Genomic DNA, 104,186 nt, shown 5'->3' on the forward strand with positions numbered 1-104,186 from the left:
GCTGGCCGCCGGCAATGCCGTGGTCTTCAAGCCCAGCGAGGTCACCCCGCTCACCGCCATGGCGCTGGCCGAGATCCTCACCGAGGCCGGCCTGCCCGACGGCGTGTTCAACGTGGTCCACGGCGACGCCCGGGTCGGCCAGCTAATCACCGGTCACGGCGACATCGACAAGGTGTCCTTCACCGGCGAGGTGGGTACCGGCAAGAAGGTGATGTCCGCCTCCGCCGCCTCCAGCCTCAAGGACGTGACCATGGAGCTGGGCGGCAAGTCGCCGCTGATCGTCTTCGCCGACGCCGACCTGGATCGCGCCGCCGACGCCGCCATGATGGCCAACTTCTATTCCAGCGGGCAGATCTGCACCAACGGCACCCGGGTATTCGTGGCCAGCTCGGTCAAGGAGGCCTTCGAGGGCAAGATCAAAGAGCGGGTGGCACGCATCCAGGCCGGCGACCCGCTGGACCCGGCGGTCAACTTCGGCCCGCTGGTGAGCTTCGAGCACCAGGAGAAGGTGCTGTCCTACATCGCCATCGGCAAGCAGGAAGGCGCCCGGGTACTGGCCGGCGGCGAGGCCTGGGACCAGGGCGACTGGGCCAACGGCGCCTGGGCCGCCCCCACGGTGTTCACCGATTGCACCGACGAGATGCGCATCGTCCGCGAGGAGATCTTCGGTCCGGTGATGTCGATCCTGGCCTTCGACGACGAGGAGGAGGTCATCCGCCGCGCCAACGACACCGCCTACGGCCTGGCCGCCGGCGTCTTCACCGAGGGCCTCAACCGCGCCCACCGGGTCATCCACCGCCTGGAAGCCGGTATCTGCTGGGTCAACACCTGGGGCGAGTCCCCGGCCGAGATGCCGGTGGGCGGCTACAAGCAGTCCGGTGTCGGCCGCGAGAACGGCGTCGAGACCCTGGCCCACTACACCCAGACCAAGTCGGTGCAGGTCGAGATGGGGCCCTTCGAGTCGGTGTTCTAATCGATTATTTGCGAACAGCCGCAAGATGAGCGCCGGGGATGGGGCAGAGCGAGGGTCTTTTGCCATGGGCGAGGCGGAAGGAGAAAGACATCCAGTGGATGTTTTTCCCGCCGAGCGGGTTGGCCACGGATGGTCAACCCAGGCCCTGCAAGCGGCGCAGGATGCGAGAGCGCCGCAGGGCAAAAGTAGCGCCCATGGAAGGGTTCACAGCGCCCTCGCGCAGGCCCGTCGCCGGGAAAGCTCATCGTGTTAGCCGTGGTGTGAAAGAAGCTTACAGCACCCCTCAAAACCATCGCACGGGCGCGGGCTCCCTTCCCGCGCCCCCGATCGGCGAGCGCCCCGTCCGGTATCTCGCCGTCGAGACCCCTTTGACTCTTTCAGGGAGGCTCCATGTCGCAGTCCCGTGAATTCGATTACGTCATCATCGGCGCCGGCTCCGCCGGCAACGTCCTGGCCACCCGCCTGACCGAGGACCCGGACGTCAGCGTGCTGCTGCTCGAGGCCGGCGGCCCCGACCACCGCTTCGACTTCCGCACCCAGATGCCGGCCGCCCTGGCCTATCCGCTGCAGGGCAAGCGCTACAACTGGGCCTTCGAGACCGACCCCGAGCCGCACATGGACGGCCGGCGCATGGAATGCGGGCGCGGCAAGGGCCTGGGCGGCTCCTCGCTGATCAACGGCATGTGCTACATCCGCGGCAACGCTCTGGACTACGACGGCTGGGCCAAGCGCGCCGGCCTCGAGGACTGGACCTACGCCGACTGCCTGCCCTACTTCCGCAAGGCCGAGACCCGCGATATCGGCCCCGACGACTACCACGGCGGCGACGGCCCGGTCAGCGTCACCACGCCGAAGGCGGGGAACAACCCTCTGTATCATGCCTTCATCGAGGCGGGCCAGCAGGCCGGCTACCCGGCCACCGAGGACGTCAACGGCTACCAGCAGGAGGGCTTCGGCCCCATGGACCGCTTCGTCACGCCCAACGGCCGCCGGGCCTCCACCGCGCGGGGCTATCTGGACCAGGCCAAGCCGCGCCCCAACCTGACCATCGAGACCCGCGCCACCACCGACGTCATCACCTTCGAGGGCCAGCGCGCCACCGGCGTGCGCTACGCCCGTCGCGGCCAGACCCAGGAGGTCAAGGCGCGTCGCGAGGTGCTGCTGTGCGCCGGTGCCATCGCCTCGCCGCAGATCCTGCAGCGCTCCGGCATCGGCCCGAAGGACGTGCTCGACGAGTTCGGCATCGCCCCGGTGCGGGTCAACGAGAACGTCGGTCACCACCTCCAGGATCACCTGGAGATGTACATCCAGTACGAGTGCAAGCAGCCGATCTCGCTGTATCCGGCGCTGAAGTGGTGGAACCAGCCGAAGATCGGCGCCGAATGGCTGTTCCTCGGCAGCGGGGTGGGCGCCAGCAACCAGTTCGAGGCCGCCGGCTTCATTCGCTCCCGCGACGAGGAGGAGTGGCCCAACCTGCAGTACCACTTCCTGCCCATCGCCATCAGCTACAACGGCAAGAGCGCGGTGCAGGCCCACGGCTTCCAGGCCCACGTCGGCTCGATGCGCTCCGAGAGCGAGGGCCGGGTGCGCCTGACGTCCCTCGACCCCAAGGCCGCGCCCTCGATCCTGTTCAACTACATGTCCACCGAGAAGGACTGGCAGGAATTCCGCGACGCCATCCGCCTGACCCGCGAGATCATCAATCAGCCGGCCATGGACGAATACCGCGGCCGCGAGATCTCCCCGGGGCCGGACGTGCAGAGCGACGCCGAGCTGGACGCCTTCGTCCGCCAGCACGCCGAAACCGCCTACCACCCCTGCGGCAGCTGCCGCATGGGCGACGGCGACGACGCCGTGGTCGACGGCGCCGGCCGGGTCCACGGGGTCGAGGCCCTGCGGGTCGTCGACGCCTCGCTGTTCCCGGTGATCCCCACCGGCAACCTCAACGCACCGACCATCATGCTGGCCGAGAAGATGGCCGACAAGATCCGCGGTCGCGCGCCCCTGCCGCAGAGCAACGCGCCCTACTATGTGGCCAAGGGCGCGCCCGCCCAGCGGGAGCCCCGGCGCCGCACGGCCTGATCGCCCCGCCGCCGGATGTCAGCACGCCCCGCCCTCGCGCGGGGCGTGCTGCGTCTGGCCCCGGGCGCAGAGGGATTGGCCTCGAGGCCGGGAATGGGCTAGGCTGAGGGCATTCAAACAAGTGTTCGAATGCCACGGAGGCCTCACATGCTGACCCTGACCCTCATCGTGCTCGCCGTCGTCGGCCTGCTCGTCGTGATGCGCCGCGAGGCGGGCGCCCTGGCCGCCCTGGCGGTAACCGGCCTGCTCGGCCTCGTCGGCCTGGCCGCCGGCGCCATCGTGATCGGCGTGCTGCTGCTGGTCGCCGCCGCGGCCATCGCCGCCTGCGGCCTGCCCGCCCTGCGCCGCCGCTGGCTCTCCCCGCGGCTGTTCGCGATGTTCAAGCGCGTCGCCCCCAAGGTCTCGGAGACCGAGCGCACCGCCCTGGAGGCCGGCAGCGTGGCCTGGGACGGCGAGCTGTTCACCGGCCGCCCCGACTGGCGCAAGCTGTTCGCCTACACCGATGACGGCCTGACCGACGACGAGCGCGCCTTCCTCGACCACCAGTGCAACGTCGCCTCGGGCATGTGCAACGCCTGGGACATCGCCCGGGAACGCGCCGACCTGCCCCAGGAGCTGTGGGACTACCTCAAGCGCGAGCGCTTCTTCGGCATGATCATCCCCAGGGAGTACGGCGGCCTGGGCTTCTCGGCCAAGGCCCAGTCGCTGGTGCTGCAGAAGCTCGCGGTCAACGAGACCCTGATGGTCACCGTGGGCGTGCCCAACTCCCTGGGGCCCGGGGAGCTGCTGCTCAAGTACGGCACCCAGGCGCAGAAGGACCACTACCTGCCGCGGCTGGCCGACGGTCGCGAGATCCCCTGCTTCGGCCTGACCGGGCCGCGCGCCGGGTCCGATGCCACCTCGCTGCCCGACGTCGGCAAGGTGGTCCGGCGCGAGATCGACGGCGAGACGGTGCTGGGCCTCGAGCTGACCTTCGAGAAGCGCTGGATCACCCTGGCCCCCATCGCCAGCGTGGTCGGCCTGGCCTTCCGGCTGTTCGACCCCGACCACCTGCTGGGCGACGAGGCCGATCGCGGCATCACCCTGGCGCTGGTGCCTCGCGACACCGAAGGCCTGGAGATCGGTCGCCGCCACCACCCCATCGGCAGCCCCTTCCTCAACGGGCCGATCAAGGGCGACGGCATCTTCGTGCCCCTGGACACCATCATCGGCGGCGAGGAAATGATCGGCCAGGGCTGGCGCATGCTGGTCGAGTGCCTGTCGGTGGGCCGCTGCATCACCCTGCCCTCCGGCGCCACCGGCACGGCACGCTACGCCATCGGCTGGACCGGCGGCTTCGCCCGCATCCGCCGCCAGTTCAACCTGCCGGTGGCCGAGATGGAGGGCGTCCAGGAACCCCTGGCGCGCATGGCGGCGCTGGGCTACATCGCCCAGGCGGCGGTCTACCAGACCGCCAATACCATCGACCATGGCGAGAAGCCGGCGGTGCCCTCGGCGATCCTCAAGAGCCAGCTCACCGAGTTCCAGCGCGACATCCTCGCCGACGCCATGGACATCCATGGCGGCAAGGCGGTGACCCTGGGGCCGCGCAACTACCTCGGCATCGGCTACAGCGCCAACCCGGTGGCGATCACCGTGGAAGGCGCCAACATCATGACCCGCAACCTGATGATCTTCGGTCAGGGGGCGATCCGCTGCCACCCCTACGTGCTGGAGGAGCTGGCCGCCAAGGACGCCGACGACGTCGGCGCCTTCGACCGGGCCTTCTTCGGCCACGCCGGACTGATCCTCGGTAACGCCGCCCGGGCCCTGACCCAAGGCCTGGGGCTGGGCCGGCCCGCCGTGCCCTTCGACGACGTCGCCGCCCCCTACGCCCGGGAGATCGCCCGGCTCTCCGCCGGCTTCGCCCTGACCGCCGACGCCGCCATGGCCAGCCTCGGCTCGAAGCTCAAGCAGCGCGAGATGCTCTCGGCGCGGCTCGGCGACGTGCTCTCCAACCTCTACCTGGCCAGCCTGCTGCTCAAGCAGTGGCAGGAGGGCGACCGGGTGGAGCACGAGGAGGCGCTGCTGCACTACGCCGCCGCCCTGCTGCTGGAACGCGCCGAGCAGGCCTTCGCCGAGCTGTTCGACAACCTGCCCAGCCGCGCCCTGGGCCGGACCCTGCGGCGGGTGGTGATGCCCCGCGGCCGTCGCTGGGCCCGCCCCCACGACGACCTGACGCGCACCATCGCCCAGGCGGTGTCCCGCGACAGCGCCCTGCGCCATCGGCTGCTGACCAACACCTGGGACGCCGACGACGGGCCCCAGGACAACCCCCTGGCCCGCTACAACGGCCTGCTGGCCACCCAGGAGCGCGCCGAGGCGCTGTATCGCAGCATCGACAAGGCCCACGCCAAGGGCGAGCTGCCCGCCGAGGCCCTGCATCCCGAGCAGCGTCTGCAGGCCGCCGTCGAGCGGGGCCTGGTCACGGAGGACGACGCCGCCTTCATGCGCCAGCGCGAGGCCGAGGTGCTGGATATGCTCACCGTCGATGACTTCGAGTACGACGCCTTCGTCGCCGACAAGTCCAAGGTGCTGCGCCACCACCCGGCATAAGCCGTGAAGGAGTAAGGCGTGAGGGGAACCCTTCGCCTTACTCCTCTCCCCTCACTCCTCGCCCCTCGCCCCTCGCTACAGCGGCCAGACGATCAGGATCAGCGGAATCGCCACCGCCATTACCGCCAGCGACAGCGGCAGGCCCAGCTTCCAGTAGTCGCCGAAGCGATAGCCCCCCGGCCCCATCACCAGGGTGTTGGACTGGTGGCCGATGGGCGTCAGGAAGGCGCTGGAGGCGCTGACCGCCACCGCCATCAGGAAGGGGTCCGGCGAGACCCCGAAGCCCTCGGCCAGGCTGGCCGCGATGGGCGCCATCAGCAGCGCGGCGGCGGCGTTGTTGACCACGTTGGAGAGCAGCATGCCGATCGCGAAGAGGCCCGCCAGGGTGGCCACCACCGGCCAATCGCGGCCCAGCGCCAACAGGGCGTCGGCGATCAGGGCCGCCCCGCCGCTGGTCTCCAGGGCCTGCCCCACCGGAATCATCGCCCCGAGCAGCACGATCACCGGGCCGTCGATGGCCTGGTAGGCCTCGCGCAGGGTCAGGACCCCGGCCAGCAGCGACGCCAGGGCGGCACCGGTCAGGGCCACCGCCGCGGGCAACCAGTCGAGCACCATGGCGATCACCGCCACGGCGAAGATGGCCACCGAGACCAGCAGCATGCGCGGCTGGCCCAGCGACAGGTTGCGGCTGGCCAGCGGCAGGCAACCCAGGGTGGCCAGGCTCTCGCCGATCTCGCCCTCGCCGCCCTGCAGCAGCAGCACGTCGCCGGGGCGGAAGCGAATGTCGCGCAGCCGCTGGTTGAGGCGTCCGCCGTCCCGGGCCACGGCCACCAGGTGCAGGCCGAACTGGTTGTGCAGGCGCAGCTGGCCGACCGTGCGGTGCAGCATCATCGAGTCGTTGCGCACCACCGCCTCCACCAGCTGGAGCCCCTCGGTGTCCACCGTGCCGGCTTCGTCACCGCCCCCGTCGCCGTCCTCGGCGGGCGGCTCGGGGCCGACCTCGAGTCCGGCCTTGTCCTCGAGCAGCGCCATCTCCTCGGGACCGGCCTCGACCAGCAGGATATCGTCGACCCGCAGGTGGCCATGGAAGGTATGACCCGGGTGACGGGCCTCGCCCCTCACCACCGCCAGCACCGGCACCGGCTCCTCGATGGCCTGGTGCAGGTCGCGCAGCGACCAGCCCACCGCCCGGGCACCCTCGGGCACGCGCAGCTCCACCAGGTAGTGGGCGGTGTCGAACATGGCGTCCAGGGAGGCCTGGCCCGCCCGCTGGGGCACCAGGTAGCGGCCGGCCAGCACGATCAGCAGCAGCCCGGCCAGCGCCACGCAGGCGCCGACCGGGAAGAAGGCGAACATGCCGAAGCCCTCGCCGACCAGGTCCTGACGATAGGCCGAGATGATGATGTTGGGCGGGGTGCCGATCAGGGTGGTCAGGCCGCCGAGCAGCGAGCCGAAGGCCAGCGGCATCAGCAGCAGCGAGGGCGGGCTGTCGTGCTCGCGGGCCAGGCGAATCGCCACCGGCAGCATCAGCGCCAGGGCGCCGACGTTGTTCATCACCCCGGAGAGCACCAGCACGGTGCCGGACAGCACCAGGGTCTGGAGGATCAGGCGATCGCCGACCCTCAGGGCCTGCTCGGCGATCAGGTCGACCAGCCCCGAGCGCTCGAAGCCGCGGCTGAGCACCAGCACCGCGACCACGGTGATCACCGCCGGGTGGCCGAACCCCAGGAAGGCCGCGTCGGCGGGCACCAGGCCCAGCAGCACCGAGGCCAGCAGCGCCGCCAGGGCCACCAAGTCATAGCGAAAGCGCCCCCAGACGAAGGCCGCGAGGGTCACCGCAAGGATCGCGAACACCTGGGTGCTGTCGGCCATCCGCTGCCCTCCCTGTCCGGCACGATGTCTCAAGCACAACAGGCAAGCGGTGGAAAATCCAGTTCTTCCGTATCCGTCTGCCCCGGCGTCCGCCAGGCGCCGGGGCACGGGAGTTCAGGCGGCGCTCACTTCCTGGCCATCTTCTCCAGCATGGCCTGGACGGCCTCCAGGTGCTCGGGCTCATTGTGGCTCATGCCCTGGAAGACCGCGCAGAGGTCGAGGAAGTCGGGCAGCTCCATGCGGCTGCCCATCTTCATCAGCCGCTTGGTGAGGCGCGTGGCCCTGGGCGGCTGGGCGGCGATGCGCGCGGCGAGCTCGCCAGCCCGGTCGGCAAGCGCCTCGGGCTCGACCACCTCCAGGACGATGCCCAGCTCACGAGCCTCCTCGGCGTCGACCACCCGGCCGGTGAAGGCCAGCTCGCAGGCCCGCTGGTGGCCCACCAGCCGCGGCAGGAACCAGGCCCCGCCATCCCCCGGGATGATGCCCAGGTTGAGGAAGGTCTCGCCGAACCTCGCCTTGCGCGAGGCCAGGCGGATGTCGGCCATGTTGGCCAGGTCGAAGCCGGCGCCGATGGCCGGTCCGTTGACCGCGGCGATCACCGGCACCTCGACGCCCTGGAGGGCCAACGGCATGCGCTGGATGCCCCGCCGGTAGCGGTCGGCCACCTCGGCCGCGTCGCCGGCGAAATCGCCCTCCCGCCGGGCCATGTCCTTGATGTTGCCCCCGGCGCTGAAGGCGCTGCCGGCGCCGGTGATCACCAGCACCGACACCGCCTCGCAGCGGTTGACCCAGTCGCAGGTGGCGAGCAGGTCGTCGACCAGCGCCGTGCCGGTCAGGGCATTGCGCACGTCGTGGCGGTCCAGGGTCAGGGTCGCCACCCCTGCCTCCAGGTCGAGGCGGGAGTCGGTCAGGCGTGGCTGGGCATCCGTCATGCGGTCGTCTCCTTGTGGTGGGGGTCGCGCTCGACGATAACCCGGGCATCGACCACCGAATAGCCGTCGTCGCGGGCGATCACCGGGTTGAGGTCCAGCGCCTCGAGGCCCGGATAGGCCTCGACCAGGCGCGACACCGACAGCAGCAGCTCCACCAGGGCCGCCTGGTCCACCCCCGGGGCGCCGCGGGCGCCCTCGAGGATGCGCCGCGCCCGGACCTGGTCGACCATCGCCCGGGCGTCGTGACGCGACAAAGGAATGGCGCGGAAGGCCACGTCCTCGAGGATCTCGACGAAGATGCCGCCCAGGCCGAACATCAGCACCGGGCCGAAGATGGGATCGCGGATCACCCCGACGATCACCTCCACGCCCTTCCTCGCCATGGGGGTGACCAGCACGCCCTCGATGTCGGCGCCGGGGGCATGGTCGCGGCAGGCCGCCAGGATCTCCGCCCGGGCCGCGCGCAGCGCGGGCTCGCCGACCAGGTCGAGGCGCACGCCGCCGGCATCCGACTTGTGGAGGATGTCCCGGGACACCACCTTCATGGCCAGCGGCGTCTCGCCGAAGGCCGACGCGACCTCGGCGAGCTCGTCGGCATCGCGCACCAGGCGCTCCTCGGGCACCGCCACGCCGTGATCGCGCAGCAGCTGGCGGGCCTCGACCTCGAGCAGGTCGCGGCCCTCGGCCCGGGCCCGGGCGATGTCGGCCGCCCGGGCCGGCAGGGGCGCGAACGCCGCCTCACGGGCCTGGCCATGGGCCCGGGCCAGGTAGTCGCCGCGCTCGCCGAGGGCCGCCAGGACCCGCACGGCGTGCTCGATCGAGGCATAGACCGGCAGCCCGGCCTCGTGCAGGCGACGCAGCGCCGGCGGCTTGATGGGCGCATAGAGGCTGTAGATCACCAGCGGCTTGTGGGTGGCATTGGCCAGGTCCACCATGGCCTCGGCGCCGCGCATCTCGTCGCCCAGCAGCGACTCGGCGAAGCGGGTGCTGTAGCCGCCGAACATGCCCACCAGGAAGACGCTGTCGACGCCCGGGTCGGCGGCGACGATCTCCATGCAGGTGGCCAGCAGCGACGGGTGGGCGTCGGTGGAGCCCGCCACGTCCACCGGGTTGGCCGTGGAGGCCTGCGGCAGCAGCGCCTCTCGCAGCCGGGCCCGGGTGACCTCGGACAGGGTGGCGAGGCTCAGGCCGGCCTCCGCCAGCCGGTCGGCGGCGATGGTGGCCTGACCGCCGCCGTCGGCGATCACCGCCACGCGCCTGCCGTCGGCCTTCTGCAGCAGGCCCAGGCCCTCGGCCACCGGCAGGATCTCGTCGGAGTGCTGCACCACGCTGACCCCGGACTGCCGGAGCAGGTCCACGGTCATCGCGTAGCTGCCCGCCAGCGCCCCGGTGTGGGAACTGGCGGAGCGCTGCCCCTGCGCGGTGGACCCCGACTTGTAGACCACCACCGGCTTCATGGCGGCGACCTCGCGGGCGACCTCGAGGAACTTGCGGCCGTCGCGGAAGCCCTCGACGTAGAGGGTGGCGACCCGGGTGTGGCGGTCCTCGCCCAGGTAGCGCAGGTAGTCGTTGAACCCCAGGTCGGTCTGGTTGCCGGGACCGACATAGGTGGAGAAGCCCACCTGGCCGTTGTGCTGGGCCTCCAGGGCCAGCGACAGCAACATGTTGCCCGACTGGGAAACGATCCCCACGTCGCCGGGCTTGACGTTGTCCAGCGCCAGCAGGTTGAGGCGATGATGCAGGTTGAAGACCCCCGAGGTGTTGGGGCCGATCAGGCGCACCCCGTGGGCCCGGGCGGCCGCCATCATCTCGTCCTGCAGGGAGGCCCCGGCGGCATCCATCTCGGCGAAGCCGCTGGCCAGGATCACCGCGCCCTGGATGCCGCGGCGCCCGCACTCGCGAATCAGCCCGGGCACGCTGGGCGCGGGCGTGCAGATCAGCGCCAGCTCGGGCGTGCCCGGCAGGTCGGCCACGCTGGGCCAGGCGCGCACGCCGAGGATCATGTCGGCCCCGGGGTTCACGGGGTAGATGTTCCCCCGGAAACCGTCCTTGATCAGCCCCACCATGGCCTTGTAGCCGCGCTTGGTGGGGTCCGTGGAGGCGCCGATCACGGCGATGCCGCGGGGCGCCAGGATGTCGTGCAGGGGGCTGCGGGTGGCCAGGTGTCCGGCAACGGGATTCATGGAGGCGTCCTGAGCGATGGCGAAGGGGAAGCGGGTCGCGGGCTCACTGCCCGCGAAACACCGGGGCACGCTTCTCGGCGAAGGCATCGACGCCTTCCTGCCAGTCGGCGGTGGTGGAACAGGTGAAGACGGCGTCCAGCTCCTGTTGCAGCTGGCTCTCCAGGTCGGTGTGCACGCCCTGGTTGACCAGCCGCTTGAGCATGGCCAGCGACACCGGCGCCTGGCCGGCCAGCTCGCCGGCCAGGGCCAGGGCCTCGTCGCGCAGGCGCTCCACGGGCAGGCAGTCGCCGGCCAGGCCGATCCGCGCCGCCTCGGCGCCGTCGATGCGCCTGCCGGTATAGAGCAGACGACGGGCCCGGGCCAGGCCCACGAGCTGCGGCAGCAGCTTGGAGACGCCGCCCCCCACGCTGGTGCCGATGCTGGTCTCGGGGAAGCCGATCCGGGCCTCCTCGGCCATCAGCAGGAAATCACAGGCCACCGCCATCTCGGCGCCGGCCCCCAGGGCATAGCCATTGACCGCGGCGATCACCGGCAGCGGCGAGCGCTGGATCGCCTCGCAGACATCGTTGCCCAGCCGCAGGTACTGGCGACGCTGGAAGAGGGTGCGCTGGGCCGCGCCGTGCTCCTTCATGTCGGCGCCCACGCAGAAGGCTCGCCCCTCGCCGGTCAGGACCACCGCCCGGATCTCGGGATCGGCCTCGGCGGCGGCCAGGGCCTGGAGAAGTTCGGTGTACAGGGCCTCCACGACGGCGTTGAGGCGGTGGGGACGATTGAAGCGGATCTCCAGGATCGGGCCGTGACGCTCGACGATCAGGGTCGCATGGCTCGTGGAGGGGCTGACGGAATGGTGCATGGGGCGCTCGCTGGACAGGGATCGAATCGCAACATCCGTGTCGCCTTGATCCGGCGGCGACACGTTCGTGTTGGATCGCATCCTACGGGGGCTCGACGGCGCCCGTCAACACGATCGTTTCCCCTTGACTCTCAATGAGACACGATCGTGTCATACGCCTGCCGCCCCATCGGGTACAATGCTCCGGCATTCGCCCGACAACGACGACCGTGGAGGAAACCGCGTGCAGGATCAGGAGTCCCGACGCCGTCTGGCGTCCCCGGCGCCCCCCGCGGGGCTGGATGCGGTGAATCAGCAGCTGGCCGAGATCTACCCGGAGCTGAGCCCCCAGCTCAAGGTGGCCGCCGGCTACGTGCTGGAGCACTCCGTGGAGATCGCCCTGCAGTCGATCCGCAAGACCGCCGCCGCGGCCGAGGTCACGCCCTCGACGCTGATGCGCCTGGCCAAGCGGCTGGGCTTCGAGAGCTACGAGCAGTTCCGGGAGATCTTCCAGGCCGCCGTCCAGGCCGGCCCCGTGGAGCTCTCCGGTCGCGCCAGCCAGCTGCGCAGCCTGGCCAGCCAGACCGACGACCAGGTGTTTCTGGACGTCGGCGATGCCGCCTTCGACAACATCGGCCGGCTGTTCACCGCCGACAACCAGGCCCGGGTGCGCGAGGCCGCCCGGCGCATCCTGGCGGCCGATAAGGTGGCGGTGGTCGGCTTCCGGGACACCTTCGCCTGCGCCTACCACTTCGCCTACGTGGGGCGCATCGCCATGCCCAACATCCAGCTGGTGCGTGGCCTGGAGGGCGGGCTGCTCACCGAGCTGGCGCCCTTCGGCGAGCGGGACCTGGTGGTGCTGTTCGGCTTCGAGCCCTACTGCGCCGAGACCATGCGCGCCCTGGAGATCGCCCGGGCCGCCGGGGTCTCGCCCATCGTCATCACCGATACCATGCGCTCGCCGCTGGTGCCCGGCGCCGACATCACCTTCACCGTGGCCAACGCCACGCCCCACTTCTTCCCGTCGATCCTCTCGGCGATCACCCTGATCGAGGCGATCCTCGCCGAATGCGTGGCCTTCGGCCCGGACGACCTGGTCGACAACGTGGCCCGCTTCGAGTCGCTGATGCGCAACATGGGCGCCTACGTCGATCAGGAGTGAGGGGCGAGGGGCGAGGGGCGAGGGGCGAGGGGCGAGGGGCGAGGGGCGAGGGGCGAGGGGCGAGGGGCGACCAGAATATAAGGCGTGAGCCCGCCTCCCCTCACGCCTTACTCCTTTCTCCTCACCTCTGTCTTGCTAGGGAATCAGGATGGTCGAGCCGGTGGTGCGGCGCCCGGCCAGGGCCTCCTGGGCCTCGTCCGCCTCGGCGAGCGGGTAGCGCTGGGCGATGTCGACGCTCACGTCGCCGCGCTCCAGCACGGCGAAGAGGTCGGCGGCCATGGCCTCCAGCCGCTCCCGGGTGTCGGCGTAGCCGTTGAGGCTCGGCCGGGTCACGAACAGCGACCCCTTCTGGTTGAGGATGCCCAGGTTCACGCCCTCCACGGGGCCCGAGGCATTGCCGAAGCTGACCATCAGGCCGCGCTTCTTCAGGCAGTCCAGCGAGGTCTCCCAGGTATCCTTGCCCACCGAGTCGTAGACCACGTCGCACATGGCGCCGCCGGTCAGCTCGCGCACCCGCTCGACCACGTCCTCCCGGGTGTAGTCGATGGTCGCCCAGGCGCCGTTGCGCTCGGCGCGGGCCGCCTTCTCAGGGGAGCTCACGGTACCGATCACCCGCACGCCCAGCGCCCGAGCCCACTGGCAGGCGATGGACCCGACCCCGCCGGCGGCGGCGTGCCAGAGGATGATCTCGCCGCCCTGCAGCGGATAGGTCTGGCGCAGCAGGTACTGGACCGTCAGGCCCTTGAGCATCGCCGCCGCCGCGGTCTCGGTGTCGATGGCCTCGGGCAGGCGGACCACCTTGTCCGCCGGCAGGACATGGCACTCGGCGTAGGCGCCCAGCGGGCCCTGGGCGTAGGCGACGCGATCGCCCACCGCCAGGTGGGAGACGCCCTCGCCCAGGGCCTCCACGACCCCCGCACCCTCGGTGCCCAGGCCGGACGGCAGGCCCGGCGCCGGGTAGAGGCCGGTGCGGAAGTAGATATCGATGAAGTTCAGGCCCACCGCCCGGTTGCGGACCCGTACCTCGCCGGGGGCGGGGTCGGTGGTGGCGACATCGACGAGCTCCAGGACCTCGGGCCCGCCGGTACGGGCGAACTGGATGCGCTTGACCATCGGAAATTCCTTGTGCCGCGGAAGAAGGAGGCACCAGTCAAGCGCCCTCGCCTCGCCGGGTCAAGGCACGCGTCGGCGCGGCCGGACGGCTTGACAGCCCGGCCGGGGCGACCAAGAATGACAAATGTATACAATAAAGCCACTAAAATGACGACATAGGATGCCGCCATGAGATCCCTCTGGATGCTGATTCCCGCCGCCCTGGCCGCCGGCCTCGCCGCCTCGCCCGCTATGGCCGAGGACGATGCCTGTCGCCTGACCCTCGAGGGCAACGACCGGATGCAGTTCAGCGCGGAGGCCCTGAGCGTGCCGGCCAGCTGCGAGCGGGTCACCCTGACCCTCGAGCATACCGGCCAGATGCAGGCCAACGTCATGGGCCACAACTGGGTGCTGGCCGCGACCGCGGACTACGAGGCGCTGGCTCAGGCCGGCATGAACGCCGGCCTCGACAACGACTACCTGCCGGCGGACGACGACCGCGTCCTCGCCGCCACCGAGATCGTCGGCGGCGGCGAGCGCACCAGCGTCACCTTCGAGACCCAGGGCCTGGCCGGTCGCGAGCTGACCTTCTTCTGCTCCTTCCCCGGCCACTATGCGGCCATGAACGGTACCTTCCGCGTGGGCGACGCCGACAGCTGACGCGCCCCCCGCCTCACAGGGTGGCCGGGAAGCGCTCCAGGCCGCGCACGAAGCGCTGCTTGTAGTCCTCGAAGGCCGCCCGATCCCGCTTGAAGGACTGGACGATGCTGCGCTCGTCCAGCGTCAGGGTCCGCGGCAGGTCCTGGACGCCGGTCGCCGGATGCCGCTTCGACAGGCCGATCCGCACGCCGTCCCGGCCGCTGAACCAGCGGTCGATGCCGGCCTCGCGGAAACGGGCTTCCTCGTCGGCGCTCGCGGCATCGACCCGCAGCGGCGCCCGCAGGGCCAGCTCGCCGACCAGGCGCAGCCCCGGCGCGGCGACGGCCTCCCGGGACAGGTCCGCCAGCTGCATCACGGTCATGCCCTGCCCCGCCTCGTCCAGCGCCAGCAAGGCCAGGGCCAGGGGGCGCGACTCGTCGTCGACCAGCGCCAGCAGCCGAGCCGCCTCCTGTTCGAACAGCACGCCCAGCACGCCGGCGAAGGTGGCCAGGGGAGCGAGTCCCGCCTCCTGACCGTAGGCCTCGGCGCACAGCCGGGCCAGGCAGGCTTCGCGCTGCTCCGGGTTCTTGATGTGGACGACTCTCATGGGTGTCAGCTCTCCCTTCACGGCTGATGCCCGCCCGCGGCGGGCCGGGAACGAAATCGCGCAGCCTAGCACACTCGCGCGGGCGCGTCCGGGGCGGACAGCCCACCGCGAGCCCGGTTATGCTGGACGCGCCCCGACCCGGAGTCCGCCATGCCCGTCGTCCCGTCGCTGCCCCGCCTGATCGCCCACCGCGGCCTGTCCGCCCGGGCCCCGGAAAACACCCTGGCCGCGGTCAGGGCGGCCCACGAGGCCGGGCTCGGCTGGGTGGAGCTCGACGTCCAGCTGCTGGGCGACGGCACCCCGGTGATCTGGCACGACCGGGACCTGAAGCGCTGCTCCGACGGCCGCGGCCGGCTGGCCGCGCTCGACCTCGCCGCGGCCCGGCAACTGGATGCGGGCCGCTGGTTCGCTCCGGCCTTCGCCGGCGCACCGATGGCGACCCTCGAGGAGATGCTCGCGCTGCTCGCCGAGCGAGGCATGGGGGTGAACCTCGAGCTCAAGGTCAATCGCGGCCACGATCCCGAGGCCCTGGCCGAGGCGGTGGTGCCGGCGCTGCTGGCCGCCCTGCCCGCCGACCGCTGCCTGCTGTCGTCCTTCGATGTCCGGGCACTGACCCGAAGCCGGGCGCTGGCCGGCCCCGACCGCCTGGCCCTCGGCATCCTGCACAAGCGCCTGCCCGACGATTGGGAGGCCCGCTGCCGCGAGCTCGCGGCCTTCAGCGTGCATACCGACTGGCGGCGCCTGAGTGCGCCGCGAGCCCGAGCCGTCAAGGCCGCCGGCTACGCCCTGGTGTGCTACACGGTCAACGACCCGGACGCCTTCGCGCCTCGCTGGGCCTGGGGGGTGGATGCGGTGATCAGCGACGATCCCACGCGCTTTCGCTGAGTCTCGCTCGGCGGCCAAACCGCGCGTCGAGGGCCTGAAAACGGGCGAGAACGCTTACCGGCGTCATCACCCTCTTGTCATGTCTCCCTGATAAAACGGCAACTCCACGACAAGCACCGTTACGCGGGAGATACGTGATGCGACACTCTTTCATGCTGGCTGGCATTACCTGCCTATCCCTCTTCTCGGCCAATGCGCAGGCCGATTCGCAGGGCAACCTCGCCTTTGCGGAGACGACGCCCTTCACCGCCGACATGACCCAACAGGATGCCTACACCATCGTGGGCGATCGCGATCTGATGGCAATGGATGCGTACGACGCCGACGGACATGCCAATGCCATCATCGAAATTCCGGCTGGAACGTCTGCCAAATGGGAAGTGAGCAAGGACGATCCGAAGGCGGTTTACTGGGAATACGAAGACGGTGAGCCGCGCGTCGTGAACTACCTGGGCTATCCCGGCAATTACGGCGCCATTCCCGGTACCGCGCTGCCGGAAGAGCTGGGCGGTGACGGGGACCCTCTGGATGTCATCGTGCTCGGCCAAGCCGCCCCACGCGGAGAGGTGGTGGATGTACGCGTCATCGGCGTTCTCAAGATGCTGGACGACGGCGAGCAGGACGACAAGCTCATTGCGGTACTGGCACAGGACTCGCCTCTTTCACACCTGGAGACGCTCGAGCAACTGGATCGCGAGTTCCCCGGCGTGAGTCAGATCATCGACCTGTGGTTCGCCAATTACAAAGGCCCGGACGGCGGCATGGAAAGCCTGGGCTACGAGGGCGCCGACGTCGCCCTGGAGGTGCTGGAAACGGCCGCTGAGAACTTCCAGCGGACGCGATGACCCAGCGCAAGGCTCGATCGGTTCCTAGACCGACCGCCGCTGGATTGACGATGCCGGATCGGGCGGCTGGAGACCGCCTATCCGGCATCGGCAACCTGCCCACGGGCATCCCGGCGCCGATGCCCGATAGCCGAGCCGCTTTCGGGGTGATCCTTTGCTTCCTGACGCCCGGGTCGATGCGCGACGCGTCGCGCTGTCGAAAATTGATGATGGCCAGCGCGGACAAGCCCTGGGCCCGTCGTCACAAGCGACTGCCCCATGAACACCGCGGCGAAGCGCTTCCTGGCCCGCTCGTTCGGCCCTCATGAGACAACCGCTTCAGCGGGCGCCCAGCGCCGCCAGGACGGCGGGATCCAGGCAGGCTTCCAGGGCATCGGCCAGTCGATCGAGCTGCCGCTCGCGATGGGCGGCCAGGTTCACGGCGGATTCCTCTTCGCCCTCCAGCCCCAACTTGGCCAGCAACGCGGCCGCCGCCGGCGCCTCGTCGAACAGGCCGTGCAGGTAGGTGCCCATCACCTGGCCGTCCTCGCTCACCGCCCCGTCCGGCCGGCCCTCGAGGTCGAGCAACGGCCGGGCCAGCGCCGGCCCCTCGGAGATCCCGTTGTGGATCTCGTAGCCGCTGACCGCCACGCCTTCGCCGGACGAGGTATCCAGGAGTGTGCCGCGCACGTTGCGCAGCCGCTTGCCGGCCACCATCCGGGTGCGCATGGCCAGCAGCCCCAGGCCCGGCACGCTGCCGGCCTCACCCTCCAGGCCGTCCGGGTCGTCGATGGCCTCGCCGAGCATCTGGAAGCCGCCGCAGATGCCGAGCACCCGACCGCCGTAGCGCAGGTGGCGATAGATCGCCGCCTCCCAGCCCTGGCGGCGCAGCCAGGCCAGATCGCTGGCCGTCGCCTTGCTGCCGGGCAGCAGGATGACGTCGGCGGCCGGCATGGCCTCGCCCGGCCCGACCAGCGTCAGCGCGACCCGCGGATGCAGGCGCAGGGCGTCCAGATCGGTATGGTTGCTGATCCGCGGCAGCGCCGGCACCACCACGCGCAGCCCCGGCGCCTCGGCGGCGCTCTCGGCGAGGCCCAGGCCGTCCTCGGCGTCCAGCAGCAGGCCGCTGAGATGCGGCAATACGCCGTGTACCGGCTTGCCGGTGTGGTCGGCGAGCCAGCCGAGGCCCGGCTCGAGCAGGGCGAGATCGCCGCGGAAGCGATTGATCACAAGCCCCGTGGTGCGTGCGCGCTCGGACTCGCTCAGCAGCGCGAGGGTGCCCACCAGCTGGGCGAAGACGCCGCCGCGGTCGATGTCGGCGACCAGCCACACCGGGCAGTCGACGGCCTCGGCGAAGCCCATGTTGGCGATGTCGTTGGCCCGCAGGTTGATCTCGGCGGGACTCCCCGCCCCCTCGGCGATGATGAGCTCGTGGCGCGACGACAGCCGCGCCCAGGCCGCCAGCACGGTCTCGCGGGCCTGGCGCTTGAAGGCGTGGTAATCCAGCGCGTCCATGTGCCCGTGGACCCGGCCATCGAGGATCACCTGGGCGCCGCGGTCGGTCTCGGGCTTGAGCAGCACCGGGTTCATGTCGGCGTGGGGGGCGAGGCCGCAGGCCGCCGCCTGAAGGGCCGTGGAGCGGCCGATCTCGCCGCCCTGCGGGGTCACGGCGCTGTTCAGCGCCATGTTCTGGGGCTTGAAGGGCGCCACCGACACGCCGCGCCGCGCCAGCAGCCGGCACAGCCCCGCCACCACCGTGCTCTTGCCGGCATCCGAGGTGGTGCCCTGGATCATCAGGGTCCTCATCGGCGCGCCTCCAGGGCCGCGAGCGCCTCGAACAGCGCCGAGGCGTCGGCCGCCTCGCCCCAGCCGTTGCCGTGCACCCGCTCGGCCAGCGGCAGGCGCTGGCGCCAGCCGGCCCGGGCCAGCTCCGGCCGGTCGAGGAAGTCGTCGACGTAGCCCAGGCACAGGTAGGCGAGCGGGTAGACGTGCGCCGGCAGGCCCAACACCTCGGCCAGGTCCCCCTGATCGAGGATGCTGACCCAGCCCACACCGATGCCCTCGGCGCGGGCCGCCAGCCACAGGTTCTGCACCGCCAGGCAGGTGCTGAACAGGTCCGTCTCGAGGATGCTTTGGCGGCCCAGGACATGCTCACCGCCTCGGCGGCGATCGCAGGTGATGCACAGGTTGAGCGGACTCTCGAGGATGCCCTCCAGCTTGAGGCGGCGATACAGCGCGCCGCGCTCACCGGTATGGGCCTCGGCCGCCTTCGCGTTCTCGCGCTCGAAGATGGCGTGGACGCGCTCGCGTACCGCGCGGTCGTCGATCAGCAGGAAGTCCCAGGGCTGCATGAAGCCCACCGAGGGCGCGTGGTGGGCGGCCTGGAGCAGGCGCGCCAGCACCTCGGGCGGGATCGGGTCCGGGCGAAACTGGGCGCGCACGTCGCGACGCTCGAAGATGGCCCGGTAGAGGCCCTCGCGCTGCGCCTCGGGGAAGGCGTGGTCGGGTCGCCCGGTCGAGTCTGCCATGCGGCGGTCTCCTGGAAGTCGTGATGGTGGGATGGCGCTAGCCTCACGGGATGATGAGCTTACCCGGCGCCAAGCCGCTGGTGGACCAGCCCCGCACGAGGGCGCTGTGCCCCCCTCTCTGGGCGCTACCGACGCCCTGCGGCGCTCTCGCATCCTGCTTCGCTTGCAGGGCCGGTGCTGGCCATCCATGGCCAGCCCGTTCGAAGCAATGCTCCTCACCCCTGGCGTAGGCCCCTCGCGCCGTCTTGCCCCCGGCGCTCATCCGGTAACTTCAGAGCCGAGGCTGCTACAGTTCTATTCCCTTCTGCGCCTTTACCCCTTGGTCTTTAAAGGCATGCTTGACCACCTTCATCTCGGTCACGGTGTCGGCCAGCTCGATCAGCGCCTCCGGGGCATGGCGGCCGGTGACCACCACGTGCTGCATGGCCGGGCGCGCCTGGAGGTCGTCGAGCACCCGATCCAGGTCCAGGTAGCCGTGGCGCAGGGCGATATTGAGCTCGTCGAGCAGCACCAGGGCATAGTCGGGATCGCCGAGCATGCGCCGGGCCTCGGCCCAGGCGGCCTCGGCGGCGCGGATGTCGCGCTCCCGGTCCTGGGTGTCCCAGGTGTAGCCCTCACCCATCACGCGGTAGTCCACGCCGGGCAGCCGGCGGAAGAAGGCGTCCTCGCCGGTGCTGAAGGCGCCCTTGATGAACTGCACCACGCCGACCTTCATGCCGTGGCCCAGCGCCCGGGCGGCCATGCCGAAGCCGGAACTGCTCTTGCCCTTGCCGGGGCCGGTGAGCACCAGCAGCAGGCCCTGCTCCTTGTCGGCGGCTTCGATCCGCTCGTTCATGATCTTCTGCTTGGCCGCCATGCGTGCGGCATGGCGCTCGGGATCAACGTGTCTCATCCGGGTCTCCTGCGGAAGGGGTGGGCGTCAGGGGCTCGCCGCGGAACAGCGCGGCGACCAGCTCGGGGGCGGAGGGGAAGTAGCCGTGGAAGTAACTGGCCACCAGGCTCCCCTGCCGGAAGATGGCCTCGGCCTCGCTGCCCGACTGGCGACGGGCATGGGCCCAGGGCGCGGCAGGCGTGTCGAGCCGTGAATGATGGAAGGTATGGCCACGCAGCTCGCCCCGATCGGTCGCCAGGACCTGCAGGCCGATGCCCTGGAGCCGTCCGGCCATGCGGGCCTCGCCGGGCAGCAGACCGAGCATGGCGTGGCGGTCGCCCTCGCCGTCCGCCAGGCACTCCATGCAGGCCATCAGTCCGCCACACTCGGCCAGGATCGGCTTGCCGGCGGCGTGATGGGCGCGGATCGCCTCGCGCATGGCGACGTTGTCGGCGAGGCGGGCGGCATGCAGCTCCGGATAGCCGCCGGGCAGCCAGAGGGCGTCGCACTCGGGCAGGGCGGCATCGGCGAGGGGCGAGAAGAACGCCAGTTCGGCCCCCATGGCCTCGAGCAGCGCCAGGTTGCCGCGATAGAGGAAGGCGAAGGCGGCGTCACGGGCCACGGCGATGCGCCGGCCGGCCAGCCGCCGGAGCGGCGGCGCGGGACGCGCGGCCTCGAGGCTGACCCGGGCGGGCAGGCGGTCGAGGCCGGCCTCCGCCAGCACCGCGGCGGCGGCATCCAGCTGGGCGTCCAGGCCCTCGAGCTCGGTGGCCTGCACCAGCCCCAGGTGACGATCGGGGATGGCCATCGCCGCATGGCGCGGAATGGCACCCAGCAGCGACAGGCCGTCCGGCATGCTGTCGTCGAGCAGGCGGCCATGGCCGGGACTGCCCACCCGGTTGGCGATCACCTCGTGGATGGCCAGGTCGGGGTGGAAGTCGGCCAGCCCCCGGGCCACGGCGCCGAAGGTCTGGGCCATGCCGGCGGCATCGATCACCGGCAGCGCCGGCAGGCCGGCCAGGATCGCCAGGTCGGCGCTGGAGGGGCTGCCGTCGAACAGCCCCATGGAGCCCTCCACCAGTACCAGGTCGGCCTCGCCGGCGGCCTCGGCCAGCCGCCAGCGGCATTCGGCCTCGCCGGTCATCCAGGGATGCAGCTGGTAGACCGGCGCCCCGGAGGCCACCTCCTGGAGCATCGGGTCCAGGTAGTCGGGGCCATGCTTGAAGACCCGCACCCGGCGCCCGGCATTGCGGTGCAGCCGCGCCAGGGCGGCGGTGACCATGGACTTGCCCTGGCCGGAGCCGGGGGCGGTGATCAGGGCGGCGTGGGCGGTGCCGCGAACCGTGGAAGAATCGCTCATGTCACCTCGCGGGTACGAAGACGGGGGCGCCGTCGATCCGGGCGGTGGCGAGTCGCTGGCCGTAGAGGCGTTCCAGCGCCTCGGGCACCAGCATGACCTCCGCCGGGCCCCAGCAGGCCTCGCCGTCCGGATACAGCAGCAGCAGGTGGTCGCACCAGCGGGCGGCCAGGTTGAGGTCGTGCAGGCACATCAGCACGGCATGGCCGGCGCCGGCCTGCTCGGCCAGCAGCTCCATGACCGCCGCCTGGTGGTGCAGGTCGAGATGGTTGGTGGGCTCGTCGGCGAGCCAGATCGCCGGCGCCTGGGTCAGCACCGTGGCGATGGCCAGGCGCTGGCGCTCGCCGCCGGACAGGGTGTCGACCCGCCGCTCGGCCAGGTGGGCGATGTCGAGCCGGGCCAGGGCGGCCTCGGCCAGGCGCAGGTCCTCCACGCCCTCGAGCCGCCAGGGCGAGAGGTAGGGGTGGCGGCCGATCAGCGCGGTCTCGCGCACCGTGGCCGGAAAGTCGTCGTGACGCTCCTGGAACACCAGCCCGAGGCGTCGCGCCGCCTCGCGCCGGCGCAGGCTCGCCAGCGGCCGGCCGTCGAGGCGCACCTCGCCGCGGCGCGGCGCGCGCAGTCCCGCCAGGGTGTGCAGCAGGGTGGTCTTGCCGACGCCGTTGGGACCCAGCACCCCCCAGCGCTGGCCCGCCGCCAGGCGCAGGTCGAGGGCTCGGCCGTCGGGGCGCCCGGGGACCTCGATCACCAGGTCCCGGGCCTCCAGGCAGGCGGACGCCGGCCCGGGCCTCATCCCTGCCCCCGATACAGCAGGTAGAGGAAGGTGGGCACCCCGAGCAGCGCGGTGATCACGCCCACCGGCAACTGTTCCGGGGCGATCACCGTGCGCGCCAGGGTGTCCGCCAGCAGCAGCAGGGTGCCCCCCGCCAGGGCGCAGGCGGGCAGCAGCAGGCGCTGATCGTTGCCCAGGGTCAGGCGCAGCATGTGCGGGACCACCAGGCCGACGAAGCCGATGCTGCCGGCGGCGGTCACCGCCACCGCGGTCATCAGGCTGGCGACCAGGTAGAGGGCCCACTCCAGGCGACGCACCGCCACGCCCAGCGCCGCGGCCTGCAGCGGCCCCCGCGCCAGGACGTTGAGGCTGCGCCCCAGGGGCAGCGCCAGCAGGCAGGCCGCCAGCAGCAGCGCCAGCGGCGGCCAGGGCGAGCCCGCATAGGCGAGGTCGCCCATCAGCCAGTAGAGCATGCCGGGCAGCCGCTCGGCGGGGCTCACCACCAGCATCAGGGTCACCACCGCCCCCCAGCCGGCGGCCACGACCACGCCGGTGAGCAGCAGCCGAGCCGGCGTCCAGCCGCCGCGGCCATGGGCCAGGCCGAACACCAGCAGCGTGGACACCAGGGCCCCGGCGAAGGCGCTGCCGGAGACCAGCATCCCCCCGAGGCCGGCCAGCATGGCCCCCAAGGCCCCCACCGAGGCGCCGCCGGACAGCCCCAGCACGTAGGGGTCGGCGAGGGGGTTGCGCAGCAGTACCTGCATCAGCGCCCCGGCCAGCGCCAGCAGCCCGCCCACCGCGAAGGCGGCCAGCGCCCGGGGCAGGCGCAGCTCCATCACCAGGGTGCGCGACAGCGCCTCCCCCTGGCCGCCCAGGACGGCCAGGATCTGCTCCGGGGCGAGGGCCACGCTGCCCAGCGCCAGGGACAGCCCCAGGGCCGCCAGGGCTGCCAGGGCCAGCCCGCCGAGGGAACGAAGCCAGGCGTCCGTCATGCCCTAGCCTCCCCGCCGCTCGCGTGCCTGCTCGAGCTTCTCGCAGAACAGCCGGCTGCCTTCCAGCATCCGCGGCGTGGGCCGCTGGATCAGCGAAGGCGGCACGAAGAAGAGGTTGTCCCGGGCCACCGCGGTGAGCTCGGGATAGCGCTCCCAATGGGTCAGCCAGTCGCGGTTCTCCTCGCCCATGCCGCCGGCGAGGATCGCCTCGGGGTCGGCGGCGAGCACCGCCTCCTCGTCGAGGCGCGGCACCAGCCGGTCCAGCTCGCCGAAGACGTTGGTGCCGCCGCACAGGGTCAGCACCTTGCCGATCAGGTGCTCGTCGTTGACGGTCATCAGCGGCTCGTCCCACACCTGATAGAAGACCGGCACCGGCTCGACCCCGGCGTAGCGCTCGGCCAGCGCCGCCATGCCCTCGCGGAAGCGCGCCGCCTCGCGGTCGCCGGCCGCCTCGGTCCCGGCCAGCCGCGCCAGCCGCTCGATGGCGCTGGCCACGCCCTCGAAACTGCGCGGCTCGATGTAGAACACCGGCAGCCCCATGTCCTCCAGGGTGGCCAGCTGCTCCGGCGGGTTGCCGGTGATCCAGCCCACCACCAGCTCGGGCCGCAACGCCAGCAGGCGTTCCAGGTCGAGCCGGGTGTGGCTGCCCACCGAGGGCACCTGCCGGGCCTCGGGGGGATAGTCGCTGTAGTCGACCACCGCCACGACCCGCTCGCCGGCGCCCGCCGCATAGGTGAGCTCGGTGGCCCCCGGCGAGAGCGCGGCGATGCGCGCGGCCGGCGCCGGGAGGCAGAGCTCGCGGCCGGCGTCGTCCCGGGCGCAGACCTCGCCGAGAGCCGCCCCCGGGCCGAGACCCGCGAGGGCCAGGACCACCGCCAGGGAGAGACGCCGCAGGCGCATCATCCGCCGAACTGGACGCTGAGGAAGGCCGCGCGACCGGCGTTGACGTAATCCCTGGCGGTCTCGTAGTCCTTGTCCAGGGCATTTTCCAGGGTCAGGCGGGTCGACCAGCCGGGGGCGAAGGCCCAGCCGGCGCGCAGGTTGAGCAGGCCGAAGCCACCGAGGCGATCCTGGTTGTCCGCATCGTCGTAGCGATGGTTCTGGACGATCCAGGAACCGCCCAGGGACCAGTCGCCCAGTTCGCGATCGATATCCAGGCGCAGGCTTTGGGTCGCCCGGCGCCGCAGGTCCTTGCCGGACTCGCGATTCTCCGGGTCGAGATAGGTCAACGCTCCTGCCAGGGTCCAGTCGTCGAGCTCGACGCCGGTGGCCAGCTCGACGCCACGGATGCGAGCCTCGTCGACGTTCTGGGGCGTCCAGAGGCCGCTGCCTGTCGGCGCCCAGGCGATCATGTCCTCCAGTTCCGTCTGGTAGGCGGCCAGGTCCCAGTACCAGGTACGATACTGGCCGCGCACGCCGAGCTCGAGGGTCTGGGAGGATTCGGGATCGAGATCGGGGTTGCCGCTGCCGGGCCAGTAGAGGTCGTTGAAGCTGGGCGCCTTGAAGGCGGTACCGTAGCTGGCCCGCAGGGTATGGCGGGCGTCCAGGTCATAGCCCAGCGCGACGCTGCCGGTGGTTTCCTCGCCGTAGGCCTCGTTGTCGTCATGGCGCAGGCTGGCCTGGAGGGTGACGGGAGCGAAGTCGAGCAGCCCCTGGGCGAAGGCGGCGCTGTTGTGGCGGCTGTCCACCGCATGGCCGCTGGTGCCCGAGACCCGGTCCTCGACATGCTCGGCACCGACCACCAGCTCGTGGGCCCCGAAGGCCAGGGTGTTGTCCCAGCGCGCCGTGCGCGTCCGCGTCTCGATGACCGAGGTGCTCGCCGCACTCCAGGACGAGGCATCCTGGTGATCGTCCACCTCGTCGCGCGCCTCGCTCAGCGTCAGTCGGCTGGACCAGGCCTCGGTCAGCGGCACTACGCCATAAATCCCGGCGACCTGCTGCACGAAGTCCATGTCGCCACCATCGTATTCGGTGTTGCCCCGCGCCCGCAGGCCCAGCAGACCGAGTTCGGCGCCGCCGGCGAAGGTGTGCGAGAGGCGCACCAGGCCGGTGGTGTTGTCGAAGCCCTTGTCCTCGCCGTCCTCGCGCACCGGCGTGCCGTCGGTGTCGAGGTGGCTGGCGGCGAGGTGGTAGCGGGTGCCGCCCTCGCCGCCGGAGAGCGAGGCGCTGGCGCGCCGGGTATCGAAGCTGCCGCCCCCCAGCGAGATGCGCGGCGTAGGCTCGCCCTCGCCTTCCGGGGTGAACAGCTGCACCACGCCGCCCACGGCCCCGGCGCCGTAGAGGCTGCCCCGGGGGCCGCGCACGATCTCGGCGCGCTGGAACATGCGCGGATCCAGATACTGCCAGGCCGGGCCGCCGGTGGTCGCGGAGCGCAGCCGGATGCCGTCGATCATCAGCAGGCTCTGGTCGTTGCCGGTGCCACGGATATAGACGCTGCTGGTCTTGCCGAAGCTGCCGTTGGTCTGGACATCCACGCCGGGCTGGCCGCGGAGCAGGTCCGGCAGGCTCACCGGATCCTGGCGGCGCAGGTCGGCCTCGTCGATCACGGTGACCGAGGCAAGGCTCTCGTCGGCGGTCCGCGGCGCCAGGGCGGCGGTCACCACCAGGGGGTTGAGGCGTGGCTCGGTGGTGTCGGCGCCGTCCTCGGTATCGTCGGCGATGGCCAGGGGGGCCAGGCCCAGGCAGAGCGAGGCCAGCGCCCAGCGGCGAGAGAAAGGTGTTGTCATGATCGTTATCCCGGGGCCGCACTCACCCGTGCGGCGATGAACCCTCGAAAGGCCGGGACGCGGAACGGACGGGACATCGGCGCGGCGCCCTGCCCTCGGATCGCCCGCCGCGTCCTGGCATGCGCTCACAGGCCGGTCTCCGGGCTGACGAGCGAGGCGCGGGCTGGCGCCTCGGGACCACCGCCTTCCCGTGCCGTGTCGGCACAGTGGCATACCGTCGAAGGTAGTGGCGGCCCTTGACTCGATCACCGTTGCGGGGGCAGCGTCGGGCTGGCTGGACAGCGTCACCGACTTCCCGTTTAACCGGCGGCGTGGGCTCCGCCGGCACCTGAGAGTGCGCGTAAGCTAGCAACCGGGATCGGGGGCGTCAACGCGCATCCCCTCTCGGGTTGACCTGACGCAGGCAGCGGGCCAGACCGTGGCGCACGTACCAGACCGCCTCGGCGCGAGCGGCGACGTCCTGGGCCAGCCAGCCGGCCAGGTCGCGCAGGCGCCGGTCCGCCGCCTCCATCGGCACGATGCCGCGGCCGATCTCGGGCAGGATCAGCACCACCTCGCCGTCGCACGCCGCCTCCGCCCCGACCAGCGCCTCGAGGGCCGCGTCCAGCCGCCCGCGCAACCGATCGTCGTCGGGCTCTTCGGCGAGCGCCCTTTCCAGCCAGCCCGTCCAACCGGTCAGCACCAGCGCCGCCCCCGGGCGAAGATCATGCTCGCGGCCCTCGAGCCCGGCCTCGTCGACCCGATACCAGGCGGCACCGGGGAAGCGCGCGGCTACCAGGTCGCGCTTTCCCGCGCAGGCACCGCCGATGAAGAGCTGCATGACCAGCCGTCCTCCTCGAGTGTGAACGTGAAGCGCCGCCCCTGGGCCTGGCCGACCACGCCGTCCCAGAAGTCCGCCGCCTCCAGGCGCCGGCGCAGCTCGCGGATCGCCCCGCCGTGGCTGACCGCCAGCACGCGGCGGTGGCCCGCCTCGCGCGCCTCGGTCATCACCTCCTCGAGCCAGGCCGAGAGCCGTGCCCAGAGGTCGTCGGCGGACTCGCCGCCCGGCGTGGGCAGGCGGCCCTGGCTGTCGACCCAGGCCCGATAGCCGGGATCGTCCTTCAGCGCGGCCCAAGTCTGCCCTTCGTAGTCGCCGAAGGCCAGCTCGCGCAGCCGGGCATCGAAGCGCGGCGCGGCGCGCTCCCTGCCTTCCAGCACATGGGCCAGGGTCTGACGGCAACGCGTCAGGTCGCTGCAGTGGACGGCATCGAAGGCGACGTCGGCCAGCGCCTCGCGCAGCCGGTCCAGGTCCGGCTCGGCGTCCGGCAGCAGCAGCGGAATATCGCGATGGCCCTGGTAGCGGCGTTCCCGGTTCCAGGTCGTCAGGCCATGACGAACGACCACCACGTCGAGGCGGCGGGGTTCGTCCAGGCGAGCATCGTTCATCGGCGTTCCCCTTCTTCACAGGCCCCGCTCGTCAGGCCATGACGCACGACCACCACGTCGAGGCGGCGGGGTTCGTCCAGGCGAGCATCGCTCATCGGCGCTCCCCCTCTTCACAGGCCCCGCTCGTCAGGCCATGGCGAACGACCACCAGCTCCAGGCGATCAGCAGCAACCATAGTTCTCCTCCCTCGATGGCGGCCCCGACGATGTCGCCGTTGAGGCCGCCGAAGGCCCGGCGCACCGCCAGGCCGTAGATGATGATGAAGGCCCCCAGGCCGAGCGCCAGCCAGGCGCCGCCCGGGACCCAGGCCAGCAGCGCCAGCGGCACCGGCACCGCCAGCAGCAGGTCGCGTCGCGTCAGGCTCTGCCGCCAGGCGTGGGCCATCCCCTCGGGGCGGGCGGCCTGCATGCCCACCAGCAGCCCCACCCCGCCGAGCCGGCCCAGCGCGGCGATCGGCACCAGCCACCAGGGGCTCGCCCCGGCGTCCAGAAGGGCCCACAGCAAGGCACCCTTCCAGGCCAGATGGAAGACCAGCGCCAGTATCCCGAAGCTGCCCACCTGGGGATCCTTCATGATCGCCCAGCGCTTCTCGAGGGCGGCATTGCTGCCCAGGGCATCGGCCAGGTCCATCAGGCCGTCGAGATGCAGGCCGCCGCTCAGGGCCACCCACAGGCTGAGCAGGGCCAGGGCCAGCAGCGGCAGCGGCACCACCGCCTCGAGCAGCGTGCCGACGGCGCCCAGGATCCCCCCCATCAGCGCCCCGACCAGCGGATAGGCCCGCGCCGCCCAGCGCCGGGTGGCCGGCGTCCAGGGGCAGGCCAGCGGCACCGGCAGCCGGGTCAGGAACTGCACCGCCAGCAGCAGGCCGAACATCGCCGCCTTCATGGGGCATCTCCCTTCCAGTCGATGGGCTGGCCGGCCACCACCTCGATGACCCGATCGGCCTCGGCGGCCAGGTCACGGTGCAGGCGCTGCAGGAAGGCCAGGTAGCGCCACACCAGGGATTCCCGGGGCGGCAGGTCCTCGTTGAGGTCGTTGGAGACCACCACCAGGTCGAGATCCCGCCGCCGCGCCGTCGCCAGCAGCCGGGCCAGCTCCCTCCGCCCCCCGGCCGGCTGCCAGCCGGCCTCGAACAGCACCCGACTGGCCCAGATCGTCAGGCAGTCGAGCAGCACGCTGCTGCCCGCCTCGAGACCGTCCAGCGCGCCGGCGATTTCCAACGGCGCCTCCAGGGTCGTCCAGCCTTCGCCTCGCTGGCGGCGGTGCCGGGCGATCCGGCGGGCCATCTCGGCGTCGCCGGCCCGGGCGGTGGCGAGATAGTAGCGCGCGCCGCCGCGGGCCGCCTGCCGGTCGCCGACCAGCGCCTCGGCCACGCCGCTCTTGCCCGAGCGCGCCCCGCCGGAGACGAAGGCGATCATGCCCGCCTCCACTCGGCCAGGGCCTCGATCAGGCGGGCATTGTCCGCCGCCCCGCGCAGGGCCAGGCGCAGCCAGGCCCCGTCCAGGCCAGCGAAGCCATGGGTGTGCCGCGCCAGCAGGCCACGATGCAGCAGGAAGGCGAACAGCGACTCGCTGGTCTCGGCATCCGGGCCGCCGCGCAGCAGGAAGAAATTCGCCTGGGTGGGCGGCACCGCGAAGCCGAGATCGCGCACCGCCGCGGGGACCGCGGCGCGCTCGGCCGCCAGCCAGGCCCGGGTGCGCGCCAGGTAGTCGCGATCGGCCAGCAGCGGCGCGACCAGCGACAGGGCCAGGGCATTGACGCTCCACGGCATCTGGAGGGCCGCCAGGCGGCGGACCCGATCGGGCGCGCCGAGCAGGTAGCCCAGGCGCAGCCCTGGCAGGTCGTAGAGCTTGGTCATCGAGCGCAGCAACAGCAGGTGCGGCGTCCCGTCGAGCCAGGGGGTGAGCCGTTCGTCGCCTTCGGTGAAGTCGATGAAGGCCTCGTCCACCACCAGGGTGGTGCCGGTGGCATGCGCCCGGGCCAGCAGCAGCTCGACGTCGGCGCGCGGGATCAGCGTGCCGGTGGGATTATGGGGCCGGCACAGGAAGGCGACGTCGACGCCGTCCAGGGCGTGCAGCGCCGCCTCAAGATCGAGGCGGAAGGCCTCGCCGCGCAGCGGCAGCGAGACGACGTCCAGGCCATAGTGCCGACAGGCTCGGGCGTACTCGCCGAAGCCGGGCTCGACCACCAGCGCTCGCCCGCCGGCGTGCAGGGCCGCGGCCAGGTAGATCGCCTCGGCGCCGCCGTTGGTGACCAGCACCCGCTCCGGCGCGACGCCCTCATGATCGGCGATGGCTCGGCGGGCATGGTCGTCGTCGGGGTCCGGATAGCGGCTCAGGGCCTCGCCGGCCGCGGCCAGCCGATCCGGCAGCCAGGCCGGCGGGCCCAGGGGATTGAGGTTGGCGCTGAAGTCGATCACCGGATGATCGGCGGGCAGCCCGCAACGCGCCAGCAGCGGCGCGATGCGCCCGCCGTGGGCCGGCCAGTCCGGTGCCTGCGCTGTCATCCGGGATGCCATGTCGGTCCTCATGTCGGTCGTCATATCAGCCACTCCCGCAGCGCGACCAGGGGCAGCATCAGCCCCAGGAACCCCAGCCAGCCGGCGTGCATCAGGCGGATGGCCCGCTCGATGTGGCCGGCCGTCAGGGGCGTGATCGGCGTGCCCAGGGTGGCCCGCCGGGAAGGCCGACCGGCGTAGCGATTGAGGCCGCCGAGGCGCACGCCCAGCAGGTGGGCCACCATGGCTTCCGGCCAGCCGGCATTGGGGCTGGGATGACGCGGCGCCTCGCGGCGGGTGGCGGCCAGGGCGCCGGCGGTGCGGCTGCCGGGGATCGCCCGGGCCGCCAGCCACAGCGCCAGGGCGGTGAGCCGCGCCGGCAGCCAGTTGGCGGCGTCGTCGAGCCGCGCGGAAGCCTTGCCGAAGTCTTCAAAGCGCGGACTGCGATAGCCGACCATGGAATCCAGGGTATTCACCGCCTTGTAGGCCAGCGCCAGGGGGGCCCCGCCGATCAGCGCCCAGAACAGCGGGGCGGTGATGCCGTCCACGGTGTTCTCGGCCACGGTCTCCACCGCCCCGCGGGCCAGCTCGGCCTCGTCGAGGGTCTCGGTGTCGCGCCCGACGATCATCGACAGGGCGCGGCGCGCCTCGGGCAGCTCGCCCCGGGCCAGGGGCACGGCCACCGCCCGTGCCGCCTCGGCGAGTCCCCGGGAGGCGAAGGCCGTGACCAGCAGCGCCAGCTCGGCGATGACCGCCAGCCCCGGCGCGACCCGCTCGAGCGCCGCCAGCAGGCTCCAGGCGAGTGCCCCGGTGCCGCCCACCACCAGGACCGCCAGCCGGCGGCCGCGACGCCGGCGCGCGGCCGGCGCGCCATGATTCCAGGCCCGCTCCAGGCGGGCGATGACGCGGCCGATGCCGACCACCGGGTGCGGCAGCCAGGGCGGATCGCCGACCACCAGGTCGAGGGCCAGGGCGAGGGCGACCAGCCCGAACAGCTCGAGGGACAGCGGAGCCGGGATCATGGGCCGCCCTCCCCGCCCGCCGCCAGGGAGGCCAGGATGCCGCCATGAACGGCGGCGGCGATGGCGCGCCCCAGGGCGGTGCCCGAGCCGGCGTAGGGCGTCGCCGGCCCGCGCTGGGTGACGGCGATGGCCAGGCAATCGGTGGAGGTGCCGGTGGCCGGGGTGCCGGTCTGCGGGTCGCGCACCCCGGCGTCCGCCAGGGCCCGGACCTTGGCCTCGGCGGCCGACAAGGCGGCATTGACCAGGCCGCCGTCGGTGAGATGGCCGTCGACGAAGACCTGGAGGTTGAGGGTGCCGATCACCAGGCGCGGGTCGCCGGCCGCCGGCGCGGTGATGTCCACGGCATTGCCGACCCCGGCGGTGACCGCCGCCAGCACCCGCCGATGCCCCGCGGCGGCCTGCTCCAGCGCCAGCCGGGACAGCGGGACCGCCGTCATCATGGCCACCGTCCGCCGCGCGGGAATGCCCCGACCGGCCAGCCAGGCCGCCAGGTCCCGCGCCGGGGCCTCGCCGGCATAGCCCTTGTCGACATGGAAGTTGCAGAAGTCGCATGCCCAGCCCGGCCCCGCCCCGACCAGGGCGCTGCTCAGGGTGCGCAACGGCCAAGGGTGGCGCAGGTGGACGCAGGCGTCATCGGCGGCCAGGATCAGGCCGTCGCCGAAGGCCAGGGTTCTCGTGGCAGGGCGCAGCGGGGCATCCATCGGGATCAGGTCGCCTCGCGGCCGTCGACGCCGGCATCGGCGAAGGTGGCCATCTCGCCCAGCATGGCGGTGGCGGCCTCGAGCAGCGGAAAGGCCAGGGCGGCGCCGGTGCCCTCCCCCAGGCGCAGCTCCAGGTCCAGCAGCGGCTCGGCCTCGAGCGCCGCCAGGGCCCGGGCATGGCCCGGCTCCCGGGCGCGATGGCCGAAGATCAGGTAGGGCCGCAGCGCAGGGTCGAGCCGGCAGGCGGTGAGCGCGGCCACCGTGGCGATGAAGCCGTCGACGAGAACCGGCAGCCGTCTGGCGGCGGCCTCCAGGTAGGCCCCGGCCATGGCGGCGATCTCCAGGCCGCCCAGCGCGGCGAGCACCCCCAGCGGGTCGGCGGGATCCGGCGCCCGCTCGGCCAGCGCCGCCTCGATCACCGCCCGCTTGCGCGCCAGGGCGTCGCCGGACACGCCGGTGCCGGGCCCCACCAGCTCGGCGACGGGAGTGCCGGTCAGGGCCGCCAGCATGGCGCTGCTGGCGGTGGTGTTGGCGATGCCCATCTCGCCGGCGATCAGGCAACGACAGCCCGCCTCGGCGGCGCGCCCCGCGGCGCGGCGGCCGACCGCGAGCGCCGCCTCGGCCTCGTCCCGGCGCATGGCGTCCTCGCGGGCCAGGTTGGCGGTGCCGGAGCGCACCCTGTCATGGACGATGCCCGCCCCGGACAGGTCGGCGGCCACCCCCGTATCGACCACCTCGAGGCGCGCGCCGAGGCGCCGGGCGAAGGCGTTGATGGCCGCACCGCCGGCGACGAAGTTGGCGACCATCTGCGCGGTCACCGACTGGGGGAAGGCCGAGACCCCCTCTTCCGCCACACCATGATCGGCGGCGAAGACCACCACGCCGGGAGGCGTGACCCGCGGGAAATCCTCGCCGGTGATCCCAGCCAGGGCGACGGCCAGGGCCTCGAGCCGCCCCAGGCTGCCCGGCGGCTTGGTCAGGGTGTCCAGATAGCGGGCGACCCGCTCGGCGCAGGCGGCATCCGGGGGGGCGATCGTCGGCAGGCAGTGGTTCACGGCGGACTCCGGGCATCCTTGTCTGGCCGAACATGCTACCAGAGCCGGGGGGCGATCCGCCGCCGACCTCGACAGACGCGCCCCGCCGCCCGATACTGTACATAAATACATAAAAGGAGCCGAGCATGGCACGCCCCCGCGATCAGGCCCTGGCCCGCAAGGGCCGCGGCGCGACCTTCGATCCCCCCAACCGCTTCGCCCCCACCCGGCGCGCGAGCGTGGACGACGGCTGGTGGCAGGAGGCCGTGCCCGAACGGCTGGCCACCGAGGTCGCCGAGGAGCGGGCCCGCAGCGCCCTGGCCTGGAACCGTTCGCCGGACCTGCCCTTCGACCGCTCCCTGAATCCCTACCGCGGCTGCGAGCACGGCTGCATCTACTGCTATGCCCGGCCCAGCCATGCCTACTGGGACCTGTCCCCGGGCCTCGACTTCGAGACCCGACTGATCGCCCGTCACGGCCTGGTCGAGCGGCTCGAGGAAGAGCTCGCCCAGCCGCGCTATGCCTGCCGGCCGATCAACCTGGCCGGCAACACCGACGCCTACCAGCCGCTCGAGGCCGAGCGGGGCACCACCCGGCGGGTGCTTGCCCTGCTGCTGGATTGCCGCCACCCCGTCACCCTGGTCACCAAGGGGGCGCTCGTCCTGCGCGACCTGGACCTGCTGGAGGCGCTGGCCGAACGGCGGCTGGTGCGGGTGATGGTCAGCCTGACCAGCCTGGACGCGACGCTGAAGCGCGTCCTGGAGCCCCGGGCGGCCGCGCCGGGGACGCGGCTGCGGGTGATCGAGCGGCTGAGCGAGGCCGGGGTGCCGACGGGCTCGCTGATCTCGCCGGTGATCCCGGGGCTCACCGACCACGAGCTGGAGCGCCTGTTGAGCGCGTCCCGGGAGGCCGGCGCCCGGGACGCCGGCTGGATGCTGCTGCGCCTGCCCCGGGAAGTGGCCCCGCTGTTCGAGGACTGGCTGCGCCATCACTACCCGGAGCGGGCCGCCAGGGTGATGAGCCTGATCCGCCAGTGCCGCGGCGGACGCGACCATGACGCCCGCTTCGGCCACCGCATGCGCGGCCAGGGGGTGTTCGCCGAGCTGCTCGACCAGCGCTTCCGCCAGGCCCATCGGCGGCTCGCCTTCCCCGGGCTGCCGCCGCTGGACACCGAGGGCTTCCGGCCGCCACGGCGCCAGGGCGAGCTGTTCGACTGAAGACGCGCGCGCCTCATGGGTCGACCAGCCGCCTCAGCTCCTCGAGATAGCCGTCCAGCACCAGGTTGGGCGGCGCCCCCTTGCGGGTGATGGCGCAGTAATGGGTCAGGTAGTGCCAGCGTGCCGGGTTGAGCGCGCGCATCCGGCCGTCGCGCACCCAGCGTTCGGCATAGTGGGTCGGCAGGTAGCCGATATAGCGGCCGGAGAGGATCAGGAAGGCGATGCCCTCCCGGTCGGTGGCCGAGGCGTCGGCCCGCAGCGGCTCGTGGCAGGCCTTGATGGCGGCCGTCTGGGCGTAGGCGGGCACCACAGCATCGCACTCGGCCAGCCGCGCCTCGGTCACCTCCTGGGCCTCGAACAGCGGGTGGCCGCTGGCGCAGTAGAGCCGCGAGCGCTCGGCATAGAGCGGCAGGTAGTCGAGCCCGGGCAGGGTCTTGAGGGCGGGGATCACCCCGGTGTGGAGGCGGCCGTCCAGCACCGCCAGCTCGATGTCGCTGGGCGGGATCATGCGGATGTTGATGCGCACCTCCGGGCCCCGCGCCTTGAGGGCGCTGAGCGCATGGGTGATGTGCATCTCGGGCATGGTCACCAGGTTGTCGGTGATGCCGATGTTGAGTTCGCCCTTGAGCCGGGCATGCAGGCCGTTGACCCGGGTCCGGAAGTCTTCCACCGCCGCCTGAAGCTGCAGGGTGGCCTCATAGACCTCGGCGCCCTCGTCGGTCAGGGCGAAGCCGCTGCGGCCCCGCCGGCAGAGCCGCAGGCCGAGCCGGGTCTCCAGGTCGCTCATGGCCATGCTGATCGCCGCCCGGCTGATGTTCAGCTCCACCTCGGCGGCGGAAAAGCCGCCGCATTCCACCACCTGGCGGAAGATCCGCAGCAGGCGCAGGTCGGCATCGCTGGGCTGGGCCGTCAGGGGGCCACGGCGGGCGGGCATGGCGGGTCCTCGTGCTCGGCGGGGGGAAGACTCGCGATCGGGGCGAACGCGATAAGTTAACCAGACACTTACACAAAGATAAATACATCAGAATTTAACTGACCCGGGGCCGGGCCTAGCCTGTTCCATGACCATGACACCACAACGGCCCAATCACGGGGGTGCCCCATGTCGGATCGAGACGTCCCACACGCCGCGGGCCTTGGCCCGGCGCAGCTGGATGCCTACTGGATGCCCTACACCGGCAACCGCCAGTTCAAGCGCGACCCGCGCATCATCACCGGCGCCGCGGGCAGCTACCTCACCGATGCCCGGGGGCGGCAGGTCTTCGACGGCCTCTCCGGCCTGTGGACCTGCGGCGCCGGCCACTGCCGCCCGGAGATCACCGAGGCGGTCGGCCGCCAGCTCGCCGAGCTGGACTATGCCCCGGCCTTCCAGTTCGGCCACCCCAAGGCCTTCGAGCTGGCCCACCGCCTGCGGGAGCTGACGCCCGACGGCCTCGACCACGCCTTCTTCACCGGCTCCGGCTCGGAGAGCGCCGACACCGCTCTGAAGATCGCCCGAGCCTACTGGCGCAAGAAGGGCCGGCCGACCAAGACCAAGCTGATCGGCCGCGCCAAGGGCTATCACGGCGTCAACTTCGGCGGCATCAGCCTGGGGGGGATCGGCGCCAATCGCGCCCTGTTCGGCCAGGGCGTCGACGCCGACCACCTGCCCCACACCCTGCTGCCGGACAACGCCTTCACCCGCGGGCTGCCCGAGCGCGGCGCCGAGAAGGCCGAGGAGCTGCTGGAGCTGATCGCCCTGCATGACGCCTCCAACATCGCCGCGGTGATCGTCGAGCCGCTGGCCGGCTCGGCCGGGGTGATCCCGCCGCCCAGGGGCTACCTCCGGCGGCTGCGCGAGATCTGCGACGCCCACGACATCCTGCTGATCTTCGACGAGGTGATCACCGGCTTCGGCCGCATGGGGGCGATGACCGGCGCCGAGGCCTTCGGCGTGGTGCCGGACATCATGAACGTCGCCAAGCAGCTGACCAACGGCGCGGTGCCCATGGGCGCGGTGATCGTCCAGGGCGAGATCTATCGCACCTTCATGGAGCAGGGCGGCCCCGACTACATGCTCGAGCTGCCCCACGGCTACACCTACTCGGGCCATCCGGTGGCCTGTGCCGCGGCCCTGGCCACCCTGGACCTGCTGGAGAGCGAGCGCCTGGTCGAGCGCGTGCGCGAGATGGCCCCGCTCTTCGAGGACGCCCTGCACGGCCTGAAGGGCAGCCGCCACGTCAGCGACATCCGCAACTACGGGCTGGCCGGCGCCCTGCAGATCGCGCCCTACCCCGGCGAGCCGGCGCGACGCCCCTTCGAGATCGCCATGAAGTGCTGGGAGAAGGGCTTCTACGTGCGCTACGGCGGCGACACCATCCAGCTCGGCCTGCCCTTCATCGTCGAGCGCGAGGAGATCGATCGCCTCGTCAATGCCCTGGGCGACGCCCTCGGCGAACTGGACTGAGCCATCGGCGAGCCCAACCAAAAGCTGCTTTACACAAGCCGGTTAACGAGATGAGCTTTCCCGGCGTCAAGCCTTCGCGAGGGCGCTGTAAACCCTTCCATGGGCGCTACTTTTGCCGTCCATGGGCAAAAGACCCTCGCGCCGCCTTGTCCCCGGCGCTCATCTCGCCCGACGTTTGTGAATGATGTCTCACTCACCTCACCCCATAACGGTGACTTCGAGAGGTAACTCCATGACCACACTCGGCCATCTGATCGACGGCGTCCGGGTCGACGACGCCGCGCGCACCCAGGAACTCTACAACCCCTCCACCGGCGAGGTCGCCGGCCGGGTCGGCCTGGCCTCCAGGGCCACCGTGGAGGAGGCCATCGCCGCCGCCCAGGCCGCCTTCCCGGCCTGGCGGGACACCCCGCCCGCCAAGCGGGCGCGCATCCTGTTCCGCTTCAAGGCGCTGCTGGAGCAGCACGCCGACGAGATCTGCCGGCTGATCGGCCAGGAGCACGGCAAGATCGTCCACGACGCCAGGGGCGAGCTCGCCCGCGGCATCGAGAACGTCGAGTACGCCTGCGGCGCGCCGGAGCTGCTCAAGGGCGAGTACAGCAAGAACACCGGGCCCGGCATCGACTCCTGGAGCGACTTCCAGCCGCTGGGGGTGGTGGCCGGCATCACGCCGTTCAACTTCCCGGCCATGGTGCCGTTGTGGATGTTCCCGATGGCCATCGCCTGCGGCAACACCTTCGTGCTCAAGCCCTCGGAGCGCGATCCGACCTCGACCCTCTACCTCGCCGAGCTGGCGCTGGAGGCGGGCCTCCCCGCCGGGGTGCTCAACGTGGTCAACGGCGACAAGGCGGCCGTCGATGCCCTGCTCGACGACGCCCGCGTCCAGGCCGTCAGCTTCGTCGGCTCCACGCCGATCGCGGAATACATCTACGGCCGCGCCTGCGCCAACGGCAAGCGCTGCCAGGCGCTGGGCGGCGCCAAGAACCACGCCATCGTGATGCCCGACGCCGACATGGACAACGTGGTCGACTCCCTGACCGGGGCGGCCTTCGGGTCCTCCGGCGAGCGTTGCATGGCGCTGTCGGTGGCCGTGGCCGTGGGCGACGCGGCCGCCGAGGCGCTGATCGACAAGATGCGGGCCCGGATGGCCAGCCTTCGGGTCGGCCCCTTCCACGACGCCGATAACGACTTCGGTCCGGTGATCACCCGGGCCCACCTGGAGAAGGTCTGCGGCTATATCGCCGGCGCCGAGGCCCAGGGCGCCGAGGTCGTGGTCGACGGCCGTGGGGTCCAGGTGCCGGGGCACGAGGACGGCTTCTACGTGGGCGGCACCCTGATCGACCGCGTGACGCCCGACATGACCTGCTATCTCGAGGAGATCTTCGGCCCGGTGCTGCTGGTGGTGCGCGTCGACTCGATGGAGGCGGCCATGAAGCTGATCGACGATCACGAGTACGGCAACGGCACCTGCATCTACACCCGCGACGGCGAGGCGGCCCGCTACTTCGCCGACCGCATCCAGGTGGGCATGGTCGGCATCAACGTGCCGCTGCCGGTGCCGGTGGCCTACCACAGCTTCGGCGGCTGGAAGCGCTCGCTGTTCGGCGACCTGGCCGCCTATGGCCCCGACGGGGCGCGCTTCTACACCCGGCGCAAGACCGTCACCCAGCGCTGGCCCTCGGCCGGGCTGCGGGAGGGATCGCAGTTCGCCTTCCCGTCGTAGGCACTCGCCGGCTCGGCGTCCTAAGTCAGGGCACCAGCACCGCGGCCCCCGAGAGGCGACCCTGGCGCAGGTCGTCCAGGGCCCGGTTGGCCTCCTCCAGCGGGTAGGCGACGGTCTCGGTGCGGATCGGCACCTGGGGGGCCAGCGCGAGGAACTCCTCGCCGTCGCGGCGGGTGAGGTTGGCCACCGACTTGAGGCTGCGTTCCTCCCACAGCAGCCGGTAGGGGAAGGACGGGATGTCGGACATGTGGATACCGCCGGAGACCACGCAGCCGCCGGGGCGCACGTGCGAGAGCGCGATGGGCACCAGCGCGCCCACCGGGGCGAACAGCAGGGCGGCGTCCAGCGGCTCGGGGGGTGCCTCGTCGCTGCCGCCGGCCCAGGCGGCGCCGAGGCGCCGGGCGAAGGCCTGGGCCGCCGTGTCGCCGGGCCGGGTGAAGGCATACAGGGTCTGGCCCCGGGCGATCGCCAGCTGGGCGAGGATATGGGCGGCGGCGCCGAAGCCGTAGATCCCCAGCCGTCGCGGGGCGTCGCCCCCGGCCAGCCGCCAGGTGCGATAGCCGATCAGCCCGGCGCACAGCAGGGGCGCGGCGGCCCGGGCATCCTCGGCCGGCAGCGGGAAGCAGTAGCGGGCGTCGGCCACGCAGTACTCGGCGTAGCCGCCGTCCCGGGTGTAGCCGGTGAACTCGGCGCGCTCGCAGAGGTTCTCGCGGCCGGCCCGGCAGGGCGCGCATTCGCCGCAGGTCCAGCCCAGCCAGGGCACGCCCACCCGCTGGCCGGGCGCCGGGTCGCCGACGCCCTCGCCCAGGGCATCGACCTCGCCGACGATCTCGTGGCCGGGGATCAGCGGCAGCCGGGGACGCTCGAGTTCGCCGTCCACCACATGCAGGTCGGTGCGGCAGACCCCGCAGGCCAGTACCCGCACGCGCACCTCGCCGGGGCCGGGCTCGGGCCGGGGCAGGGTTTCCGGCTGCAACGGCCGGTGCGGGGCATGCAGGCGCATGGCGCGCATCTCGCTCATGGGAGGCTCCTCCGCGGGACACGCCCCGAGCATAGCCCATGGGGGCCGGCGCTGAGCGGGCGTCACCGCCCGGCATGACCCAGGACAGACGATCGGCCCTCAGGCCTCGACGGTGACCTCGTAGCCGGTGAACTTGCGCAGGTTGATCACCCCGCTGTCGAGGATCAGGTACTGGCCCTTGATGCCCATCAGGGTGCCGGCCACCTCGGGGGCCTTGTCGAAGTTGTGGGAGACCACCTTGCGGGGATACTCGAGCACCGGATAGTCGAAGGTTCGCGGCGCCTCGTCGAGGGGGCGGATGGCGTCGCCGCCGAAGCGCTCGCGCAGGTTGGCCAGGCCGCCGGCCAGCCGCTCGAGCAGGCGGTCGCGCTCGGCCACCAGGTCCAGCTCGGGCGTCTCGCCCTTGAGCATGGCCCGCCAGTTGGTGCGATCCGAGACCTCTTCCTTGAACAGCACCTCGACGAAGCCGGACTGCTGGCGGGTATCCACCGCCAGGATCGGCAGCGCCTGGACGGCGCCCTGATCGAGCCAGCGGGTCGGCACCTGGGTGGCGCGGGTGATGCCGACCTTGAGCCCCGAGGCATTGGCCAGGTAGATCAGGTGGGGCTGGAAGCAGTGACGCTCGCCCCACTCGGGCTCGCGGCAGGTGCCCTCGAAGAAGTGGCACAACTCCGGCTTCATGATGCAGGTGTCGCAGCGGGCCAGCTTCTTGAAGCAGGGGTAGCAGTGCCCCTGGCCGAAGCTCTTGCGGGTCGCGCGCCCGCAGTGGGTACAGGCGATGGCGCCGGTCCAGGTCAGGCGCAGCGGCCGGCCCAGCCGAGCGTCGAGGTCGAGCCGCGCCTCGCCGGCGCGCAGGGCGTAGCGGGCCGGCGAGCCCGGCTCGACGGCCATCTTGGCCAGGCAGCCCCGCAGGACGACGGCGTCAGTCACCGCTGGCATCCCGGCCCAGGCCGGCCATCTGCGGCGAGACGCCCGCGCCGCCGCTGTCGGCGCCGCAGGTGCGCCGCTCCAGGTAGCCCACCCGCTGCTCCTCGGGCACGCCGTTCTCCACCTCGAAGCGCATCACCGCCTCCAGGCAGAGCTCGGTCTGCTCGGCGGTCAGGAAGCGACCGTCCGGCCACTTGCGCAGGGCCACCGCCTGCTTGAGGCTCTCGTAGATGGCGGGCGTCATCTGCTGGATCATGCGCTCGAAGGTCATATCGCTCATGGCGGCTTCTCCGGGAGGCAGCGAAAGAAGGGAATTCATCGCCGGACACGGCGTGGTCGCGAATGATACCAGCCCAGCACCAGGCCCACGACCAGGCCGCCCAGGTGAGCCTCGTTGGCCACATTGCCGAAGCCGAACAGCTCGGCCACATCGGTCATGGTGAAGACCATCCAGCCGAGCATGAAGACCACCAGCATCTGGGGCACGAAGAAGCCGTCGCCCGGGCGCCGGCGCGACATCAGCCAGACATAGCCGAGCAGGGCGAAGTCGACGCCGGACATGCCGCCGAACAGCACGGTGCCGGTGGCGTACTGGGCCAGGTTGCCGCCGATGCCGGCGGCCAGCAGCAACAGCAGCATGCGGCCGCTGCCGTGCAGGGTCTCGATCTGGCGGCCGAAGAACCACAGCCACAGCATGTTGAAGATCAGGTGCATCCAGCCGAAGTGCAGGAAGGCCGGCGACAGCAGCCGCCACACCTGCCCCGAGGCCAGGGTGTCACCCAGGCTGCCGAAGGCCAGCTGGCCCTGCGCCACGCCCACCGGCACCACGGTCAGGGCGGCGATCACCCGGTCGCCGAGCAACCCCATGACGGCGAAGACCGCCAGGCACGCCACCAGGGCCGTGCCGGTGACCGGGGCGCGACGCAGGGGCGCCAGCCAGGGCGGCAGCGACGGCCGCGCCCGGGGCGCACCCTCGGGCATCAGCGACTCGCCGCGCTGCCACCGGGCCAGCAGCCGCTGCATGGCCTCGCGCTGCCCGGGGTCGACCAGCCACAGCACCTGCCCCTCCTGCTCGTCGGTGAAGAAGTGGCCGATGCGATGGGCCCAGAGCGCGCGCCGCAGCTCGCGGGTGTCGAGATCATGGGGGAGCAGCATCACCCGATACATGGCGTCTCCAGGCGGCAGAGGGGCATCGGGCGGGGCAGCCCCACACAAGAAAAAGTCCGGCGGAGGGAGCCGCCGGACAAGAGCAAGGGATCATTCAAGGGAACACCTACTCCGACGCGTCCGATGGCGGTAAGTTCGCAACAGTAGTCGCGATTTAAGTAACGTTTTGTATCAATCGCAATCGATCTCCCAGGGCTGCGGCCGCGCCTGCTCCTCCCGGGGCACGCGGATCCACACGAAGTGATTGGCGTCCAGGCGCGCCTCGCCGCTCCAGCGGTAGGCCACCAGCCGGCCGAACTTCACCGCGCTGTAGTCCAGGCAGGCGATGTTCGGCGCCGGCAGGGCCGGCACCCCCTCGCACCAGTAGTGGCCGATGAACAGCGGCGGCTCGTCCGGCCCGTAGTAGCTCAGCCGCCCGCGCTCGGCGTCGCTCAATTCGCGCCGCTCCAGGTCGCCCGGCAGGTTGTCGGGCTGGAAGACCACATCGCCCCAGGTCCGGGGCGCCCGAGCCCAGAAGTGGGCCCGGAAGCTGCGCCGGGTGAAGCCGTCGCCGGAATGGATCTGCACGCCCTCGGGCAACGGGATGTGGCTGCCCCGGGTGAGCCGGTCGAGGATGCGGAACTCCCGGGTGTCGGGCCGCACCGCGGCGGTCAGGAAGTCCAGGTCGATGCGGGCATCGGGGCGCGTCCGGCGCAGCTCGTCGATCAGGGCGGGATCCCAGCAGGCATGCACGACCCGCAGGCCGTCCTGCTCCAGGCAGAGGGGAATCTCCAGGAACCAGTCCAGCACCTCCTCCCACTCCTGGGGATGGTCGCGGTACTGCTCCAGGGTCTCCTTGACGATGCGATTGTGGCGGGGCGTGTGCTCGCGCAGCCAGGGCCGCGCCAGCTCGGGCGGGGCCCGGTGGCAGTAGGCCAAAGCATTGATCTCGTGATTGCCCATCACGATCAATGCCTCGCCCTCCTCCACCATGCGCCGGGCGATGGTCACCGCCAGGCGGATCCGGGGGCCGCGATCGATGAGGTCGCCGAGGAAGATCACCTTGCGTCGGGGATGGCGATAGACGCCGCCGCGCTGGTGGTAGCCGAGACGCTCGAGCAGCGCGGCCAGGGTCGCCCCGCAGCCGTGGACGTCGCCGATCAGGTCATAGCCTTCCAGGGGCGCTCGATTCACCTCAGTCTCCCAGGCGATTGCTCCAGCCCAGCTTGCTGCGCAGGACCTCATAGAAATTGTGGCCCAGGGGATGCACCAGCTGCACCCGCTGGGGCTTGCGACGGATCACCAGGACATCGTCGGGCTTGGCCACGGCGCGGGTCTGGCCGTCGCAGCTGATATGCGGGTAGGTCTGGTTGGTCTCGCCGATGTGGATGCGGATCTCGCTGGCGGCATCGATGGCGATGGGCCGGCTCGACAGGGTGTGGGGAAACATCGGCACCAGGGTGACGACCTCGAGCCGGGGGTGCATGATCGGCCCCCCGCCGGACAGCGCATAGGCCGTGGAGCCGGTGGGGGTAGCGACGATCAGGCCGTCGCTGCGCTGGCTGTGGACGAACTGCCCGTCGATGAACAGCTCGAACTCGATCATCCGCACCGCCTTGCCGGGGTGCAGCACCACCTCGTTCAGGGCGTCGCCGTTGCCGACCAGGGCGTCGTCGCGATAGAGCTCGGCATCCAGCAGGAAGCGTTCCTCCAGCTCGTAGCGACCGGCCAGCACCTCGCCGACCCGCTCCTCGAGCTCGTCGGGGGAGATATCGGTGAGAAAGCCCAGCCGCCCGCGGTTGACGCCCAGCACCAGGGTGCCGCTGTGGCACAGGGTGCGGGCGGCGCCGAGCAGGCTGCCGTCGCCGCCGACCACGATCACCAGGTCGCAGAGCTCGCCCAGCCGCCGGCGGCTGGCCTCGGGATGGCCGTGCCCCAGCAGCACCGTGGCGGTGCGGTCCTCGATGATCACGTGATAGCCCGCGTCGTCCAGGAAACGACACAGCCGCTTGAGGGTCTCGACCACCTTGGCGCTGCCCAGGCGGCCGATCAGGCCGATGTTCTTGAAGGCGTGCATGCGCGGGTCCTTCGCTTCGCGAGGCCTCATTATGTCGACTGGGGCCGAGCCGGGCAAACCGCCCTCAGGCCGGGCGCGGGACCCGCCGGCGCTGCCACCACTCGTTGATCAGCAGCGACGCCAGGATGATGCCACCGCCCAGCGCCAGGCGCGGCAGGTCGGCGTCGCGATTCCAGATCAGCAGGTTGACCAGCAGCCCCGCCGGCACCAGGGCGTTGTTCATCACCGCCAGGGAGCCGGCGTCGACGCGGGTGGCCCCGTGGTTCCACAGGAAGTAGCCGACCCCGGAGGCCACCAGCCCCAGCCAGGCCAGCACGCCCCACTGCAGCGGGGTCGCGGGCAGGGCCGAAGCGTTGCCCAGCAGCAGGAAGGCCGGCAGGGCCACCGCCAGCGCCCCCAGGTAGAACCAGCCGAAGACCGCCAGCCGCGGCAGCGACTCGGGCAGGCCGGCGGAGAGCCGCCGATAGCCCACCTGCCCCAGGGCGAAGCACAGGTTGGCGCCCTGCACCACCAGGAAGCCCAGCCAGTAGTCGCCGTCGAGGCCGCGGTAGCGGATCAGCGCCGCCCCCAGCACCGCCAGGCCGGCGGTCACCAGGTGGAAGGGCGTGAAGCGGCGGAACAGCAGGTCGTCGAGCAGTGCGATGTACAGCGGCGTCAGCACCGTGAACAGCAGCACCTCCGGCACCGAGAGCAGCAGGAAGGACTGGTAGAAGAAGCAGTACATCAGCCCCAGCTGGACCGCGCCCAGGCCCATCAGCGCCAGCCGCTGCCGGCCTGCCAGCAGGCGCGGGCGCAGCAGCGGCAGGAAGACCAGCGCCGCCAGCGCGATGCGCACCATCACCGCGAAATAACTGTCCACCTGGCCGGCCAGGTAGACGCCGATCAGCGAGAACGAGAAGGCCCAGAGGACGGTGATGCCGACGAGATAGCCCAAGGTTCCACTCCGTTTGGAGAAGCGAGGCGAGCGTGGATTATACCGACGGCATCCGGACTGCCAAGGCTCAGCGGCGGCGCAGCCAGTGCACCGCGTAGATCGCCCCCGGCAGCCAGCCCAGCAGGGTCAGGCCCAGGGCGACGAGCACCCGGCGGCCGCCCCCGCCCGCCAGGCCCATGGCCAGCGGCGGCAGCAGCACGCCCAGGGCCACCAGGGCGACGAAGGGCTCCGGGCGCACCGGACCCGCGTGACCCGGCGCCCCGTGCGGCGCCGGGTCACGCCCGGCGGACGCCGGCGAGGCGTCGCGCTCACCGGCGCCGGCCAGGGTCGCGGCCTCCCCGGCCCGGGGGGTGAACTGCTGAACGGCGTCGCGCGCCTCGCCCAGCGCCTGGCGGTGCGCCTGGTGATCGACCTTCTGCTCCAGCGACTCGGCCCCCTCGGCCAGCTCATCGTGGTAACGCTCCCAGTCCTCCCAGTCGTGGGGCGTGCCGGCCCGGGGCCGGTGCTCGCCGGCCTCCCGGGCTCGGGACCAGGCCTTCTCCTCCAGGGTGTTGGGTCGCTCGCGGTCGCGCTCGCCGTCCAGACCCTTGCGGGCGAGATATTCACGGGCATCCATGAGGCGTCTCCATCGGTCGGTGGATGCGGCATTGTGCCTTGTTGGAGTGGCGGCACAAGCCGGGGTTCCAGCGCCGGCACCGTTGGCGGGGCGCGAGGTGCGCCGACGTCGCCGTCGGCTATGCTGAACGCGAGACGCGCTGCGGTGCCCGGCCGCCCGCCGGGCGCAGGGAAGTCGCCCGGATCGGGGCACCCCGGCGATCAGGTCCCAACCGGCACAAGGAGAATCGCCATGCCCAGCAAGGCTCCCACCATCGTGCGCGAGATCATGTCCCGCGACTGCTACCGGGTCAGCGGCAAGACCTCCGCCACCACCCTGGCCGAGGGGCTGTCGTTGCACCGGCTGCCCGGGGCTCCCGTGGTCGACGGCCATGACCGGCTGATCGGCTTCATCTCCGAGCAGGACGTGCTCGGCAAGCTGCTGGAGAGCGCCTATCTCGACGACGAGCCGCCGCTGGTCGAGGACCTGATGCGCAACGAGGTGCTCTCGGTGCTGCCTTCCAAGAGCATCACCGACCTGGCCCAGGAGATGCTGGGCGCCAAGCCCAAGGTCTATCCGGTGACCGAGCAGGGGCGGCTGGTCGGCATCGTCACCCGTCGCGACGTACTCAACGCCGTGCTGCGCATGCGCCACGCCTGAGCATACCCACACGCCACTGGACACCCGGCCCGGCGCCGGGTGTCGTCGTGTGATCGGCACAAAAAAAGAAGCCGCCCCATCGGAATGAGGCGGCAAGGATCGATTCTGCAAGCCAGAACAACAGTGCTAGCGACTGCCATCGCGCCCGTTGTCTGCACCTGTTCTGACAGTCTTGGCGCGGAAAGTTCAGGCGACGAGGAAAATTTTTCACGCTGGCTGTCCGCAAGCCGGGGGTTGTAATCATTAAGCCACTGGATATACTGGCAAACCTGCGCGCGGGTGTAGCTCAATGGTAGAGCAGAAGCTTCCCAAGCTTAAGACGAGGGTTCGATTCCCTTCACCCGCTCCATCGCTTCCTCGCCGGCAGCGCGCCATGGCCCTCTTCCTGACCGTCTTCCTCGTCTGCCTGCTGATCATCGGCGGCATGGTCGCCGTCCTGATGCTGTCGCGTACCCCGCGCTACCGCACCGAGCCGGAACACCTGCTGTCGCTGTTCGACCGTGCCCTGGAGAGCCGGGTCGGCGAGACCGAATGGAATGCCGTGATAGGCTATCCGATCCGCCACGACGACTACCTGGAAGGCGTGCGTCGACGCGCCCAGCGGCTGATGGACGAGCATGGCCGGCACGGCCGGGTGGCGCGGGGCAAGCCGCTGCTGGACGACGAGGGCCAGGCCGAGCTGGCCGCCCTGCGCGACCACCTGGCCGCCCGCACCGAACTGAGGCGACGCCCGTCTCGTGAGTGAGCGTTGAGGCGGCTTCCGGTACACTGTGTGTGATGCCGCGAACCACGCGCCGGAGGGCAACCATGACCAGCGCCATCCGCCAGACCCCGCTCGATACCGCCATCCGCCACCACGCCCACGACTTCCACCAGATCGTGATCGGGCTGAGCGGCCGCGCGGACTTCGAGATCGAGGGGCTCGGCGGCTCCATCTCGGCGCTGTCCGGCTGCATCGTGCCGGCCAACCACCTGCATTACTACGTGGGCACCGGCGACAACCGCCAGCTGATCCTGGACCTGCCCCACGACGCCCTGTCGCTGACCGGCCACCACCACGAGCTGGCCCGCCTGTTCGACGCGCCCCGCTTCTTCGACCTGGACGATCCCCTGGCCCGCTACCTGGACTTCGTGCTGCAGGAGCTGCGCCTGCTCGGCGGCCAGGGCGCCCTGTCGCCGCTGCACCAGGAGCGGCTCGCCGGCACGCTGCTGGGCTCGCTGCACGCCCGCCTGGCCGAGGCCCCCGCCGGCGGCGGGCGGCCGCTGGACCTGGCGGCGCTGGACCGCTTCATCGACCGCCATCTGGCCGGCGGCCTGCGGGTCGCCGACCTCGCGGCCGAGGCCTGCCTGAGCGAGGCCCACTTCACCGAGCGCTTCCGCGCCCAGACCGGGCTGTCGCCCTGGCGCTACGTGATGCGCCGCCGGCTCGAGGCCGCCCACCGGCTGATCCGCGAGAGCCACCTGCCGCTGTCCGAGGTCGCCGCCCTCACCGGCTTCACCAACCAGAGCGCCCTGTCGCGCGCCTTCCGCCGCGACTATGGCCACCCGCCCAGCCAGCTGCGCCGGCTGTCGCCGCAGCGGCTGCACCATCGCCCCTCGACGGCTTAGACCTAAGTCGTAGAAAGTTCCCCGGTGCGTCGATAATCCGCGAATCCGTCAAATCCCTCCGCGGATTCGACAAGCAGAGCCCGTGGATGCGCCCTACCCTTCTCAGAATACCCCGAGACCGCCGGGACGGCCGTGCCGGCGACCGGGACCATACCCTGTGACGACGGGCTTCTACCGGGGGACCGACATGCTCAACGCCAACAAGATGCTGGATGACGCCACCTGGCGTCAGGATCTCGACACCCTCTTCGCGCGCATCAGCGAGCACTATGTGGTCGACGAGGACGCCTTCGTCGAGGAGCTGATCCAGGCCCTCGGCGCCGGCCGGGAGGACTTCGCCCGCACCGCGGAGAAGACCGCCGAGCTGGTGCGCGAGATCCGCGAGATGGACACCGCGGTGGATACCATCGACGAGCTCCTGCAGCAGTACAGCCTGGACACCCATGAGGGGCTGATGCTGATGTGCCTGGCCGAGGCCATGCTGCGCATCCCCGACAAGGCCACCGCCGACGCCCTGATCGAAGACAAGCTCGGCCCGGCCGACTGGAAGGCCCACCTGGGCCAGAGCGAGTCCTGGATGGTCAACGCCTCCACCTGGGGCCTGCTGATGACCGGCCGGGTGGTCACCATGGACCAGCCGCGGGAAGGCAAGCCGTCGGGCTTCATCAACCGGATGGTCAATCGCATGGGCGAGCCGGTGATCCGCCGCGCCATGTACGAGGCCATGAAGATCATGGGCAAGCAGTTCGTGCTCGGCCGGGACATCGACGAGGCCCTGAAGCGCTCCAAGCCGCTGTTCGACAAGGGGTACACCTACTCCTACGACATGCTCGGCGAGGCCGCGCGCACCCGCCGCGACGCCAAGCGCTACTTCGACGACTACGCGCGGGCCATCGAGCGCGTCGGCAAGACCAGCCGCTCGCTGTCCGACAGGACCCCGACGCCCTCGATCTCCATCAAGCTCTCGGCGCTGCACCCGCGCTACGAGTTCGGCCGCCGCGAGCAGGTGCTGCGCGAGCTGGTCGGCAGCGTCCGCGAGCTGGCCGCCATGGCCCGGGAGCGCGACGTGGCGGTGACCATCGACGCCGAGGAGGTCGACCGCCTGGAGCTGTCCCTGGAAGTGTTCCGCGCCGTCTACGAGAGCGACACCTGCCGCGGCTGGGGCAAGTTCGGCCTGGTGGTCCAGGCCTACGCCAAGCGCGCCCTGCCGGTGCTGCACTACATCAATCGCCTGGCCGACGCCCAGGGCGACGAGATCCCGCTGCGCCTGGTCAAGGGCGCCTACTGGGACACCGAGATCAAGGAGTCCCAGCAGCTCGGCGTGGACGGCTACCCGGTGTTCACCCGCAAGGCGGCCACCGACGTCGCCTACCTGGTGTGCGCGCGCTTCCTGCTCTCCGACGCCACCCGCGGCCGGATCTTCCCGCAGTTCGCCACCCACAACGCCCACACCATCAGCACCATCCTGGAGCAGGCCAACCGGGCGGACCGCGCCTTCGAGTTCCAGCGCCTGCACGGCATGGGCGAGGCCCTGTATGACGCGGCGCTGAAGCGCGCCCCCCGGGGCACCTACTGCCGCATCTATGCGCCGGTGGGGGCTCACAAGGACCTGCTGCCCTACCTGGTGCGCCGGCTGCTCGAGAACGGCGCCAACTCGTCGTTCGTCCACCAGCTGGTCGACCCCAAGGTACCGGTGGAGTCGCTGTGCGAGCATCCGGCCCAGACGCTGCGCCAGTACGACACCCTGGCCAACAACCGCATCCCCCTGCCCCGCGATATCTACGGGCCCAACCGCAAGAACTCACAGGGAGTGAACTTGAACATCCGCAGCCAGTACCAGCCGCTGATGGACGCCATGGCCGCCCACATGGACACCCGGTACGAGGCCCGGCCGCTGCTGGCCTTCGACGTGGCCACCGACCCGGCCCGGGTCCACGAGGTCACCAGCCCCTATGATCGCCGCCAGACCGTGGGCAGCGTGCTGTGGACCAGCCAGGAGCAGGCCCAGCAGGCGCTGGACGCCGCCTGGGCGGCCTTCCCGCGCTGGGACGCCACGCCGGTCGCCGAGCGCGCCGCCATCCTGCGCCGCTTCGCCGACCTGATGGAGACCCACCTGGCCGAGCTGATGGCGCTGTGCTCCCGGGAGGGCGGAAAGCTGCTCACCGACGGCGTCGACGAGATCCGCGAGGCGGTGGACTTCTGCCGCTACTACGCGGCCCGCGCCGAGGAGATCTTCGCCGAGCCGACCCGCCTGCCCGGGCCGACCGGCGAGTCCAACGACCTGATGATGGGCGGCAAGGGGGTGTTCGCCGCGATCAGCCCCTGGAACTTCCCGGTGGCGATCTTCTGCGGCCAGGTGGTGGCCACGGCGGTGGCCGGCAACACCGTGCTGGCCAAGCCCGCCGAGCAGACCTCCATCGTCGCCCACCGGGTCGTCGAGCTGCTCCACGAGGCCGGCATGCCCCGCGACGTGGTCCAGCTGCTGCCCGGCGACGGCCCCACCGTGGGCAGCGTGCTGACCAGCGACCCGCGCGTCACCGGGGTGGTCTTCACCGGCGGCACCGACACCGCCCAGGTCATCAACCGCGCCCTGGCCAGCCGCGAGAACGCCGCGCTGCCGACCCTGGTGGCCGAGACCGGCGGCATGAACGCCATGATCGTCGACTCCACCGCCCTGCCCGAGCAGGTAGTGGCCGATGTCATCCACTCGGCCTTCCAGAGCGCCGGCCAGCGCTGCTCGGCGCTGCGGGTGCTCTACCTCCAGGACGACGTGGCCGACCGGGTCATCGAGATCCTCGACGGCGCCATGGCCGAACTGCAGGTGGGCGATCCCCGCGACCTGGGCACCGACGTGGGCCCGGTGATCGACGAGGAGGCCCGCCAGGCCCTGCAGGCGCACATCGACCGGCTCAAGGGCGAGGGGCGCCTGGTCGCCGAGACCCGGCTCGACCCGGCGCATACCGCCAACGGCACCTTCATCGCCCCCGCGGCCTTCCAGATCGACGGCATCGAGGCCCTGGAGCGGGAGCAGTTCGGCCCGATCCTGCACATCGTGCGCTACCAGGCCAGCGAGATCGACCGGGTGATCGAGTCGATCAACGGTCGCGGCTACGGCCTGACCTTCGGCGTGCACAGCCGCAACGAGTCGTTCGCCGATGAAATAGCGCAGAAAGTCCGCGTTGGTAACGTCTACGTGAACCGCAATATCATCGGAGCCGTCGTGGGGGTCCAGCCGTTCGGCGGCCAGGGCCTCTCCGGTACAGGCCCGAAGGCGGGTGGCCCGAACTACCTGCTGCGGTTCGCCACGGAAAAGACGGTGACCGTCAACACCGCCGCGCTCGGCGGCAACGCGTCACTGCTTGCGCTGGGAGACGAGTGATCCCCGCTCGTCATCAACGACAAAAAACTGAAGGAAGTCCCTCATGGTCGAAAACAACGCCACCATCGGCTTCACGTTCGCGCTCTACCTGGTGGTGATGCTGGGCATCGGCATCATCGCCTACAAGCGCACCACCAACCTCTCCGACTACATCCTCGGGGGCCGCTCGCTCGGCCCCTGGACCTCGGCGATCTCCGCCGGGGCCTCGGACATGTCCGGCTGGCTGCTGCTCGGCCTGCCCGGCGCGGCCTACGTCAGCGGCCTGTCCGCCGGCTGGATCGCGGTGGGCCTGCTGATCGGCACCTGGCTCAACTGGCTGATCGTGGCGCGACGGCTGCGGGTCTACAGCTTCCAGGCCGATGACGCCCTGACGCTGCCGGACTTCTTCGCCAAGCGCTTCCGCGACAACAGCCAGCTGCTGCGGGTGATCTCGGCGATCTTCATCCTGCTGTTCTTCATGTTCTACACCAGCTCCGGCCTGGTGGCGGGCGCCAAGCTGTTCAACACGGTGTTCGACTTCGACTACACCCTGGCGCTGACCATCGGTACCCTGGCGATCATCTCCTACACCTTCTTCGGCGGCTTCCTGGCGGTCTCCTGGACCGACCTGATCCAGGGCCTGATGATGGCCGCCGCGCTGCTGATCGTGCCGGTGATCGCCCTGACCGAGCTGGGCGGCCTGGGCGGCAGCGCCGAGCAGATCCTGGCCGAGAACGGCGACATGCTGAAGTGGTTCACCGACGCCTCCACCGGCGAGGCCCTCACCGTGATGGGCATCGTCAGCTCCATGGCCTGGGGCCTGGGCTACTTCGGCCAGCCGCACATCCTGGCCCGCTTCGCCGCCATCCGCAGCGAGGACGACATCCCCACCGCGCGCCGCATCGCCGTGTCCTGGTCCGGCCTGTGCCTGGTCTGCGCCATGGCCGTGGGCATCCTCGGCACCGTCTACATGGCCCGCGACCTGGGCGACGGCGAGACCATCTTCATGGTCATGGTCAATGCCATCTTCCACCCGGTGATCGCCGGCGTGCTGCTGGCCGCCATCCTCGCCGCCGTGATGTCCACCGCCGACTCCCAGCTGCTGGTGTCCTCCTCGGCGCTGACCGATGACTTCTACAAGGCCATCTTCCGCAAGGACGCCACCCAGTCCGAGCTGGTGTGGGTGGGCCGCTTCGCGGTGATCGGCATCGCCGTCATCGCCTACCTGCTGGCGCTGAATCCCGACTCCACCGTGCTGGGCCTGGTGTCCTACGCCTGGGCCGGCTTCGGTGCGGCCTTCGGTCCGGCCCTGGTGATGGCGCTGTTCTGGCGGCGCATGAACACCTGGGGCGCGCTGGCCGGCATCGTGGTCGGCGGCATCACCGTGGTGGCCTGGGCCCAGATCTCCGGCGGCATCTTCGATCTCTACGAGATCGTGCCGGGGGTGATCTTCGCCTACATCGCCATCGTGGCCGTCAGCCTGGTCACCGAGGCGCCCAAGGACGAGATCACCGCCGAGTTCGACGCCCTCGAAAAGGCCTGATCGCCCGGCGATCGTCGAACGGAAAAGCCGCCTTCGGGCGGCTTTTCGCGTTTCCGGGGCCGTTCAGCCGAGCAGGGCGCGCCCCGCCAGCGCCAGGCCGAACCCGACCAGGGCCGCCCGGCTGCCGGCGCTCGCCGCCAGGCGGGCCAGCCGCCCTTCCCGGCCGTCCAGCAACGGCCTCGCGAAGGCCGCGCCCAGGGCCCAGCCGCCCCAGGCCACCAGCCCGACCCGCCAGGGCCAGGGCAGCGCCTGCACCAGTTCCGGCCGCCACAGCAGCCACAGCGCCAGCCCCGCCGCCAGCAGCAGGGCCGACAGCGGCCGATCCGCCCGCCGCGACCGCCTCATTCCCGGATTGCCGTCGATCATCGCCGCCCCTCCCCCGCCTCGGCATGCCTGTCAGTGAAGACGAAAACACCGCCGCCGGCGAGCCGTCGTGCACGCAATGTGCAAACATTGTACAAACATCCTCATGAATACGCAGACCGGGGCAAAGTTCCATCGATATGGCGCATTTATCGCTATCCATGCCATAGGAATATTTTACAAGACGTTTAGAAACACCGTTTTTATACTTGTCCCACGACTCGCAGGACGCCGAATGCCTCGGCGTCGGCCGACACAGGGAGATTCCCATGAAACTGACGCGCCTGATCACCGCCACCGCCTTCGCCACCGCCGGCCTCGTCGCCGCCCAGTCCGCCATGGCCTACCAGGCCGGCGACCTCTACGTGCGCGGCGGCATCGCCAAGTCCGAGGTCAGCGACGACAACGGTCGCCTCGCCGGCCAGCCGCTCGATGTCTCCGACGAGCGCGGCTTCAGCTACGGCCTGGGCTACCAGTTCCACGACAAGCTGGGCGTCGAGCTCAACGGCACCCAGGACATGGAGCACGACCTGACGCTGGGCGGCGTCGACACCGGCAGCGTGGACCGCCGGCCGGTGAACCTGATGGTCAACTACTATCCGCTGGGCGGCAGCGCGTCCCGGGTCCAGCCCTACGTGGGCGCCGGGGTGAACTACACCTACTTCAACGACGAATCCGCCCCGGGGCTGGACATCGACGCCTCCTGGGGCGCCGCCGGCCAGGTCGGCGTGGACCTGGCGCTCACCGACCACCTGCTGGTCGGCGCCTACGCCAACTACGCCGACGTCGACGCCGACGTGGCGCTGAACGGCAACGACCTGGGTGAGGCCGAGATCGACCCGGTCACGGTGGGCGGCGGCGTCACCTACCGCTTCTGATCGCCCCTCCGACGACGCCGGGCTCAAGGGCCCGGCGTCGTTTTCTTGATCCCCATCAAGCACGAGGGGGCCGGGGCTTGCGCTGGATCAAGCCTGTCCGCGGATGCCGCGGGTAGACTCGATGGCATCGATTCACCCGCCATCCGAGGAACCACGATGCGCCGCACCCTGCTCTCCACCCTGATCATCGCCACCGGCCTCGCCGCCAGCAGCCAGGCACTGGCCTACGGCGCCGGCGACTTCTTCACCCGTGCCGGGGTGGCCAAGGTCGACCCCAAGGGCGACAACGGCACGCTCGACACGGCTCTGGGTGACCTGGACGTGGACGTCCAGGACGAGAACGGCTTCGCCTTCACCCTGGGCTACCGCTTCACCGACAAGCTGGGCGTCGAGCTGCTGGCCGCCGAGCCGTTCTCCCACGACATCACCCTGGACGCCGGGGGCGGCACCGAGGTCGGCGCGGCCACCGACCACCTGCCGCCGACCCTGACCCTGCAGTACTACCCGTTCGGCGGCACCCAGTCCCGGGTGCAGCCCTATGCCGGGCTGGGCGTCAACTACACCCGCTTCTCCGACGAGGAGATCGACCTGGCGGGCGCCGACCTGGAGCTGGACGACTCCTGGGGCGCGGCCGCCCAGCTGGGCGTCGACCTGCTGATCGACGAGCACTGGGCGCTCAACGCCGCCGCCTGGTACCTGGATATCGACACCGACGCCAGCCTGAACGGCGACGACATCGGCACCGTGGAGATCGACCCGCTGGTGGTGATGGGGGGCGTGAGCTTCCGCTTCTGAAGGCTCCCGCCGCATGCCAGAGGGCCCGCCGAACGGCGGGCCCTCTGGCGTTGGAGGCGCCGCTCAGCGCGGCGAGTGACGGGACAGCCCGAGCGCCCTCAGGGTGGTCTCATCGAGGTCGTGCACCGCCTCCTGGGCGGCCAGGCGCGCATGGTAGTCGACGCTGAGGAAGGGTTCGCCGGCCAGCAGGTGGTCGAGGTATTCCCGCGCCGGCCTGAGCGCCTCGGCGGTGGTGCCCGGGGCGGCGATGTACACCCAGGCCTGGATCGGGCCCTGGGAGGTGTGGATGGGCAGTCGATGGCGATCGTAGTCGTGAGGGTAGCCCTCGAAGGGATCCATGCACTCGATCTGCTCCGGCGCGAGCAGCTCGAACAGCGCGCCCTCCACCCGCTGCCCGGCCGCCGGCGCCACGTTGGCGTGACTGATGCCGGGCACCCGGGACGCCTTGTCGAAGCGCAGGGCGTGATCGCGCAGCACCCCGGGCAGGGCACGCCGGGTGGTCCCGATGCGCGCCTCGACCCGGGCCGGGTTCATGTTGCTGCCATAGGCGAAGTAGTAGGGCATGCCGGCCTCAGTTCTCGGTGACCAGTTGGTCGATCCGCTCGACGGCCTTGCACATCAGCAGGCGGTCGCTGGCCCGGGCGCCCTCCTGGACCAGGTAGGCCTCGACGGCCGGCGCCACGTCGCAGCTGGCCGGCATGGGCGCGCGCTTCTCCACCAGCACCTCGAGCCGGGCGATGAACACGAAGCGCAGCCACTGGGGCAGGGCCATGGTGTCGACGCAGAACGGCTGGGGGCTGTCAAAGGCTTCCGGGGCCGGGCGCTCCATGCGCCACAGATCGGCCGCCTTCATGGTGGACTCGAGCTCGCGCAGCGCCTGCTCGAGTTCCTCGTGAACGGTCATGGGGATGTCTCCGGTCTGGCTGTGCTCCCATTATCTCGCGCCCGTACGGCTCGGGCCACCCCCCGCTCAGGAGGAGGCGGCGGGCTGGGCGGCGAGCACCTTGCGCAGGAAGTCCCGGGTGCGGGGATCCTCGGGGGCATTGAACAGCCGCGAGGGCGGCCCCTGCTCGACGATGCGCCCGCCTTCCATGAACACCACCCGATCGGCGACATCCCGGGCGAAGCCCATCTCGTGGGTCACCACCAGCATGGTCTGGCGCTCGGCGGCGAGTTGCTTCATCAGCGCCAGCACCTCCTCGACCCACTCCGGGTCCAGCGAGGACGTCGGCTCGTCGAACAGGATCACCTCGGCCTGGGCGGCCATGGCCCGGCCGATGCCGACTCGCTGCTGCTGGCCGCCGGACAGCGAGGCCGGATAGGCGCCGGCCTTGTCGGCCAGGCCGATGCGCTCGAGGATCTCCCGGGCGCGGGCATGGGCGCGGGCCTTGGGCCAGCGGTTGACCACGATCAGCCCCTCGGCGATGTTCTCCAGCGCCGTCTTGTTGGCGAACAGCGCATAGTTCTGGAACACGAAGGCGGTACGCCGCCGCGCCGCCAGGATGTCGGCCCGGCTGGCCCGGGTGACGTCGACGTCCAGGTCGCCGAGGGTCAGGCGACCGGCGTCGGGGCGCTCCAGGAAGTTCAGGCAGCGCAGCAGGGTCGACTTGCCGGTGCCCGAGGGCCCGATCACCACGATGATCTCGCCCTGCGCGATCTCGAGATCGATGCCGTCGAGCACGGTGGCGTCGCCGAAGCGCTTGACGAGATTGCTTACCTTGATCATCTGCGATACGCCTCGTTGAGCCGCCACTCCAGGCGCCGCTGGCACCAGGCCAGCAGCTCCACGATGCCCCAGTAGATCACCGCCACGGTGACGAAGGCCTCGAAGTAGAGGAAGCTGCCGGCGGCCTCCTTCTGGGTCGCCCCCATCAGCTCGGTGACCCCCAGGGTGAAGGCCAGGGAGGTGGCCTTGATCATGTCGATGAAGTAGTTCATCAGCGTGGGCACCGCCACCCGGGTGGCCTGGGGCAGCACGATGCGCCGCATCAGCTGGCCGTTGGTCATGCCGATCGACAGCGCCGCCTCGGTCTGGCTACGGTCCACGCCGACGATGGCGGCGCGGATCGACTCCGCCATGTAGGCGGCGAAGTGCAGCGTCAGGCCCATGATGGTGGCGGTGATGCCGTCGATCTGGGTCAGGAAGGCCAGGACCTGGGGCAGCCCGTAGTAGAACAGGAACAGCTGCACCAGCAGCGGGGTGCCGCGGAAGAAGGAGATGAACAGCAGGGTGGCGCCGTTCAGCCCCGGGATCCCCAGCACCCGGATCACCGCCAGGCCGCAGGCCAGCACCAGGGCCAGCGCCATCCCCGCCGCGGCCATGGCCAGGGTCAGCGGCAGGTAGCCGAGCAGGATGGGCACCAGCCCCAGCATGTAGTCGAAGTCGAGCACGCTCATGTCGGGCGTCGTCGCTCCTCAGGGCCGGGTGATGTCGGTGCCGAACCAGCGCTCGGAGATCTCGGCCAGGGTGCCGTCCTCGCGCAGGGCGGCCAGGGCCGCGTCGACCTCGTCGCGCAGGGCGCGATCGGTCTCGGTGTCGCGGAACGGCAGGGCGTTGCGGATCTCGGAGAACGGCTGGCCGGCCAGCTGCAGCGGCAGCGGCTTGTCCTGGATCACCTGGCTGGCGCTGACCCGATCCATCACGAAGGCATCCACCCGACCCAGGGCGGTATCCTGCTCGATATTGCTCTCGTAGGTGCGGATATCGATCTCGTCGGCATAGGGCAGCTCGCGCAGCAGCTGCTCGTAGTTGGAGCCGAGGTTCACCGCCACCGTCTTGTCGCGCAGGTCCTCGACCCCCGCGATGCTCTCGTTGCCCGCCTTGACCACCACCTGGGCCCCGTCATAGACGTAGGGCTCGGTGAAGGCGTACTTCGCCTGGCGTTCCTCGGTGATGGTGATCTGGTTGGCGATGGTGTCGATGCGCCCGGACTCCAGCATGCCGAACAGGCCGGAGAAGTTGGCGGTCACGAACGTCACCTCGGTGTCCATCTCCTCGGCGACCGCCTCCATGACGTCGACTTCGAACCCCTTGAGGGTGTCCTGCTCGACGAAGGTGAAGGGGAAGTAGCCGCCGGACATGCCGACCCGAAGCGGCGACGCCTCGGCGAGGGCGGAGCCGGCGAAGGCGATGGCGCCGGCGGACAGCACCGTCAGGGCGAAGGAGCGAAGCATGGGATGTCTCCTGTGACCAAGAATAGAGTTTTGGAATAGATACCGCTTTCTGATATTCCATTTTGACACATACCCTAGGAAAAATCCCGGGTCGTGACCAATAGCGAACAATTATGCCTGCTATAGGCCCGCATCGCAGGTCATTCATGCACAGCAACGCTGAATGTCCCTGTGGATAACCGCTGGAAAGCCGCCGCCCGGCCCGCCGGCACGGGCCCGGCGGCGGAGTGGTCAGGAATTGATCACCGCCCGGCCGCGACGGGCTGACAGGATGCGGGCGCCGCGGTAGAGTGCACGGTCCGAGACTGGGGAGACCGCATGCAGCCGATCGACAGCCTTCACGACTTCTTCGTCCGCACCGGGGCCGAGGTGTCGCTCTACCACCTGGGGCGCCGCGTGGAGCCCTGCGAGCTCGACACCCTGGCGGCCCTGGAACACGACGATCAGCCCTGGCCCCAGCCCTGGCAGGGCCGGGCTCGCCTGGCCATGGTGTTTCGCCTCGGCGAGCTCGCCGACCCGCTGATCTGGTTCCTGGCCCTGCCGCTAGACGAGCAGGGGCGGCTGGACCCGGCGCCCCGGGACGCCTTCCTGCAGCGCCTGCTGGAGACCCTGGGCCGCAACGTCCAGGGCCTGGGGCGCGAGGACGGCGAGGCGATCGACAACCTGATGAAGGACAACCCCCTGGCCTTCACCCCCGCCCTGCCCTTCCAGGCGATGCTGCATGCCCGGGCCAGCCTCGACCTGGGCCGCCCCGCCAGTCAGCACTTCGAGCCCGCGGAGGCCTACCTGGACGGCCAGCAGGCGCTGGACTGGCGGGCCCTGGGCCTGCAGGGCCTGGCCGACGTGGCCGTGCGCCTGGACGCCGACCGGGCCGCGCGCCTGGCCGCGCGCCTGCCGGCGCTGCCCGACGAGGTGCTGGCCTCGCTGTGCTACTGTCTGGAGCATGTGGCCATCGACGACGCCCTGGCCCGCGCCCTGCGCGAACGCGGCGAGGCGGCCGCGGCGGCCGGCGACATCGAGGGGTTCTGCGCCTGCGTACGCGCCGTGGCCGGCGCCGACCGCGCGATCGCCGGCGCCTGGTACGATGCCCTGCTCGCCGACCCGGACGCCTGCGGCCCCGACCTGCTGGCGGCCATCGCCGGCCGCGGCTGGCGCCACCTGGAAGACGGCGAGCGCCTGCCGGCCTTCCTGAACCGGCTGGCCGCCTCGCCGCAGGCGGACTTCACCGCCGTGGCCCGGGACCTGGCGCTGATCCCGCGCCTGCGCCTGCCGGTGCTGATGACCCTGCGTGAGGCCGCGCCGGAATCGGCCATCGGCCGCCGCCTGGCCGGGCTGTCCGGCCGCGGACCCGACGAGGAGTGACGCCATGAAGGAGCTGCCTTACCAGGCCAAGGCGGTGATCGGCCGCCGCGAGATGGTGACCCTGCCAGAACTGGACCTGACGCTGTGCGCCAAGGCCGACACCGGCGCCCGCACCTCGGCCCTCCACGCCGAGGACATCGAGTCCTTCGAGGAGGACGGCCACCTGTGGGTGAGCTTCACCACCCGCGGCGGCGGCCCGGCCAGCCCGGCCCATGTCTTCAAGCTGCACCTCCACGACCGCCGACGGGTCACCAGCTCCAACGGCCAGGCCGAATGGCGCTACGTGATCCGCACCCCCCTACGGCTCGGCGAGCTCGAGTTCCCGGTGGAGCTGACCCTCGCCGACCGCCGCAACATGCGCCACCCCATGCTGCTCGGCCGGCGCGCCCTGCGCCGCCTGCTGGTGGCGCCCGGCGCCGGCTTCCTGCACGGCGAACCCTGATTCCCGCCCCACCGCAACGGAGAGGCCCCATGCATATCGCGCTGCTGTCTCGCAACCGCAAGCTCTATTCCACGCGCCGGCTGGTCGAGGCCGCCGAGCAGCGGGGCCATACCGCCCGCGTGGTGGACACCCTGCGCTGCTACATGAGCATCGCCTCGCACCACCCCTCGATCCACTACAAGGGCGAGGAGCTGGAGCCCTTCGATGCGGTGATCCCGCGCATCGGCGCCTCCATCACCTTCTACGGCTGCGCCGTGCTGCGCCAGTTCGAGATGATGGGCACCCCCGTGCTCAACGACAGCGTCGCCATCACCCGCTCCCGCGACAAGCTGCGCTCGCTGCAACTGCTGTCCCGCAAGGGCATCGGCCTGCCGGTGACCGGCTTCGCCCATTCCCCGGACGATATCCCCGACCTGATCACCATGGTCCGCGGCGCCCCCCTGGTCATCAAGCTGCTGGAGGGCACCCAGGGCATCGGCGTGGTGCTGGCCGAGACCAACCAGGCCGCCGAGTCGGTGATCCAGGCCTTCATGGGCATGAAGGCCAACATCATGGTCCAGGAATACATCAAGGAGGCCCGCGGGGCCGACATCCGCTGCCTGGTGATCGGCGACAAGGTGGTGGCCTCGATGAAGCGCCAGGCCGCCGAGGGCGAGTTCCGCTCCAACCTGCACCGCGGCGGCAGCGCCAGCGTGATCCGCATCACCCCGGAGGAGCGCTCCACGGCGATCCGCGCCGCCAAGGCCATGGGACTGCGGGTGGCCGGCGTCGACCTGCTGCGTTCCAACCACGGGCCGGTGATCATGGAGGTCAATTCGTCACCGGGCCTGCAGGGCATCGAGACCGCCACCGGCCGGGACATCGCCGGGCTGATCATCGAGCACCTGGAGAAGAGTTCGACCCCGCGACGCAAGGCGCCGCCCAAGCCGAAAGGCTAACGCGAAGCGGCCAAATATTTACCCGATGGGGGTGGCAAAAGCCCGGCGACACCCCCACAATCTGCGTCACCGGAGGAGGTGACCGCCCATGTTTCTCGATAATCGCCAGGTGGCGATGGACAGCGTGCTCGAGGCGCTGGCCGACAGCATCGACTACTTCCAGGACAACCACGAGCGCCTGAAGCCGACCCTGCGCAAGACCCTGCAGCCCTACTTCGAGACCCGGGCCGCCACCATGCGCGAGCTCCAGGAACTGGCTCGCCGGCACCTGGACCTCCTCCCCCGGGACGCCGACGTCGAGCGCGACGACTACATGTGGCTATGGAGCCGCCTGAAGAGCTTCGTCGGCGACGACAGCCAGGTGCTGATCAACGAACTGCTGGAACAGGAGCGGGTGCTGATGCAGGCGCTCTCCACCCTGTTCACGCACCCCCTGCCCGACCCCATCGAGCCGGTCATCGAGGATTGCTGGAAGCACTGTCGCTCGCTGATTCGCGAGCTGTATCGCCAGCAGAAGAAGCACCAGAAGCGCTGAGCGCCGCCTCCCGCGGGACGATGTCCAGCGGCTCCTCGGGGCCCAGGAAATGCGGCCGGCGCCCCCACAGGTAGAGATCCCCCAGGGTCGCCACCCGGGCGACCCACTCCCGCGCCCTGAGCCACAGGGTGCCCTCGGATGCCCGTTCGGGCGCCGCGCAGCCCCACGCCTCGAGCCCCAGGGCCCGGGCGATGAACAGCGCCCGGGGCAGATGCCAGGACTGGGTGACCAGCAGGGCCCGATCGACGGCGAAGACGTCCCGCGCCCGGGACAGGGTGTCGAAGGTGCTGAAGCCGGCGTAGTCGAGGGTCATGGCGGCGTCCGGCACCCGTCGGCTGCGCAGGTCCCGCCACATGGTCACCGGCTCGTTGTAGTAGCGGGTGCTGTTGTCCCCGGACAGCAGCAGGTGGGTGACCCGCCCGTCGAGGAACAGCCGCGACGCCGCCTGCATGCGGCCCTCGAAGTGGGGATTGCGCGCCCCGCTGCGGGTCCAGTGGGAGGTACCGAAGACGATCGCCACCCGCTCCGGCCGGCACTCGGCGAGCGTCGGGTCGATGCGGCCGCGGGTCTCGGCGAGCATCCACAGGTTGGCGCCGGCGAACAGCAGCATCGCCAGGAGCGACAGCGCGCCCAGCGACATCAGTACCACCCTGGCTCCCTTCCACAACGTCGTGGACATCGACCTCCCCGGTCAGAACATCCCCAGTTCGAGCTTGGCCTCGTCGCTCATCATCTCACGACTCCAGGGCGGGTCGAAGACGATGTCGGTGTGCACCTGGCTGATCTGGGGCGCGCCGAGGATCTTGTGCCGGGCATCGGCGGCGATGACGTCGCCCATGCCGCAGCCGGGGGCGGTCAGGGTCATGCGGATGGTGACGATGCGCTCGCCGGTGATCAGCCGTTCGATGCGGCAGCCGTAGACCAGGCCCAGGTCGACGATGTTGACCGGGATCTCGGGGTCGAAACAGGTGCGCAGCTGCTCCCAGACGAAGCGCTCGATCTCCTCTTCCGAGGCGTCCTCCGGCAGGGTCGGGCGCGGCAGGGCCTCGAGGCCCAGGGCATCGAGGTTGCTGCCCTCGATCAGGTACAGCCGCCCCTCGTGCCCCACGCTGACCGAGCTGCCCTTGGCCTGCATGACGCTGACCTCGCTGTCCTCGGCCAGGGTCACCGTCTTGCCGAAGGGAATCGAGATGGCCTCGACGTCGCGCTGCAGGGGCAGGACCTGCCCCTTGCTCAGGCCCGCCAGTGGTTCGATATCGCTCATGTCTCTCCCTAGCGCGGCTCAGCGCAGCATGCCCACGACGCGTTCCAGCCCCTCGACGAAGGCGTCGACCTCCTCGGGGGTGTTGTAGGCGGCGAAGGAGGCGCGGCAGGTGGCGTCGACGCCGAAGGACGACAGCAGCGGCTGGGCGCAGTGGTGGCCGGTGCGGATCGCCACGCCGAGCTGGTCGATCAGCAGGCCGATGTCCTGGGAGTGGGCGCCGTCGACCACGAAGGACAGCACCCCGGCCTTGTCCGGCGCGGTGCCCAGGATGCGCAGGCCGTCGATCCGGGCGATGCCCTCGGTGGCGTGCTCCAGCAGCCGCGCCTCCCAGGCGCCGATCAGCTCCAGGCCGATCTCGCCCACCCAGTCCAGCGCCCGACCCAGGGCGATCACCTCGGCGATCGCCGGGGTGCCGGCCTCGAACTTGTGGGGGATGTCGGCGAAGGTGGTCGGCGTCTCGAAGGACACCGTCTTGATCATCTCGCCGCCGCCCTGCCAGGGCGGCATGGCCTCGAGCAGCTCGGCCCGGCCGTAGAGCACGCCGACGCCGGTGGGCCCGTAGACCTTGTGGCCCGAGAAGGCATAGAAGTCGACGTCGAGCGCGCGCACGTCGACCGCCTGGTGGGGGGCGGCCTGGGCGCCGTCGACCAGGATCAGGGCGCCGTGCTGGTGGGCCACCCGCGCCATCTCGCCCACCGGATTGACGGTGCCGAAGGCGTTGGACACGTGGTTGACCGCCACCAGCGCGGTGCGCTCGGAGATCAGGTCGCGATAGGCGGCCTGGTCGAGCACGCCGCGCTCGTCCACCGGGATCACCTTGATCGTGAAGCCCAGCTCCTTCGCCAGCAGCTGCCAGGGCACGATGTTGGAATGGTGCTCCAGGCGCGAGATCAGCACCTCGTCGCCGGGCCCCAGCCGGGTCCGCCCCCAGCTGCCCGCCACCAGGTTGATGGCCTCGGTGGTGCCGCGGGTGAAGACGATCTCCCGGGTCTCGGCGGCATTGAGGAAGGCCCGCACCGTCTCCCGGGTGCCCTCGAAGGCCGCGGTGGCCTCGTCGGCCAGGGTGTGCAGCCCGCGGTGGATGTTGGCGTTGAGCCGACGGTAGTAGTCGTCGAAGACCTCGATCACCTGGCGCGGGGTCTGGCTGGTCGCCGCGTTGTCGAGATAGACCAGCGGCTTGCCGTGAACCTCCCGATCGAGGATCGGGAAGTCGCGGCGCACCCGGACCACGTCCAGCAGCAGGTCGCTGAAATCGGCCATGGGCTCAGTCCTCGTTGAGGGCCGTGGCGGTCTCCACCAGCCCGGCCAGGTTGAAGCGCTCCGGCAGCTTGCCGGCCACGGTCAGCTCCACCCGCTCGGCCACGGCGTCGAGGTCGACCAGCTCCATGACCTCGCCGGCGAAGGCCAGGGTCAGCAGGCCCCGGGCGGTCTGCTCGTCGATGCCCCGGGCGCGCAGGGCGTAGACCGCCTCCTCGTCGAGCTGCCCGGTGGTGGCGCCGTGGGCGCACTTGACGTCGTCGGCGTAGATCTCGAGCTCGGGCTTGGTGTCGATCTCGGCGCGATCGGAGAGCAGCAGGTTGGCGTTGCTCTGCTCGGACTCGATCTGCTGGCTGTCGCGCTTGACCACCACCCGGCCGTTGAACACGCCATGGGCCCGGTCGTCGAGGATACCCTTGTAGTTCTCGCTGGAACGGGTATGCGGCGCGTTGTGATGGACCAGGGTATGGGTGTCCACGTGCTGGCGCCCCTGGCCGTAGAAGAGGCCATGGAAGGTGGCCTCGGCGCCCTCGCCGTTGAGGTCGCTGACCAGGTCGGTGCGCACCAGGCCGCCGCCCAGGTTGAGGTTGAAGGAGGTATAGCGGCTGTCGCGGGCCTGCTCCACCTGGACGCTAGCCACGTGGCGATCCTTGAGCGGCGCCTCCTGGAGCTTGTAGTGGGTCAGGATGGCGCCGCGATCGAGGATGATCTCCTCCACCAGGTTGGTGAAGTTGGCGGCGCCTTCCTCGCCGGCGTGATGCTCGATCAGGGTCGCCTCGCTGCGCCCGCCGGCCTCGACCAGGATGCGCGGATGGCTCATCACCTGGCGCTCGCCGTCCCGGGACAGGAACTGCAGCACGATGGGCTTCTCCACCACGGTGCGCGGCGCCAGGCGGACCACCGCCCCTTCTTCCATGAAGGCGGTGTTGAGGGCGGCGAAGGGCGAGAACTCGACGCCGGTGAGCCGACCCAGCGGGCCGCCCACGGCCTCGTGGTTGTCCGCCAGGGCCTGGGACAGCGGCAGCACCTGGACCCCGGCCGGCAGCGCGTCGAGATCCGACAGCGCCGGGGCGTAGACGCCGTCGACGAAGGTCAGCCGATGCGCCTCGATGGGCAGGGTCAGGGTCGCCGCCGCGGCCGGCGAGAAGTCGGCGTCGTCGGCCAGGGCGAAGTCCGTGCGGGCGATGTCGCGCACGTCGGTGTACTTCCAGGCCTCGACACGCCGATGCGGAAAGCCCAGCGCCTCGAAGCGGGCGGCGCCGGCCTGGCGCCGCGCGGAGATCCAGGTCGGCTCGTCGCCGCGACTGGCCTGGCGCTCGGCCAGGCGATCCAGGAAGCGTTGCACGTCGTCGTTCATGCCTCGGAGCCCTCCAGCAGCCAGTCGTAGCCGCGATCCTCGAGTTCGCGGGCCAGCTCGGCGTCGCCGCTCTTGACGATGCGGCCGTCGACCAGGACGTGGACCCGATCCGGCACGATGTAGTCGAGCAGGCGCTGGTAGTGGGTCACCAGCAGGATGCCGCGATCCTCGGCGCGCAGGGAGTTGACGCCCTGGGCGACCACCTTCATGGCGTCGATGTCGAGGCCGGAGTCGATCTCGTCGAGCATCGCCAGCCGCGGCTGGAGCACCAGCATCTGCAGGATCTCGTTGCGCTTCTTCTCGCCGCCGGAGAAGCCCTCGTTGACGGCGCGCTGCAGGAAGCTGGCGTCCATCTTCATGAAGGCGATCTTCTCCTTGATCAGCTTCATGAATTCCGGTGCCGGAATCTCGCCCAGGCCCTCGGCCTCGCGCTTGGCGTTGAGCGCCGCCTTGAGCAGGTAGATGTTCTTGACGCCGGGAATCTCCACCGGGTACTGGAAGCCCAGCAGCAGGCCGGCGCGGGCGCGCTCCTCGATCTCCATCTCCAGGACATCGCGGCCCTCGAAGGTGATGGTGCCGGCGGTGACCTCGTAGCCGTCCTTGCCGGCGATCACCGCGGAGAGCGTCGACTTGCCGGCGCCGTTGGGCCCCATGATGGCGTGGACTTCGCCGGCGCCGATGGTCAGGTTGAGGCCCTTGAGGATCTCGGAACCCTCGACCGTGACGTGCAGATCCTTGACTTCGAGCATCTTGATTACCCTTGATTCGTGATGAGCCGCCGCCGCGACTCCGAAAAATTCGTTTGTGTCGAGATAATCGCCGCTACGGTTTTCGTAGGAGCCCAGCTTGCTGGGCGAAGAACGGTGGCCACCGCTCACCGAAGCTTCCCAGGGCGCCTGCGGCGCCATTCGCTCAATGAATTGAGCTCCTACGATGACCTACCCCGATAGCGGTCACATCATCAGCGGCTTAACCAACCGCGCCTTCGAGGGTGACATTCAGCAGGGCCTCGGCCTCGACGGCGAACTCCATCGGCAGCTCCTGGAAGACGTCCTTGCAGAAACCGTTGACGATCATGTTCACCGCATCCTCCTCGGCGATGCCGCGGCTCTGGCAGTAGAACAGCTGGTCCTCGCCGATCTTGGAGGTGGTCGCCTCGTGCTCCACGGTGGCGGTGCTGTTGCCGATCTCCTGATAGGGGAAGGTATGGGCCCCGCAGGTGTCGCCGATCAGCAGCGAGTCGCACTGGGTGTAGTTGCGGGCGCCCTTGGCCCGGGGGCCCACCTTGACCAGGCCGCGGTAGGACTGGTCGGAGCGACCGGCGGAGATGCCCTTGGAGACGATGGTCGAGCGGCTGCCCTCGCCCAGATGGATCATCTTGGTGCCGGTGTCGGCCTGCTGGCGGCCGTTGGTCACCGCCACCGAATAGAACTCGCCCACGCTGTCACGGCCGCGCAGCACGCAGGACGGATACTTCCAGGTGATCGCGGAGCCGGTTTCCACCTGGGTCCAGCTGATGTGGGAGCGGTCGCCGCGGCAGTCGCCGCGCTTGGTGACGAAGTTGTAGATGCCGCCCTGGCCGTCCTCGTCGCCGGGGTACCAGTTCTGCACCGTGGAATACTTGATCGAGGCGTCCTCCAGGGCCACCAGCTCGACCACCGCGGCGTGCAGCTGGTTCTCGTCGCGCTGGGGCGCGGTGCAGCCCTCCAGGTAGGAGACCTGGGCGCGGCTCTCGCAGACGATCAGGGTACGCTCGAACTGGCCGGTATTGGCCTCGTTGATGCGGAAGTAGGTGGACAGCTCCATGGGGCAGGTCACGCCCTCCGGCACGAACACGAAGGAGCCATCGGTGAACACCGCCGAGTTGAGGGCGGCGAAGTAGTTGTCGCCCTGGGGCACCACGCTGCCCAGGTACTGCTTGACCAGCTCCGGGTAGTCGCGGATCGCCTCGGACATGGAGCAGAAGATGACGCCCGCCTCGTGGAGCTTCTCCTTGAAGGTGGTGGTCACCGAGACCGAGTCGAAGACCGCGTCCACCGCCACCCCGGCCAGCGCCGCCCGCTCGTGGAGCGGGATGCCCAGCTTCTCGTAGGTCTCGAGCAGCTTGGGATCGACCTCGTCGAGGCTCTGGGGCTTGTCCTCGTCGCGTTTGGGGGCGCTGTAGTAGGAGATCGCCTGGTAGTCGATGGGCGGGTAGTCCAGGTGGGCCCAGGAGGGCGGCGTCATCTTCAGCCACTGGTGATAGGCCTTGAGGCGCCATTCCAGCATCCATTCCGGCTCGCCCTTCTTCTTGGAGATGAAGGCGATGGTGTTCTCGTCCAGGCCCGGCGGAACCGTGTCGCTCTCGATGTCGGTCACGAAGCCTTCCTTGTATTCGCGACGGACAAGTTTTTCCATTTCCTGACTTGCCATGCTATGTCCCCTCCCGGGCTGGTTGGGTCGGCGAGCGCGGCTCGCCTCGGGTGGTGAATCCGCGGGTGATCAGGCCTCGGTGGCCAGGCTCACGCTCTGTATGGGCAGCTGCACCGGCAGCTTGATCGGGGTGGTATCGGCCAGGTGGGCCAGGGTCACGCTGTCGAGCAGGGCACGCACCGCCAGCGAGACGCGCTGCCAGTTGTCGGCCACTCCGCAGGTGGCGGCCAGGTCGCAGTCGCCCTCGGCCTGGCTACACTCGGTCATCGCCACCGGCCCCTCGATGGCCGAGATGATGTCGCTGGCGGTGATCCTTGAGGCCGGCCGGGCCAGGGAGTAGCCGCCCTGGGCGCCGCGCCGGGACTCCAGCAGGCCGGCACGCACCAGCATCTTGAGCGTCTTGCTGACCGTCGGGTGAGGCAGCTGCACCGCCTCGGCGAGCTCGGCCGCGGCGTGCGGCTGCTCCGGATGACGGGCGATCTGCGCCATCACCACCGCCGCGTAGTCGGTGAGCCTGGACAGCTTCAGCAAGACGGGCCTCCCCGGGATACCCCGATGATCGATTGCGGACCATTTTAGTCCTGTATACCGCCGATGTGAACCCTGCGCGTCCACTTCCCGCCGCGACGCGGGACTTGCCGGCACGTTCGGCGCCGATAGCATCAAAAACGACAATCGTTCTCATCGAGAGAATGCATCGCGACGCTCATGGATCAGGGACCGCAATTCCTTTCATTGCGCATCGTCATCCCCGGAAAAACAAATACATAGCGAGCTTTGCTAAGCTTTGCCCGTTTTCCGGGCGCCAGCCCGTCATGCCCCACCGCCGACGCCGGGAGCCGTCAACGGCCAACGGCGCTATGCTTCATCGGCATGGGGACCTGCAAGGAGATAGGGATTTGGAACTGATTCAGTACGCCCTGGACAACCTCGACCTGCTGATCTCGCGAACGCTCGAGCACATCGCCCTGGTCGGGGTCGCCGTGGGCATCGCCACCCTCACCGGCGTGCCCATCGGCATCGCCATCACCAAGAACGAACGCCTGGCCAAGGCCGTGCTCTACGTGGCCTCGATCATCGTCACCGTCCCCTCCATCGCCCTGTTCGGCATCATGATCCCGGTGCTCTCGCTGATCGGCCAGGGCATCGGCTACCTGCCGGCGGTGATCGCCGTGCTGCTCTACTCCCAGCTGCCGATCATCCGCAACACCTACACCGCCATCCACAACGTCGATCCCGCCCTGCGCGAGGCCGCCCGCGGCATCGGCATGAGCCAGAACCAGCGCCTGCGCATGGTAGAGATCCCGCTGGCCGTGCCGGTGATCATGGCCGGGGTGCGCACCGCCGTGGTGCTCAACATCGGCGTCATGGCCATCGCCGCCTACATCGGCGCCGGGGGCCTGGGCACCTTCATCAGCCGCGGCATCTCCCAGTCCGATCCGCGCCAGCTGATCCTCGGCGCCGTGGCGGTCAGCCTGCTGGCGATCCTCGTCGACTACGGCCTGCTGGCCCTCCAGAAACGCCTGACGCCCAAGGGCATGGAGCGCGCCGCCGAAACGGCCTGAGCCCTCCTCCCTCGCGACCCACAAGGCCAAACCAAGGACCCCCTGCATGATCCGACTCGACAACCTGACCAAGGTCTTCGACACCCCCAAGGGCGCGGTGACCGCCGCCGACCACATCAACATGGAGGTGCCCGCCGGCGAGATCTGCATCCTGCTCGGCCCCTCCGGCTGCGGCAAGACCACCACCCTGAAGATGATCAACCGCATCATCCGACCCACCTCCGGCAAGGTGTTCATCGACGGCGAGGACACCACCGGCCTGGACACCCAGGAGCTGCGCCGCAACATCGGCTACGTGATCCAGCAGATCGGCCTGTTCCCCAACATGACCATCGAGGAGAACATCGCCGTGGTGCCCAAGCTGCTGGGCTGGGACAGGGCCAAGTACAAGGCCCGCGCCCGGGAGCTGATGGACATGATCGCCCTGGACCCGGACGCCTTCCTCAAGCGCTACCCCAGCGAGCTCTCCGGCGGTCAGCAGCAGCGCATCGGGGTGGCCCGGGCGCTGGCCGCCGACCCGCCGGTGATGCTGATGGACGAGCCCTTCGGCGCCATCGACCCCATCAACCGCGCGGTCATCCAGGACGAGTTCCTCAAGATGCAGCAGGAGCTCAAGAAGACCATCATGTTCGTCAGCCACGACATCGACGAGGCGATCAAGATGGGCGACCGCGTCGCCATCTTCCGCGCCGGTAACCTGGAGCAGTACTCGCGCCCCGACGACCTGCTGGCCGCGCCCAAGGACGAGTTCGTCGAGTCCTTCCTCGGCGAGGACCGGGCGCTGAAGCGCCTCAACCTGGTCAAGGTACGCGACGTGGTGTCCGACGAGATCGGCACGGTCTCGCCGGGCGACACCCTGGAGACCGCCCTGACGCGCATCGACGACTTCGGCTACCAGAACGCCATCCTGGTGGTCAACGATCGCCGCCAGCCGGTGGGCCTGATCACCCGCGCCCAGGCGCGCACCACCAAGGGCTACTGCCGGGACCACCTGCAGAACGTGCCGGCCCGGGTCTCGCTGGACGACGACCTGCGCAAGGTGGCCTCGCTGATGTTCTCCCACGACACCACCTGGCTGCCCTGCGTGGACGACGACGGCCGGCTGTGCGGCCAGATCACCCAGCGCGCCATGACGCACCACCTGGGGTCGCGCTTCCGGCCGACCGAGGCCGAGGCCGCCCCTTCCGACCTGGCCAGCAAGGAGTAAGCCGATGCCGATCCAGAGCCTGAAGGGGGCCCTGCGCATCCTGCTGCTGGTCGCCATCTTCTTCGGCGGCGTATGGAGCCAGTCCAGCGGGGTCATCGAGGACTTCATCTTCTACCTGCCCGACGTGCGGTTCCTGGCGGTGCAGCACCTCTGGCTGACCGCCATCTCGGGCGGCCTGGCCATCCTGGTGGCCATCCCGCTGGGCATCCTGCTGTCCCGGCCCAGCATGGCCCGGGTCGCCGAATCGGCCATGCAGGTGCTCAACGTCGGCACCACCATCCCGACGCTCGCGGTGCTGGCGCTGTCCATGAGCTTTCTGGGCATCGGCACCGTGCCGGCGGTGTTCGGCCTGTTCGTGGCCACCCTGCTGCCGATCACGCGTAACACCTACGCCGGCCTCAAGGGCGTCAATCCGGCGCTTATGGAGGCCGCCGCCGGCATCGGCATGTCGCCGGCCCAGCGGCTGGTCAAGGTGGAGCTGCCCAATGCCCTCTACGTGATCTTCGCCGGCATCCGCACCGCCCTGACCATCAACGTGGGCACCGTGCCGCTGGCCTTTTTGATCGGCGCCGGCGGCCTCGGCGAGCTGATCTTCACCGGCATCGATCTCTACGACCCGGTGATGATGCTGGCCGGCGCCATCCCCACGGCGCTGCTGGCCATCGTGGTCGATGCCCTGATCGCCACCACCGCCTTCCTGGTGGTGCCCCGCGGCGTGAACCCGTCACGGGCCTGAACGCATCACACCGGTGTTCAAGGCCGCCGTCCGGCGGCCCCGGTAACGCGGCAACAAGAGGAGAAGTCCCCGATGAAACGCATGATGATGACCCTCTCCGGCCTGGCCCTGGCCGGCGCCATGACCACCGCCCAGGCCGACGAGATCGTGGTCGGCGGCAAGAACTTCACCGAACAGCAGATCCTCGCCAGCATGACCACCCAGTACCTCGAGGGCCTGGGCTACGACGTGGAAAGCCGGGCCGGCATGGGCTCCGCCGTGCTGCGCCAGGCCCAGGAGAACGGCCAGATCGACCTCTACTGGGAGTATACCGGCACCTCGCTGATCAACTACAACGACGTCACCGAGTCGCTCTCCCCCGAGGAGACCTACCAGCGGGTCAAGGAACTCGACGCCGAGAAGGGCCTGGTCTGGCTCGAGCCCTCCGATGCCAACAACACCTATGCCCTGGCCATGCGCGAGGAGACCGTCGAGGAGACCGGCATCGACTCGCTTTCGGAGCTGGCTCGGGCGGTCAACGACGACGAGGAACTGGCGTTTGCCATGAACGCCGAGTTCTACGCCCGCGAGGACGGCTGGCGCCCGCTGCAGCAGGCCTATGACTTCCGCGTCGGCCGCGCCGACGTCAAGCGCATGGATTCCGGCCTGGTCTACCAGGCGCTGCGCGACGGCCAGGTCGACGTGGGCCTGGTGTTCGCCACCGACGGCCGCATCCCGGCCTTCGACTTCCAGGTGCTGGAGGACGACCAGGCCTTCTTCCCCGCCTACGCCCTGACCCCGGTGGTGCGCGAGGAGACCCTGGAGGCCAACCCCGAGCTGGCCGAGCAGATGAATGCCCTGTCATCGCTGCTCGACGACCAGACCATGGCCACCCTCAACGCCCGGGTCGACGTGGAGCGCGAGACCATCGAGGACGTGGCTCAGTCCTTCCTGGAAGACAACGACCTGTTGTAAACCAGCCTCAGGCAAGCCACTGGAAGGCCGCCCCCGGGCGGCCTTCGTGTTTCTTCCGCGACGACGAGTTCGACATGACCGCGCCCACCGCTCCCCTGGACTGGATCCTCGACGCCGACCCGCTCCCCGATGCCGACCTGACCGCCCAGGCGAAGCGCTGCCTGCTGGACCTGGTCGGCGTCGCCGCCGGCGCCACCCGCACCGACCTGGCCGGCCACGCCCGGCGCTTCGCCAGATCCCAGCACGGCGGCGACCGGCCGCTGCTGTTCGCCGACGGCCGGGCCTCGCCCACCGGGGTGGCGCTGCACGGCGCCTGGCTGATCGACGCCCTGGACGCCCATGACGGCCAGGTGCTGACCAAGGGCCATGCCGGGGTCGCGCTGCTGCCCGGGCTGCTCGCCCTGCCCGAGGTGGAGCGGCTGTCCGGCCGCGACGTCCTCGGCCTGCTGACGCTGGGCTACGAGGTCGCCACCCGGGCCGGCATCGCCCTGCATGCCGTCAGCCCCGACTATCATACCTCCGGCGCCTGGAACGCCCTGGGCGTGGCCGCCATGGCCGGCCGACTGATGGGCCTGGACGCGCACCGCCTCCATCATGCCCTGGGCATCGCCGAGTTCTACGGGCCCCGCAGCCAGATGATGCGCTGCATCGACCACCCCACCATGCTCAAGGACGGCTCCGGCTGGGGCGCCATGACCGGCGTCTCCGCGGCCCTGCTGGCCCGGGACGGCTTTACCGGGGCGCCGGCGCTGACCGTGACCGACCCCGGGGTCGACGCGCTCTGGGCCGACCTCGGCCGCCGCTGGTACCTGCACGAGCAGTACTTCAAGGCCTACCCGGTGTGCCGCTGGGCCCAGCCGGCGGTGGAGGCCGTGCTGTCGCTGCGCGATCGGATCGGCGACCCCGGCGATGTCTCGCGCATCGAGATCGTCACCTTCCACGAGGCCAGGCGGCTGCATGTGGTCCACCCGGCCAGCACCGAACAGGCTCAGTACAGCCTGCCCTGGTCGGTGGCCTGTGCCCTCGGGCGCGGCACCCTGGACGCCGAGGCCGTCACCCTCCTCGAGGCGCCGGACCTGCGAGACCTGGCCTCACGGGTCGAGCTCCAGGAGAGCGAGGCCTTCAACGCCCGCTTCCCCGCCGAACGCTGGGCCTCGGCGCGACTTCACCTGGCCGACGGCCGGGTGCTGGAGAGCGACCCCTGCGAGGCCCGCGGCAATCCGCACAACCCGCTGTCCGACGCCGAGCTCACGGCGAAGTACCGGGCGCTGGCCGACCCGGTCCTCGGCGAGCGCGCCGAACGACTGCGGGAGACGATCCTGACCCTGGAGGATCGCCCGGCCGGGGACCTGCTGGCGCTGCTCGGCGCCCCCGCAAGGGGCTGAGAGGACGACGGCGTCGGCCAGGCATCGACGCCCGGCCGCCGCCTCGCTAGCATGTCGCAAACCCTGCGGAGACTGCCCGATGACGACGTCCTTCCTCCTGCTGATGGGAGCCTCGCTGATCGTGCTGGCGGCCCTGCACTGGCTGCTGTTCCGCCTGGTCAAGCGGGCCATGTCCCGCTCGACGGGTGACGACCGAACCGATGACTGACTCGGCGGGCTCCCTGCCTCCCCCCAGGGCCCGCCCCCCGACGAGAGCGTGATATGCACTACCAGGATGCACTCCATGTCGCCGCCGCCCAGATCAACGCAGGCCTCGGCGCGGTCGACGCCAACCTCGAGCGCCACCTGGAGGTCATCGATGAGGCCGCCTCCCACGGCGTCGAGCTGCTGGTCTTCCCCGAACTCTCGCTGACCGGCTACGGCCTCGGCGGCCAGGTCATGCAGGTCGCCATGCCCGTCGAGGATCCGCGCCTCGCCCGGCTGGCCGAGGCCTGCGGCGCGATGCAGGCGGTGGTGGGCTTCGTCGAGGAGGCCAGCCCCGGCGAGTACTACAACGCCCTGGCCATCCTCCAGGACGGCGAGATCGTCGCGGTGCACCGCAAGCTCAACCTGCCCACCTACGGCGGCCTCGAGGAAGGCAAGTGGTTCTCCCACGGCAGCGAGCTCACCCAGGCCCAGGTCCGCCCCGGCTGGTCGGCCACCCAGCTGATCTGCGCCGACCTCTGGAACCCGGCGCTGGTGCATGCCGCCCTGCTGCCCCGCCCCACGGTGCTCTGCGCGCCGATCAACTCGGCCTCGGGCATCGTCAGCGAGGACTTCTCCAACGAGCAGAACTGGGGGCTCAACGTGCGCTTCTACGCCATGACCTACGGCACCCCGGTGATCATGGCCAACCGCTACGGCCCCGAGGGGGCCAGCCATTTCTGGGGCGGCTCGCGCATCCTCGGCCCCCGCGGCGAGGTGCTCGCCGAGGCCGAGGACCGCGAGACGCTGATCACCGCCACCCTGTCGCGCACCGCCATCGCCCGGGCCCGCTTCGAGCTGCCCACCCATCGCGACGCCGACACCCCGCTGATCCGCGAGCTGATGGCGGGCTATCGCTGAGTCCCGGGCACCCTCTCCGGGTGCCTAGATTCCCCCTCCTCCTTTTGCAAAAAAATGCTAGAATCTTCGCCATCCATTTGGCGAAATAACCCAGAAGATTCTCGCATGAAGGATTCCCTCAACAGCATCCTGGTCATGGGCGTTTCCGGATCAGGAAAGTCGCATATCGGACGTCGCCTCGCCGATACCCTCGGGGCGACCTTCATCGATGCCGATGACCATCACAGTCCGGCCAACATCGCCAAGATGGCTCGCGGGGAGCCCCTGAACGACGAGGATCGCGCCACCTGGCTGGCGACCCTGGCGGACCTCTACCGGGACTACCGCGCCCGGGGTCGGCCCCTGGTCATCGGCTGCTCGGCCTTGCGGCATCGCTACCGGAACATCCTGCGTCGCGGAGCCCCGGACCTGGCGATCCTCTATCTGGCGGGCAGTCGCGACGTGCTGCTGGAGCGGCTGGATACGCGTGAGGATCACTTCTTCGCCGGCGCCCCGATGCTCGACAGCCAGCTCGCCACCCTGGAACCCCCCGGCGATGACGAGGCCATCAGCCTCGACATCCGCAAGTCTCCCCAGGAGATCGTCGACGAATTCCTGGCACTCGCCACCGGAAAATAAGACGCCCACCTCCGTCTCATAGGCACGAAAAAGACGGCGCAATTCGCCGTTTATTTCACACGCCTTCGTCGCTTTCCTTACCGAAAAACCCGGCCGTACCGAATCATCGACCGGACGTCCCGGGAGGCATGACTCCCCGCGTCATCACGGCACCTTCCTCCTACGGATTCCTCCGCGACTCGTGACGCTCGGCGAGCGCCACGATGCCGGCGAGGGTCGCGCGATCGCTGTCCACCTCGATCACCGGCACCTCATAAGCCTCCAGGGCCAGGCGATACAGGCCGTTCAGCGACGGGCTCCCCACCAGGCTGACCTCGCCCTCTTCCCGGCCGAGCCGGGCGAGCACTTCCGAGCCGATCAGCACCCCCGAGAGGAAGCCCGCCACCGACTCGCCCCCGAGCCCGCCATGCAGGTGCCGGCTGCGTGCCTCGAACAGGGCATGCAGCAGCCCCGCCGGGTGGCGGGCCGCGGCCAGGCCCTGCCGGAAGCCCCCCTCGTCGATTCCCTCCCGGCCCCGCGACGGCTCGCCGACCAGGGTGTGATGGCGCACCGCGTGGTAGAGCTCGCCGGTCATCATGGTGGTGAAGTCGATCAGGCGACCCCGTGACAGCCGCGCCCACTTGCTGTGGGTGCCGGGAAGGCAGCAGACACCCTCCGTGATCCCCCGCAGCGCCAGGGCGCCGAACGCCTGGATCTCCTCGCCGCGCATCACGTCCAGGTGGTCGTCGCCGAGCGTCTTGAGACCGGGCACGATCCAGGCCTGGTCCAGTCCCGGGGCCGGCACCAGCTGCCCGGCGAGATCCGCCGGGCCGGCGGGAGTCTCGAGCTGGGGCGCCTCGCACCAGCCCCGGGCCGAGCCGACCATGCCGGCGAGATACACCGGCACCCCGGTCCCGTCCCGCCAGCCCCTCAACTGGGCCGCGCAATAGCGCGGAAACTCGCCGGTCGACAGCGCCCGCAGCCCGGCCGCCGAGCGGCGGCTGTCCAGGCACTCGCCGGTCTTCCGATCCACCAGGAAGGCCCGGAAGTTGCTGGTGCCCCAGTCCACGGCGATCAGGTGACGCCCCGTCATGCGCCCCCCTCCCCCCGCAGCCGCTCCCACTCGGCGACGAGCTGGCGCGCGAGGCGCCCCACCTCGTCGGCGGAGCGGCCGGGCCGGTAGAGGTTGCCGCCGAAGCCGAAGCCGTCGATGCCCGCGGCGTGCCACTCGGCCATGTCGGCCCGCTCGATGCCTCCCACCGCCAGCACCGGCACCCGGTGCGGCAGGATGGCGCGGATATCCCGAAGGTAGCCGGGCCCGAGCCGGGCGGCCGGGAACAGCTTGAGCCCGCGCGCCCCGGTGCGGGCCGCCGCCAGCGCCTCGGAGGGGGTCATGCAGCCGATCAGCGGCGCCAGGCCATGGGCGAGGCCGGCGGAGATGACCGCGGGATCCGTGTTGGGGGTGACCAGCAGCGGGGCGCGCCGCTCGGCCAGGCGGGCGGCGTCCGCCGGCTCGAGCACCGTGCCGGCGCCCACCAGCACATTCGCCGGGCAGCGGGCCGCGGCACGCTCGATGCCGGTCCAGGGCTCGGGGGAGTTGAGCGGGATCTCGATCAGCCGGAATCCCGCCGCCACCAGGGCGTCGACCACCGGCTCGACCTCGTCGGGGGTGATGCCGCGCAGGATGGCCACCAGCGGCCGGGTCGCCAGGATCGCGTCGAGGAGACTGTCGTGGCTGTCGTTCATGGCATCACCACTCCGCCACCGAGCCGTCCTCATGGGTCCACACCGGGTTGCGCCAGCGATGGCCCACCCGGGCCCGCTCCTCGACGAAGGCCTCGTCGATCTCGACGCCCAGGCCCGGACCCTCGGGGATGGCGCAGAAGCCGTCCTCGATGGCCAGCGCGGACTCGTCCACCAGGTAGTCGAGGACGTCGTTGTCGCGGTTGTAGTGAATGCCCATGCTCTGTTCCTGGATGAAGGCGTTGTGGCTCACCGCGTCGAGCTGGAGCGACGCCGCCAGGGTCAGCGGCCCCAGCGGGCAGTGGGGGGCCAGCGCCACGTCATGGCAGGCGGCCAGGGAGGCGATCCTGAGTCCCTCGCTGATCCCGCCGCAGTGCGACAGGTCCGGCTGGACGATGTCGACCATGCCGTCGGCGAGCAGATCACGGAACGCGAAGCGGGTGTGCAGCCGCTCGCCGGTGGCCAGGGGATAGCCCAGGCCGCCGGCGATGGACGATAGGCTGGGCAGGTGCTCCGGGGCGACCGGCTCCTCGACGAACATCGGGTGGAAGGGCTCCAGCTCGCGCAACAGGGCCTTGGCCATGGGCCGGTGCACCCGGCCATGGAAGTCGATGGCGATGCCCACGTCCGGCCCCACGGCCTCCCGGGCCTCGGCCACCCGGGCCACGGCCTCGTCGACCTTGCGATGGCTGTCGACGATGGCCATTTCGGGGGTGCCGTTCATCTTGAAGGCGGTGAAGCCCTGCTCGACCAGCGCCCGGGCCCCGGACGCCACCTCGCTCGGCCGGTCGCCACCGGTCCAGGCGTACATGCGCATCCGGTCACGGACCCGGCCGCCCAGCAGCTGGTGGACCGGCACGCCCAGGTCGCGCCCCTTGAGATCCCAGAGCGCCTGGTCGATGCCGGCGATGGCGCTCATCAGGACGGGACCGCCGCGATAGAAACCGCCGCGGTAGAGGACGTTCCACAGGTGCTCGATGCGGTGCGGGTCCTGGCCGACCAGGTAGTCGGCGAGCTCGTGGACCGCCGCCTCCACCGTGGCCGCCCGGCCCTCCACCACCGGCTCCCCCCAGCCGTAAGCGCCCTCGTCGGTCTCGATCTTGAGGAACAGCCAGCGGGGCGGCACCTGCCAGGTCTTCAGTCGGGTAATCCTCACGCGTCACCTCTCGGGAGTCGGGGAAGCGGCGCCGGCCCGGGCCGGCGCCGGGTCAGACCAGCCACATGGCCAGGTCGGGCCAGAACAGCAGGGCGAACAGCACGCACAGCTGCAGGGCGATGAACGGCAGCAGGGCCACGAAGATGTCCTTGAGGCTGACGCTCGCCGGGGCGACGCCCTTGAGGTAGAAGGCCGCCGGGCCGAAGGGCGGCGAGAGGAAGGACACCTGCATGTTCACCGCGAAGAGGATGCCGAACCAGATCGGGCTGTAGCCGAGCTGCTCGACGATGGGCACGAAGATCGGCAGGGTCAGCATGGCCACGCCGATCCAGTCCAGGAACATGCCCAGCACCAGCAGGATGGCCATCATCACCAGGATGATCACGATCGGCGCCACCTCCAGATCCATGATCATCCCCGAGATGAAGCGGTTGCCGCCCATCAGGTTGTAGACCCCCACCAGCGCGGCGGCGCCGATGCCGATCCAGATGATCATGCCGCAGGTGGTCAGCGTCTGGCCCAGGCTCTCGTGCAGGGTCTTCGGCGAGAACTCGCCGCGGGCGACCACCGCCAGCAGCACGCCGAACACGCCCATGGCCGCCGCCTCGGTGACCGAGGCCACGCCGCCGTAGATCGAGCCCAGCACCAGGCCGGCGATCAGCCCGGGCACGATGACCGCCTTGAGCGCCTGCCAACGGTTGGCGAAGCCCTCGGTGCGGTCGGCCTCGGTCATCGGCGGGCCCATCTCGGGGTTGCGCAGGCAGCGCACCAGCACATAGCCGATGTAGGAGAGCATCAGGATCACCGCCGGGGTGATGGCCGCGGTGAACAGGTCGGCGATCGACTCCGAGGCGATCAGGCCGTAGATGATCAGCACGATGGACGGCGGCATCATGGTGCCGAGCGCCCCGCCGGCGCAGACCACGCCGATCGACAGGTGCTTGTCGTAGCCCAGGCGCAGCATCTGCGGCAGCGCCAGGATGCCGAGCAGCACGATCTCGCCGCCGATGATCCCGGACAGGGCGGCCAGGAAGAAGGCCACCACCACGGTCTGCACCGCCACACCGCCGGGCAGGCGGCCGGCGAAGACCCGCATGGCGTTGAACAGGTCCCGGGCGATCCCCGAGCGGTCGAGCAGCGAGGCCATCAGCACGAACATCGGCACCGCCACCAGGGAATATTCGGTGACGAAGCCATAGACGCGGCTGGTGACCAGCGGCAGGGCATCGGGACCGAACCAGCCGAAGGTGAAGGCCAGCGCCACCAGGCCGGTGATGAAGGCCAGCGGCAGGCCGGTGACCAGCAGGGCGAAGATCAGCCCCACCAGCAACAGGGTTCCGTGGGCGATATCCATCAGGCGGCGTCCTCCACGTCGGCGGGGGCCGGCGCAGGCTTGCCGCGCAGCGACTGGATCAGGTGCAGCAGGGCCTGGACGCACATGATCGCCAGCGCCAGCAGGATCATGCCCTTCACCAGGGCCGGGAACGGCGGGTTCCAGGCGGTGCCGGAGCGCTCCAGCCGCCACTCGCCCAGGGGGCTGTGGGTGGCCCCCCAGAACATCACGAAGGCGGCATAACTCATCCCCAGGCAGAAGCCGAAGGTGACCAGATCGTTGAAGCGGTCGAGCCACAGCCTGGCCCGGGGACCGACGCTGTCGTAGAGCACCCGCACCCGGATATGGCGGTTGCAGGCCAGGGTCGCGGGGCCGCCCAGGGAGAAACTCACCGCCACCAGCATCACCACGGTCTCGTGGACCCAGGAGGTGGGGGAGCCGAAGGCATAGCGCATGACGACCTCGAAGACGCTGATCGCCATGGCGACGAAGACCAGCCAGGCGGCCACCCGTCCGCCGGCCATGACGCCGCGATCGAAGACGTTGCGCGCCTGATCGGCAGGCCGCGGAGCGGCCTCGGTCGAGCCGCCCTCCGGGCGACGGGACGCTTGAGTCATGGGAGGACCTCGGGATAGGCCGTCGGGACACGTCACCATGGCCCGACGGGTTGGGGCTTAGAGGAGGTTGTGGTTTTCCAGGTAGGCGACCACGGAGTCGTAGAACTCGGCGGTGATCTCGTTCCTGTCCGCCCACTCGGCCCATTCCTGCCTGGCGATGTTGCGGAACTCGCGACGCTGGTCGGCGGGCAGGTCGATGATCTCGATGTCCGGATCCTGACGGGCCTCGCGCACGGCCTCCAGGTCGCGGGTCTTGAGCTGGGCGACCATCTCGTAGGCCAGGTCGTCCACCGAGGTCTCGAGGATCGCCTGCAGGTCCGCCGGCAGGCCATCCCAGATCTGCTTGTTCAGCGAGACGGAGACCATCGGCAGGGAGTGGAAGCCGGGATACAGCGGATAGGGGGCGAACTCGTGGAGGCCTTGAGCCTGGTTGGTGGCGAACACCGTGTAGTCCGCGGCGTCGATCACGCCCTTCTCGAGGCCGGTATAGACCTCGGACCCCGGCAGGTTGACCGGCGTGGCGCCGGCGGCCTCGAAGATGTTGTAGACCATGCCTTCCGGGGCGCGGAGCTTGAGCCCCTGCATGTCCTCGACGGAACGGATCGGCCGGGTGGAGGGCAGCGACTCCAGGCCGGTGGCGGCCGCGCCGATCAGGTGCAGGCCATAGGGCTCGACGAGTTCGTTGTAGAGCGCCTCGCCCCCGGCGTTGTTCATGTAGTCGAGGAAGTCGTAGGGATCGCTCCAGGCTCCGGCCAGGTTGCCGATCATGCCGAAGGCCGGATCCTGGCCGGTGAAGTAGCTGGGATCGGTGAGGTGGCCCTGGAGGATGCCGGACTGGACGGCCTGCAGGGTCTGGTTGGCCTGGACGACGGCACCCACCGGCAGGATCTCGATGCTGATCCGGCCGTCGGACATGCGCTCGACGTTCTCCGCCCAGGCCTTCTTCATCTCGAACTGGGGCTCGCCGGCGGTCTCGGAGGTCTGGAAGGTCCACTCGTGGTCGGCGGCCTGGACATTCGCGGCCAGGGCGCCGAGCACGGCGATGGAAAGGGTCTTGAGGGGCAGGCGTGACATCATGAGACTTCCTCAATCGCGGTTTGTTGTTGGGCTTTCGATAGTGGGCAGAACGGGCATCAGGGCCTCCAGGCCGAGATCCCGTCCGGTGCGCTCCAGCACCCGCAGGGCCGCCTCGGCGGCCTGCTCGGGTTGACGCAGGCGGATCGCCTCCATCACCCGACGATGGCGTTCCATGCTGTCGTGAAGCTCGTCGGCGCTGTGGTTGGACGTTTCCACCAGCAGCGCGATGGCCGGCTTGAGCACGTGACTGATCTGCGCCCAGACCAGGTTGTGGGAGGCGGCGAAGATCGCCTCGTGGAAGGTCACGTCGTGCTCGTCGTGGGACTTGCCCTGCCAGTGCAGGTCGTCCTGCTCCAGCGCCCGGATCATGCCCTCGTAGGCGGACTCGATGGCCAGCAGGTCCGCGGCGGTGGCATGCGTCGCCGCCAGGCGGGCGACGAAGGGCTCCACGGCGACGCGGAAGGCGAAGATCTCGCGCTGGATGCGCGGGTTGGGCTGGGCGAAGCGGGCCATCCAGCCGCTGACCCTGGGATCGAGCAGGTGCCATTCCTGCAGGGCCCGGACCCGGGTGCCCTGCCCCGAGATGCGGGTCAGCAGCCCGGCGGCCACCAGCGTCTGCAAGGCGCTGCGCACGGTGCTGCGGCTGACGCCGAAGCGCTCGCAGAGATCCAGCTCCTTGGGCACGAAGTCCCCCGGCGAATACTCCCCGCTGAAGATGGATTCGGCGAGGACGTCGGCGATATCGGGACGCGCCGTGCGGCGGTCGGTGTCGGCGGATCGGGACATGGTCGGCTTCCGGAAGGTGGTGGCCCTTGTCGGACTCTATGTTGTGTATGTCGGACATAGGGTCTGGCAAAATCCGACTTAATGCCTTTAGACTTTCGTCTCGCGACTGCGTCGTCGTGGAAGCCGCCATGACGGCCGGGCCGCCGCCTTATGGCCCCGGCCGGGAGGAGCTCCGCGGCCTCTGCCGCGCGGGGACGCTCACTCGTCCCAACTCAGCCATCGCGAGAGCCGCTCGAGGCGTCGATGCAGGAAGTGCCGCGTGTCATGCTGATCCGGGCTGGTGTCGCGTTCCCAGACCCTCAGGGTGGCGAGGAACAGGAGGGTGAGGACGACCTCCTCCCGTCGGGCGCGACGGCTGCCGTAGGGGGCCTCGAGACGGGCGGCCTGGCGCCACCACTGGATGAGGCGCGACAGCTCGACGAGCATCGGGATCCAGGTATGGGGGTGCGGTGGATGCGCCTTGGTGCGCAGCATCTGGGCGGTGATGGTGCGGTGGGAGGCCAGGGCGTCGAACCAGGCCAGCAGGCAATGCGCCAGGCGATCGCGGGCCGGCCAGTCGGCGAAGCCGCCGGGCGGGTCGGCGAGCATGGCCGCCAGTCCCCGCTGGAACCAGGCATCGGCCACGGCGTCGAGGTCGCGATAGTGGGCCGGCAGGCGGCTGGCGGGAACGCCCAGCCGAGCCGCCACCTCGGTGAGCCTCACCGCCTCCCAGCCCCGCGCCTCGGCGATGATCAGGGCGGTCTCGAGGATGGCCCCGGCGAGGTCCGGGGCCGCCCCGGGACCGGGGTGCACGGGAATCATGGCCATGATGCTCCCTCCGATACGCGGGCATGTCGCCGCCGGGGCCAAGCGCCCTGTCTCAGGATAGACCCGACTCGGGCCCCTCCTCCCTTCCCTCCATGGCCATTCGGGAGGCGGCGGCCCGGCGAGCATGATCGCGCCCGGGCTCGGTGGCCCGATCCGGCCAGCCGCTGGCGGCCACCACGCCCAGGGTCACCAGCGTCAGCCCCAGCAGGGTCGCCGGGGTGATCGCCTCGCCGAGCCACGCCAGGGCCAGCAGGGTGGCGCACACCGGCGTCAGGGAGCCCAGCGCCGAGGCCGCCTCGGCGCCCAGGCCACGGATCGCCAGCCCGACCATCAGCCCGGAACCGAGGCCCACCAGCAGCCCCTGCACCAGCAGCTGGGGCAGCCAGACTCCCACGGGCAGGCCCGGCAGGGTCGACTCGCTCGCCCCGACCAGCAGGTAGAGCCCCGCGGCCAGGCCGTTGGGCACCGTGACCACGGCGGTGGCCTCCAGGGCCGAGAGGCCGCTCTGCCGCAGGCTGAGGGTAAAGATCGCCCACATCAGGCTGGCCGAAAGGAACATCAGCTGCCCCAGCCCCAGGGCGGCGCTCTCCCGCCAGCCGCTCCACAGCAGGGCGATCACCCCGACCAGGATCGCCGCCAGCCCCCGGCGCCGCCAGCGGCCCAGCGGCTGGCCGAACAGCGCCACCGCGATGCCGGTGACGAACAGCGGCGCCGTCCCCGGAATCAGGGTGCTACCGTGAGCCACCGGCGCCCAGGCCATGCCCACGGCACCCAGCAGGAAGAAGGGCACGCCGGCGCCCAGCGCCATGCCCGCCAGCCAGAGCGGGGGCACGCGACGAATCGTCGGCCAGCGCCGCACCAGCAGCGGCAGCAGCAACAGGCCCGGCACGGCATAGCGAAACAGCGTCAGGTCCAGCCGCCCCAGCGGCGACAGCGCCCCCTGGCGCAGCGAGAGGAAATAGATCGACCAGATCAGCACGGCGGCCAGGGCGGCGGCGGCGCCCGTCAGCCGATGCCGCCGGCTGGCCGGCTGAGGCGTGACACGGAGCGGATGGGAGACGGGCATGGCGAGGCTCGGTCGGTGAAGGAGGCATCCATTGTCCGCCATCTCGATCGGCATTCGCCGGCAAACCCGCGCTGCCGACTGCCGGTGATTGGCCATCTATGCCAAGATAAGCCTTCTTCGCGCCGATTCGAGCCATGCCATGCCGGACCACCGACTCGACCGCATCGACCGCCGCCTGCTCGACGCCCTCCAGCGGGACGCCCGGTTGACCACCGCCCAGCTCGCCGAACGCGTCGGCCTGTCGCCCTCGCCCTGCGGCCGGCGCATCCGACGGCTGGAGCAGGAAGGCTGGATCACCGGCTACCGGGCCGCGCTGGATCGACAGCGCCTGGGGCTGGGCATCACCATCTTCGTGCAGGTGCGCCTGCGCCAGCACCAGGACGCCGAGGTCGAAGCGTTCGAGGCCGCGGTCCGCGACATGCCGGAGGTCATCGACTGCCACACGGTGTCCGGCGGCTTCGACTACCTGCTGCAGGTGGCGACCCGCGACCTGCCGGCCTATGAAGATTGGGTGAGGCGCCTGCAGAAGCTGCCCATGGTCAATACCGTGGACAGCAGCTTCGCCATCCGCTCGGTCAAGGAGAACGGCCCCCTGGCGCTGGGCACCAGCTAGCGCGGCAACCCGAGGGAGGACACCACATGCGCGACGCCCCCACCGTGGTCTTCGGCGGCACCGGCTTTCTCGGCGCCGCCCTGGTGCGCGAGCTGGTGGAAGCCGACCGGCCGGTGCGCCTGGTGGCCCGGCGGCCGCGGCGTCCGGCCTGGGCCGAGCCCGGCGACCCGCTGGAGCTGGCGACCGCCGACCTCCGCCGCGAGGCCGAGGTGGCGGCGGCCCTCGAGGGCGCCGGGGCGGTGGTCAATGCGGTCAGCCTCTACGTGCCGACCCGCCGGCTGAGCTTCGAGGCCATCCACGTGGAGGGCGCCGGCCGGCTGGCCCGGCTGGCCCGGGAGGCGGGGATCGAGCGGCTGATCCAGCTCTCGGGGATCGGTGCCGACAGCACCTCGCCCTCGGCCTACGTGCGCGCCCGGGCGCGGGGCGAGTCGGCGGTGCTCGACGCCATGCCCAAGGCCATCATCGTGCGGCCCAGTGTGCTGTTCGGGCCCGACGACGCCTTCCTGGGCACCCTGGCCCGGCTGACGCGGCTGCCGGCCATCCCGCTGTTCGGGCGCGGCGAGACCCGCCTGCAGCCCGTGCACGTGGTGGACGTGGCCCGGGCCCTGGCCCAGCTGGCCGGCGGGCCGGCGCCACGGCGGCGCCTGTTCGAGCTCGGCGGCGGCGACGTGCTGCGCTACCGGGAGATCCTCGAGCTGGTGATGGCCCGGCTGCACCGCGAACGCCCCCTGGTCCCGGTGCCGTTCATCGCCTGGCGTGCCCTGGCCCGGCTGTTGTCGCCGCTGCCGTCGCCGCCGCTGACCCGCGACCAGGTCATCCTGATGGCGCGCGACAACCGGGTCGGCGAGGGGGTGGGCACCTTCGCCGACCTGGGGCTCGCCCCGCGCTCGCTGCGCGAGGCCCTGCCGGCCTGCCTGCCGCCCGCCGAGGACCTCAGGCCTTCTTGACGAACTGCGACTTCAGCTTCATCGCCCCGATGCCGTCGATCCGGCAATCGATGTCGTGGTCACCCTCGACCAGGCGGATGTTCTTGACCTTGGTGCCGACCTTGACCACCGAGGAGGCCCCCTTGACCCTGAGATCCTTGATCACGGTGACGCTGTCGCCGTCGGCAAGCGGGTTGCCATGGGCGTCGCGGACCGTCGCCGCTTCCTCGACGGCGGCGTCGGGCGCCTTCGACCACTCGTGGCCGCACTCGGGACACACGAACTGGAGGCCGTCGTCATAGGCATAGTCGGAGGCGCAGCCGGGGCACTGGGGGATGTCGCTCATGGGGCGGGGTCCTTTGCGGGTGGGAGGGATCGATCGACCGGCAAGCCTACACCCTGGACCCGGCGGGCACCACTGCGGCCTTTCGGCGCGGGGGGGAAGCTGCTAGCGTGGTAGCGGAATCCACTTTAACAGGAGTCGCGCATGGACAGTTCGGTCAACAACGTCGTCGCACAGTCCCAGGTGCTTCAGCAGGCCCAGACCGCTCAGCAGGCCCAGATGCAGATCTTCAAGGAGGCCCTGGATACCCAGCAGCAGCAGGTCACGGCCCTGGTCGAGTCGGCGTCCGCCGAACCCCAGCTGGCCGGCGACGGCAGCGTCGGCACCCAGATCAACACCTACGCCTGATCCCGGTCTCGCGTCGCCGGCCGGCGACGCGAGACGCGGCCCGCCTCAGACGTTCCCGATATCCTCGTGCCACAACGCCGGCCGGGCCTCGATGAAGCCCGCCATCAGCGCGATGCACGCCTCGTCCTGCAACACCTCCACGCCGACGCCCCGCCGGCGCAACCAGGCCTCCTCGCCCAGGAAGCTGCGATTCTCGCCGACCACCACCCGGGGAATGCCGTAGAGCAGGATGGCCCCGCTGCACATGGCGCACGGCGACAGCGTGGTGTAGAGGGTGGACTCCCGATAGAACGCCGCCGACTGGCGCCCGGCATTCTCCAGGGCATCCATCTCGCCATGCAGCACCGCACTGCCCAGCTGCACCCGGCGATTGCGGCCGCGACCGAGGATCACCCCCCGATGGACCAGCACCGCGCCGACGGGGATGCCGCCTTCCGCCAGGCCGGCCCGGGCCTCCTCCAGCGCCGCCTTCATGAAATGTTCCATCGCTCCTCCCGGGACATCGTCCCCGTGACGGGCCCGCCTGCGGCCCCGGGCGCGCCAACCGCCGGGGCAGGACGCAGGACGGTGCCGGGCATGGCGCGGCGGCAAGCCCCACCACCGTTCGCCGCTTGACAGGAAATACCCACGAGAAAACCGATAATCCCAGTGATCCTTGCCATTTTCACGCATTCATGAAGAATGACGCCCCGCATTCACTGAGCATACGGGCAATCTCGTCATCATGGACCTCTCCCTCCCCTCGTTCTTCACGGACCTCGTGGCCGCCGGCAACGGCCTGGTCTGGGGCAAACTGCTGATCTACCTGCTGATCGGCGCCGGCCTCTACTTCACCGTCATGACCCGCGGCATCCAGTTCCGCTACTTCGGCCACATGTTCAAGCTGCTGCGCCATTCCCGGGAGGCCGACGGCGGCATCTCCTCCTTCCAGGCGCTGTCCACCAGTCTCGCGGCCCGGGTCGGTACCGGCAACCTGGCCGGGGTGGCGGTGGCCATCTTCTTCGGCGGCCCCGGCGCCATCTTCTGGATGTGGATGACCGCCCTGGTCGGCATGGCCACCAGCTTCATCGAGTCCACCCTGGCCCAGGCCTTCAAGGTCGACCATGGCGACCGGACCTACCGCGGCGGCCCGGCCCGCTATATCGAGCGCGGCCTGGGCCTTCGCTGGCTGGCGGTGGCCTTCTCGGTATGCCTGATCATCGCCTTCGGCCTCGCCTTCAACAGCGTCCAGGCTAACTCCATCGCCCAGGCCATGGAGGAAGCCTTCGCCCTGCCCACCTGGGGGGTCGGCCTGGCCCTCGTGGCCGTGGTGGCGCCGATCATCTTCGGCGGCCTGAAGTCCATCGCCCGGGTCGCCGAGCTGGTGGTGCCGCTGATGGCGATCCTCTACCTGCTGCTGGCCGTGGTGGTGGTGGTCCTCAACGCCGCCGAGCTGCCGGCGGCGATCATGACCATCATCAAGAGCGCCTTCGGCCTCGAGCAGGCCGCCGGGGGCGCGGTGGGCTACGCCGTCTCCCAGGCCATCATGAACGGCATCAAGCGCGGCCTCTTCTCCAACGAGGCGGGCATGGGCTCGGCGCCGAACGCGGCGGCCACCGCCTCCACCCATCCGAACCACCCGGCCGCCCAGGGCTTCATCCAGATGCTCGGGGTCTTCCTCGACACCCTGGTGATCTGCACCGCCACCGCCGCGATCATCATCATGGCCGGGCCGGAGCTGCTGGCCGGCGACGAGGCCAACGGCATCCAGCTGACCCAGATCGCCCTGTCCCAGCAGGTCGGCGACTGGGGCGGCCAGTTCATCGCCGTGGCGATCCTGCTGTTCGCCTTCACCTCGGTGATCGCCAACTACTCCTACGGCGAATCCAACATCGAGTACCTGGCCGGCCCCCGGCGCGCCGCCCTGGCCATCCTGCTCTACCGCCTGGCGGTACTGGCCATGGTGATGATCGGCGCGGTGGCCAGCCTCAGGCCGATCTGGAGCTTCGCCGACCTGTCCATGGGGCTGATGGCGCTGATCAACCTGGTGGCCATCCTGCTGCTCTCTCCGGTGGCCTTCGCCCTGTTCCGCGACTATGAGCGCCAGCTCAAGCGCGGCCAGGAGCCGAGCTTCGATCCCGACCGCTTCCCGACGCTGGCCGACAAGGTCGACCGCCGGGCCTGGCCGGGCAGCAGCAAGCGCGGCTGACGCGCTCGCCCCGGAAACGAAGAACGCCACGGCTCAGCCGTGGCGTTCTTCGTCGGCGCCCCCGTTATCGCCGGGTCGCCGTCGGGCGACGAAACAGCGGCCGTCCGGGGTCTCGGGATACCGTCCAGCCATCGCCACGCCCTTCGTCCGGTGCGCGGCCGACTTGTACCGGCCGCCTATAGCGACCATGATCGGAGGCCACCTTTCGGCACGCAAGGAGCCCCGCCATGAGTCGCCAACCGCGCATCCTGGTCTTCGCCGGCAGCACCCGCCAGGCTTCCTTCAACAAGCGCCTGGCCCGCCTGGGCGCCGCACGGCTCGAGGCCCATGGCGGCCGGCCGACCCTGATCGACCTCGCCGACTACCCCATGCCGCTGTATGACGGCGACCGGGAAGCCGAGCAGGGCCTGCCGGAGGCCGCCCTGGCGCTGCGCGAGCGGCTGGCCGACCACCAGGGCCTGCTGATCGCTTCGCCGGAATACAACGGCCTGATCACGCCGCTGCTCAAGAACACCATCGACTGGCTGACCCGCCCCCATCGCGGCGACAGCGGCCTGGCCCTCTTCCAGGGCCGGACGGCGGCCCTGGTGGCCGCCTCGCCGGGCGCGCTCGGCGGGCTGCGCGGCCTGGTCACGGTGCGCCAGCTGCTGGGCAACATCGGCGTCACGGTGCTGCCGGACCAGCTGGCCGTGGCCCGGGCGGGCGAGGCCTTCGGCGAGGACGGCGAGCTGGTGGACGAGCCCCAGCGCGAGCGGCTCGACGCCCTCTGCCGGCGTCTGGTGCAGGACACGGCGCGCCTCCAGGACTGACCGCCACGCCGGCGACGCGCCACGGGACGCGAGGGGCACCGCCGGCGGGCCCGGCATCAGAGCCGCCCCTGGCGGCGCAGTCGTCGCCGCACCGAGCGGCGATACCATCCAGCCAGCGCCGGCTTGATCAGCGGCCACCCGATCACCGCGGCCAGCGGCCTGAGGACGGGCACGCGACGCATCAGCAGGATATAGGCGTCTAGGCCCTCGTGGAGGTCGCCGCGGGCATCCTCGACGTGCAGCGACAGCAGGGCATCGCGGGGCGCGATGCCCCGGGCGCGGAGACGCTCGCCGTGGCGGGAGACATCGAGCCAGGTGACCGCGCGATCACCGGCCAGCCGCTCGTAGCGTCGCCGATCCCGCCGGCAACGCGGACAGGCGGCGTCGTAGTACACCGTGAGGGCCGGCCGAGCGGTCACCCTCGCCCCGCTTCCCGCGGCGCCCCCCGATCACGGGTGGCCAGGAACTCGCCCTTGCCCACGGGGACGCGACAGCCGGTGAAGGCCGGATCCGCCTCGACCCGGGCCATGAAGGGCGCGAGGGCCTCGGCATGGGAGAGCGCATTGTCCACCACCAGCAGCCCCCCCGGCGCCAGGGCCTCGCGGATGGCGGGCCACCAGTCGAGGTAGCGCTCGCGGTCGGCATCCAGGAAGATCAGGTCCAGGGAGGCCGGCGCCTGGTCCGCGAGCACGGTCCCGATATCGGCATGCAGTGCGTCGACGAGCGCCTCGACCCCGGCGGCGGCGAAGTGCCGCCGGGCCAGGGTCCAGCGCTCGGCATCGCACTCCACGGTGGTCACCCGGCCGCCGGTGGCCCTCGCCCCCCGAGCCAGCCAGAGCGTCGAGTAGCCGTTGGAGGTGCCGGCCTCGAGGATGCGGCGCGCCCCGGTGGCGCGGACCTGGACGTCCAGGAAGCGGCCGGTATCGGGGGTGATGTTGCGCAGCCGCCGGGCCGGATCGTCGACGGCGGCGTCGTGGCGTTCGCCGTGAGCCGCCAGCTCGGCCAGCCAGCGTTCCAGGCTCGGCGGCGCGTCCATGCTTCGCCCTGTCGTCGTCATCAGACCCCCAGGTCCTCGTCGTAGACCTTGTCGGCATGTCGCCGAAGCGGCGAGGCCTCGTCGCAGGTGGGCGGACGCAGGAAGGTCTCGGTAACGTCGAGGGGCCCCAGGCTCTGCAGGGTGCGCCGCCCCAGCAGCACCGGATAGATGAGGTCGTCACGATCCTCGAGGCTGAACTGCTCCTCGTAGCGGGTATCGCCCAGACAGATCGTCATCAGCACCACCTGGCGGCGGTCCACGCCGCCGGCGCCGGTGACCTTGAGGCGGCGGAACACCTCGCGCTCGAAGGTCCGCTCGACCACTTCGCCGGTCCGCTCGTCCTCCACCTCGACGACGAAGCGGACCCAGTCCTCGCCATCACGCTGGAACTCCTCGATGTGCTCGGCCTGCATGGAGGAGGTCAGGGCACCGCTGTCGAGCTTGGCCTTGACCTCCACGCCCCAGGGCAGGATACGGGTCTTCTCCACCCAGCCGACGACATCGGAGCCCTCGGCGGCGGCGAGCGGGGCACTGAACAACAGGGCGGCGGCGAGACCGGTAAGCCGGCACCCTCGCAGAATCGGCAACATGTCGGCCATCCTTGACGGTTCGGGGATCGGAATCGCTACCTTAGGCCAGGAGCCCGTCAGGCGTCGATATCGAGATAACTGACAGATGCGAGGCTCCGGGGTTCCCGCGGCCATGCCGGCCCCGGAATGCGACAGGAGGACTCGACATGCCCCTCAGGCGGGACCGCCTCGCGCGGCGGCGGCGACGCAATGCCGCCCAGACGCTGCTGATCCTGGCCGGCCTGGTGATCTCGCTGTCGGTGCCGGGCTACCTGCTGGCCGGCCCCGGCGGCGTGATGCTCTGCCTAGCGGCGGTGACGCTGGCCACCCTGGTGTCCGGATGGCTTCCCGCCCGGGTGATCCTCGCCCAGGCCGGGGCCGGCATCCTCGCGCCGGCTCAGGCGCCGGCGCTCTACCGGGTGGTGGCGCGCCTCTACGAACGGGCCGGCCTGGAGCGCGCTCCCCGGCTCTACTACAGCCCCACCCCCGAGCTCAACGCCTTCGCGGTGGGCCACCGCGAGGATGGCGGCATCGCCGTCACCGAGGGCCTGCTGAGGACCCTGACGCTCCGCGAGCTGGCCGGGGTGCTGGCCCACGAGGTCAGCCACCTGCGCCACGGGGATACCCGGGTGATGTCGATCGCGGCGGCGATGACGCGGCTGACGCTGTGGTTGGCCACGGCCATCCAGCTCGCCATCCTGATCAGCCTGCCGCTGGTCATCGCGGGGGAGTTGCGCTTCCCCTGGCTGGCGCTGCTGCTGGTGGCCCTCGCCCCGACCGCCAGCACCCTGCTGTCGCTGGCCCTGTCCCGACAACGCGAGCATGCCGCCGACCTCGAGGCCGTCGACCTCACCGGCGACCCAAGGGGCCTGGCCTCGGCGCTGGCGGCGCTGGAACGCCATCAGGGGCGCTGGCTGTCGAGCCTGTTCGGGCGTCACCGGCCGGTGGCGCTCCCCTGGCTGCGCACCCACCCCGACACCCGGGAGCGGATCCGGCGCCTGGCCGAGCTCGACGATGTCGCCGAGGCCCCGGACCCGCTCGCCGCGGAGACGCTGGAGGCGCGCCCGACGATGCCCCGCCGTCCCCCGCCGCTGCGCCGGCGCGACTGGCTGCGGCGACGCTGATCCCGCTCCGTCTCAGAGCGAGGCGCCGCGCAGCGACGCGAAGTCCGCCTCGCTGACCTCGTGCCGCTGGGCATCGAGGATCTTGCCGCCGATCGCCGCCACCGACTGGGTGAAGTCGATCAGCGCCTCGGGGCTCTGGGCCACGCGCCGCTTGTTGCGGAAGTGCACCAGGATGGAGATGCCGTCGACCACCGGGTGGTCGCCGTCCTCGTGCAACGGCGGCAGGTCGCCCGGCGGGGTGCTGTTGGCGATCACCATCCGGTAGCCGGTGCGCGGCGGATGGATGTTGTAGACGCGGCGCTGGGCATCATAGACGGCGCCGACCTCTTCCAGGCGCTTGTGCAGCCGACGGTTGGTGTCGAGCCCCGGCCAGTCGAACACCACGAACAGGCACTGGCGGACCTCGTCGGCGGAGGCGACGCGGAAGCGATGGGCGACCTCGTCGGCCGCGGGGCTCGCCGGGGGCTCGGGGGCGGGCGTCGGCTCGGCCGGCTCGGGGGCCGGCGGCGGCGTGGCGGTCGGGGGCGATTCGGGCCTCGCCTCGGGCGGCTCGCGAAGGCTCCGTCGCAGATAGACGAAGAGCCCCAGGGCTCCTATCGCCATGACCATGGCCAGGCCGGCCAGCAGCATGACGCCGCTCGTCATGTCCATGCGCGCGCATCCCTCCCTCGTCTTCGTTGGTCGACCCTCGACCTAACCATGTCGACCGCCGGCTGGCAACGGCGCGATGCCCGGATCAGCGCGCATAACCCACCGCTATTGCGGGCTTTGCCCCGTGCCGGGCGACAGGACATGCCCGAGGGCCGTCGCCAGGACCGGGGCCATGGGAATGGCGTTGCTGGGGTGGGCGATGCAGTCGGTGCTCCACACCTCGTCGACGCCGGCGGCCTCGATCACCGCCAGGGCGTCGCCGGCGAACAGCGCATGGGTCACCGCCAGGTCCACCGAGGCCGCCCCGGCGGCCAGCAGGGCCTGGGCGGCGCGGGCCACGGTATAGCCGGAGCTCGCCACGTCGTCCATCAGCACCACCCGGCGGTCGGCGACCTCCACCGCCGGCAGGGCGATGGCCACCTCGCGATCGCCGTGGCGGGTCTTGTGGCAGACATCGAAGGCGAAGCCGGTGGCGACGGCGGCGGACTCCACCCACTGGAGCGCCTCGGCGTCCGGGCCGATCAGCAGCGGCGCATCGCGCTTCTCGGCGATCAGCTCGCCCAACCGCGGCGCGCCGGACAGGGCGATGGCCTGGCTCAGGGGAATCGCCTGTTCCAGGCGGTCGATGCGGTGCAGGTGGGGGTCGACGGTGATGACGGCATCGAAGAGCTCGGCGAGGAACTCGCCCACCAGCGGCTGGCTGACCACCTCCCCGGCCCGGAAGGCGGCATCCTGGCGCATGTAGGCCAGGTAGGGGGCCACCAGCACCAGCCGCCGGGCCCCGGCCCGGCGGGCATGGCGGGCCAGCAGCAGCAGCTCGACGAGCTTGTCGTTGGGCCGGTCCAGGCTGCGGTAGATCACCAGGGTCCCGGGCATCGGCCCGGCCGCGGGGAACGGCAGCGTCAGCTTCAGCTCGTCGTCGGGAAAGCGGTGGCGGGCCACCGGCCTGGCCTCGAGGCCCGCGGCTTCGGCCAAGCGGCGGGCCGCGGCGGCTTCGTCCTCGCAATACAGCACGCAGGCAGACATCAGCACTCCACGTTGAGTCGCGTGACCTGTTCCGCCCGGCCGATGGCGACGCCCCGGTCGCGCTCGCTGGCCTGGCGAGCCAGGGTCAGCTCGTTGGGGAAGGCGGCGTACACCCGATACAGGGTCTGGCCCGGCGTCACCGACTCGCCGATGCGCACCCGCATGTCCACGCCGGCGCCGACGGCGCGCGGCGCCCCGGCGAGCCGGGCGATCCGCGCCAGCTTGAGGTTGTCGATGGCGGTCACCACCCCGGCGAGGTGAGCGGTCACTTCGAAGCGATGCGGCGCCAGCGGGGGCGCGTCGGCATCGAAGGGGCGACGTCCCTGGGCGGCGATGATCGCCTGCATCTTCTCGTGGGCACGCCCCGCATCGAGGATGTCCCGAGCCAGGCCGAAGCCGTCGCCGCCGCGCACGTCCGGGTCGAATTCCAGCATCCGGCCGGCCAGGCGCAGCGCCTTCTGGCGCAGGTCCATGGGCGCCTGGGGATGGTTGGTGAGCACTCGCATCACGTCCCGGGCCTCCAGGGCCGGGCCGATGCCGCATCCCACCGGCTGGCTGCCGTCGGTGATCACCACGTCCAGGGTCAGCCCCATGCGGGCCGCCACGAACTCGAAGAGCTTGCGCAGCCGCCGCGCCTCGGGCATGGAGCGGACCTTGGCGTGGGGGCCAATGGGAATGTCGAGCAGCAGATGCGTGGAGCCGGCGGCGACCTTCTTGGAGAGGATCGAGGCCACCATCTGGCCCGGGGCGTCCACGGACAGCGGACGCTCCACCGAGATCAGCACGTCGTCGGCCGGCGACAGCTCGCTGGTGCCGCCCCAGGCCAGGCATCCCCGGTGAGTGCGCACCAACTCACCCAGCTGCTCGAAGGGCAGGTCGACCCGCGCCAGCACCTCCATGGTGTCGGCGGTGCCCGAGGGCGAGGTGATGGCTCGGGAGGACGTCTTGGGGCACAGCAGGCCATGGGCGGCGACGATCGGCACCACCAGCATGGAGGTGCGATTGCCGGGGATGCCGCCGATGCAGTGCTTGTCGACCACCGGATGCTCGTGCCAGTCCAGGCGGCGGCCGACGGCACTCATGGCATCGCTGAGATAGAAGACCTCCTCGCGATCGAGCTCGTTCTGGTCGCAGGCCACCACGAAGGCGGTCAGCTCGATCTTGGAATAGCGGCGCTCGGCGATGTCGCGAATGATGTGGTGGAAATCGTCCCGGGTCAGCCGCTCGCCGGCGATCTTGCGATGCAGGGCCGGGATCGAGGCCGGCGGCTCGGCCTGGCGAATGCTCACCGGCTGGCCGGCCTCCACGCCGAGGGAGGCGAAGGCGTCCTCGGACAGGCCGAGTTCGCCGCAGTCGACGATGGCCGCATCGTCGACGACGTTCAGCGTGGCCAGGATGGCCCGACCGTTGGCGCGCACCTCCACCTTGGCGAGCGCCTGGAAGCCCTCCGCCCGGTAGCGGTCGCACTCGCGATGCATGTAGGCCACGTTCTCGCGGTAGGTATCGATGCCGACGCGCTTGAGCGCGAGCGGCGACAGGCGATCCTCCGTGAGCGAGGCCCCGACGGCTTGGGTCATCGGCGGGTCCCTGCTTGGCCCCGGACGACGCGCGCATCCGGGGCGTGACGCAATGGTGACAGCCTAGCAGCGTGCCCGAAGGGCGTCATCGCATCGACGGGCGTGACATGCCACGCCTCGGGCTAGTCGCCCAGCAGCGTCCAAAGCCTGGCCAGCTCGTCGGTCATGGTGCTCACCAGGTACTGGAAATACTCCGGATCGCCAAGCCGCGCCAGTTGCTCGGCGGTGGGCGTCTTCAGCGGCAGCGGCTCGGGAGAATAGGCGAAGCTGGGCCAGTAGTCGTTCCGGGCGCCGCCATGCTCGGCCTCGTCCAGGCGGCGGCAGATGGCCCGATACGTCTCCGGGTGATGCGCCCGCTCGCAGTAGACGCCGACATAGATGGCGTGCTCGACCTCCAGGCCCACGCAGATATCCTCCACATGGCCGGGCACTCGGTAGTAGAGCCCATATCCCTTGTTGCCGCGCTGACGGTGGATGTAGGCCCGACACAGCCCCTCGAGGTCGGCATCGCGCCAGGAATCGCCATGCGGATGCCCCGCCATCTCCGGATACACCGCCTCGATGCGATCGCGCAGCGCGCGCCACAGGCGCACCTGCAGCCGGATCAGGGCCTCATCGTAGGCCAGGCGAATATCGTGGGCGGCCTTCAGGTTATCTCCCTGGAGCAGGGTATCGGCCAGGGTCGCGAGATGCTGACTGTCCATGTCGTTTCCGGTCAGTTGTTGAATCACTTGGCGATACTGGAGGAGGCTCTCCCGCAGCGGCGGATCCAGGGCCGCATGCCCCATGCAGGTCGACAGCCAGGGCATCACGTCGCCCTGGTAGTCGAGCGCGGCATAGCTCCCCGCCTCGGCCTCAAGCGCTTGCAGGTCACCCAGGCTGTCTGCCTGCGGATCCCGGCCGTCCAGGGTCAGGTAGCGCACATGCACCGGGCGGTAGCCCGCGGCGCGCAGCTGCCGGTGGTAGCGCATCAGCTGGTCGGGCTGATCCCCGGCATGGATCTTGTTCTCGATGACCACGGCCTGCCGGCGGGCATTGGTGATCAGGATATCCATGTTCCAGCGCTCGCACTCGACGCGGACGTCCTCGAGGACGAAGTCCTCGATGGCACACTGGGCGAGGAAGCCACGCAGCGGCGTCGGACCCAGCGAATGCCGCAGGGGATCGAGCAGGGCCGCCAGGAAGCGCGAGTGGAGCCGCACTTCGTCCCCGGCGCTGCGAAGGATGGTGAAGAGGTTGAATGGCGTGGGGCGTACGTATCGCTGGCGCAGCAGGCCGGCGAGCGACAGCAGGTTGTGGTGAACGGTCAAGGGCGTCGTCCCTGGCATGGTCATCGGGCATCCCGTCGAGAGCCGCCGGCTCTCGCGCCGCCCCATGATATTAAGTTCCATTAATAACATCCACGATCAGGCGACGGCGCCCCGGAACCATCAGCACCAGCCTCCAGCCTCGCTGACGGCGTCGGGCCACAGGCGATCCTCCGCAAGCGCGGCCCGACGGACTGGGTCGTCGATGCTCCCTGCCTGGCCCCGGACGGTACGCGGGGCCGGGCGGTGGCGGAATGGCGCCTCCTGGCAAGCGCTAGGCTTTGTCTGAAAAGTCGGTGAGCGAAGGCTAGACAAGGCAAAAAACGGTGAAAAGACGGAGTTTACAGGCAGTAAATGAGTACTTTGACCGGGCTCGCGCACGAGCCGATTTTTAACGCCGTATAGCCGAGCGCAGGCACTTTTCAGACATTGCCTAGATCACGGTGTCGGCCGGAGCCCGACACGTTCGCCTCCGCTCCTGGTCGGGGCGTGACAGGTTCCTGCTGTTATATGTCGCCTACCTGTCGGTGACCGACGCCCTCTCTCTCTAGCCTATGCCTCACGCGCTTTCTCAATAATCACAACGCTACGCGAGGCTCTTGCATGGATTGGATCCACTACGCAGCCGGCAATATCGACCTGCTCCTGTCACGCACCCTCGAGCATATCGCCCTGGTCGGGGTCGCCGTGGGCATCGCCACCCTCACCGGCGTGCCCATCGGCATCGCCATCACCAAGAACGAACGCCTGGCCAAGGCCGTGCTCTACGTGGCCTCGATCATCGTCACCGTCCCCTCCATCGCCCTGTTCGGCATCATGATCCCGGTGCTCTCGCTGATCGGCCAGGGCATCGGCTACCTGCCGGCGGTGATCGCCGTGCTGCTCTACTCCCAGCTGCCGATCATCCGCAATACCTATACCGCCATCCACAACGTCGATCCGGCCCTGCGCGAGGCCGCCCGCGGCATCGGCATGAGCCAGAACCAGCGCCTGCAGAAGGTCGAGATCCCGCTGGCCGTGCCGGTGATCATGGCCGGGGTGCGCACCGCCGTGGTGCTCAACATCGGCGTCATGGCCATCGCCGCCTACATCGGCGCCGGGGGCCTGGGCACCTTCATCAGCCGCGGCATCTCCCAGTCCGATCCCCGCCAGCTGATCCTCGGCGCCGTGGCGGTCAGCCTGCTGGCGATCCTCGTCGACTACGGCCTGCTGGCCCTGCAGAAACGCCTGACGCCCAAGGGCATGGAGCGCGCCGCCCTCGCGGAATGATTCCCTCGCCTTCCCCATTACAAGAAAGGATGACCGCATGATTCGACTCGACAACCTGACCAAGGTCTTCGACACCCCCAAGGGCGCGGTGACCGCCGCCGACCACATCAACATGGAGGTGCCCGCCGGCGAGATCTGCATCCTGCTCGGCCCCTCCGGCTGCGGCAAGACCACCACCCTGAAGATGATCAACCGCATCATCCGCCCCACCTCCGGCAAGGTGTTCATCGACGGCGAGGACACCACCGGCCTGGACACCCAGGAGCTGCGCCGCAACATCGGCTACGTGATCCAGCAGATCGGCCTCTTCCCCAACATGACCATCGAGGAGAACATCGCCGTGGTGCCCAAGCTGCTGGGCTGGGACAGGGCCAGGTACAAGGCCCGCGCCCGGGAGCTGATGGACATGATCGCCCTGGACCCGGACGCCTTCCTCAAGCGCTACCCCAGCGAGCTCTCCGGCGGTCAGCAGCAGCGCATCGGGGTGGCCCGGGCGCTGGCCGCCGACCCGCCGGTGATGCTGATGGACGAGCCCTTCGGCGCCATCGACCCCATCAACCGCGCGGTCATCCAGGACGAGTTCCTCAAGATGCAGCAGGAGCTCAAGAAGACCATCATGTTCGTCAGCCACGACATCGACGAGGCGATCAAGATGGGCGACCGCGTCGCCATCTTCCGCGCCGGCAACCTCGAGCAGTACTCGCGCCCCGACGACCTGCTGGCCGCGCCCAAGGACGACTTCGTCGAGTCCTTCCTCGGCGAGGACCGGGCGCTGAAGCGCCTCAACCTGGTCAAGGTGCGCGACATGGCCAGCGAGGATGTCGGCACCGTGGCACCGGACGAGGACCTCCAGGCGGCTCTCACGCGCATGGACGATCACGGCTACCCGGGCTCCATCATGATGGTCAACGACCGGCATCAACCGGTCGGCGTCGTCCGGCGCTCGGTGGCTCAGACCACCAGGGGCTACTGCCGCGATCATTTCGACACCCTGCCCGCCGTGGCGCGGCTGGACGACGACCTGCGCAAGGTGGCCTCGCTGATGTTCGCCCACGACATGACCTGGCTGCCCTGCGTCGACGACGACGGCCGGCTGTGCGGCCAGATCACCCAACGCGCCATCACCCACCACCTGGGATCGCGCTACCGCGTCCAGCAGGCCGAACCCGTCGGGGAGGTGTGAGCCATGCCGTTGCAGAACCTGCGAGGCGTCCTGCGCCTGTTGCTGATCGCCTTCGTCTTCGGTGCCGGCGTCTGGGTCCAGGCCAGCGGCACCCTGGACGAGCTGCTCTTCTACCTGCCCGACGTCCAGTACCTGGTGGGCCAGCACCTCTGGCTGACCGCCATGTCCGGCGGCCTGGCCATCCTGGTGGCCATTCCCCTGGGCATCATGCTGTCCCGGCCCAGCATGGCGCACCTGGCCGAGTCGGTCATGCAGGTGCTCAACGTCGGCACCACCATCCCCACCCTGGCGGTGCTGGCGCTGTCCATGAGCTTCCTCGGCATCGGCACTTTGCCGGCGGTGTTCGGGCTCTTCGTGGCCACCCTGCTGCCGATCACCCGCAACACCTATGCCGGCCTCAAGGGGGTCTCCCCCGCCCTGCGGGAAGCCGCCTCGGGCATCGGCATGGCGCCGGTCCAGCGGCTGTTCCGGGTGGAGCTGCCCAATGCCCTCTACGTGATCTTCGCCGGCATCCGCACCGCCCTGACCATCAACGTGGGCACCGTGCCGCTGGCCTTCCTGATCGGCGCCGGCGGCCTCGGCGAGCTGATCTTCACCGGCATCGACCTCTACGACCCGCTGATGATGCTGGCCGGCGCCATTCCCACCGCCCTGCTGGCCATCGCGGTGGACGCCCTGATCGCCACCACCGCCTTCGTGGTGGTGCCCCGCGGGGTCAACCCGTCCCGGGCCTGACGGCTCTGCACCCACTCCACCATCACAACCAGGAACAACACCATGAAACGACTGATCGCCCTGCTGTCCGGCCTGACCCTGGCCGGTTCCCTGGCCACCGCCCAGGCCGACGAGATCGTGGTCGGCGGCAAGAACTTCACCGAGCAGCAGATACTGGCCAGCATGACCGCCCAGTATCTGGACGCCCTCGGCTATGACGTCGAGAAGCGCGCCGGCATGGGCTCCGCCGTGCTGCGCCAGGCCCAGGAGAACGGCCAGCTCGATCTCTACTGGGAGTACACCGGCACCTCGCTGATCAACTACAACGACGTCACCGAGTCGCTGTCCCCCGAGGAGACCTACCGGCGCGTCAAGGAACTCGACGCCGAGAAGGGCCTGGTCTGGCTCGAGCCGTCCGAGGCCAACAACACCTATGCCCTGGCCATGCGCGAGGAAAGCGTCGCGGAGACCGGCATCGACAGCCTCTCCCAACTGGCCGAGACGGTGAACGCGGGCGGCGAGACGCTGACCTTCGCCATGAACGCCGAGTTCTACGCCCGGGAGGACGGCTGGCGCCCGCTGCAGCAGGCCTATGACTTCCGCGTCGGCCGCGGCGACATCAAGCGCATGGATTCCGGCCTGGTCTACCAGGCGCTGCGCGACGGCCAGGTCGACGTGGGCCTGGTGTTCGCCACCGACGGCCGCATCCCGGCCTTCGACTTCCAGGTGCTGGAGGACGACCAGGCCTTCTTCCCCGCCTACGCCCTGACCCCAGTGGTGCGCGAGGAGGCCCTGGAGGCCAACCCCGAACTGGCCGAGCAGATGAACGCCCTGTCCGCGCTGCTCGACGACCAGACCATGGCCACCCTCAACGCCCGAGTGGACGTGGAGCGCGAGACCATCGAGGACGTGGCCCTGGCCTTCCTGAGCGACCAAGGCCTGATCTAAGGCCTCTCCGTTCCCCCGACCCGAAAAGGCCGCGTCATGCGGCCTTTTCGCCGTTTCGCCCTTGAATGGAGCCCTTTCATGCACTACCAGGATTCGCTTCACGTCGCCGCCGCCCAAGTCAACGCCGAGCTCGGCGAGGTCGACGCCAACCTCGAGCGCCACCTCGCGGTCATCGCCGAGGCCGCCTCCCGCGGCGTCGAGCTGCTGGTCTTCCCCGAACTCTCGCTGACCGGCTACGGCCTGGCCGGCAGCGTCATGCAGGTCGCCATGCCCGTCGAGGACCCACGCCTCGCCCGGTTGGCCGAGGCCTGCGGCGCCATGCAGGCGGTGGTCGGCTTCGTCGAGGAGGCCAGCCCCGGCGAGTACTACAACGCCCTGGCCATCCTCCAGGACGGCGCCATCGTCGCCGTCCACCGCAAGCTCAACCTGCCCACCTACGGCGGCCTCGAGGAAGGCAAGTGGTTCTCCCACGGCAGCGAGATCCCCCTCACCACGGTGCGTCCCGGCTGGTCGACCACCCAGCTGATCTGCGCCGACCTCTGGAACCCGGCGCTGGTGCATGCCGCCCTGCTGCCCCGCCCCACGGTGCTCTGCGCGCCGATCAACTCGGCCTCGGGCATCGTCAGCGAGGACTTCTCCAACGAGCAGAACTGGCTGCTCAACCTGCGCTTCTACGCCATGACCTACGGCACCCCGGTGATCATGGCCAACCGCTACGGCCCCGAGGGCCAGAGCCATTTCTGGGGCGGCTCGCGCATCCTCGGCCCCCGCGGCGAGGTGCTGGCCGAGGCCGAGGACCGCGAGCAACTGATCACCGCCACCCTGTCACGCACGCCCATCGCCAAGGCGCGCTTCGAGCTGCCCACCCATCGCGACGCCGATACCCCGCTGATCCGCGAGCTGATGGCCGGCTATCGGTGAGCGCACCACGCAAGAGGCCGCTCGCCAGGGGCGAGCGGCCTCTTGGGTGTCACACCAGGGCGCGTCAGTCTCGGAAATAGAGCCTGTCCGGATTATCGACCAGGATCCTCTTGCGGAGCGCGGGATCGGTCGCCCAATCCGCCAGGGCATCGAGCAGGGGGCCGTCGTTGGGCATCGGCACCGGGATGTGCGGATGGGGCCAGTCGGAGCCCCAGACGCACCGCTCGGGGTTGGCCTCGATCAGTCGCCGGGCCAAGGGCACGACGTCCTCGTAGGGGAGCTGCCGCTGGCCGGTGATGCGATAGGCCCCGGAGAGCTTCACCCAGGCATCACCGCGCGCCATCAGCCGGCAAAGCGCCTGGAAGCCCGGCTGGTCGCCCCCCTTGTCGCAGGCCATGTGGCCCATGTGATCCACGACCACCGGCACGGGCAGGCGCGCCACCCGGGCCTCGAGGTCGGCGAAGGCGGAGACGTCGACCAGGAACTGCAGGTGCCAGTTGCGGTCGGCGAGACGACCGGCCAGGCGCTCCACGTCGTCCCAGGCGATGCCGCCCTTGAACAGCAGGTTGAGGCGCACGCCTCGGAAGCCGTCGGCGGCCAGGGCATCCAGCTCGGCGTCGGACACCTCGCTGTCGACCACCGCGATGCCGCGGTAGTCGTGCCCTTCGTCACGCAGGGCACGGACCGCGTCCCGGGTCGCCGAGTTATCGAGGCCATAGACGCTGGGCTGGACCAGCACGCCCCGCTCGATGCCCAGGGTGCGGTGCAGGTGGCGATACTGCTCGAGGCTGGCATCCGGCGGCGTATAGGTCCGGGTGGCCTGATAAGGGTAACGGGACGCCGGCCCGAAGACGTGGGCATGGCAATCCACCGCCCCTGCAGGGGCGGTGAAGCCGGGGGCGCGCGGCGCCGGGTCCATGGGGTCACAGAAGGGGATCATGGCATCACCTGACACGAGTTCGTCTCGACGCTCAGGCCACGGCCTGCTGGCTGGTCGGCGCCCAGACGGTCTCCTTCAACCAGTCGGCCACCTGGCCGGCGAAGGTCTGGAACTTGGGTTCGTCGTCCAGCATCCACTCGGTGTGGCCACCGTCGGGGAGCAAGTACATGGCCTTGGGTCCCGGGTAGGCGGCGTACAGCGACTGAGCCTCGGTGACCGGGTGCAGGTCGTTCTCGCCGCCGTGGGCGATCAACAGCGGAGTGCGGGCGAAGCGCTGATCGATATGCGACTCCGGCCGGAAGGCGATCAGCGAGTCGGCGAAGTCCAGGTCCGAGGTCAGGCCATAGCCCGGGGTCTTCCACAGCACGCTATCCACATAGCCCTTGGAGATCGGGTCCAGCGGGTAGATGCGGAAGGGATCGATTTCCTGGGCCTCGCCGCCCTGGGCCAGACGCAGCCGCTCCTGGTTGAGGAACTGACGGAACTCCTTCCAGCCGAGCTCGCCGCGCAGGGCCTTCTGCACGCGCACCGCATCGAAGAAGCCGTTCATGCTGATCAGGGCGTCGACCAGGTCCTCGACCTGACGGAAGGCATCCAGCACCAGGCCGCCGGCCATGCCCCAACCGGCCAGCACCAGCTTGCGACCTTCCTCGTCGGCTCGCGCCCGGACATAGGCCACGACATTGGCGATATCCCGGACCTGCTCTTCCAGCAGCACCTTGCCTCGCTTTCCTTCGCTTTCGCCGAAACCACGGTAGTCAAACCCGAAGCAAAGGAAGCCCTGCTTGGTCAGGAAACGGGCGAAACGCTCGGGATGAATATGCTTCAATCCGGTGAAACCCGAGCACACGATGACGATGGGAGCCTCGTCCTGAACGACACCCTCTTCCCAGTAATAGGAACCGTCGAGTTTGAGGCCATCGCTGATGATTGAAACGCTCTCTGACTGCATGATCTTCTCCAGGGACTGACTGTTGGCGCTGCCCTTATCGGCATTGACATCTTGCGACAAGCCTCGCATCGTTAAGAACATCTACGCGACACAAAAGACAACGATCATGACACCCTCCGGCCACGAGGCCTCGCCCTTCACCGTCGGCTTTCTGCTCTTCCCCCACTTCGCCATGCTCTCGTTCAGCTCGGTCATCGAGCCCTTGCGGATCGCCAACCGACTGAGTGGCCGGCGACTGTATCGATGGGAGCTGGTCAGCCTCGACGACGAGGTGGTGGAGGCCAGCAACGGCATCCCCTTCACGCCGACCCTCCGCCTCGACGACTGGCGGGCGCTGGATGCCGTCATCCTGGTGGCCGGTACCGGCACCAACCTCATCGCCAGCGCGAGGCTGTTCAAGTGGCTGCGGGAGGTGGGGCGCAGCCGGCGCCTGCTGGGCTCGACCTCCACCGGCAGCATCCTGCTGGCCCGAGCCGGCGTCCTGCGTCACAAGCGCTGCACCATTCATTGGGAGGATCAGGCGAGCCTCCAGGAGGAATATCCCGACCTTCTGGTGACCAACGAGCTGTTCGAGATCGAGGAGAATATCCTGACCTGCTCGGGGGGAACGGCGGGGCTCGACATGATGTTGTCGCTGATCGATCGGCAACAGGGTAGCGTGCTGGCCAAGCACATCGCCGACCAGTGCATCCACCCGGACATTCGCCCCGCTCACGACAAGCAGCGCATGTCACTGGAGGAACGTCTTGGGGTCCACAACCCCGCCCTTTCCTCCGCCATCCATGTGATGCATTCCCATATCGAGGACACCATCAACTGCGAACAGATCGCCGACCTCGTCGGCATTTCCCACCGCCAGCTGCAGCGCCTCTTCAAGGAGCATTTCGGCGTCACTCCGGCAAGCTATTATCTCAATATGCGCCTGAAACACGGCGACAGCCTGCTGCGCAAGACCTCGCTGGACATCATCAACATCGCCACCGCGACCGGGTTCTCCTCCACCTCTCATTTCAGCAAGTGCTATCGCAAGGCATACGGCATCTCGCCCCGGGAACGTCGCAAGGTCCGCGCCTGATCAGCCGGCCCGCCTGAGCGCCTCCAGCAGGCCCTGCAGGGGGTGCGCCAGGGTCGTGTCCGACAGCCGTCTGGCCTGGCTGCGGCAGGAGTAGCCGGTGGCTAGCAGCCGGCCGGCGTTGGCGGGATCCTCGACCCGCGGCTGCCAGGACTGGGCGTAGATGGCCTTCGAGGTGTCCAGGTTGCGCGCCTCGTGGCCGTAGGTCCCGGACATCCCGCAGCAGCCGGTGGCCACCACCTCGAGTTCCAGGCCGAAGGCGGCGAACAGCCGCTGCCAGGCCTTGGGCGTGCCCGGGGCGTTGGTCTTCTCGGTGCAGTGGGCCAGCAGCCGGTAGCCGGGGTCGTCCAGCGCCAGGCCCGCGGGCGCCAGGTCCGCGGCCCGGGCGTCCAGCCATTCCGGCAGCAGCTGCACCTCGGGCACGGCGGCCTCGCCCAGCGCCTTCACGTACTCCTGGCGGTAGGTCAGGGTCATCGCCGGGTCGATGCCCACCAGCGGCACCCCGAAGTCGGCCAGGGTCCTGAGCCGCTCGGCCTGCTTCGCCGCGGTGCGTTCGAAGGCGCCGAGGAAGCCCTGGACGTGCAGCGGCTTGCCGTTGGGCGCGAAGGGCGCCACGAACACCCGCACGTCAAGCCGCTCGAGCAGCTCGATCACGTCCATCACCAGCTTGGCCTCGAAGTAGCTGGTGAAGGCGTCCTGGACCAGCACCACGCTGTTGGCCTGCTGGGCCGCGGTGAGCCGGCCCAGCGTGGTCGGCGTGGCATCACTCACGCCCCAGGCCTTGAGCTGCTTGTCGAGGCGCGCCCGGGACAGCCGGGGGCTGTCGACCATGCCCACCGGGCCGGCCAGCAGGCGCTTCGCCCAGCGGTGGCCCAGGGCGGCGTTGTACAGCGGCGCCACGGGGG

General features: G+C 70.4%; 105 protein-coding genes, 1 tRNA gene, 1 pseudogene and 1 riboswitch (1 of these 108 running past the window's edge). Of the genes and pseudogenes, 42 read left to right on the forward strand and 65 right to left on the reverse strand.

Annotated features, from left to right (window positions below):
* From betB to QC818_RS12895, 3 genes are all read left to right on the forward strand, one after another.
* A protein-coding gene (gene betB, locus QC818_RS12885) for a betaine-aldehyde dehydrogenase (RefSeq protein ID WP_309653271.1) crosses the window boundary here: on the forward strand, positions 1 to 973 show its 3' portion. 494 nt of this gene lie to the left of the window's left edge; the window shows 973 of its 1,467 coding nt (coding positions 495-1,467); its start codon lies beyond the left edge, outside the window; it ends in the stop codon at positions 971 to 973.
* A gap of 390 nt (positions 974 to 1,363) precedes the next feature.
* Positions 1,364 to 3,055, forward strand: coding sequence for a choline dehydrogenase (betA, locus tag QC818_RS12890; RefSeq protein WP_309653272.1), 1,692 nt, complete (start codon positions 1,364 to 1,366; stop codon positions 3,053 to 3,055).
* Between the two features lie 147 nt (positions 3,056 to 3,202).
* Complete coding sequence (locus QC818_RS12895; protein WP_309653273.1) at positions 3,203 to 5,650, forward strand: acyl-CoA dehydrogenase; 2,448 nt, start codon at positions 3,203 to 3,205, stop codon at positions 5,648 to 5,650.
* 75 nt (positions 5,651 to 5,725) lie between these two features.
* On the opposite strand, the gene QC818_RS12900 is transcribed toward QC818_RS12895, so the two are convergent.
* The 4 genes from QC818_RS12900 to QC818_RS12915 all read right to left on the reverse strand — a co-directional run bounded on the left by QC818_RS12900 (position 5,726) and on the right by QC818_RS12915 (position 11,490).
* A complete protein-coding gene (locus QC818_RS12900) occupies positions 5,726 to 7,522 on the reverse strand; it encodes an SLC13 family permease (RefSeq protein WP_309653274.1) in 1,797 nt (598 codons plus the stop codon).
* A gap of 125 nt (positions 7,523 to 7,647) precedes the next feature.
* A complete protein-coding gene (locus QC818_RS12905; protein ID WP_309653275.1) occupies positions 7,648 to 8,454 on the reverse strand; it encodes an enoyl-CoA hydratase-related protein in 807 nt (268 codons plus the stop codon).
* Entirely contained in the window at positions 8,451 to 10,637 is a 2,187-nt protein-coding gene (locus QC818_RS12910; protein WP_309653276.1) for an acetate--CoA ligase family protein, read from the reverse strand. Before QC818_RS12910 ends, QC818_RS12905 begins: the two co-directional genes overlap by 4 nt.
* 43 nt (positions 10,638 to 10,680) lie before the next feature.
* Complete coding sequence (locus QC818_RS12915; RefSeq protein WP_309653277.1) at positions 10,681 to 11,490, reverse strand: enoyl-CoA hydratase/isomerase family protein; 810 nt, start codon at positions 11,488 to 11,490, stop codon at positions 10,681 to 10,683.
* 223 nt (positions 11,491 to 11,713) lie between these two features.
* Here QC818_RS12915 and QC818_RS12920 point away from each other — a divergent pair, with 223 nt between their 5' ends.
* Entirely contained in the window at positions 11,714 to 12,631 is a 918-nt protein-coding gene (locus QC818_RS12920) for a MurR/RpiR family transcriptional regulator (RefSeq protein ID WP_309653278.1), read from the forward strand.
* 135 nt (positions 12,632 to 12,766) lie between these two features.
* Here the strand turns inward: QC818_RS12920 and QC818_RS12925 are convergent, their stop codons facing one another.
* Positions 12,767 to 13,744, reverse strand: coding sequence for an NADPH:quinone reductase (locus tag QC818_RS12925; RefSeq protein ID WP_309653279.1), 978 nt, complete (start codon positions 13,742 to 13,744; stop codon positions 12,767 to 12,769).
* Between the two features lie 168 nt (positions 13,745 to 13,912).
* On the opposite strand from QC818_RS12925, the gene azu reads away from it, so the two are divergent.
* A complete protein-coding gene (gene azu, locus QC818_RS12930; RefSeq protein WP_309653280.1) occupies positions 13,913 to 14,383 on the forward strand; it encodes an azurin in 471 nt (156 codons plus the stop codon).
* A gap of 13 nt (positions 14,384 to 14,396) precedes the next feature.
* Here the strand turns inward: azu and QC818_RS12935 are convergent, their stop codons facing one another.
* Complete coding sequence (locus tag QC818_RS12935) at positions 14,397 to 14,969, reverse strand: hypothetical protein (protein WP_309653281.1); 573 nt, start codon at positions 14,967 to 14,969, stop codon at positions 14,397 to 14,399.
* A 150-nt stretch (positions 14,970 to 15,119) separates the two neighbouring features.
* Here QC818_RS12935 and QC818_RS12940 point away from each other — a divergent pair, with 150 nt between their 5' ends.
* Together QC818_RS12940 and QC818_RS12945 are read left to right on the forward strand one after the other, a co-directional pair.
* Positions 15,120 to 15,854 carry a glycerophosphodiester phosphodiesterase family protein gene (locus tag QC818_RS12940; protein WP_309653282.1) on the forward strand — a complete coding sequence of 245 codons (735 nt, stop codon included), beginning with the start codon at positions 15,120 to 15,122 and terminating at the stop codon, positions 15,852 to 15,854.
* A gap of 137 nt (positions 15,855 to 15,991) precedes the next feature.
* Positions 15,992 to 16,699: an inorganic diphosphatase gene (locus QC818_RS12945; RefSeq protein WP_309653283.1), complete on the forward strand. Its 708-nt coding sequence runs from the start codon at positions 15,992 to 15,994 to the stop codon at positions 16,697 to 16,699.
* Positions 16,700 to 17,017: 318 nt separating this feature from the next.
* Here QC818_RS12945 and QC818_RS12950 read toward each other — a convergent pair whose 3' ends face one another.
* From QC818_RS12950 to cobT, 16 genes are all read right to left on the reverse strand, one after another.
* Positions 17,018 to 18,484 (reverse strand): cobyric acid synthase, encoded by a 1,467-nt coding sequence (locus QC818_RS12950; RefSeq protein WP_309653284.1) that lies wholly within the window; start codon positions 18,482 to 18,484, stop codon positions 17,018 to 17,020.
* Positions 18,481 to 19,206, reverse strand: coding sequence for a 5,6-dimethylbenzimidazole synthase (gene bluB, locus QC818_RS12955; protein WP_309653285.1), 726 nt, complete (start codon positions 19,204 to 19,206; stop codon positions 18,481 to 18,483). Before bluB ends, QC818_RS12950 begins: the two co-directional genes overlap by 4 nt.
* 286 nt (positions 19,207 to 19,492) lie before the next feature.
* Positions 19,493 to 20,098, reverse strand: coding sequence for a cob(I)yrinic acid a,c-diamide adenosyltransferase (gene cobO, locus QC818_RS12960; protein WP_309653286.1), 606 nt, complete (start codon positions 20,096 to 20,098; stop codon positions 19,493 to 19,495).
* Positions 20,085 to 21,437, reverse strand: a complete 1,353-nt coding sequence (locus QC818_RS12965; protein WP_309653287.1) for a cobyrinate a,c-diamide synthase — start codon at positions 21,435 to 21,437, stop codon at positions 20,085 to 20,087. The genes cobO and QC818_RS12965 overlap by 14 nt, the downstream gene beginning before the upstream one ends.
* 1 nt (position 21,438) lies before the next feature.
* Positions 21,439 to 22,224 carry an ABC transporter ATP-binding protein gene (locus QC818_RS12970; protein ID WP_309653288.1) on the reverse strand — a complete coding sequence of 262 codons (786 nt, stop codon included), beginning with the start codon at positions 22,222 to 22,224 and terminating at the stop codon, positions 21,439 to 21,441.
* Positions 22,221 to 23,195 carry a FecCD family ABC transporter permease gene (locus QC818_RS12975; protein WP_309653289.1) on the reverse strand — a complete coding sequence of 325 codons (975 nt, stop codon included), beginning with the start codon at positions 23,193 to 23,195 and terminating at the stop codon, positions 22,221 to 22,223. Before QC818_RS12975 ends, QC818_RS12970 begins: the two co-directional genes overlap by 4 nt.
* Positions 23,196 to 23,198: 3 nt before the next feature.
* Positions 23,199 to 24,095: a cobalamin-binding protein gene (locus tag QC818_RS12980; protein WP_309653376.1), complete on the reverse strand. Its 897-nt coding sequence runs from the start codon at positions 24,093 to 24,095 to the stop codon at positions 23,199 to 23,201.
* Entirely contained in the window at positions 24,095 to 25,921 is a 1,827-nt protein-coding gene (locus tag QC818_RS12985; protein WP_309653290.1) for a TonB-dependent receptor domain-containing protein, read from the reverse strand. The genes QC818_RS12980 and QC818_RS12985 overlap by 1 nt, the downstream gene beginning before the upstream one ends.
* A gap of 113 nt (positions 25,922 to 26,034) precedes the next feature.
* Positions 26,035 to 26,268: riboswitch (cobalamin riboswitch) on the reverse strand.
* Positions 26,269 to 26,288: 20 nt separating this feature from the next.
* A complete protein-coding gene (locus QC818_RS12990) occupies positions 26,289 to 26,741 on the reverse strand; it encodes a bifunctional adenosylcobinamide kinase/adenosylcobinamide-phosphate guanylyltransferase (RefSeq protein WP_309653291.1) in 453 nt (150 codons plus the stop codon).
* On the reverse strand, positions 26,693 to 27,346 hold the full coding sequence (locus tag QC818_RS12995) for a histidine phosphatase family protein (RefSeq protein WP_309653292.1): 654 nt from the start codon (positions 27,344 to 27,346) through the stop codon (positions 26,693 to 26,695). The genes QC818_RS12990 and QC818_RS12995 overlap by 49 nt, the downstream gene beginning before the upstream one ends.
* A gap of 126 nt (positions 27,347 to 27,472) precedes the next feature.
* Entirely contained in the window at positions 27,473 to 28,231 is a 759-nt protein-coding gene (gene cobS / locus QC818_RS13000) for an adenosylcobinamide-GDP ribazoletransferase (RefSeq protein ID WP_309653293.1), read from the reverse strand.
* Complete coding sequence (locus tag QC818_RS13005) at positions 28,228 to 28,764, reverse strand: bifunctional adenosylcobinamide kinase/adenosylcobinamide-phosphate guanylyltransferase (RefSeq protein ID WP_309653294.1); 537 nt, start codon at positions 28,762 to 28,764, stop codon at positions 28,228 to 28,230. Before QC818_RS13005 ends, cobS begins: the two co-directional genes overlap by 4 nt.
* Positions 28,761 to 29,852, reverse strand: coding sequence for a threonine-phosphate decarboxylase CobD (cobD, locus tag QC818_RS13010; RefSeq protein ID WP_309653295.1), 1,092 nt, complete (start codon positions 29,850 to 29,852; stop codon positions 28,761 to 28,763). Before cobD ends, QC818_RS13005 begins: the two co-directional genes overlap by 4 nt.
* Positions 29,853 to 29,884: 32 nt before the next feature.
* The gene (cbiB, locus tag QC818_RS13015) at positions 29,885 to 30,865 is read right to left on the reverse strand and encodes an adenosylcobinamide-phosphate synthase CbiB (protein WP_309653296.1); all 981 of its coding nucleotides are present in this window, start codon (positions 30,863 to 30,865) and stop codon (positions 29,885 to 29,887) included.
* Positions 30,862 to 31,566 carry an adenosylcobinamide amidohydrolase gene (locus tag QC818_RS13020; protein WP_309653297.1) on the reverse strand — a complete coding sequence of 235 codons (705 nt, stop codon included), beginning with the start codon at positions 31,564 to 31,566 and terminating at the stop codon, positions 30,862 to 30,864. The genes cbiB and QC818_RS13020 overlap by 4 nt, the downstream gene beginning before the upstream one ends.
* A gap of 5 nt (positions 31,567 to 31,571) precedes the next feature.
* Positions 31,572 to 32,621, reverse strand: a complete 1,050-nt coding sequence (cobT, locus tag QC818_RS13025) for a nicotinate-nucleotide--dimethylbenzimidazole phosphoribosyltransferase (protein ID WP_374710091.1) — start codon at positions 32,619 to 32,621, stop codon at positions 31,572 to 31,574.
* 125 nt (positions 32,622 to 32,746) lie between these two features.
* Between cobT and QC818_RS13030 the strand changes: the two genes are divergently transcribed.
* The gene (locus QC818_RS13030) at positions 32,747 to 33,817 is read left to right on the forward strand and encodes a PA0069 family radical SAM protein (protein WP_309653298.1); all 1,071 of its coding nucleotides are present in this window, start codon (positions 32,747 to 32,749) and stop codon (positions 33,815 to 33,817) included.
* Between the two features lie 13 nt (positions 33,818 to 33,830).
* Here the strand turns inward: QC818_RS13030 and QC818_RS13035 are convergent, their stop codons facing one another.
* Positions 33,831 to 34,751, reverse strand: a complete 921-nt coding sequence (locus QC818_RS13035) for a LysR family transcriptional regulator (protein ID WP_309653299.1) — start codon at positions 34,749 to 34,751, stop codon at positions 33,831 to 33,833.
* Positions 34,752 to 34,919: 168 nt separating this feature from the next.
* On the opposite strand from QC818_RS13035, the gene aptA reads away from it, so the two are divergent.
* Both aptA and QC818_RS13045 read left to right on the forward strand, forming a co-directional pair.
* Positions 34,920 to 36,263: an omega-aminotransferase AptA gene (aptA, locus tag QC818_RS13040; RefSeq protein WP_309653300.1), complete on the forward strand. Its 1,344-nt coding sequence runs from the start codon at positions 34,920 to 34,922 to the stop codon at positions 36,261 to 36,263.
* Positions 36,264 to 36,495: 232 nt separating this feature from the next.
* Positions 36,496 to 37,986: a CoA-acylating methylmalonate-semialdehyde dehydrogenase gene (locus QC818_RS13045; RefSeq protein WP_309653301.1), complete on the forward strand. Its 1,491-nt coding sequence runs from the start codon at positions 36,496 to 36,498 to the stop codon at positions 37,984 to 37,986.
* Positions 37,987 to 38,011: 25 nt separating this feature from the next.
* Here the strand turns inward: QC818_RS13045 and QC818_RS13050 are convergent, their stop codons facing one another.
* The 8 genes from QC818_RS13050 to QC818_RS13085 all read right to left on the reverse strand — a co-directional run bounded on the left by QC818_RS13050 (position 38,012) and on the right by QC818_RS13085 (position 44,707).
* Positions 38,012 to 39,007 carry a zinc-dependent alcohol dehydrogenase family protein gene (locus QC818_RS13050; protein ID WP_309653302.1) on the reverse strand — a complete coding sequence of 332 codons (996 nt, stop codon included), beginning with the start codon at positions 39,005 to 39,007 and terminating at the stop codon, positions 38,012 to 38,014.
* A gap of 99 nt (positions 39,008 to 39,106) precedes the next feature.
* On the reverse strand, positions 39,107 to 39,946 hold the full coding sequence (locus QC818_RS13055; RefSeq protein WP_309653303.1) for a DUF2797 domain-containing protein: 840 nt from the start codon (positions 39,944 to 39,946) through the stop codon (positions 39,107 to 39,109).
* Positions 39,930 to 40,214: a YeaC family protein gene (locus QC818_RS13060; RefSeq protein ID WP_309653304.1), complete on the reverse strand. Its 285-nt coding sequence runs from the start codon at positions 40,212 to 40,214 to the stop codon at positions 39,930 to 39,932. The genes QC818_RS13055 and QC818_RS13060 overlap by 17 nt, the downstream gene beginning before the upstream one ends.
* A 35-nt stretch (positions 40,215 to 40,249) precedes the next feature.
* A complete protein-coding gene (locus QC818_RS13065) occupies positions 40,250 to 41,101 on the reverse strand; it encodes a rhomboid family intramembrane serine protease (RefSeq protein ID WP_309653305.1) in 852 nt (283 codons plus the stop codon).
* A 171-nt stretch (positions 41,102 to 41,272) separates the two neighbouring features.
* On the reverse strand, positions 41,273 to 42,259 hold the full coding sequence (locus tag QC818_RS13070) for a metallophosphoesterase (RefSeq protein ID WP_309653378.1): 987 nt from the start codon (positions 42,257 to 42,259) through the stop codon (positions 41,273 to 41,275).
* A gap of 16 nt (positions 42,260 to 42,275) precedes the next feature.
* Positions 42,276 to 43,157, reverse strand: coding sequence for an NAD(+) kinase (locus tag QC818_RS13075; protein WP_309653306.1), 882 nt, complete (start codon positions 43,155 to 43,157; stop codon positions 42,276 to 42,278).
* A 64-nt stretch (positions 43,158 to 43,221) separates the two neighbouring features.
* Positions 43,222 to 44,091 (reverse strand): carboxylate/amino acid/amine transporter, encoded by an 870-nt coding sequence (locus QC818_RS13080; RefSeq protein ID WP_309653307.1) that lies wholly within the window; start codon positions 44,089 to 44,091, stop codon positions 43,222 to 43,224.
* A 67-nt stretch (positions 44,092 to 44,158) separates the two neighbouring features.
* On the reverse strand, positions 44,159 to 44,707 hold the full coding sequence (locus QC818_RS13085) for a YqaE/Pmp3 family membrane protein (protein ID WP_309653308.1): 549 nt from the start codon (positions 44,705 to 44,707) through the stop codon (positions 44,159 to 44,161).
* 231 nt (positions 44,708 to 44,938) lie between these two features.
* Here QC818_RS13085 and QC818_RS13090 point away from each other — a divergent pair, with 231 nt between their 5' ends.
* From QC818_RS13090 to putP, 6 genes are all read left to right on the forward strand, one after another.
* Positions 44,939 to 45,346 carry a CBS domain-containing protein gene (locus QC818_RS13090; protein ID WP_309653309.1) on the forward strand — a complete coding sequence of 136 codons (408 nt, stop codon included), beginning with the start codon at positions 44,939 to 44,941 and terminating at the stop codon, positions 45,344 to 45,346.
* Between the two features lie 275 nt (positions 45,347 to 45,621).
* Positions 45,622 to 45,695: transfer RNA gene (locus QC818_RS13095), tRNA-Gly, on the forward strand.
* Between the two features lie 24 nt (positions 45,696 to 45,719).
* The gene (locus tag QC818_RS13100; protein ID WP_309653310.1) at positions 45,720 to 46,091 is read left to right on the forward strand and encodes a hypothetical protein; all 372 of its coding nucleotides are present in this window, start codon (positions 45,720 to 45,722) and stop codon (positions 46,089 to 46,091) included.
* Positions 46,092 to 46,153: 62 nt separating this feature from the next.
* Complete coding sequence (locus tag QC818_RS13105) at positions 46,154 to 46,954, forward strand: AraC family transcriptional regulator (protein WP_309653311.1); 801 nt, start codon at positions 46,154 to 46,156, stop codon at positions 46,952 to 46,954.
* Positions 46,955 to 47,141: 187 nt separating this feature from the next.
* Positions 47,142 to 50,333, forward strand: a complete 3,192-nt coding sequence (gene putA, locus QC818_RS13110) for a bifunctional proline dehydrogenase/L-glutamate gamma-semialdehyde dehydrogenase PutA (protein ID WP_309653312.1) — start codon at positions 47,142 to 47,144, stop codon at positions 50,331 to 50,333.
* A gap of 43 nt (positions 50,334 to 50,376) precedes the next feature.
* The gene (gene putP, locus QC818_RS13115; RefSeq protein WP_309653313.1) at positions 50,377 to 51,855 is read left to right on the forward strand and encodes a sodium/proline symporter PutP; all 1,479 of its coding nucleotides are present in this window, start codon (positions 50,377 to 50,379) and stop codon (positions 51,853 to 51,855) included.
* Positions 51,856 to 51,918: 63 nt separating this feature from the next.
* Here putP and QC818_RS13120 read toward each other — a convergent pair whose 3' ends face one another.
* Positions 51,919 to 52,221, reverse strand: coding sequence for a hypothetical protein (locus tag QC818_RS13120; protein WP_309653314.1), 303 nt, complete (start codon positions 52,219 to 52,221; stop codon positions 51,919 to 51,921).
* 266 nt (positions 52,222 to 52,487) lie between these two features.
* Between QC818_RS13120 and QC818_RS13125 the strand changes: the two genes are divergently transcribed.
* Together QC818_RS13125 and QC818_RS13130 are read left to right on the forward strand one after the other, a co-directional pair.
* Positions 52,488 to 53,096 (forward strand): OmpW/AlkL family protein, encoded by a 609-nt coding sequence (locus QC818_RS13125; protein ID WP_309653315.1) that lies wholly within the window; start codon positions 52,488 to 52,490, stop codon positions 53,094 to 53,096.
* Between the two features lie 156 nt (positions 53,097 to 53,252).
* Positions 53,253 to 53,891, forward strand: coding sequence for an OmpW/AlkL family protein (locus tag QC818_RS13130; protein ID WP_309653316.1), 639 nt, complete (start codon positions 53,253 to 53,255; stop codon positions 53,889 to 53,891).
* A 63-nt stretch (positions 53,892 to 53,954) separates the two neighbouring features.
* Here QC818_RS13130 and QC818_RS13135 read toward each other — a convergent pair whose 3' ends face one another.
* The 5 genes from QC818_RS13135 to QC818_RS13155 form a co-directional block, all read right to left on the reverse strand.
* Positions 53,955 to 54,455 (reverse strand): gamma-glutamylcyclotransferase family protein, encoded by a 501-nt coding sequence (locus tag QC818_RS13135; protein WP_309653317.1) that lies wholly within the window; start codon positions 54,453 to 54,455, stop codon positions 53,955 to 53,957.
* A gap of 7 nt (positions 54,456 to 54,462) precedes the next feature.
* Complete coding sequence (locus QC818_RS13140; protein WP_309653318.1) at positions 54,463 to 54,795, reverse strand: YqcC family protein; 333 nt, start codon at positions 54,793 to 54,795, stop codon at positions 54,463 to 54,465.
* Positions 54,796 to 54,861: 66 nt separating this feature from the next.
* Positions 54,862 to 55,617, reverse strand: coding sequence for an amino acid ABC transporter ATP-binding protein (locus tag QC818_RS13145; protein ID WP_309653319.1), 756 nt, complete (start codon positions 55,615 to 55,617; stop codon positions 54,862 to 54,864).
* Complete coding sequence (locus QC818_RS13150; RefSeq protein ID WP_309653320.1) at positions 55,614 to 56,288, reverse strand: amino acid ABC transporter permease; 675 nt, start codon at positions 56,286 to 56,288, stop codon at positions 55,614 to 55,616. Before QC818_RS13150 ends, QC818_RS13145 begins: the two co-directional genes overlap by 4 nt.
* Positions 56,289 to 56,306: 18 nt before the next feature.
* On the reverse strand, positions 56,307 to 57,065 hold the full coding sequence (locus QC818_RS13155) for an amino acid ABC transporter substrate-binding protein (RefSeq protein WP_309653321.1): 759 nt from the start codon (positions 57,063 to 57,065) through the stop codon (positions 56,307 to 56,309).
* Between the two features lie 318 nt (positions 57,066 to 57,383).
* Between QC818_RS13155 and QC818_RS13160 the strand changes: the two genes are divergently transcribed.
* The 4 genes from QC818_RS13160 (at position 57,384) to QC818_RS13175 (ending at position 60,342) form a co-directional block, all read left to right on the forward strand.
* The gene (locus QC818_RS13160) at positions 57,384 to 58,427 is read left to right on the forward strand and encodes a DUF3549 family protein (RefSeq protein ID WP_309653322.1); all 1,044 of its coding nucleotides are present in this window, start codon (positions 57,384 to 57,386) and stop codon (positions 58,425 to 58,427) included.
* Between the two features lie 4 nt (positions 58,428 to 58,431).
* Positions 58,432 to 58,869, forward strand: a complete 438-nt coding sequence (locus QC818_RS13165) for an ATP-dependent zinc protease family protein (RefSeq protein WP_309653323.1) — start codon at positions 58,432 to 58,434, stop codon at positions 58,867 to 58,869.
* A gap of 29 nt (positions 58,870 to 58,898) precedes the next feature.
* On the forward strand, positions 58,899 to 59,807 hold the full coding sequence (rimK, locus tag QC818_RS13170; RefSeq protein ID WP_309653324.1) for a 30S ribosomal protein S6--L-glutamate ligase: 909 nt from the start codon (positions 58,899 to 58,901) through the stop codon (positions 59,805 to 59,807).
* An 88-nt stretch (positions 59,808 to 59,895) separates the two neighbouring features.
* A complete protein-coding gene (locus QC818_RS13175) occupies positions 59,896 to 60,342 on the forward strand; it encodes a hypothetical protein (protein WP_309653325.1) in 447 nt (148 codons plus the stop codon).
* Here the strand turns inward: QC818_RS13175 and QC818_RS13180 are convergent.
* The 7 genes from QC818_RS13180 to QC818_RS13210 all read right to left on the reverse strand — a co-directional run bounded on the left by QC818_RS13180 (position 60,263) and on the right by QC818_RS13210 (position 67,163).
* Entirely contained in the window at positions 60,263 to 61,021 is a 759-nt protein-coding gene (locus QC818_RS13180; RefSeq protein WP_309653326.1) for a SanA/YdcF family protein, read from the reverse strand. The two genes, QC818_RS13175 and QC818_RS13180, sit on opposite strands and share 80 nt — an antisense overlap.
* Before the next feature lie 12 nt (positions 61,022 to 61,033).
* Entirely contained in the window at positions 61,034 to 61,606 is a 573-nt protein-coding gene (gene sufT, locus QC818_RS13185) for a putative Fe-S cluster assembly protein SufT (protein WP_309653327.1), read from the reverse strand.
* 18 nt (positions 61,607 to 61,624) lie between these two features.
* Positions 61,625 to 62,866, reverse strand: a complete 1,242-nt coding sequence (locus QC818_RS13190; protein ID WP_309653328.1) for a cysteine desulfurase — start codon at positions 62,864 to 62,866, stop codon at positions 61,625 to 61,627.
* A gap of 4 nt (positions 62,867 to 62,870) precedes the next feature.
* Entirely contained in the window at positions 62,871 to 64,220 is a 1,350-nt protein-coding gene (sufD, locus tag QC818_RS13195) for a Fe-S cluster assembly protein SufD (RefSeq protein ID WP_309653329.1), read from the reverse strand.
* On the reverse strand, positions 64,217 to 64,969 hold the full coding sequence (gene sufC / locus QC818_RS13200; RefSeq protein ID WP_309653330.1) for a Fe-S cluster assembly ATPase SufC: 753 nt from the start codon (positions 64,967 to 64,969) through the stop codon (positions 64,217 to 64,219). The genes sufD and sufC overlap by 4 nt, the downstream gene beginning before the upstream one ends.
* Positions 64,970 to 65,189: 220 nt before the next feature.
* Complete coding sequence (sufB, locus tag QC818_RS13205; protein ID WP_309653331.1) at positions 65,190 to 66,632, reverse strand: Fe-S cluster assembly protein SufB; 1,443 nt, start codon at positions 66,630 to 66,632, stop codon at positions 65,190 to 65,192.
* A 69-nt stretch (positions 66,633 to 66,701) separates the two neighbouring features.
* On the reverse strand, positions 66,702 to 67,163 hold the full coding sequence (locus tag QC818_RS13210; protein ID WP_309653332.1) for an SUF system Fe-S cluster assembly regulator: 462 nt from the start codon (positions 67,161 to 67,163) through the stop codon (positions 66,702 to 66,704).
* Between the two features lie 368 nt (positions 67,164 to 67,531).
* Here QC818_RS13210 and QC818_RS13215 point away from each other — a divergent pair, with 368 nt between their 5' ends.
* The 8 genes from QC818_RS13215 to QC818_RS13250 all read left to right on the forward strand — a co-directional run bounded on the left by QC818_RS13215 (position 67,532) and on the right by QC818_RS13250 (position 74,201).
* The gene (locus tag QC818_RS13215) at positions 67,532 to 68,197 is read left to right on the forward strand and encodes an ABC transporter permease (RefSeq protein WP_309653333.1); all 666 of its coding nucleotides are present in this window, start codon (positions 67,532 to 67,534) and stop codon (positions 68,195 to 68,197) included.
* 46 nt (positions 68,198 to 68,243) lie between these two features.
* Positions 68,244 to 69,404 carry an ABC transporter ATP-binding protein gene (locus tag QC818_RS13220; protein WP_309653334.1) on the forward strand — a complete coding sequence of 387 codons (1,161 nt, stop codon included), beginning with the start codon at positions 68,244 to 68,246 and terminating at the stop codon, positions 69,402 to 69,404.
* Between the two features lie 4 nt (positions 69,405 to 69,408).
* Positions 69,409 to 70,140 carry an ABC transporter permease gene (locus tag QC818_RS13225; protein ID WP_309653335.1) on the forward strand — a complete coding sequence of 244 codons (732 nt, stop codon included), beginning with the start codon at positions 69,409 to 69,411 and terminating at the stop codon, positions 70,138 to 70,140.
* A 72-nt stretch (positions 70,141 to 70,212) separates the two neighbouring features.
* Positions 70,213 to 71,094 carry a glycine betaine ABC transporter substrate-binding protein gene (locus tag QC818_RS13230; RefSeq protein WP_309653336.1) on the forward strand — a complete coding sequence of 294 codons (882 nt, stop codon included), beginning with the start codon at positions 70,213 to 70,215 and terminating at the stop codon, positions 71,092 to 71,094.
* Between the two features lie 74 nt (positions 71,095 to 71,168).
* On the forward strand, positions 71,169 to 72,479 hold the full coding sequence (locus tag QC818_RS13235) for an MmgE/PrpD family protein (RefSeq protein ID WP_309653337.1): 1,311 nt from the start codon (positions 71,169 to 71,171) through the stop codon (positions 72,477 to 72,479).
* 79 nt (positions 72,480 to 72,558) lie between these two features.
* Positions 72,559 to 72,687 (forward strand): hypothetical protein, encoded by a 129-nt coding sequence (locus QC818_RS13240; RefSeq protein WP_309653338.1) that lies wholly within the window; start codon positions 72,559 to 72,561, stop codon positions 72,685 to 72,687.
* 53 nt (positions 72,688 to 72,740) lie between these two features.
* On the forward strand, positions 72,741 to 73,583 hold the full coding sequence (locus QC818_RS13245) for a nitrilase-related carbon-nitrogen hydrolase (RefSeq protein WP_309653339.1): 843 nt from the start codon (positions 72,741 to 72,743) through the stop codon (positions 73,581 to 73,583).
* A gap of 105 nt (positions 73,584 to 73,688) precedes the next feature.
* Complete coding sequence (locus QC818_RS13250; RefSeq protein WP_309653340.1) at positions 73,689 to 74,201, forward strand: gluconokinase; 513 nt, start codon at positions 73,689 to 73,691, stop codon at positions 74,199 to 74,201.
* Between the two features lie 160 nt (positions 74,202 to 74,361).
* On the opposite strand, the gene QC818_RS13255 is transcribed toward QC818_RS13250, so the two are convergent.
* The 9 genes from QC818_RS13255 to QC818_RS13295 form a co-directional block, all read right to left on the reverse strand.
* Complete coding sequence (locus QC818_RS13255) at positions 74,362 to 75,273, reverse strand: 2-dehydro-3-deoxygalactonokinase (protein ID WP_309653341.1); 912 nt, start codon at positions 75,271 to 75,273, stop codon at positions 74,362 to 74,364.
* Positions 75,270 to 75,926, reverse strand: coding sequence for a 2-dehydro-3-deoxy-6-phosphogalactonate aldolase (locus tag QC818_RS13260; RefSeq protein ID WP_309653342.1), 657 nt, complete (start codon positions 75,924 to 75,926; stop codon positions 75,270 to 75,272). Before QC818_RS13260 ends, QC818_RS13255 begins: the two co-directional genes overlap by 4 nt.
* A 4-nt stretch (positions 75,927 to 75,930) precedes the next feature.
* Complete coding sequence (dgoD, locus tag QC818_RS13265) at positions 75,931 to 77,079, reverse strand: galactonate dehydratase (protein WP_309653343.1); 1,149 nt, start codon at positions 77,077 to 77,079, stop codon at positions 75,931 to 75,933.
* A gap of 52 nt (positions 77,080 to 77,131) precedes the next feature.
* Complete coding sequence (locus QC818_RS13270) at positions 77,132 to 78,433, reverse strand: TRAP transporter large permease (protein WP_309653344.1); 1,302 nt, start codon at positions 78,431 to 78,433, stop codon at positions 77,132 to 77,134.
* Positions 78,433 to 79,029, reverse strand: coding sequence for a TRAP transporter small permease subunit (locus QC818_RS13275; RefSeq protein WP_309653345.1), 597 nt, complete (start codon positions 79,027 to 79,029; stop codon positions 78,433 to 78,435). The genes QC818_RS13270 and QC818_RS13275 overlap by 1 nt, the downstream gene beginning before the upstream one ends.
* A 57-nt stretch (positions 79,030 to 79,086) precedes the next feature.
* The gene (locus tag QC818_RS13280; protein WP_309653346.1) at positions 79,087 to 80,106 is read right to left on the reverse strand and encodes a TRAP transporter substrate-binding protein; all 1,020 of its coding nucleotides are present in this window, start codon (positions 80,104 to 80,106) and stop codon (positions 79,087 to 79,089) included.
* A gap of 9 nt (positions 80,107 to 80,115) precedes the next feature.
* Positions 80,116 to 80,892 carry a FadR/GntR family transcriptional regulator gene (locus QC818_RS13285; RefSeq protein ID WP_309653347.1) on the reverse strand — a complete coding sequence of 259 codons (777 nt, stop codon included), beginning with the start codon at positions 80,890 to 80,892 and terminating at the stop codon, positions 80,116 to 80,118.
* 198 nt (positions 80,893 to 81,090) lie between these two features.
* Positions 81,091 to 81,699, reverse strand: a complete 609-nt coding sequence (locus QC818_RS13290) for a hypothetical protein (protein WP_309653348.1) — start codon at positions 81,697 to 81,699, stop codon at positions 81,091 to 81,093.
* A 52-nt stretch (positions 81,700 to 81,751) separates the two neighbouring features.
* Positions 81,752 to 82,765, reverse strand: coding sequence for a DMT family transporter (locus tag QC818_RS13295; RefSeq protein WP_309653349.1), 1,014 nt, complete (start codon positions 82,763 to 82,765; stop codon positions 81,752 to 81,754).
* A 139-nt stretch (positions 82,766 to 82,904) separates the two neighbouring features.
* Between QC818_RS13295 and QC818_RS13300 the strand changes: the two genes are divergently transcribed.
* The gene (locus QC818_RS13300; protein ID WP_309653350.1) at positions 82,905 to 83,378 is read left to right on the forward strand and encodes an Lrp/AsnC family transcriptional regulator; all 474 of its coding nucleotides are present in this window, start codon (positions 82,905 to 82,907) and stop codon (positions 83,376 to 83,378) included.
* 26 nt (positions 83,379 to 83,404) lie between these two features.
* On the forward strand, positions 83,405 to 84,325 hold the full coding sequence (locus tag QC818_RS13305) for a complex I NDUFA9 subunit family protein (protein ID WP_309653351.1): 921 nt from the start codon (positions 83,405 to 83,407) through the stop codon (positions 84,323 to 84,325).
* On the opposite strand, the gene QC818_RS13310 is transcribed toward QC818_RS13305, so the two are convergent.
* Entirely contained in the window at positions 84,312 to 84,650 is a 339-nt protein-coding gene (locus QC818_RS13310; protein WP_309653352.1) for a zinc ribbon domain-containing protein YjdM, read from the reverse strand. The two genes, QC818_RS13305 and QC818_RS13310, sit on opposite strands and share 14 nt — an antisense overlap.
* Before the next feature lie 141 nt (positions 84,651 to 84,791).
* On the opposite strand from QC818_RS13310, the gene QC818_RS13315 reads away from it, so the two are divergent.
* Positions 84,792 to 84,995, forward strand: a complete 204-nt coding sequence (locus QC818_RS13315) for a putative motility protein (RefSeq protein ID WP_309653353.1) — start codon at positions 84,792 to 84,794, stop codon at positions 84,993 to 84,995.
* A gap of 45 nt (positions 84,996 to 85,040) precedes the next feature.
* On the opposite strand, the gene QC818_RS13320 is transcribed toward QC818_RS13315, so the two are convergent.
* The gene (locus tag QC818_RS13320) at positions 85,041 to 85,481 is read right to left on the reverse strand and encodes a nucleoside deaminase (RefSeq protein WP_309653354.1); all 441 of its coding nucleotides are present in this window, start codon (positions 85,479 to 85,481) and stop codon (positions 85,041 to 85,043) included.
* Positions 85,482 to 85,719: 238 nt separating this feature from the next.
* On the opposite strand from QC818_RS13320, the gene QC818_RS13325 reads away from it, so the two are divergent.
* The gene (locus QC818_RS13325; RefSeq protein WP_309653355.1) at positions 85,720 to 87,183 is read left to right on the forward strand and encodes an alanine/glycine:cation symporter family protein; all 1,464 of its coding nucleotides are present in this window, start codon (positions 85,720 to 85,722) and stop codon (positions 87,181 to 87,183) included.
* 227 nt (positions 87,184 to 87,410) lie between these two features.
* Positions 87,411 to 87,992 (forward strand): NADPH-dependent FMN reductase, encoded by a 582-nt coding sequence (locus tag QC818_RS13330; protein WP_309653356.1) that lies wholly within the window; start codon positions 87,411 to 87,413, stop codon positions 87,990 to 87,992.
* A 56-nt stretch (positions 87,993 to 88,048) separates the two neighbouring features.
* Here the strand turns inward: QC818_RS13330 and QC818_RS13335 are convergent, their stop codons facing one another.
* The 3 genes from QC818_RS13335 to rloA3 are packed head-to-tail and all read right to left on the reverse strand — an operon-like array spanning position 88,049 to position 89,618.
* Complete coding sequence (locus QC818_RS13335; protein ID WP_309653357.1) at positions 88,049 to 88,411, reverse strand: DCC1-like thiol-disulfide oxidoreductase family protein; 363 nt, start codon at positions 88,409 to 88,411, stop codon at positions 88,049 to 88,051.
* On the reverse strand, positions 88,408 to 89,028 hold the full coding sequence (locus tag QC818_RS13340; protein WP_309653358.1) for an O-methyltransferase: 621 nt from the start codon (positions 89,026 to 89,028) through the stop codon (positions 88,408 to 88,410). Before QC818_RS13340 ends, QC818_RS13335 begins: the two co-directional genes overlap by 4 nt.
* 20 nt (positions 89,029 to 89,048) lie before the next feature.
* Entirely contained in the window at positions 89,049 to 89,618 is a 570-nt protein-coding gene (rloA3, locus tag QC818_RS13345; protein WP_309653359.1) for a retropepsin-like aspartic peptidase RloA3, read from the reverse strand.
* A 146-nt stretch (positions 89,619 to 89,764) separates the two neighbouring features.
* Between rloA3 and QC818_RS13350 the strand changes: the two genes are divergently transcribed.
* Complete coding sequence (locus tag QC818_RS13350; protein WP_309653360.1) at positions 89,765 to 90,721, forward strand: zinc metalloprotease HtpX; 957 nt, start codon at positions 89,765 to 89,767, stop codon at positions 90,719 to 90,721.
* 12 nt (positions 90,722 to 90,733) lie between these two features.
* On the opposite strand, the gene QC818_RS13355 is transcribed toward QC818_RS13350, so the two are convergent.
* The 4 genes from QC818_RS13355 to QC818_RS13370 all read right to left on the reverse strand — a co-directional run bounded on the left by QC818_RS13355 (position 90,734) and on the right by QC818_RS13370 (position 95,285).
* Positions 90,734 to 91,372, reverse strand: a complete 639-nt coding sequence (locus QC818_RS13355; protein ID WP_309653361.1) for a hypothetical protein — start codon at positions 91,370 to 91,372, stop codon at positions 90,734 to 90,736.
* A gap of 105 nt (positions 91,373 to 91,477) precedes the next feature.
* Positions 91,478 to 92,398, reverse strand: a complete 921-nt coding sequence (locus tag QC818_RS13360; protein WP_309653362.1) for a ribose-phosphate diphosphokinase — start codon at positions 92,396 to 92,398, stop codon at positions 91,478 to 91,480.
* On the reverse strand, positions 92,398 to 93,975 hold the full coding sequence (locus tag QC818_RS13365) for a thymidine phosphorylase family protein (RefSeq protein ID WP_309653363.1): 1,578 nt from the start codon (positions 93,973 to 93,975) through the stop codon (positions 92,398 to 92,400). Before QC818_RS13365 ends, QC818_RS13360 begins: the two co-directional genes overlap by 1 nt.
* 122 nt (positions 93,976 to 94,097) lie before the next feature.
* Positions 94,098 to 95,285 (reverse strand): PDDEXK-like family protein, encoded by a 1,188-nt coding sequence (locus tag QC818_RS13370; protein ID WP_309653364.1) that lies wholly within the window; start codon positions 95,283 to 95,285, stop codon positions 94,098 to 94,100.
* A gap of 600 nt (positions 95,286 to 95,885) precedes the next feature.
* Between QC818_RS13370 and QC818_RS13375 the strand changes: the two genes are divergently transcribed.
* The 5 genes from QC818_RS13375 (at position 95,886) to QC818_RS13395 (ending at position 100,317) form a co-directional block, all read left to right on the forward strand.
* Positions 95,886 to 96,551: an ABC transporter permease gene (locus QC818_RS13375; protein ID WP_309653365.1), complete on the forward strand. Its 666-nt coding sequence runs from the start codon at positions 95,886 to 95,888 to the stop codon at positions 96,549 to 96,551.
* Between the two features lie 37 nt (positions 96,552 to 96,588).
* Positions 96,589 to 97,734: an ABC transporter ATP-binding protein gene (locus tag QC818_RS13380; RefSeq protein WP_309653366.1), complete on the forward strand. Its 1,146-nt coding sequence runs from the start codon at positions 96,589 to 96,591 to the stop codon at positions 97,732 to 97,734.
* 3 nt (positions 97,735 to 97,737) lie between these two features.
* On the forward strand, positions 97,738 to 98,469 hold the full coding sequence (locus QC818_RS13385; protein ID WP_309653367.1) for an ABC transporter permease: 732 nt from the start codon (positions 97,738 to 97,740) through the stop codon (positions 98,467 to 98,469).
* 42 nt (positions 98,470 to 98,511) lie between these two features.
* The gene (locus QC818_RS13390) at positions 98,512 to 99,396 is read left to right on the forward strand and encodes a glycine betaine ABC transporter substrate-binding protein (protein WP_309653368.1); all 885 of its coding nucleotides are present in this window, start codon (positions 98,512 to 98,514) and stop codon (positions 99,394 to 99,396) included.
* Positions 99,397 to 99,474: 78 nt separating this feature from the next.
* Positions 99,475 to 100,317, forward strand: coding sequence for a nitrilase-related carbon-nitrogen hydrolase (locus QC818_RS13395; RefSeq protein ID WP_309653369.1), 843 nt, complete (start codon positions 99,475 to 99,477; stop codon positions 100,315 to 100,317).
* 64 nt (positions 100,318 to 100,381) lie between these two features.
* On the opposite strand, the gene QC818_RS13400 is transcribed toward QC818_RS13395, so the two are convergent.
* Both QC818_RS13400 and QC818_RS13405 read right to left on the reverse strand, forming a co-directional pair.
* Positions 100,382 to 101,257: an amidohydrolase family protein gene (locus tag QC818_RS13400; protein WP_309653370.1), complete on the reverse strand. Its 876-nt coding sequence runs from the start codon at positions 101,255 to 101,257 to the stop codon at positions 100,382 to 100,384.
* A 31-nt stretch (positions 101,258 to 101,288) separates the two neighbouring features.
* On the reverse strand, positions 101,289 to 102,209 hold the full coding sequence (locus QC818_RS13405) for an alpha/beta hydrolase (protein WP_309653371.1): 921 nt from the start codon (positions 102,207 to 102,209) through the stop codon (positions 101,289 to 101,291).
* Positions 102,210 to 102,231: 22 nt separating this feature from the next.
* Here QC818_RS13405 and QC818_RS13410 point away from each other — a divergent pair, with 22 nt between their 5' ends.
* Positions 102,232 to 103,284, forward strand: coding sequence for a GlxA family transcriptional regulator (locus tag QC818_RS13410; RefSeq protein WP_309653372.1), 1,053 nt, complete (start codon positions 102,232 to 102,234; stop codon positions 103,282 to 103,284).
* On the opposite strand, the pseudogene QC818_RS13415 reads toward QC818_RS13410, so the two are convergent.
* Positions 103,285 to 104,186, reverse strand: a pseudogene (locus QC818_RS13415) ((Fe-S)-binding protein); the annotation flags it as partial.

Source organism: Halomonas koreensis, assembly GCF_031451675.1.
In the GTDB taxonomy this organism is placed as follows: Bacteria; Pseudomonadota; Gammaproteobacteria; order Pseudomonadales; family Halomonadaceae; genus Halomonas; species Halomonas koreensis.

Coding starts and splice junctions, on each gene's coding strand:
- betA (WP_309653272.1), top strand. CDS start 1,364: ATGTCGCAGTCCCGTGAATTCGATTACGTCATCATCGGCGCCGGCTCC.
- QC818_RS12895 (WP_309653273.1), top strand. CDS start 3,203: ATGCTGACCCTGACCCTCATCGTGCTCGCCGTCGTCGGCCTGCTCGTC.
- QC818_RS12900 (WP_309653274.1), bottom strand. CDS start 7,522: ATGGCCGACAGCACCCAGGTGTTCGCGATCCTTGCGGTGACCCTCGCG.
- QC818_RS12905 (WP_309653275.1), bottom strand. CDS start 8,454: ATGACGGATGCCCAGCCACGCCTGACCGACTCCCGCCTCGACCTGGAG.
- QC818_RS12910 (WP_309653276.1), bottom strand. CDS start 10,637: ATGAATCCCGTTGCCGGACACCTGGCCACCCGCAGCCCCCTGCACGAC.
- QC818_RS12915 (WP_309653277.1), bottom strand. CDS start 11,490: ATGCACCATTCCGTCAGCCCCTCCACGAGCCATGCGACCCTGATCGTC.
- QC818_RS12925 (WP_309653279.1), bottom strand. CDS start 13,744: ATGGTCAAGCGCATCCAGTTCGCCCGTACCGGCGGGCCCGAGGTCCTG.
- azu (WP_309653280.1), top strand. CDS start 13,913: ATGAGATCCCTCTGGATGCTGATTCCCGCCGCCCTGGCCGCCGGCCTC.
- QC818_RS12935 (WP_309653281.1), bottom strand. CDS start 14,969: ATGAGAGTCGTCCACATCAAGAACCCGGAGCAGCGCGAAGCCTGCCTG.
- QC818_RS12940 (WP_309653282.1), top strand. CDS start 15,120: ATGCCCGTCGTCCCGTCGCTGCCCCGCCTGATCGCCCACCGCGGCCTG.
- QC818_RS12945 (WP_309653283.1), top strand. CDS start 15,992: ATGCGACACTCTTTCATGCTGGCTGGCATTACCTGCCTATCCCTCTTC.
- QC818_RS12950 (WP_309653284.1), bottom strand. CDS start 18,484: ATGAGGACCCTGATGATCCAGGGCACCACCTCGGATGCCGGCAAGAGC.
- bluB (WP_309653285.1), bottom strand. CDS start 19,206: ATGGCAGACTCGACCGGGCGACCCGACCACGCCTTCCCCGAGGCGCAG.
- cobO (WP_309653286.1), bottom strand. CDS start 20,098: ATGAGACACGTTGATCCCGAGCGCCATGCCGCACGCATGGCGGCCAAG.
- QC818_RS12965 (WP_309653287.1), bottom strand. CDS start 21,437: ATGAGCGATTCTTCCACGGTTCGCGGCACCGCCCACGCCGCCCTGATC.
- QC818_RS12970 (WP_309653288.1), bottom strand. CDS start 22,224: ATGAGGCCCGGGCCGGCGTCCGCCTGCCTGGAGGCCCGGGACCTGGTG.
- QC818_RS12975 (WP_309653289.1), bottom strand. CDS start 23,195: ATGACGGACGCCTGGCTTCGTTCCCTCGGCGGGCTGGCCCTGGCAGCC.
- QC818_RS12980 (WP_309653376.1), bottom strand. CDS start 24,095: ATGCGCCTGCGGCGTCTCTCCCTGGCGGTGGTCCTGGCCCTCGCGGGT.
- QC818_RS12985 (WP_309653290.1), bottom strand. CDS start 25,921: ATGACAACACCTTTCTCTCGCCGCTGGGCGCTGGCCTCGCTCTGCCTG.
- QC818_RS12990 (WP_309653291.1), bottom strand. CDS start 26,741: ATGCAGCTCTTCATCGGCGGTGCCTGCGCGGGAAAGCGCGACCTGGTA.
- QC818_RS12995 (WP_309653292.1), bottom strand. CDS start 27,346: ATGAACGATGCTCGCCTGGACGAACCCCGCCGCCTCGACGTGGTGGTC.
- cobS (WP_309653293.1), bottom strand. CDS start 28,231: ATGAAGGCGGCGATGTTCGGCCTGCTGCTGGCGGTGCAGTTCCTGACC.
- QC818_RS13005 (WP_309653294.1), bottom strand. CDS start 28,764: ATGATCGCCTTCGTCTCCGGCGGGGCGCGCTCGGGCAAGAGCGGCGTG.
- cobD (WP_309653295.1), bottom strand. CDS start 29,852: ATGACAGCGCAGGCACCGGACTGGCCGGCCCACGGCGGGCGCATCGCG.
- cbiB (WP_309653296.1), bottom strand. CDS start 30,865: ATGATCCCGGCTCCGCTGTCCCTCGAGCTGTTCGGGCTGGTCGCCCTC.
- QC818_RS13020 (WP_309653297.1), bottom strand. CDS start 31,566: ATGGATGCCCCGCTGCGCCCTGCCACGAGAACCCTGGCCTTCGGCGAC.
- QC818_RS13030 (WP_309653298.1), top strand. CDS start 32,747: ATGGCACGCCCCCGCGATCAGGCCCTGGCCCGCAAGGGCCGCGGCGCG.
- QC818_RS13035 (WP_309653299.1), bottom strand. CDS start 34,751: ATGCCCGCCCGCCGTGGCCCCCTGACGGCCCAGCCCAGCGATGCCGAC.
- aptA (WP_309653300.1), top strand. CDS start 34,920: ATGTCGGATCGAGACGTCCCACACGCCGCGGGCCTTGGCCCGGCGCAG.
- QC818_RS13045 (WP_309653301.1), top strand. CDS start 36,496: ATGACCACACTCGGCCATCTGATCGACGGCGTCCGGGTCGACGACGCC.
- QC818_RS13050 (WP_309653302.1), bottom strand. CDS start 39,007: ATGAGCGAGATGCGCGCCATGCGCCTGCATGCCCCGCACCGGCCGTTG.
- QC818_RS13055 (WP_309653303.1), bottom strand. CDS start 39,946: ATGCCAGCGGTGACTGACGCCGTCGTCCTGCGGGGCTGCCTGGCCAAG.
- QC818_RS13060 (WP_309653304.1), bottom strand. CDS start 40,214: ATGAGCGATATGACCTTCGAGCGCATGATCCAGCAGATGACGCCCGCC.
- QC818_RS13065 (WP_309653305.1), bottom strand. CDS start 41,101: ATGTATCGGGTGATGCTGCTCCCCCATGATCTCGACACCCGCGAGCTG.
- QC818_RS13075 (WP_309653306.1), bottom strand. CDS start 43,157: ATGCACGCCTTCAAGAACATCGGCCTGATCGGCCGCCTGGGCAGCGCC.
- QC818_RS13085 (WP_309653308.1), bottom strand. CDS start 44,707: ATGGATGCCCGTGAATATCTCGCCCGCAAGGGTCTGGACGGCGAGCGC.
- QC818_RS13090 (WP_309653309.1), top strand. CDS start 44,939: ATGCCCAGCAAGGCTCCCACCATCGTGCGCGAGATCATGTCCCGCGAC.
- QC818_RS13100 (WP_309653310.1), top strand. CDS start 45,720: ATGGCCCTCTTCCTGACCGTCTTCCTCGTCTGCCTGCTGATCATCGGC.
- QC818_RS13105 (WP_309653311.1), top strand. CDS start 46,154: ATGACCAGCGCCATCCGCCAGACCCCGCTCGATACCGCCATCCGCCAC.
- putA (WP_309653312.1), top strand. CDS start 47,142: ATGCTCAACGCCAACAAGATGCTGGATGACGCCACCTGGCGTCAGGAT.
- putP (WP_309653313.1), top strand. CDS start 50,377: ATGGTCGAAAACAACGCCACCATCGGCTTCACGTTCGCGCTCTACCTG.
- QC818_RS13120 (WP_309653314.1), bottom strand. CDS start 52,221: ATGATCGACGGCAATCCGGGAATGAGGCGGTCGCGGCGGGCGGATCGG.
- QC818_RS13125 (WP_309653315.1), top strand. CDS start 52,488: ATGAAACTGACGCGCCTGATCACCGCCACCGCCTTCGCCACCGCCGGC.
- QC818_RS13130 (WP_309653316.1), top strand. CDS start 53,253: ATGCGCCGCACCCTGCTCTCCACCCTGATCATCGCCACCGGCCTCGCC.
- QC818_RS13135 (WP_309653317.1), bottom strand. CDS start 54,455: ATGCCCTACTACTTCGCCTATGGCAGCAACATGAACCCGGCCCGGGTC.
- QC818_RS13140 (WP_309653318.1), bottom strand. CDS start 54,795: ATGACCGTTCACGAGGAACTCGAGCAGGCGCTGCGCGAGCTCGAGTCC.
- QC818_RS13145 (WP_309653319.1), bottom strand. CDS start 55,617: ATGATCAAGGTAAGCAATCTCGTCAAGCGCTTCGGCGACGCCACCGTG.
- QC818_RS13150 (WP_309653320.1), bottom strand. CDS start 56,288: ATGAGCGTGCTCGACTTCGACTACATGCTGGGGCTGGTGCCCATCCTG.
- QC818_RS13155 (WP_309653321.1), bottom strand. CDS start 57,065: ATGCTTCGCTCCTTCGCCCTGACGGTGCTGTCCGCCGGCGCCATCGCC.
- QC818_RS13160 (WP_309653322.1), top strand. CDS start 57,384: ATGCAGCCGATCGACAGCCTTCACGACTTCTTCGTCCGCACCGGGGCC.
- QC818_RS13165 (WP_309653323.1), top strand. CDS start 58,432: ATGAAGGAGCTGCCTTACCAGGCCAAGGCGGTGATCGGCCGCCGCGAG.
- rimK (WP_309653324.1), top strand. CDS start 58,899: ATGCATATCGCGCTGCTGTCTCGCAACCGCAAGCTCTATTCCACGCGC.
- QC818_RS13175 (WP_309653325.1), top strand. CDS start 59,896: ATGTTTCTCGATAATCGCCAGGTGGCGATGGACAGCGTGCTCGAGGCG.
- QC818_RS13180 (WP_309653326.1), bottom strand. CDS start 61,021: ATGTCCACGACGTTGTGGAAGGGAGCCAGGGTGGTACTGATGTCGCTG.
- sufT (WP_309653327.1), bottom strand. CDS start 61,606: ATGAGCGATATCGAACCACTGGCGGGCCTGAGCAAGGGGCAGGTCCTG.
- QC818_RS13190 (WP_309653328.1), bottom strand. CDS start 62,866: ATGGCCGATTTCAGCGACCTGCTGCTGGACGTGGTCCGGGTGCGCCGC.
- sufD (WP_309653329.1), bottom strand. CDS start 64,220: ATGAACGACGACGTGCAACGCTTCCTGGATCGCCTGGCCGAGCGCCAG.
- sufC (WP_309653330.1), bottom strand. CDS start 64,969: ATGCTCGAAGTCAAGGATCTGCACGTCACGGTCGAGGGTTCCGAGATC.
- sufB (WP_309653331.1), bottom strand. CDS start 66,632: ATGGCAAGTCAGGAAATGGAAAAACTTGTCCGTCGCGAATACAAGGAA.
- QC818_RS13220 (WP_309653334.1), top strand. CDS start 68,244: ATGATCCGACTCGACAACCTGACCAAGGTCTTCGACACCCCCAAGGGC.
- QC818_RS13225 (WP_309653335.1), top strand. CDS start 69,409: ATGCCGATCCAGAGCCTGAAGGGGGCCCTGCGCATCCTGCTGCTGGTC.
- QC818_RS13230 (WP_309653336.1), top strand. CDS start 70,213: ATGAAACGCATGATGATGACCCTCTCCGGCCTGGCCCTGGCCGGCGCC.
- QC818_RS13235 (WP_309653337.1), top strand. CDS start 71,169: ATGACCGCGCCCACCGCTCCCCTGGACTGGATCCTCGACGCCGACCCG.
- QC818_RS13240 (WP_309653338.1), top strand. CDS start 72,559: ATGACGACGTCCTTCCTCCTGCTGATGGGAGCCTCGCTGATCGTGCTG.
- QC818_RS13245 (WP_309653339.1), top strand. CDS start 72,741: ATGCACTACCAGGATGCACTCCATGTCGCCGCCGCCCAGATCAACGCA.
- QC818_RS13250 (WP_309653340.1), top strand. CDS start 73,689: ATGAAGGATTCCCTCAACAGCATCCTGGTCATGGGCGTTTCCGGATCA.
- QC818_RS13255 (WP_309653341.1), bottom strand. CDS start 75,273: ATGACGGGGCGTCACCTGATCGCCGTGGACTGGGGCACCAGCAACTTC.
- QC818_RS13260 (WP_309653342.1), bottom strand. CDS start 75,926: ATGAACGACAGCCACGACAGTCTCCTCGACGCGATCCTGGCGACCCGG.
- QC818_RS13270 (WP_309653344.1), bottom strand. CDS start 78,433: ATGGATATCGCCCACGGAACCCTGTTGCTGGTGGGGCTGATCTTCGCC.
- QC818_RS13275 (WP_309653345.1), bottom strand. CDS start 79,029: ATGACTCAAGCGTCCCGTCGCCCGGAGGGCGGCTCGACCGAGGCCGCT.
- QC818_RS13280 (WP_309653346.1), bottom strand. CDS start 80,106: ATGATGTCACGCCTGCCCCTCAAGACCCTTTCCATCGCCGTGCTCGGC.
- QC818_RS13285 (WP_309653347.1), bottom strand. CDS start 80,892: ATGTCCCGATCCGCCGACACCGACCGCCGCACGGCGCGTCCCGATATC.
- QC818_RS13290 (WP_309653348.1), bottom strand. CDS start 81,699: ATGGCCATGATTCCCGTGCACCCCGGTCCCGGGGCGGCCCCGGACCTC.
- QC818_RS13295 (WP_309653349.1), bottom strand. CDS start 82,765: ATGCCCGTCTCCCATCCGCTCCGTGTCACGCCTCAGCCGGCCAGCCGG.
- QC818_RS13300 (WP_309653350.1), top strand. CDS start 82,905: ATGCCGGACCACCGACTCGACCGCATCGACCGCCGCCTGCTCGACGCC.
- QC818_RS13305 (WP_309653351.1), top strand. CDS start 83,405: ATGCGCGACGCCCCCACCGTGGTCTTCGGCGGCACCGGCTTTCTCGGC.
- QC818_RS13310 (WP_309653352.1), bottom strand. CDS start 84,650: ATGAGCGACATCCCCCAGTGCCCCGGCTGCGCCTCCGACTATGCCTAT.
- QC818_RS13315 (WP_309653353.1), top strand. CDS start 84,792: ATGGACAGTTCGGTCAACAACGTCGTCGCACAGTCCCAGGTGCTTCAG.
- QC818_RS13320 (WP_309653354.1), bottom strand. CDS start 85,481: ATGGAACATTTCATGAAGGCGGCGCTGGAGGAGGCCCGGGCCGGCCTG.
- QC818_RS13325 (WP_309653355.1), top strand. CDS start 85,720: ATGGACCTCTCCCTCCCCTCGTTCTTCACGGACCTCGTGGCCGCCGGC.
- QC818_RS13330 (WP_309653356.1), top strand. CDS start 87,411: ATGAGTCGCCAACCGCGCATCCTGGTCTTCGCCGGCAGCACCCGCCAG.
- QC818_RS13340 (WP_309653358.1), bottom strand. CDS start 89,028: ATGGACGCGCCGCCGAGCCTGGAACGCTGGCTGGCCGAGCTGGCGGCT.
- rloA3 (WP_309653359.1), bottom strand. CDS start 89,618: ATGTTGCCGATTCTGCGAGGGTGCCGGCTTACCGGTCTCGCCGCCGCC.
- QC818_RS13350 (WP_309653360.1), top strand. CDS start 89,765: ATGCCCCTCAGGCGGGACCGCCTCGCGCGGCGGCGGCGACGCAATGCC.
- QC818_RS13355 (WP_309653361.1), bottom strand. CDS start 91,372: ATGGACATGACGAGCGGCGTCATGCTGCTGGCCGGCCTGGCCATGGTC.
- QC818_RS13360 (WP_309653362.1), bottom strand. CDS start 92,398: ATGTCTGCCTGCGTGCTGTATTGCGAGGACGAAGCCGCCGCGGCCCGC.
- QC818_RS13365 (WP_309653363.1), bottom strand. CDS start 93,975: ATGACCCAAGCCGTCGGGGCCTCGCTCACGGAGGATCGCCTGTCGCCG.
- QC818_RS13375 (WP_309653365.1), top strand. CDS start 95,886: ATGGATTGGATCCACTACGCAGCCGGCAATATCGACCTGCTCCTGTCA.
- QC818_RS13380 (WP_309653366.1), top strand. CDS start 96,589: ATGATTCGACTCGACAACCTGACCAAGGTCTTCGACACCCCCAAGGGC.
- QC818_RS13385 (WP_309653367.1), top strand. CDS start 97,738: ATGCCGTTGCAGAACCTGCGAGGCGTCCTGCGCCTGTTGCTGATCGCC.
- QC818_RS13390 (WP_309653368.1), top strand. CDS start 98,512: ATGAAACGACTGATCGCCCTGCTGTCCGGCCTGACCCTGGCCGGTTCC.
- QC818_RS13395 (WP_309653369.1), top strand. CDS start 99,475: ATGCACTACCAGGATTCGCTTCACGTCGCCGCCGCCCAAGTCAACGCC.
- QC818_RS13400 (WP_309653370.1), bottom strand. CDS start 101,257: ATGATCCCCTTCTGTGACCCCATGGACCCGGCGCCGCGCGCCCCCGGC.
- QC818_RS13405 (WP_309653371.1), bottom strand. CDS start 102,209: ATGCAGTCAGAGAGCGTTTCAATCATCAGCGATGGCCTCAAACTCGAC.